Annotated in this window: 92 protein-coding genes (2 of these 92 cut by a window edge); 52 read left to right on the top strand and 40 right to left on the bottom strand. The window is 68.2% G+C overall.

The genetic code is table 11. The annotated features are described in order from the left end of the window. On the bottom strand, positions 1–286 hold the start of the coding sequence (locus tag ACIGII_RS05725; protein WP_399634473.1) for a response regulator. Its footprint begins 380 nt before the window's first position; the window shows 286 of its 666 coding nt (coding positions 1–286); it begins with the start codon at positions 284–286; the stop codon falls past the left edge of the window. Between the two features lie 212 nt (positions 287–498). Here ACIGII_RS05725 and ACIGII_RS05720 point away from each other — a divergent pair, with 212 nt between their 5' ends. From ACIGII_RS05720 to ACIGII_RS05685, 8 genes are all read left to right on the top strand, one after another. After that, positions 499–1155, top strand: a complete 657-nt coding sequence (locus ACIGII_RS05720; protein WP_399634474.1) for a hydrolase — start codon at positions 499–501, stop codon at positions 1153–1155. A 2-nt stretch (positions 1156–1157) separates the two neighbouring features. Further along, positions 1158–1565, top strand: a complete 408-nt coding sequence (locus ACIGII_RS05715) for a DoxX family protein (protein WP_399634475.1) — start codon at positions 1158–1160, stop codon at positions 1563–1565. Between the two features lie 125 nt (positions 1566–1690). Continuing rightward, positions 1691–3544, top strand: a complete 1854-nt coding sequence (locus ACIGII_RS05710) for an amidohydrolase (protein WP_399634690.1) — start codon at positions 1691–1693, stop codon at positions 3542–3544. Beyond that, positions 3523–4821 (top strand): alginate export family protein, encoded by a 1299-nt coding sequence (locus tag ACIGII_RS05705; RefSeq protein WP_399634477.1) that lies wholly within the window; start codon positions 3523–3525, stop codon positions 4819–4821. The genes ACIGII_RS05710 and ACIGII_RS05705 overlap by 22 nt, the downstream gene beginning before the upstream one ends. After that, positions 4815–6455, top strand: a complete 1641-nt coding sequence (locus ACIGII_RS05700; protein ID WP_399634478.1) for an MFS transporter — start codon at positions 4815–4817, stop codon at positions 6453–6455. Before ACIGII_RS05705 ends, ACIGII_RS05700 begins: the two co-directional genes overlap by 7 nt. Positions 6456–6516: 61 nt before the next feature. Continuing rightward, positions 6517–7293 (top strand): hypothetical protein, encoded by a 777-nt coding sequence (locus tag ACIGII_RS05695; RefSeq protein WP_399634480.1) that lies wholly within the window; start codon positions 6517–6519, stop codon positions 7291–7293. 15 nt (positions 7294–7308) lie between these two features. Next, positions 7309–8286: a zinc-binding dehydrogenase gene (locus ACIGII_RS05690; protein ID WP_399634481.1), complete on the top strand. Its 978-nt coding sequence runs from the start codon at positions 7309–7311 to the stop codon at positions 8284–8286. A gap of 91 nt (positions 8287–8377) precedes the next feature. Beyond that, on the top strand, positions 8378–9295 hold the full coding sequence (locus tag ACIGII_RS05685; protein WP_399634483.1) for a M14 family metallocarboxypeptidase: 918 nt from the start codon (positions 8378–8380) through the stop codon (positions 9293–9295). A 26-nt stretch (positions 9296–9321) separates the two neighbouring features. Here the strand turns inward: ACIGII_RS05685 and ACIGII_RS05680 are convergent, their stop codons facing one another. From ACIGII_RS05680 to ACIGII_RS05670, 3 genes are all read right to left on the bottom strand, one after another. Further along, a complete protein-coding gene (locus ACIGII_RS05680) occupies positions 9322–10467 on the bottom strand; it encodes an MFS transporter (RefSeq protein ID WP_399634484.1) in 1146 nt (381 codons plus the stop codon). A 10-nt stretch (positions 10468–10477) separates the two neighbouring features. Then, on the bottom strand, positions 10478–11257 hold the full coding sequence (locus ACIGII_RS05675; RefSeq protein ID WP_399634486.1) for a DeoR/GlpR family DNA-binding transcription regulator: 780 nt from the start codon (positions 11255–11257) through the stop codon (positions 10478–10480). A 65-nt stretch (positions 11258–11322) separates the two neighbouring features. Beyond that, on the bottom strand, positions 11323–12228 hold the full coding sequence (locus ACIGII_RS05670) for a LysR family transcriptional regulator (RefSeq protein ID WP_399634487.1): 906 nt from the start codon (positions 12226–12228) through the stop codon (positions 11323–11325). A 100-nt stretch (positions 12229–12328) separates the two neighbouring features. Between ACIGII_RS05670 and ACIGII_RS05665 the strand changes: the two genes are divergently transcribed. Continuing rightward, positions 12329–13093 carry an SDR family NAD(P)-dependent oxidoreductase gene (locus tag ACIGII_RS05665; protein ID WP_399634490.1) on the top strand — a complete coding sequence of 255 codons (765 nt, stop codon included), beginning with the start codon at positions 12329–12331 and terminating at the stop codon, positions 13091–13093. A 95-nt stretch (positions 13094–13188) separates the two neighbouring features. Continuing rightward, positions 13189–13500 (top strand): DUF3817 domain-containing protein, encoded by a 312-nt coding sequence (locus tag ACIGII_RS05660; RefSeq protein ID WP_399634692.1) that lies wholly within the window; start codon positions 13189–13191, stop codon positions 13498–13500. Here the strand turns inward: ACIGII_RS05660 and ACIGII_RS05655 are convergent. Together ACIGII_RS05655 and atpC are read right to left on the bottom strand one after the other, a co-directional pair. Further along, the gene (locus ACIGII_RS05655) at positions 13484–16222 is read right to left on the bottom strand and encodes an autotransporter outer membrane beta-barrel domain-containing protein (protein ID WP_399634492.1); all 2739 of its coding nucleotides are present in this window, start codon (positions 16220–16222) and stop codon (positions 13484–13486) included. The genes ACIGII_RS05660 and ACIGII_RS05655 overlap by 17 nt on opposite strands. Positions 16223–16417: 195 nt before the next feature. Next, positions 16418–16864: an ATP synthase F1 subunit epsilon gene (gene atpC / locus ACIGII_RS05650; RefSeq protein ID WP_399634493.1), complete on the bottom strand. Its 447-nt coding sequence runs from the start codon at positions 16862–16864 to the stop codon at positions 16418–16420. A 221-nt stretch (positions 16865–17085) separates the two neighbouring features. Here atpC and ACIGII_RS05645 point away from each other — a divergent pair, with 221 nt between their 5' ends. The 7 genes from ACIGII_RS05645 to ACIGII_RS05615 are packed head-to-tail and all read left to right on the top strand — an operon-like array spanning position 17086 to position 26696. Then, entirely contained in the window at positions 17086–18282 is a 1197-nt protein-coding gene (locus tag ACIGII_RS05645) for an MFS transporter (RefSeq protein ID WP_399634495.1), read from the top strand. Continuing rightward, a complete protein-coding gene (locus ACIGII_RS05640; protein WP_399634497.1) occupies positions 18279–19472 on the top strand; it encodes an isochorismate synthase MenF in 1194 nt (397 codons plus the stop codon). The genes ACIGII_RS05645 and ACIGII_RS05640 overlap by 4 nt, the downstream gene beginning before the upstream one ends. Continuing rightward, positions 19472–21124, top strand: a complete 1653-nt coding sequence (locus ACIGII_RS05635; protein WP_399634499.1) for a (2,3-dihydroxybenzoyl)adenylate synthase — start codon at positions 19472–19474, stop codon at positions 21122–21124. The genes ACIGII_RS05640 and ACIGII_RS05635 overlap by 1 nt, the downstream gene beginning before the upstream one ends. Further along, positions 21124–21759: an isochorismatase family protein gene (locus tag ACIGII_RS05630; RefSeq protein ID WP_399634500.1), complete on the top strand. Its 636-nt coding sequence runs from the start codon at positions 21124–21126 to the stop codon at positions 21757–21759. The genes ACIGII_RS05635 and ACIGII_RS05630 overlap by 1 nt, the downstream gene beginning before the upstream one ends. Next, complete coding sequence (locus ACIGII_RS05625) at positions 21756–22043, top strand: phosphopantetheine-binding protein (protein WP_399634502.1); 288 nt, start codon at positions 21756–21758, stop codon at positions 22041–22043. Before ACIGII_RS05630 ends, ACIGII_RS05625 begins: the two co-directional genes overlap by 4 nt. Next, positions 22030–25938 (top strand): amino acid adenylation domain-containing protein, encoded by a 3909-nt coding sequence (locus tag ACIGII_RS05620; protein ID WP_399634503.1) that lies wholly within the window; start codon positions 22030–22032, stop codon positions 25936–25938. Before ACIGII_RS05625 ends, ACIGII_RS05620 begins: the two co-directional genes overlap by 14 nt. Next, the gene (locus ACIGII_RS05615) at positions 25935–26696 is read left to right on the top strand and encodes a 2,3-dihydro-2,3-dihydroxybenzoate dehydrogenase (protein WP_399634505.1); all 762 of its coding nucleotides are present in this window, start codon (positions 25935–25937) and stop codon (positions 26694–26696) included. The genes ACIGII_RS05620 and ACIGII_RS05615 overlap by 4 nt, the downstream gene beginning before the upstream one ends. On the opposite strand, the gene ACIGII_RS05610 is transcribed toward ACIGII_RS05615, so the two are convergent. Genes ACIGII_RS05610 through ACIGII_RS05595 form a run of 4 tightly spaced genes read right to left on the bottom strand, consistent with a single transcriptional unit; the run spans position 26693 to position 30890 of the window. After that, positions 26693–27286 carry a DUF2894 domain-containing protein gene (locus ACIGII_RS05610; RefSeq protein ID WP_399634507.1) on the bottom strand — a complete coding sequence of 198 codons (594 nt, stop codon included), beginning with the start codon at positions 27284–27286 and terminating at the stop codon, positions 26693–26695. The genes ACIGII_RS05615 and ACIGII_RS05610 overlap by 4 nt on opposite strands. Continuing rightward, positions 27276–27923, bottom strand: coding sequence for an OmpA family protein (locus tag ACIGII_RS05605; RefSeq protein ID WP_399634509.1), 648 nt, complete (start codon positions 27921–27923; stop codon positions 27276–27278). The genes ACIGII_RS05610 and ACIGII_RS05605 overlap by 11 nt, the downstream gene beginning before the upstream one ends. After that, on the bottom strand, positions 27920–30202 hold the full coding sequence (locus ACIGII_RS05600) for a DUF802 domain-containing protein (RefSeq protein WP_399634510.1): 2283 nt from the start codon (positions 30200–30202) through the stop codon (positions 27920–27922). The genes ACIGII_RS05605 and ACIGII_RS05600 overlap by 4 nt, the downstream gene beginning before the upstream one ends. 10 nt (positions 30203–30212) lie before the next feature. Then, on the bottom strand, positions 30213–30890 hold the full coding sequence (locus ACIGII_RS05595) for a DUF3348 domain-containing protein (RefSeq protein WP_399634512.1): 678 nt from the start codon (positions 30888–30890) through the stop codon (positions 30213–30215). Between the two features lie 153 nt (positions 30891–31043). Here ACIGII_RS05595 and ACIGII_RS05590 point away from each other — a divergent pair, with 153 nt between their 5' ends. From ACIGII_RS05590 to ACIGII_RS05570, 5 genes are all read left to right on the top strand, one after another. Beyond that, a complete protein-coding gene (locus ACIGII_RS05590) occupies positions 31044–31463 on the top strand; it encodes a host attachment family protein (protein ID WP_068852341.1) in 420 nt (139 codons plus the stop codon). A 3-nt stretch (positions 31464–31466) separates the two neighbouring features. Continuing rightward, positions 31467–31790, top strand: coding sequence for a thioredoxin family protein (locus tag ACIGII_RS05585; protein ID WP_399634513.1), 324 nt, complete (start codon positions 31467–31469; stop codon positions 31788–31790). 71 nt (positions 31791–31861) lie between these two features. Next, complete coding sequence (locus ACIGII_RS05580) at positions 31862–32203, top strand: type II toxin-antitoxin system prevent-host-death family antitoxin (RefSeq protein ID WP_399634515.1); 342 nt, start codon at positions 31862–31864, stop codon at positions 32201–32203. Between the two features lie 3 nt (positions 32204–32206). Beyond that, entirely contained in the window at positions 32207–32833 is a 627-nt protein-coding gene (locus ACIGII_RS05575) for a hypothetical protein (RefSeq protein WP_399634517.1), read from the top strand. Positions 32834–32917: 84 nt separating this feature from the next. Continuing rightward, the gene (locus ACIGII_RS05570; RefSeq protein WP_399634519.1) at positions 32918–35260 is read left to right on the top strand and encodes a GH92 family glycosyl hydrolase; all 2343 of its coding nucleotides are present in this window, start codon (positions 32918–32920) and stop codon (positions 35258–35260) included. A gap of 6 nt (positions 35261–35266) precedes the next feature. On the opposite strand, the gene ACIGII_RS05565 is transcribed toward ACIGII_RS05570, so the two are convergent. Beyond that, a complete protein-coding gene (locus ACIGII_RS05565; protein WP_399634521.1) occupies positions 35267–35995 on the bottom strand; it encodes an SOS response-associated peptidase in 729 nt (242 codons plus the stop codon). Between the two features lie 94 nt (positions 35996–36089). Between ACIGII_RS05565 and ACIGII_RS05560 the strand changes: the two genes are divergently transcribed. Beyond that, a complete protein-coding gene (locus tag ACIGII_RS05560; RefSeq protein ID WP_399634523.1) occupies positions 36090–36887 on the top strand; it encodes an AraC family transcriptional regulator in 798 nt (265 codons plus the stop codon). 172 nt (positions 36888–37059) lie between these two features. Here ACIGII_RS05560 and ACIGII_RS05555 read toward each other — a convergent pair whose 3' ends face one another. Next, the gene (locus tag ACIGII_RS05555) at positions 37060–38301 is read right to left on the bottom strand and encodes an MFS transporter (RefSeq protein WP_399634525.1); all 1242 of its coding nucleotides are present in this window, start codon (positions 38299–38301) and stop codon (positions 37060–37062) included. A gap of 204 nt (positions 38302–38505) precedes the next feature. Between ACIGII_RS05555 and ACIGII_RS05550 the strand changes: the two genes are divergently transcribed. Then, a complete protein-coding gene (locus ACIGII_RS05550; protein WP_399634526.1) occupies positions 38506–38928 on the top strand; it encodes a DUF2231 domain-containing protein in 423 nt (140 codons plus the stop codon). Positions 38929–38975: 47 nt separating this feature from the next. Then, the gene (locus tag ACIGII_RS05545; protein WP_399634693.1) at positions 38976–40280 is read left to right on the top strand and encodes a PQQ-dependent sugar dehydrogenase; all 1305 of its coding nucleotides are present in this window, start codon (positions 38976–38978) and stop codon (positions 40278–40280) included. A gap of 84 nt (positions 40281–40364) precedes the next feature. On the opposite strand, the gene ACIGII_RS05540 is transcribed toward ACIGII_RS05545, so the two are convergent. Then, entirely contained in the window at positions 40365–41042 is a 678-nt protein-coding gene (locus tag ACIGII_RS05540) for a hypothetical protein (protein WP_399634527.1), read from the bottom strand. Between the two features lie 122 nt (positions 41043–41164). Beyond that, a complete protein-coding gene (locus tag ACIGII_RS05535; RefSeq protein WP_399634529.1) occupies positions 41165–41662 on the bottom strand; it encodes a ferritin-like domain-containing protein in 498 nt (165 codons plus the stop codon). A 163-nt stretch (positions 41663–41825) separates the two neighbouring features. On the opposite strand from ACIGII_RS05535, the gene xth reads away from it, so the two are divergent. The 12 genes from xth (at position 41826) to ACIGII_RS05475 (ending at position 59515) form a co-directional block, all read left to right on the top strand. After that, positions 41826–42617 carry an exodeoxyribonuclease III gene (gene xth, locus ACIGII_RS05530; RefSeq protein WP_399634531.1) on the top strand — a complete coding sequence of 264 codons (792 nt, stop codon included), beginning with the start codon at positions 41826–41828 and terminating at the stop codon, positions 42615–42617. A gap of 346 nt (positions 42618–42963) precedes the next feature. Beyond that, positions 42964–44529 carry a glycogen synthase GlgA gene (gene glgA / locus ACIGII_RS05525; RefSeq protein ID WP_399634533.1) on the top strand — a complete coding sequence of 522 codons (1566 nt, stop codon included), beginning with the start codon at positions 42964–42966 and terminating at the stop codon, positions 44527–44529. Next, on the top strand, positions 44526–46763 hold the full coding sequence (glgB, locus tag ACIGII_RS05520; protein WP_399634534.1) for a 1,4-alpha-glucan branching protein GlgB: 2238 nt from the start codon (positions 44526–44528) through the stop codon (positions 46761–46763). The genes glgA and glgB overlap by 4 nt, the downstream gene beginning before the upstream one ends. Beyond that, positions 46760–48499 (top strand): malto-oligosyltrehalose trehalohydrolase, encoded by a 1740-nt coding sequence (treZ, locus tag ACIGII_RS05515; RefSeq protein WP_399634536.1) that lies wholly within the window; start codon positions 46760–46762, stop codon positions 48497–48499. Before glgB ends, treZ begins: the two co-directional genes overlap by 4 nt. Then, positions 48496–50412 (top strand): 4-alpha-glucanotransferase, encoded by a 1917-nt coding sequence (locus tag ACIGII_RS05510; protein ID WP_399634538.1) that lies wholly within the window; start codon positions 48496–48498, stop codon positions 50410–50412. The genes treZ and ACIGII_RS05510 overlap by 4 nt, the downstream gene beginning before the upstream one ends. Then, positions 50409–52916: a malto-oligosyltrehalose synthase gene (gene treY / locus ACIGII_RS05505; RefSeq protein ID WP_399634540.1), complete on the top strand. Its 2508-nt coding sequence runs from the start codon at positions 50409–50411 to the stop codon at positions 52914–52916. Before ACIGII_RS05510 ends, treY begins: the two co-directional genes overlap by 4 nt. 10 nt (positions 52917–52926) lie before the next feature. Next, positions 52927–53091 carry a DUF2934 domain-containing protein gene (locus ACIGII_RS05500; protein ID WP_399634542.1) on the top strand — a complete coding sequence of 55 codons (165 nt, stop codon included), beginning with the start codon at positions 52927–52929 and terminating at the stop codon, positions 53089–53091. Continuing rightward, positions 53088–55208 (top strand): glycogen debranching protein GlgX, encoded by a 2121-nt coding sequence (gene glgX / locus ACIGII_RS05495; RefSeq protein ID WP_399634544.1) that lies wholly within the window; start codon positions 53088–53090, stop codon positions 55206–55208. The genes ACIGII_RS05500 and glgX overlap by 4 nt, the downstream gene beginning before the upstream one ends. Before the next feature lie 179 nt (positions 55209–55387). After that, entirely contained in the window at positions 55388–56755 is a 1368-nt protein-coding gene (locus ACIGII_RS05490; RefSeq protein WP_399634545.1) for an efflux transporter outer membrane subunit, read from the top strand. A gap of 26 nt (positions 56756–56781) precedes the next feature. After that, positions 56782–57900: an HlyD family secretion protein gene (locus ACIGII_RS05485; protein ID WP_399634546.1), complete on the top strand. Its 1119-nt coding sequence runs from the start codon at positions 56782–56784 to the stop codon at positions 57898–57900. Next, a complete protein-coding gene (locus ACIGII_RS05480) occupies positions 57897–58949 on the top strand; it encodes a DUF2955 domain-containing protein (RefSeq protein ID WP_399634548.1) in 1053 nt (350 codons plus the stop codon). The genes ACIGII_RS05485 and ACIGII_RS05480 overlap by 4 nt, the downstream gene beginning before the upstream one ends. 17 nt (positions 58950–58966) lie before the next feature. After that, positions 58967–59515, top strand: coding sequence for a hypothetical protein (locus tag ACIGII_RS05475; RefSeq protein WP_399634550.1), 549 nt, complete (start codon positions 58967–58969; stop codon positions 59513–59515). A gap of 15 nt (positions 59516–59530) precedes the next feature. Here the strand turns inward: ACIGII_RS05475 and ACIGII_RS05470 are convergent, their stop codons facing one another. Further along, on the bottom strand, positions 59531–60721 hold the full coding sequence (locus tag ACIGII_RS05470) for a patatin-like phospholipase family protein (RefSeq protein WP_399634551.1): 1191 nt from the start codon (positions 60719–60721) through the stop codon (positions 59531–59533). Between the two features lie 160 nt (positions 60722–60881). Then, positions 60882–61802 carry a LysR family transcriptional regulator gene (locus ACIGII_RS05465; protein WP_399634553.1) on the bottom strand — a complete coding sequence of 307 codons (921 nt, stop codon included), beginning with the start codon at positions 61800–61802 and terminating at the stop codon, positions 60882–60884. A 127-nt stretch (positions 61803–61929) separates the two neighbouring features. Between ACIGII_RS05465 and ACIGII_RS05460 the strand changes: the two genes are divergently transcribed. After that, the gene (locus ACIGII_RS05460) at positions 61930–63060 is read left to right on the top strand and encodes an alkene reductase (RefSeq protein WP_399634555.1); all 1131 of its coding nucleotides are present in this window, start codon (positions 61930–61932) and stop codon (positions 63058–63060) included. Here ACIGII_RS05460 and pip read toward each other — a convergent pair. Next, positions 63045–63998, bottom strand: a complete 954-nt coding sequence (pip, locus tag ACIGII_RS05455) for a prolyl aminopeptidase (protein ID WP_399634557.1) — start codon at positions 63996–63998, stop codon at positions 63045–63047. The two genes, ACIGII_RS05460 and pip, sit on opposite strands and share 16 nt — an antisense overlap. 85 nt (positions 63999–64083) lie before the next feature. Beyond that, positions 64084–64533: a hypothetical protein gene (locus ACIGII_RS05450; RefSeq protein WP_399634559.1), complete on the bottom strand. Its 450-nt coding sequence runs from the start codon at positions 64531–64533 to the stop codon at positions 64084–64086. Positions 64534–64604: 71 nt separating this feature from the next. Between ACIGII_RS05450 and ACIGII_RS05445 the strand changes: the two genes are divergently transcribed. After that, positions 64605–69338: an ATP-dependent helicase gene (locus ACIGII_RS05445; protein ID WP_399634561.1), complete on the top strand. Its 4734-nt coding sequence runs from the start codon at positions 64605–64607 to the stop codon at positions 69336–69338. A 6-nt stretch (positions 69339–69344) separates the two neighbouring features. Here the strand turns inward: ACIGII_RS05445 and ACIGII_RS05440 are convergent, their stop codons facing one another. The 4 genes from ACIGII_RS05440 to paoA are packed head-to-tail and all read right to left on the bottom strand — an operon-like array spanning position 69345 to position 74790. Then, positions 69345–71000 (bottom strand): NTP transferase domain-containing protein, encoded by a 1656-nt coding sequence (locus tag ACIGII_RS05440; RefSeq protein WP_399634563.1) that lies wholly within the window; start codon positions 70998–71000, stop codon positions 69345–69347. Continuing rightward, a complete protein-coding gene (gene paoC, locus ACIGII_RS05435; RefSeq protein ID WP_399634565.1) occupies positions 70997–73195 on the bottom strand; it encodes an aldehyde oxidoreductase molybdenum-binding subunit PaoC in 2199 nt (732 codons plus the stop codon). Before paoC ends, ACIGII_RS05440 begins: the two co-directional genes overlap by 4 nt. A 3-nt stretch (positions 73196–73198) precedes the next feature. Next, on the bottom strand, positions 73199–74149 hold the full coding sequence (locus ACIGII_RS05430) for an FAD binding domain-containing protein (RefSeq protein ID WP_399634566.1): 951 nt from the start codon (positions 74147–74149) through the stop codon (positions 73199–73201). Beyond that, the gene (gene paoA, locus ACIGII_RS05425) at positions 74146–74790 is read right to left on the bottom strand and encodes an aldehyde dehydrogenase iron-sulfur subunit PaoA (protein WP_399634567.1); all 645 of its coding nucleotides are present in this window, start codon (positions 74788–74790) and stop codon (positions 74146–74148) included. Before paoA ends, ACIGII_RS05430 begins: the two co-directional genes overlap by 4 nt. 199 nt (positions 74791–74989) lie before the next feature. Between paoA and ACIGII_RS05420 the strand changes: the two genes are divergently transcribed. Continuing rightward, the gene (locus tag ACIGII_RS05420; protein ID WP_399634569.1) at positions 74990–79606 is read left to right on the top strand and encodes a hypothetical protein; all 4617 of its coding nucleotides are present in this window, start codon (positions 74990–74992) and stop codon (positions 79604–79606) included. Between the two features lie 9 nt (positions 79607–79615). On the opposite strand, the gene ACIGII_RS05415 is transcribed toward ACIGII_RS05420, so the two are convergent. From ACIGII_RS05415 to ACIGII_RS05385, 7 genes are all read right to left on the bottom strand, one after another. After that, a complete protein-coding gene (locus ACIGII_RS05415) occupies positions 79616–81889 on the bottom strand; it encodes a xanthine dehydrogenase family protein molybdopterin-binding subunit (RefSeq protein ID WP_399634571.1) in 2274 nt (757 codons plus the stop codon). Then, complete coding sequence (locus ACIGII_RS05410) at positions 81886–82959, bottom strand: FAD binding domain-containing protein (protein ID WP_399634694.1); 1074 nt, start codon at positions 82957–82959, stop codon at positions 81886–81888. Before ACIGII_RS05410 ends, ACIGII_RS05415 begins: the two co-directional genes overlap by 4 nt. Beyond that, positions 82932–83486, bottom strand: coding sequence for a (2Fe-2S)-binding protein (locus tag ACIGII_RS05405; protein ID WP_399634572.1), 555 nt, complete (start codon positions 83484–83486; stop codon positions 82932–82934). The genes ACIGII_RS05410 and ACIGII_RS05405 overlap by 28 nt, the downstream gene beginning before the upstream one ends. Before the next feature lie 80 nt (positions 83487–83566). Next, the gene (locus ACIGII_RS05400; protein WP_399634574.1) at positions 83567–83818 is read right to left on the bottom strand and encodes a hypothetical protein; all 252 of its coding nucleotides are present in this window, start codon (positions 83816–83818) and stop codon (positions 83567–83569) included. Next, entirely contained in the window at positions 83815–85149 is a 1335-nt protein-coding gene (locus ACIGII_RS05395) for a TFIIB-type zinc ribbon-containing protein (protein ID WP_399634576.1), read from the bottom strand. The genes ACIGII_RS05400 and ACIGII_RS05395 overlap by 4 nt, the downstream gene beginning before the upstream one ends. 18 nt (positions 85150–85167) lie before the next feature. After that, positions 85168–86316, bottom strand: coding sequence for an SPFH domain-containing protein (locus tag ACIGII_RS05390; RefSeq protein ID WP_399634577.1), 1149 nt, complete (start codon positions 86314–86316; stop codon positions 85168–85170). A 103-nt stretch (positions 86317–86419) separates the two neighbouring features. After that, positions 86420–86695, bottom strand: coding sequence for a hypothetical protein (locus ACIGII_RS05385; protein ID WP_399634578.1), 276 nt, complete (start codon positions 86693–86695; stop codon positions 86420–86422). A gap of 155 nt (positions 86696–86850) precedes the next feature. Here ACIGII_RS05385 and ACIGII_RS05380 point away from each other — a divergent pair, with 155 nt between their 5' ends. Continuing rightward, positions 86851–87180 (top strand): hypothetical protein, encoded by a 330-nt coding sequence (locus ACIGII_RS05380; RefSeq protein WP_399634580.1) that lies wholly within the window; start codon positions 86851–86853, stop codon positions 87178–87180. Positions 87181–87195: 15 nt separating this feature from the next. On the opposite strand, the gene ACIGII_RS05375 is transcribed toward ACIGII_RS05380, so the two are convergent. Further along, positions 87196–88896, bottom strand: a complete 1701-nt coding sequence (locus ACIGII_RS05375) for a PAS domain S-box protein (protein WP_399634581.1) — start codon at positions 88894–88896, stop codon at positions 87196–87198. 145 nt (positions 88897–89041) lie between these two features. On the opposite strand from ACIGII_RS05375, the gene ACIGII_RS05370 reads away from it, so the two are divergent. Then, the gene (locus ACIGII_RS05370) at positions 89042–91087 is read left to right on the top strand and encodes a TonB-dependent receptor (RefSeq protein ID WP_399634583.1); all 2046 of its coding nucleotides are present in this window, start codon (positions 89042–89044) and stop codon (positions 91085–91087) included. Between the two features lie 38 nt (positions 91088–91125). On the opposite strand, the gene ACIGII_RS05365 is transcribed toward ACIGII_RS05370, so the two are convergent. The 5 genes from ACIGII_RS05365 to ACIGII_RS05345 all read right to left on the bottom strand — a co-directional run bounded on the left by ACIGII_RS05365 (position 91126) and on the right by ACIGII_RS05345 (position 99067). Continuing rightward, the gene (locus tag ACIGII_RS05365) at positions 91126–93174 is read right to left on the bottom strand and encodes a TonB-dependent receptor domain-containing protein (RefSeq protein ID WP_399634585.1); all 2049 of its coding nucleotides are present in this window, start codon (positions 93172–93174) and stop codon (positions 91126–91128) included. Positions 93175–93418: 244 nt separating this feature from the next. Then, positions 93419–95017: an SDR family NAD(P)-dependent oxidoreductase gene (locus ACIGII_RS05360; protein WP_399634587.1), complete on the bottom strand. Its 1599-nt coding sequence runs from the start codon at positions 95015–95017 to the stop codon at positions 93419–93421. Between the two features lie 149 nt (positions 95018–95166). After that, positions 95167–96552: a c-type cytochrome gene (locus ACIGII_RS05355; protein ID WP_399634588.1), complete on the bottom strand. Its 1386-nt coding sequence runs from the start codon at positions 96550–96552 to the stop codon at positions 95167–95169. Positions 96553–96562: 10 nt separating this feature from the next. Beyond that, entirely contained in the window at positions 96563–98338 is a 1776-nt protein-coding gene (locus tag ACIGII_RS05350; protein WP_399634590.1) for a GMC family oxidoreductase, read from the bottom strand. A 3-nt stretch (positions 98339–98341) separates the two neighbouring features. Next, positions 98342–99067, bottom strand: coding sequence for a gluconate 2-dehydrogenase subunit 3 family protein (locus tag ACIGII_RS05345; protein WP_399634592.1), 726 nt, complete (start codon positions 99065–99067; stop codon positions 98342–98344). Positions 99068–99182: 115 nt separating this feature from the next. Between ACIGII_RS05345 and ACIGII_RS05340 the strand changes: the two genes are divergently transcribed. Both ACIGII_RS05340 and ACIGII_RS05335 read left to right on the top strand, forming a co-directional pair. Then, positions 99183–100118: a LysR family transcriptional regulator gene (locus tag ACIGII_RS05340; RefSeq protein WP_399634594.1), complete on the top strand. Its 936-nt coding sequence runs from the start codon at positions 99183–99185 to the stop codon at positions 100116–100118. A gap of 112 nt (positions 100119–100230) precedes the next feature. Further along, positions 100231–100434 carry a hypothetical protein gene (locus ACIGII_RS05335; RefSeq protein WP_399634596.1) on the top strand — a complete coding sequence of 68 codons (204 nt, stop codon included), beginning with the start codon at positions 100231–100233 and terminating at the stop codon, positions 100432–100434. Between the two features lie 109 nt (positions 100435–100543). Here the strand turns inward: ACIGII_RS05335 and ACIGII_RS05330 are convergent, their stop codons facing one another. The 3 genes from ACIGII_RS05330 to ACIGII_RS05320 are packed head-to-tail and all read right to left on the bottom strand — an operon-like array spanning position 100544 to position 107041. After that, positions 100544–103819: a hypothetical protein gene (locus ACIGII_RS05330; RefSeq protein ID WP_399634598.1), complete on the bottom strand. Its 3276-nt coding sequence runs from the start codon at positions 103817–103819 to the stop codon at positions 100544–100546. Next, the gene (locus tag ACIGII_RS05325; RefSeq protein ID WP_399634599.1) at positions 103816–105888 is read right to left on the bottom strand and encodes a trypsin-like serine peptidase; all 2073 of its coding nucleotides are present in this window, start codon (positions 105886–105888) and stop codon (positions 103816–103818) included. Before ACIGII_RS05325 ends, ACIGII_RS05330 begins: the two co-directional genes overlap by 4 nt. After that, the gene (locus tag ACIGII_RS05320; protein ID WP_399634601.1) at positions 105881–107041 is read right to left on the bottom strand and encodes a trypsin-like serine peptidase; all 1161 of its coding nucleotides are present in this window, start codon (positions 107039–107041) and stop codon (positions 105881–105883) included. The genes ACIGII_RS05325 and ACIGII_RS05320 overlap by 8 nt, the downstream gene beginning before the upstream one ends. 354 nt (positions 107042–107395) lie before the next feature. Here ACIGII_RS05320 and ACIGII_RS05315 point away from each other — a divergent pair, with 354 nt between their 5' ends. The 3 genes from ACIGII_RS05315 to ACIGII_RS05305 are packed head-to-tail and all read left to right on the top strand — an operon-like array spanning position 107396 to position 108984. Continuing rightward, on the top strand, positions 107396–107737 hold the full coding sequence (locus tag ACIGII_RS05315; protein ID WP_399634603.1) for a hypothetical protein: 342 nt from the start codon (positions 107396–107398) through the stop codon (positions 107735–107737). A gap of 9 nt (positions 107738–107746) precedes the next feature. Then, the gene (locus ACIGII_RS05310; protein WP_399634605.1) at positions 107747–108568 is read left to right on the top strand and encodes a hypothetical protein; all 822 of its coding nucleotides are present in this window, start codon (positions 107747–107749) and stop codon (positions 108566–108568) included. Beyond that, the gene (locus tag ACIGII_RS05305; RefSeq protein WP_399634606.1) at positions 108565–108984 is read left to right on the top strand and encodes a DUF1622 domain-containing protein; all 420 of its coding nucleotides are present in this window, start codon (positions 108565–108567) and stop codon (positions 108982–108984) included. The genes ACIGII_RS05310 and ACIGII_RS05305 overlap by 4 nt, the downstream gene beginning before the upstream one ends. A gap of 5 nt (positions 108985–108989) precedes the next feature. Here ACIGII_RS05305 and ACIGII_RS05300 read toward each other — a convergent pair whose 3' ends face one another. Continuing rightward, on the bottom strand, positions 108990–109400 hold the full coding sequence (locus ACIGII_RS05300; RefSeq protein ID WP_399634607.1) for a YidH family protein: 411 nt from the start codon (positions 109398–109400) through the stop codon (positions 108990–108992). 190 nt (positions 109401–109590) lie between these two features. On the opposite strand from ACIGII_RS05300, the gene ACIGII_RS05295 reads away from it, so the two are divergent. Beyond that, positions 109591–109920 carry a hypothetical protein gene (locus tag ACIGII_RS05295; RefSeq protein WP_399634609.1) on the top strand — a complete coding sequence of 110 codons (330 nt, stop codon included), beginning with the start codon at positions 109591–109593 and terminating at the stop codon, positions 109918–109920. 27 nt (positions 109921–109947) lie between these two features. Here the strand turns inward: ACIGII_RS05295 and ACIGII_RS05290 are convergent, their stop codons facing one another. Beyond that, positions 109948–111351: an FAD-containing oxidoreductase gene (locus ACIGII_RS05290; protein WP_399634611.1), complete on the bottom strand. Its 1404-nt coding sequence runs from the start codon at positions 111349–111351 to the stop codon at positions 109948–109950. A 117-nt stretch (positions 111352–111468) separates the two neighbouring features. Here ACIGII_RS05290 and ACIGII_RS05285 point away from each other — a divergent pair, with 117 nt between their 5' ends. The 4 genes from ACIGII_RS05285 to ACIGII_RS05270 form a co-directional block, all read left to right on the top strand. Further along, complete coding sequence (locus ACIGII_RS05285) at positions 111469–112392, top strand: alpha/beta hydrolase (protein WP_399634696.1); 924 nt, start codon at positions 111469–111471, stop codon at positions 112390–112392. A 123-nt stretch (positions 112393–112515) separates the two neighbouring features. Continuing rightward, positions 112516–113823, top strand: a complete 1308-nt coding sequence (locus ACIGII_RS05280) for an ATP-binding protein (protein WP_399634612.1) — start codon at positions 112516–112518, stop codon at positions 113821–113823. Between the two features lie 118 nt (positions 113824–113941). Continuing rightward, a complete protein-coding gene (locus tag ACIGII_RS05275) occupies positions 113942–115012 on the top strand; it encodes a hypothetical protein (protein WP_399634613.1) in 1071 nt (356 codons plus the stop codon). Between the two features lie 224 nt (positions 115013–115236). After that, positions 115237–115343, top strand: partial view of a hypothetical protein gene (locus ACIGII_RS05270; RefSeq protein WP_399634615.1) — the 5' portion only. Its footprint extends 577 nt past the window's final position; the window shows 107 of its 684 coding nt (coding positions 1–107); its start codon is at positions 115237–115239; its stop codon lies off the right edge, out of view.

Below are 115343 nucleotides of genomic sequence, written 5' to 3'. Positions count from 1 at the left end.
CGCGGACGTCGCCGCGGTAGGTGGTCAGGACGATGATCCGGGCGCGTGGATCGTGCTGCCGGATCCGGGTGATGGCTTCCACGCCGTCCACGCCGGGCAGCTGCAGGTCCATCAGCACCACGTCCGGGTGCAGCGCCAGGTACTGGGCCACCGCCGCCTCGCCGTCGGCCGCCTCGCCGAGCAGGCGCATGTCGGGCTGCAGGCCCAGCAGCGCCGCCAGTCCATCGCGCAGCAGGGGGTGGTCGTCGACCACCAGGATGCCGATCGGTGGGGGTGCAGCCGTCATGCGGAGTCTCCAGTAATGCGCCGCCAGCCCCGGCGTGTGGGGGCGTGGTGATCCGGCATTGTCGCAGGACGCGGCAAGCGCATGACTCCCCATTCGGGGGTGGCGGCCGGCGCGCCTCCCCCAAAAGAGTAGCGCTGGCCACCACCCAAGGGGGGTAGGGCATCGGCGGGCCGACGGTCACCATGGCCGTACTCATTCCGCAAGGATTTCCGATGACCACCGCCACCGCCGTTCCCGGCACCTCGCTGCTGTCGCCCGCCAACCACGCGCTCGTCCTGATCGACTTCCAGTCGCAGATGGCGTTCGCCACCCGCACCATCGACATCGCCGCGCTGCGCAACAACGTGGCGCTGCTGTCCAAGGGCGCCGCTGGATTCGAGGTGCCGGTCGTGCTCACCACCGTGGCCGAAAAATCGTTCTCCGGCCCGCTGTTCCCCGAACTGCCGGCGATCTTCCCGGGCCAGAAGGTATTCGACCGCACCACCATGAACAGCTGGGAAGACCAGCCGGTGATCGATGAGATCAACCGCATCGGCAGGCAGCGCCTGGTCCTGGCCGGCCTGTGGACGAGCGTGTGCATCGTCGGCCCGGCGCTGTCGGCGATCGAGCAGGGCTTCGAGGTGTACGTGATCACCGATGCCTGCGGCGATGTCAGCGACGAAGCGCACGAGCGCGCGGTGACCCGCATGGTCCAGGCCGGCGCGGTGCCGATCACCGCGGTGCAGTACCTGCTGGAACTGCAGCGCGACTGGGGCCGCTCGGCCACCTACGACCTCACCACCGGCATCGCCCGCGAACACGCCGGCGGCTACGGCCTGGGCATCCAGTACGCCAAAGCGATGTTCGGCGCGCAGGAAGGCGGCCACTGAGCATGGCCGCCGGTACCACCGGCCTGGACCTGGGGCTGCTGGTGCTGCGGCTGGGCGCCGGCGGCTTCCTGCTGCCCCACGCGCTGGGCAAGCTGTTCGGCTGGTTCGACGGCCCCGGCCTGGCCGGCTTCGCCGACGAGCTGCGCGGGTTCGGCCTGCCCGCACCGGCACCGGCACCGCTGCTGCTGGCGGTGCTGCAGGTGCTGTGCGGCGTGGCGGTGCTGCTGGGGTGGCAGACCCGCATGGCGGCCTCGGTCGCCGCGCTGTTCCTGGCCACCACCGCCGTGCTGGCCCTTCCCAAGGGCTGGTTCTGGATGCGCGGCGGCGTTGAGTACCCCGTGTTCTGGACGCTGGCGCTGTGCGCCATCGCCCTGGCCGGGCCTGGCGCCCTGGCGCTGCAGTCCCCCTGAGCGGAGCGCCGGCCATGTCCCCTGATCCGCAATCGCCTGCCCGCCGCGAGCTGCTGCTGGGTGCCGGCGCCGCGATGGCGCTGGGCCTGGCCGGCCGCGCGCTGGCTACCTCACCGGAGAACCCCATGACCCCGCTGCTGATCCGCAATGCCCGCATCACTACGCTGGACCCGCGCCTGCCGCAGGCCGATGCACTGGCCGTGATCGACGGACGCATCGCCGCGATCGGCGCCGAGGCCGAGGTACGCGCCGGACTCACCGGCGCCACGGTGATCGACGCGGGCGGTCGCCGGCTGGTGCCTGGTCTCAACGACAGCCATACCCACCTCATCCGCGGCGGGCTGAATTACAACCTGGAGCTGCGCTGGGACGGGCTGCGCTCGCTGTCCGACGCCATGGCGATGCTCAAGGCGCAGGTCGACATTACCCCCGCGCCGCAATGGGTGCGCGTGGTCGGCGGCTTCACCGCCGAACAGTTCGCTGAAAAGCGCCTGCCCACCCTGGCAGAGCTCAACGCCATCGCCCCCGATACGCCGGTGTTCCTGCTGCACCTGTACGACCGCGCGCTGCTCAACCGTGCCGCGTTGCGTGCCTGCGGCTACGACCGCAACACGCCGGATCCGCCCGGCGGGCAGATCGCGCGCGACAGCCTGGGCAACCCCACCGGCCTGCTGCTGGCCAAACCCAACGCACTGATCCTGTACGCCACCCTGGCCAAAGGGCCGCGCCTGCCGATCGAGTACCAGGCCAATTCAACCCGGCATTTCATGCGCGAACTGAACCGGCTGGGCATCACCTCGGTGATCGACGCCGGCGGTGGCTTCCAGAATTACCCGGAGGACTACCAGGTCATCGAACAGCTGCATCGTGATGGCGACCTCACCGTGCGCATCGCCTACAACCTGTTCACCCAGAACAAGGGCAGCGAGGTGCGTGATTTCCAGCAGTGGAGTGAAATGCTTTCACCGCGCCAGGGCGATGACCTGCTGCGCCACAACGGCGCGGGTGAAATGCTGGTGTTCTCCGCGGCCGACTTCGAACTGTTCAACGAGCCGCGCCCCGAGCTGCCTGCGGGCATGGAGCCGGAACTGGCCGAGGTGGTGAAGCTGCTGGTGGAAAAGCGCTGGCCGTTCCGCATCCACGCCACCTACGACGAGAGCATCACCCGCATCCTGGACGTGTATGAGCAGGTCAACCGCGAGATTCCATTCGACGGCCTGCACTGGTTCATCGACCACGCCGAAACCATCACCCCGCGCAACATCGACCGCATCCGCGCGCTCGGCGGCGGCCTGGCGATCCAGCACCGCATGGCCTACCAGGGCGAGGCCTTCGTGCAGCGCTATGGCGCGGAGGCCGCGCGGCACACGCCGCCGGTGCGGCGCATGCTGCAGGCCGGATTGCCGGTCGGCGCCGGTACCGATGCCACCCGGGTGGCCAGCTACAACCCGTGGGTAGCGCTGTCCTGGCTGGTCACCGGCCGCACCGTGGGCGGGCTGGCGCTGTACGGCGAGGAAAACCTGCTGGAGCGCGAGGAAGCACTGCGCCTGTGGACCCGGGGCAGCGCCTGGTTCTCCGGCGACGACGACCGCAAAGGCAGCCTGGCGGTGGGCCAGCTGGCCGACTTCTGCGTGCTCTCGTCGGACTTCTTCGCGGTGGATGACGCCGCCATTGCCGATATCACCAGCGTGCTGACCGTGGTCGGCGGACGGGTGGTGCATGGCGACGGTGACTTCGGCCCGCTCGCGCCGACACTGCCGCCGGCGATGCCGGACTGGTCGCCGGTCAACCGCTTTGGCGGTTACCACGTCGGCGGCGCGGCGACCGGGCTGGCGGCACACGCACACGGTCACGGTCACAGTCACGGCGCAGGTGCCTGCCGCACCCATGGCCACGGCCACGCGGCAGCGCATGCGGTGCCGACCGACGCGCCTAACGCGTTCTGGGGCGCGCTGGGATGTTCGTGCTTCGCATTCTGAGCCTGGCGCTGGCGCTGTCCGTACCGACGCTGGCGCGCGCGTGCACGCCGGATGGGGCGGGGCGCTGCATCGCGGTGGCGGGCGGTGGCGAGGTTCAGCTGGATGCGTCCCTGCGCCTGCGCGGCATGTATTACGACCCGACCCGCTTCGGGATCCAGGGGCGCGAAGATGGCTATGGCCTGCTGCGGGCGCTGACGTCGGTGACCGTCACACGGGAACGTTGGGAAGGGAGGGTGCAGCTGGGCGTGCACGCCGAGCAGGGCCGCGATGGCGGGCCCGGTGGCACCGACCGCGGTGCGCTGGACCTGCAGCAGGGTTACCTGCGCTGGCACGGTGAGCGCCTGTCCTGGCAGCTCGGGCGGCAGGAGGCGGCCTATGGCAGTTCGCGCCTGTTGTCGGTGCGCGATGGCCCGAACATCCGGCTGGCCTTCGACGGCGTGCGCGGCCGCTGGCAGCAGGGTGCGCTGATGCTGGACGTGATGGCGCTGCGCCCGGTCGATAACCGCATGGGTGCCTTCGATGACCGCAGCGACCACGGTCAGTTCCTGGTCGGCAGTTACGCCACGTGGCAGGGCGCACGGCCCGGCAACGGGCTGGACCTGTACCTGCTGGGGTATGGCCGCAGTGGCGCGCGCTTTGCCAGTGCGCTGGGCGATGAGCGCCGCACCTCGCTGGGCGCGCGCTGGTTCGTGCTGCGTCCGCGCTGGGACACCAATCTCGAGCTGGTGGCGCAGCGGGGCACGCTGTCGCGCGCGCAGGGCGATCTGGCGATCCGCGCCTGGACCCTGGCCAGCGACAGCGGGTTGCGCTGGTCCGGGCATCGCTGGCAGCCGCGCCTGGGCATCAAGCTGGACATCGCCAGTGGCGACCGTGACGCGCACGATGGTCGTCTGGACACCTTCAACGCGATGTACCCCAAGTCGGCGTACTTCAGCGAAGCCAGTCTGCTGGCACCGGCCAACCTGATGGACCTGCAGCCGACGCTGACCTTGACCCCGCGCCCGGGCCTGAGCACAGAGATCGGCTGGCAGCTGGCCTGGAAGCACCGTCGCAGCGACGCGGTGTACACCACCCCGGCGCCGTTGACCGCCGTGCCCGGTACGGCCGGCACGCCGCGCCGGATCGGCCAGCAGTACAAGTGGGAAACCACCTGGCAGGCCAGCGACCACTGGACCTGGAAAGGCCAGCTGGCCTGGTTCGACGCGGGCCCGGGCCTGCGCGACGCCGGCGGCCGCGACACCCTGTTTGCATCGGTAGCAGGAGCATGGCAATGGTAGAAACACACGAAAGCAGCGCCCCCGGTGCCTGGTCGCCGCTGAAGATCAGGCTGTTCCGCGCCATGTGGCTGGCGATCCTGGGCAGCAATGTCGGCACCTGGGTCAACGACGTCGCGGCGGCATGGGTGATGGCAGAGCGCACCGGCTCGCCGTTGATGGTGGCACTGGTGCAGTCGGCGACCACGGTGCCGGTGGTGCTGCTGGCGCTGGTGGCCGGCACCCTGGCCGATATCGTCGACCGCCGACGCTACCTGCTGTTCACCCAGGGCTGGATGCTGCTGGTGGCGGCGTCGCTGGCCACCTTGACCGGCCTGCAGCTGCTGACCCCGTCCTTGCTGGTGGCGCTGACCTTCGCGATGGGCTGCGGCGCGGCGATGGCGATGCCGGCGCAGGCCGCCATCGTGTCCGAACTGGTACCGCGGCCGATGCTGGCTTCGGCGGTGGCGCTGAACTCGATCGGCATCAACATCGCGCGTTCACTGGGTCCGGCCATTGGCGGGCTGATCGTGGCGCAGCTGGGCGCGGGCTGGGCGTTCGGCCTCAATGCGGTCAGTTTTGCGGCCATGGCGTGGGTGCTGTTCAACTGGACACCTGACCCGCAGGCCTCCCACCTGCCGCCGGAAGGCTTTGGTGCCGGGCTTCGCGCCGGCCTGCGCTATGCGCTGCGCGCCGGTCGCCTGCAGGCGGTGCTGGTGAAATCGGCGGGATTCTTCTTCTTCGCCAGCGCGGTGACCGCGCTGCTGCCGTTGGTGGTGCGCGGTGAGATGCACGGCGGTGCCGGAACCTATGGGCTGCTGCTGGGCTGCATCGGCATCGGCGCGGTCAGCGGCGCGTTGCTGCTGCCGAAGCTGCGCGCGCGCCTGGACCGCGACCTGCTGGTGCTGCTGGCCACGCTGGCCTGCGCGCTGAGCCTGCTTGGACTGGCCTGGCTGCGGCACATGGCGCTGCTGCCGCTGGCGATGCTGGTCAACGGCTTCGCCTGGATCACGGTGCTGTCCTCGTTGCAGATTGCCGCGCAGACAGCGGTGCCGGCGTGGGTGCGCGCCCGCGCGCTGTCGCTGTACATCATGGTGTTCTCGCTGGGCATGGCCGCCGGTGGCCTGAGCTGGGGCAGTATTGCCCAGCGTACGTCGATTTCCTGGGCACTGACCCTGGCGGCGATCGGCGCGGTGGTGGGCGGCCTGCTGGTGTGGCGCGTACGCATTGCCGGCAGTGAGGAACTCGACCTGCGCCCGACCGGGCACTGGCCGGCGCCCGAGCTGGCGGTACCGGTGACGCATGATCGCGGCCCGGTGCTGGTGACGGTGGAATACCACGTTGACGATGCCGACCGCGTCGTGTTCCACCACCTGCTCGGCGCATTGGGCCGTACCCGTCGTCGCGACGGCGCGGTGATCTGGGGCGTGGCCGAAGACGTGGCCAGCCCGGGCGTGCACCTGGAATATTTCGTGACCGCATCCTGGCTGGAACACCTGCGCCAGCATGAGCGGGTGACCGCCGAGGACCGCGCCCTGCAGGACCAGGTGCGCGCGCTGCACCGCAACGAGCATGCGCCGATCGTGCGCCATTTCGTGGGCGGCACCGGCGCCTTGGCGACGCTGCACGCAGGCCACGCGCCGCACGCGCTGGGCTGACCGTGCCACCGTTTTAACCGCAGACCGCGTATGGTCGGCGCTCTTTGAGAGGAGCAGATGCATGCGCTGGATCGTCGTGTTGGCCGCCTTGGCCATGCCGCTGGTGGCATGGCTGTCCCAGACCGGGATGTTCGGTCCAACCAACGGTGCGATATCGGACCGCTATCCCACGCTGCTGGTGGCGGCCGGGTACGCGTTTTCGATCTGGGGCCTGATTTTCCTGTGGGACCTGGCGTTCGGACTGTGGCAGCTGCGTCTGCGGCGGCCGGATGACAACGCCGCCGTACGCGGATGGGCGGCGCTGGGTTTCGCGCTCACCGCGGCGTGGATGCCGGTGTTTTCCCAGCAGCTGTTCCTGCCGGCGCTGGCGATCATCTGGGGCGCGCTGGCGTGCCTGCTGGTGGCGGCCGTGCGCGCCGCTCCCCTCACCGCCAGTGCCGGGCAGCGCGCCTTCGCCGCCTATCCGCTGGCCCTGCACGCCGGCTGGCTGACCATGGCCGCCTTCCTCAATACCGCGCAGGTCATCGTGGCCTACCAGTGGCTGCCGACCGGCAACATGCTGTCGTGGAGCGTGGTGCTGCTGGCCATCGCCACGCTGCTGGCCTGGGTGATGAACCACCGCCTGCGCGGGCACTTCGCGTATCCGGCGGCGGTCCTGTGGGCGCTGGTCGGGGTCTACGTGAAGCAATCCAGTTGGCGCCTACCCGGTGCCGACACGGTGGCCGTGCTGGCCCTGGCCGTGGCCGCGCTGCTGGTCCTGCAGACCCTGCTGCTGCGGACGCGGGCCTGGCGCGCGCCGCGCGCGGGCGTGGTTGCCGCACACCGCCACCGTCGCTGAAGAGGAGAACACACCATGCGCGCAGCACTGCACGAACAGTTTGGCGATCCCACCGAGGTCCTGCACGGTGGCGAGGCGCCGACCCCACAGCCCGGGGCGGGCGAGGTTCGGGTGCGTACCGTGCTGGCACCCATCCACAACCATGATCTCTGGACCGTGCGCGGGCAGTACGGCTACAAGCCCACGCTGCCGGCGATCGGTGGCAGCGAAGCCACCGGCGTGATCGAGGCGCTGGGCGAGGGCGTGACCGGCCTGGAGGTGGGCCAGCGGGTCAGCGCGGCCTCGGTGCACGGTACCTGGGCCGAGTATTTCATGGCCCCGGCACGCATGGTCATCCCGATGCCGGACAGCATCGACGACAACATGGCCGCGCAGCTGATCGCGATGCCGCTGAGCGCGTTGATGCTGCTTGAGTTCCTGCAGGTGGAAAAGGGCCAGTGGATCGTGCAGAACGCGGCCAACGGCGCGGTCGGCAAGGCGTTGGCGATGCTGGCCAAGGCGCGCGGCGTGCATTGCCTGAACCTGGTGCGGCGCGATGACGGCGTGGCGGAAATGCAGGCGTTGGGCATCGACCACACGGTCTCCACCGCGCAGCCGGACTGGCTGGCGCAGGTGCGCGCCCAGCTGGGCGAGGGCGGCGCGGCGGCGGCGGTGGATTCGGTCGGCGGCAAGGCCAGCGGTGAACTGGTCAGCCTGCTGGGCGAGAACGGCACGCTGGTGTCGTTCGGCTCGATGACCGGCGAGCCGATGCAGATTGGTTCGGGCGAGGTGATCTTCAAGCAGGCCACGGTCAAGGGCTTCTGGGGCAGCAAGGTCAGCCAGGCGATGGCGGCGGAAGACAAGCGCCGCCTGGTCGGTGAACTGTTGAGGCTGGCGGCGGCGGGCGGGTTGAGCCTGCCGGTGGACGCGGTGTTCGGCCTGGACCAGGTTGCGGAGGCCGCCAAGGCCAGTCTGCAGCCCGGCCGCAACGGCAAGGTCCTGTTGAAGCCGTAACGGCAAGGTCCCGTGCTGCCACGCCGTGCGTGGCAGCCCGCAGCACCTGAAGGCGCTAGAATCCCCGCTCTCCCGCAGCCGTGAGCCCGCCATGACCGACCCCCGTTTCTATCCCATCGGCACCCCCGGCCAGCCCTGGGGCGCCGCAGAGAAGGCGGAATGGCGGACGCGGCAGGTGCCCGTGCGCCGCTATGCCGACGACGTGCTGCCGGTCATCGACGCATTGCGCGACCGCTTCGACGTGGTCCAGTACGGCACGCTCGATTACGCGCCGCACGTGTACCCGCTGTACGCCGTGCGCAGCCGCGACTGGAACCCGGCGCTGCCGTCGGTGCTGGTCACCGGCGGCGTTCATGGCTACGAAACCAGTGGCGTGGAAGGCGCGCTGCAGTTCCTGGCCACGCGCGCGGCGGGCTATGCCGGTCGCGCCAACGTGCTGGTGGCCCCGTGCGTGAGTCCGTGGGGTTATGAGCGCATCCAGCGCTGGAATGCCGATGCGATCGACCCCAACCGTTCGTTCGTGGCCGACAGCCCGGCGCAGGAATCGGCGGCGCTGATGGCGCTGGTGGCCCCCCTGCGTGACAGCATGGTGCTGCACATCGACCTGCACGAAACCACCGACAGCGACGAAAGCGAGTTCCGGCCGGCGCTGGCCGCGCGCGATGGCAAGCCGTTCGAACCGGGCCTGATCCCCGACGGCTTCTACCTGGTTGACGACACCGAAAACCCGCAGCCGGCGTTCCAGCAGGCGGTCAACGCGGCGGTGGAGCAGGTGACCCACATCGCCCCGGACGATGACAGAAACGAAATCATCGGTTCGCCGGTGGTGGCACCGGGCGTGATCGAGTATCCGCTGAAGAAGCTGGGGCTGTGCGCCAGCATCACCGGCGCGCGCTTCACCACCACCACCGAGGTGTACCCGGACAGCCCGCGTGCGACCCCGCAGCAGTGCAACGATGCCCAGGTGGCGGCGGTGTGCGCGGCAATCGATTACGCGCTGGCGCAGTGAGCGTTGCAGGCACGCTGGGCGTGGGCCTACGCCCTCACCCAGCGTGCGGTAATGCCGACCAGCAGCAGGGCAGCGGCCACCAGGCAGAAGGCCGTTACCAGGCTGCTGGCCTGGGCGACGAAGCCGATCAGGGCCGGGCCGGCCAGCACGCCGGCGTAGCCCAGCGTGGTGATGGCGGGGATGGCCAGGCTTTCGGGCATGGTCTTCTGGTTGCCGGCCATGGAGAACAGCGCCGGCACGATGTTGGCGCAGCCCAGGCCGATCAGGGCGTAGCCGAGCAGGGCCGGCAGCAGGGCGCTGGCAACGGTGGCGATGCCGAAGCCGGCCGCGGCCACGATGCTGCCCAGCAGGATCGCGCGCAGGCGGCCGAGTTCCGCCACGACGCCGTCGCCGATCAGGCGGGTGAGGGTCATGGCGACGGCGAAGGCCATGAAGCCCAGGCCGGCGCGGTCCGGCGGCACCTGCTGCACTTCATGCAGGAACACCGCGCTCCAGTCGAGCATGGCGCCTTCGGCAAGGAAGGCGACGAAACAGAGCACGCCGATCGCCAGCACCACGCCATGCGGGATTGCAAACACCGGCGCGTTGCCCGGGGCGCGGTCACGCCGCCAGTACGGCACTGAAACCGCCAGCAGCACCCCCATCGCCATCGAGGCCAGCATGCACACCCACAGCGGTGGCAGCCGCAGCGCGAGCAGCGCGGTCATCGCAGCGGCCCCCATCGCACCGCCGATGCTGTAGAAGGCGTGGAAGCCGGACATCATCGGCCGCCCGCTGTCGCGCTCCACCATCACGGCCTGGATGTTCATGGTGCAATCGCAGGCGCCCACACCGGCACCGAACACGAACAGGGCCAGGCCCAGCGTCCACGGCGAGGGCGCGATGGCCAGCAGCGGCAGGCTCGCCATCACCATCAGCAGGGTGGCGATCATCACCGCGCGGCAGCCATGGCGGGCGGCCAGGATGCCGGCCAACGGCATCGCCAGCAGCGAACCGGCGCCCAGGCACAGCAGGACCAGCCCCAGCGAGCCTTCATCCAGCCCGGTACGGGTTTTGGCGAACGGCACCAGCGGTGCCCATGCCGCAGTAGCGAAACCCGGCAGGAAAAACGCGGCGCGGGTGGCGTGCTGTTCGGCGCGCGTGCCGCGCGCGGAAAGAGCGGAATCGATCATCACGGCACCCTCAGTACGGTGCAGCGCGCTGGATATCGACGCCACGACGCGCGAATGCCGCCACCTGCGCGTCAGGCGCGTCATGCTCGATCACCAGCAGGCCGATCTGCTCGACCCCGCCCACGCGGTAGGCGGCCTGCGTTCCGAGCTTGTCGTTGGTGGCTACTGCAACGCAGCGGCTGCTCGCCGCCAGCACTGCCCGCTTGAGCGGGGCTTCTTCGCCATCGATGGCCCACAGGCCCGCCTCGGCATCGACCGCGCAGGTGCCGATGAAACAGACATCCGCGCGCAGCCCGGCCACCGTCTCCAGCGCCTGCGCACCGATGCAGGCGCCGGCGCGGGGATCCAGCCGCCCGCCGATCAGGGTCACCTCGATCGCGCCGCGCGCCAGCAGCGCCAGGGCGATGTCGGGGGCATTGGTGATCACATGCAGGCCCTGCTGTTGCGGCAGGCACGCGGCGATGGCGCTGTTGGTGGAACCGGCATCGAGCAGGATGCGCTCACCCGGGCGGACACACGCGGCGGCGGCCACGGCCAACGCGTGCTTCTGCGCCGGCTGCTGCGCGTGGCGTGCGGGAAGGGGAGGGAATTCCACTGCTGCCGGCAGTGCACCGCCGTGGACTTTCCGGCACAGCCCCTGGCTGGCCAGCTCGCGCAGGTCGCGTCGGATCGAGTCCTCCGACACCTCCATCCGCAGCGCGAGCTGGGCCGAAAACACGCGGCCCTGTTCGCGCAACAGGCGCAGGATGGTCTGTTGGCGTTCGCCGGGAAGGGTGTCGGGAGTCGTCATGGGCGGACTGTACACGATCCGCTGCGTGAATGTGCATGAGTGTGCGTGTATCTGCGGGTTCCTGTTCAGTCCAACCGCTGCAGCTCCGGCGTGAGCAGCGCCGCCATCCAGTCCATGAACGCCGCCACCCGGCGTGGCAGATGCCGTCGCTGCGCGTACAGCAGGGTCACCGGCATGGGCTCGGCCACGCACGCCGGCAGCACTTCCACCAGCGTCCCGGCGGCCAGCGCCGCGCGTGCGCCCAGCCGCGGCACCTGGATGATGCCCAGCCCCGCCAGCGCCGCCGCACTGTAGGCCTCGCCACTGTTGACCGTGATCGCGCCGCGCATCGGCACGCTGCGGTAGGCCTGGCCGTCGTGGTATTCGAAGCCCGGCGAGCGCTGGCCCAGCGTGCCCACGTAATGCACCAGCGCATGGTGGGAGAGGTCCTCCAGCGCGTACGGCACCCCCCGTGCCGCCAGATACGCCGGGCTGGCGCAATTGACGATGTGCATCACCCCCAGCGGGCGCGCCACCAGCGTGTTGTCGTCCAATGGACCGACCCGGACCACGCAGTCGAAGCCCTCGCGGACCAGGTCGACGCGGCGGTCGGTGCCGCTCAGCTCGATCTCCAGTCCCGGGTGCCGGGCCAGGAAGTCCGGCAGGTGGGGAATCACCAGCTGCCGGGCCAGCCCGCTGGACATGTCCACCCGCAGCCGGCCCTTGAGCTGGGTGTCGCGGCGGAACATGCCCTGCAGATCGTCCATGTCGTCCAGCAGGTCGCGGGCGCGCTGCTGGAACTGCGCGCCGTCGGCCGTCAGTCGCACCCGGCGCGTGGTCCGGTGCAGCAGCTGCACGCCCACTTCCGCTTCCAGCCGCTGCACGGCCAGCGACACGCTGGCCTTGGGCAGGCCCAGCTGCTCGGCAGCGGCGGTGAACGAGCCCAGTTCGGCAACACGCAGGAAGCTGCGCAGGTGGTCGAGGCGGTCCATGGATTGTTCGCTCTGGCTGGACAGTCAAATCAGGATGGCGCGGTTTATGTGATGGCGCAATGCCAATAGTCTGGCGTCACACCTCAGCCAGGAGCACCCCATGTCCCACTCCCCCTCACGCGTTGTCCTGATCACCGGCGGCAGCCGCGGCCTCGGCCGCAATGCCGCCTTGGCGCTGGCCGCCGACGGCGCCGATATCCTGCTTACCTACCGCAGCCGGGCGGATGCGGCCGACGCCGTGGTCGCCCAGATCCAGGCGCTGGGCCGGCGTGCCGCCGCGCTGCCGCTGGACATGGCCGACAGCGCCGGCTTTGCCGGCTTCGCCGAAGCCGTGCAGGCACAACTGCAGGCCTGGGGCGCGACCGGCCTGCAGGGGCTGTTCAACAACGCCGGCGAAGGCCTGTATGCCGGTTTCGCCGACACCACCCCGGCCCAGTTCGACGAACTGGTCGCCGTGCACCTGAAGGGGCCGTACTTCCTGACCCAGGCGCTGCTGCCGCTGATCGCCGATGGCGGCCGCATCCTCAACGTGTCCAGTGGCCTGGCCCGTTTCTCGCTGCCGGGCAGTTCCGCCTACGCGATGATGAAGGGCGGCATCGAAGTCTTCAGCCGCTACCTGGCGAAGGAACTGGGCGCGCGCGGCATCAGTGCCAACACGCTGGCGCCGGGCGCGATCGAAACCGACTTCGGCGGCGGGCACGTGCGTGACAACGCCGACATCAATGCGATGGTGGCCGGCAACACCGCGCTGGGTCGTGCAGGGAAGCCGGACGATATCGGGCCGGTGGTTGCCGCGCTGCTGTCGCCGCGTACGGCGTGGATCAACGCGCAGCGCGTGGAAGCGTCGGGCGGCATGTTCGTCTGAGTGCGAAAGCGTCGCATTCGCGCCAAGCCGGTATGATGGGCGGCCTTGTCGCCCCCGCAGAGACTGTCTTGCGCGCTTCCGTACCGTTGCACCCGATGGGTCGTGTGTTTGCCGTTGTCGCCTTGTTCGAGGCGTTTACCTGGGCCGGGCTGCTGGTCGGCATGTACCTGAAGTACCACGCCGCCGAGCCGACCACCGCCGGCGTGGCGCTGTTCGGGCCGGTGCATGGCGTGGCCTTCATGGTCTACGTGGTGGTCACCGTGCTGGCGGCGGTGAAGCTGCGCTGGCCGTGGTGGGCCGCCGGCCTGGCGCTGCTGGCAGCAGTGCCGCCGCTGGTGACGCTGCCGCTGGAAGCGTGGTTCAAACGGCGCGGCCTGTTGTCCCCGCCGCTCACCACCGGTAGCTGAGCCCCAGCTGCGCGCTGCGCTGGAAATAGCCCTGGCCCTGCTGCAGCGACAGCCCGGCCCACGCGCCAAACCCGTTGGCGAACACCAGTGACGCGCCGGCGCTGAACTCACCGCGGTGGCGCGGGATGCGGGCGTCCACCCGCTCATCGTCCATGCGCACGCGGGCGTCGGCGCCGGTGCGGATCCAGTGCGCGGCGATGAAGGGCTGCACGCTGGCCGCCTGGCCGCCCCAGCGGGTCACGCCGGAAAGGCGGACACCCACGCGGCCGAAGGTACCGTTGGCGTCCTCGGTGGTGACCAGGGTGCCGTTCTGTTCAAGATGGCGCACATCGTTCCAGCGCGTGTAGCCCACCTGCAGCTGTGGCTCGATGAACACGCCGCCGTGTTCGCCGCGGCCGAGGCGGAACGCATGGCCCGCCTCCAGCGCGCCCTGCCAGGCGCGGGTGTCGTAACGTTCGGTGGCCAGCGCGGCGCCTTCCACCCGGTTGGAGAAGCGCGCGTGCTGCACCGAGCCGTCCAGGTAGAAACCGGTGTAGGGGTCGCCATCGACGGCGGCCCGCCACATTGCATACACCCCCAGCGCAGCGCCACGCACCTTGCCGCGTGCGTAATACCCGGTGAGGGCGCTGGTGGAGGTGCTGGACGCATTGCCGCTGGACAGCATCACCCCGAACGCGCTGCCCTGCGGGGTGCGTAGCAGATCGGTGCCGACGCTGAGGGCCTGGCTGCTGCCGTGCACGTCGAGCTGGCGGCTGTCGGCATCGAAGCGCGAGCGCGCGCCATCCACGCGCACCCAGGCACGCCCGCTGTTCTGGCCCGCATGGCGCTCGTGGTAGCCGAGCCGGAACATGCCTTCAGCCGCCTGCAGGTTGGCCAGGTACGCGCCCGGTTCCGGCCGCAGCACCGGCACCGGCTCGGGGTCGACGCACTCGGGCAGGGTGGGATCGATCGCGCACGGGTCCGGTTCGGGATCCACGCAGCCCGGCGCGGTCGGATCGATCAGGCAGGGATCGGGTTCGGGATCGACACAGCCGGGCTGGGTCGGGTCGGCGTCGCACGGGTCGGGCAGTTCCGAGCGCAGGTACCAGTTGCCGTCGGCGGCGCCCTTGAACAGGAAGTACTCGTACTGGCCGCCCACCGCGCGCCCGGCAAGGTCGAAGGTGCCGTTGGACGCCCCGCCGATCTCGATCAGGCTGATGCCCTGGCTGGTCTGCGCCCCGGCGCCGCCCACGTTGTTGACCCGTACGTTGGTCGTGCCGCTGGTATCACCCTCGATCAGCAGCCGGTCGGACGACGCGTCGTCGCCGGCCAGCACCGTGTTGAACAGCAGTGTGCCGCCGTCGCCGACGTAATTGCCGGCGACCTCAAGCGTGTTGAAGCTGCTGCCATCGCCTAGTTGGAGCAGCGAACCACTCCCCATGGAAAGGTCCTGCACCGTGCTGTCGCCGGTCAGTCGCCATTGCGCGTCGGTCAGTGCCACCGTGGTGCCGTTGACGATCGCGCCGGTCAGCGATGCGCCTTCGCCCAGCGCGATGTTGACCTCGGCGCTGCTGGTCCCGCGGGTCTGCCCGATGATGTCGCCGACCAGCGCGGAGGCGACCACCTCCAGGTTGGCCGTAGCGCCTGACCCCACCTGCAGGATCACGCCGTTGCCGGCCTCGACGGTGGAGCCGTTGGCGATGCGGAGGTCGGCATTGCCGGACTGCGGCATGACAATCGCCGGGCCGTTGGTCGAGACAAGGCGCGACTGGTCCACCACCACGCTGCTGGTGCCGGCCGCGCTGCCGGTGATCGACAGGGCACTGTTGCTGCCCTCCAGGGTGCTGCCCTGCGAGACGACCAGCGTGGCATTGTTGAGCGCCACGCCCACGCCGTTGTTGGCGCCGCTGCCGCTGCCCGCCGTGCCACGCACCTGGCTGCCCGCCAGGGTGAGGCTGGCACCGCGCGTGACGGTGGCGCCGGTGGTGCCGGCCACCTCGGAACCCGACAGCGTTGCGGCAGGCCCGGCCGTGCCGGTGCCGACCATCGACAGCGCGGTGCCGCTGGATGTGATCGTCGAGGCGTCCATGACCAGCTCGCCGCCGGTCATGGCCACCCCGGCCAGCGAGCCCGACAGCGTGCTGTTGCTGACGCGGGCGGTGCCGCCGGCCATGTCCAGCCCGTAGCCGAGCGCGCCACTGGCGCTGCCATCCGAGCTGGCCTGTACGTTGTCCAACACCAGCAGTGCACCATCGTCCACCTGCAGCGCTTCGCCGCCGGCGGTAATGGTCGTGTTGGTCAACGTGAGTTCGCTGCCGTCGCCGGTGGCGTTGAAGCCGCGCCCGGCGGAAGTGACGGTCACCGCGTTGATGCCCATGGTGCTGCCAGACGAGACCCCGCCAGCGTCGGCGAAGGGAGAGGTGAAGGTCATCGTGCCGCCGTTGATGTCGGCGCTGCCGCCGTTGGCGACGCGGATCCCGAACAGCCCGCTGATGTCCACGTCGGTGCCGATCACGCTCGCGTTGTCGACCTGGGTAGGGCCTGCCAGGCCACCGGCGGCGATGGTGAGTTCGGCGCCGTCGGACACGGTCCAGTCCTCACGCAGGTCGCCGGGCTGGATGGTGTGCGTGCTGCCGGGGCCGGTGAGCGTGGCTGCTGCTGCAGCAAGGGGCAGGGTCGCAAGCGTCACGGCGATGGCCGTAACGAGCATGCGGCGCGGGCCGCATGGGGTAATGGCTGTCATGACTGGACTCCGAAACGGAACTGGGTGGACCGCACGACCCCCGTAGCACCACAACGTCGTACCAGGATCAGCGAGGGACCGAATCCTCCGGTCCAAAGGCCGCTGTATCCATGCAACATCTTGTATGCGTCATCTATCACTACCGCCTGTTCAGCATGAGCACGTCTATGTGGGGCTCGCGTGAAGGCGGGGTTGCTATTTCCAGGGCAGCCCGCGCAGCTGCAGGGCGCGCTGGTGCATCAGCTCGGCGTGCAGGCGCACGTAGTCCTCGTCGGTGAACGCCTGTGCCATCGGTGAGCGTGCGGCCTCTGCGGCCACCCGTGCGCGTGCTTCGTCGAGATCATCGCTGCGCAGGGCGAGGTCGGCCATCACGATCACCTTGCCGGGTTGCACTTCCACGTAGCCACCGGACACGTACACGTGCAGCGGCGGTTCGGCCGTGAGCGGATACACCGACACCATGCCTTCGCGCAGCGTGCCCAGCAGCGGTGCGTGCCGGGCCATCACCCCGAAGCGGCCGTTGCTGCCGGGCATGCTCACCTCGCGCACCTCGCCGTTCCACAGTTCACCGGACAGGCTGAGGATCTGCAGCGAGAAGCCCTGTGCGTCGGCAAGCAGCGCGGGCAGGGGAGGTGACGCCATGGGGGAATGTCCGTGGAACGTTGCCAGCAGCTTAGTCGGGCCGGCGGAAGACGGCGTTGATCCGCATCATGAACACCGGAACCATTGACCGCGCAAACCTAAATGCGAGCTGTTATCATTTGAAACGATAGCCACGCCGGTCCTTGCATCGACGAAGCCGAATCCATCGAACGCCCGCCTTCGCGCGGTGCGTGTCCATTCCTGATCGGTCGTGGTGATGCATGCGTTCAACTCCCGTGGTATCCGGCTTGCCGGCTCTGGTCTTCGCCGCGTGGGTCGGCACCATGGCGATGATGGCGTTCGTCGCGGTGATCGGCCCGGTGGTGCGCCTGCTGGGGCTGTCCGAATGGCATGCGGGGTTGTCGGTGACCGCGGCCGGCGTGCTGTGGATGCTGTCGGCCCGACGGTGGGGCGCACTGAGCGACCGCATCGGGCGCCGCCGTGTACTGCTGATCGCACTGGCCGCGTATGCGGTGATCTATATCGTGATGGCGGTGTTCGTGGACACCGCGTTGCAGGCACCGCCGGCGGTCTGGCTGTCGGTGATGGTGCTGGTGGGCACGCGCGCCCTGGTCGGCCTGTTCTATGCGGCCGTGCCGCCGACCGCCGCGGCGCTGGTGGCCGATGAAGCCGCTCCCGGGCAGCGTGCCGGCGCGATGGCCAAGCTGGGCAGCGCCAATGCATTGGGCATGGTGGTGGGGCCCGCCGCAGCGGGCTGGGTCGCGTTCCACGATCTTGCGCTCACGTTGTACGTGGCTGCCCTGTTGCCGGTGCTCGCGCTGGTGGTCATCGCCTGGCGGTTGCCGTCGGCGCCACCACCGGCGGCGCCCGCCAGCGGCCCGCGTGCGGCACTGGCGTGGCACGACCGGCGCCTGCGCCTGCCGGTGATGGCGGTGTTCGCGGCGATGATCTCGGTGACCATTGCCCAGGTCACGGTGGGGTTCTTCGCCATCGATCGCCTGCAGCTGGCGCCGGCGGCCGGCGCGCGCATGGCCGGCCTGGCGCTGACGGCGGTCGGGGCTGGGCTGATCGTGGCCCAGGTACTCGTGATGACCTTCAAGACCCTGCCGCCACGCCGTTGGATCGCGCTGGGTGCAGTGATCTCCGGTATCGGGTTTTCGTCGGTGGCGCTGGTGCAGGCGCCCTGGCAGCTGCTGGCCACCTATGCGGTGGCGGCGTTCGGCATGGGGTTTGTGTTTCCCTCGTTCCAGGCCTTGGCCGCCGATTCGGTGCAGGCGCACGAGCAGGGCGCGGCTGCGGGTGCGGTGGCCTCCGTGCAGGGACTGGGCATGGTGATCGGGCCGATGGTGGGCACGCTGCTGTATCGCGCGGCCCCCAGTGCGCCGTACCTGCTGGTGGGTCTGGTGCTGTTGGGGTTGGCGGCTGCGGCTACGCTGGGTGGGAGGCGCGCGGCATGAACGATGCAGTGCGCGCGGACAGCGACACCATCGCGCTGGTGGGCAATCCCGGTGCCGGCGACGCAGCGGAGCACTTCCTGCTGCGCCTGCCTGGGCGCACGCTGGATGCACGTGGCTGCCACGCCACGCTTCCGTCCGGCGGCACCGCGACGCTGGATGCCCGCGCGCGGGCCTTCTTCGCGCGCGAATCCCGCGCACCGGCGCTGCTGCTGGGCGTGCTGCCGTTTGATCCCGAGGGTGGCGATGCGCTGTACCAGCCCGCGTCACTGGCGCAGGGTGCGTTGGAAGCAGTGGCGCCGGCGGTCCCGTTCAGCGGCGACATCCACGCCGAGCCGAGTGCCGCGCAGTACGCGGACGCGGTGCGGCACGCACTGGCAGGGTTGCACGACCGCGAGGGCGAACTGGAGAAAGTGGTGCTGGCCCGCACGCTGCGTGTGCACAGCCGCGCGGTCATCGACCCGCGCGCGTTGGTGGCACGACTGGGCCAGGACCCGGACGCGGTCACCTACCTGTGCCCGCTGCCGGTAGCCGCCGGCGATGCGCCAGCGTGGCTGGTCGGTGCCAGCCCGGAGCTGCTGGTGTCGCGCCGTGGACCGCAGGTGTTTTCGCATCCGCTGGCCGGCTCGGCCCGGCGTCGCCCGGATCCGGATGAGGACGCCCAGGCAGCCCGCGAGCTGTTGGGCTCGGCGAAGGACCATGACGAACACCGCTACGTGGTCGACGCCATCGTGGCGGCGCTGCGTCCGTATTGCGAGCGGATCGACGCTGCGGCGCGGCCGACCCTGCACGCCACCACCACCCTGTGGCACCTGGGTACGCGCATCGAAGCGCGCCTGCGCGATCCGTCCACCTCGGTGGCCACGCTGCTGGCTGCCCTGCATCCCACGCCGGCGGTGTGCGGCACGCCTGCCGCACTGGCGTTGCATACCATTCGCCGCCTTGAGCCGGTGCAGCGCGGCTTCTATGCAGGCGCGGTGGGTTGGATGGACGCGCACGGCAATGGTGACTGGTACGTGGCGATCCGTTGCGCGCGCGTGCAGGGCCACCAGGCCCGCATCCATGCCGGCGCCGGCATCGTCGCCGGTTCGGAACCGGCCGCGGAGGTTGCCGAGACCGGGGTGAAGTTCGGGGCCCTGTTGGCCGCGCTGGGCGCGGACGTCGCCCCACGGATTGAAGGATGGACACTCTGATGAATGCAGTCGTTTCTCCGGTGCGTGTGCCACTGCGCCAGGTCTGGCCGCCGGCGCTGGTCGCGCGCTACCGCGCCGCCGGCTATTGGCGTGGCGAAACGTTTCCCGGCTTCCTGCGCGAGCGTGCCGGACAGTTCGCCGACGACGTGGCCGTGGTCGGCGGCGAGACCCGCCTGACTTACGCACAGCTGTGGCAGGAGGCAGGGCGCATCGGTGCTGGCCTGCTGGCCGCTGGCTTGGCGCCGGGTGACCGGGTCGTGGTGCAGCTGGGCAACACGGTCGAATTCGTCAGCGTGGTCTGCGGGCTGTTCCGCGCCGGGTTGATCCCGGTATATGCACTGCCGGCCCATCGCCTGACCGAGATAGCGCACGTGGTGCGCACGGCCGAAGCCAGCGCCTACATTGCTGCGTCGGCATACGAGGGTTTCGACTACCGCACGCTCGCGCGCGAACTGCAGGCGTCCATCGCCGGTGTGCGCCACGTGCTGATTGTCGGCGATGCAGCGGAATTCCTTTCCGTCGCCGAGCTCGCCGGACCCGCTGACGCGCTGCCGGCAGACCCCGACCCGCAGTCGGTGGCGTTCCTGCAGCTCTCCGGTGGCAGCACCGGCCTGTCCAAGCTGATTCCGCGCACCCACGACGACTACCTGTATTCGTTCCGCGCCAGCAACGCGATCTGCGGCATCGGCCGCGACAGCGTGTACCTGGTGGCGCTGCCGGCCGCGCACAATTTCCCGATGAGTTCGCCGGGCTTCTTCGGCGCACTGTATGCCGGGGCACGCGTGGTGCTCAGCCCCGGCGCAGGCCCGGACACCGCGTTCCCGCTGATCGCGCGCGAGCGGGTGACCTGCGTGGGCCTGGTGCCGCCGCTGGCGCTGTTGTGGGCACAGGCCGCAGCCCGTACCCTGCATGACCTGTCCAGCCTGCAGGTGCTGCAGGTCGGCGGAGCCAAGCTGGTGCCGGAAGCCGCGCGCCGGGTCGTCGACGGGCTGGGCTGCCAGCTGCAGCAGGTCTTCGGCATGGCCGAAGGCCTGGTCAACTACACCCGCCTGCACGATGCGCCGGAGTGCGTGCTGAACACCCAGGGCCGCCCGATCTCGCCCGACGATGAAGTGCTTGTGGTGGACGACCACGGCCACCCGGTCGCGCCGGGCGAGGTGGGCCACCTGCTGACGCGGGGCCCTTACACCATCCGCGGTTACCACAACGACCCCGGCGCGAACGCGCGGTCGTTCACCGAAGATGGCTTCTATCGCACCGGCGACAGAGTCCAGCAGCTGCCGGGCGGCTACCTGGTGGTGCAGGGTCGCGCCGGCGACCACATCAACCGTGCGGGCGAAAAGATCTCGGCCGAGGAGATCGAAGACCACCTGCTCGCGCACGCCAGCGTCTTCGACGCGGCGGTGGTGTCCATGCCCGATCCCTACCTGGGCGAGCGCAGCTGTGCCTTCGTCATCACGCGCGGCGAGCGCCCGACCGCGGCCAGCCTGAAGGCGTGGGTGCGCAGCCGCGGTCTTGCCGCCTTCAAGGTGCCGGACCAGGTGGTGTTCGTGGACGCCTTCGGCACCACGGCGGTGGGCAAGGTCAGCCGCCGCGAACTGCGTGCGCAGCTGCGCGCGCGCCATATCGAACAGACAGGAGAACCGCGCTGATGGCGCTGCCCACCATTCCATCCTACGCGCTGCCCACTGCGGCCGAACTGCCCACTCCGCGCGGACCGTGGCAGCCTGACCCGGCGCGCATCGCGCTGCTGGTGCATGACATGCAGCGCTACTTCCTGGCCGCGTTCGGCGCCGATGCCGCGCCGCTGGCCCCGGCAACCGCCAACATCGTCCGGCTGGTCGCGCAGTGCCGGGCGCAGGGCATACCGGTGTTCTACACCGCCCAGCGCGGCAACCAGGACCGGCGTGACCGCGGCCTGCAGGCCGACCTGTGGGGGCCGGGCATGCAGGCTATCAGCGAACACGAGTCGATCATCGCTGCGCTGGCACCCGCCGAAGGCGACCACGTGCTGGTCAAGCACCGCTACAGCGCCTTCCAGCGCAGCAACCTGGAGACGATGATGCGCGCACGCGGCCGCGACCAGCTGCTGGTGACCGGGGTGTACGCGCACATCGGCTGCACCGCCACCGTGGCCGACGCATTCCAGCGCGATATCGAAGCGTTCATCGCGGCCGACGCGGTGGCCGATTTCTCGCGTGCCGACCATCACCAGGCGCTGCACTGGATCGCCCGTACCTGCGGCGTGCCGATGACCACCGATCAACTGCTGGAGCGCCTGGCATGAATGACACCCTTACCGCACCCCTGACCCTGGAGCGGATGCGCGCCGATGTGGCCGGCATGCTTGGCGAAGCGCCCGACGCCGTCGGCGATGACGACCACCTGATGGACCTGGGCCTGGATTCGATGCGGGTGCTCGGGCTGGTACTGGCCTGGAGCAACACCGGCATCGCCCTGGAGTTCGGCCACCTGGCCGAGCACACCACGCTGGCCGGCTGGTGGCAGGTGGTGCAGCAGCTGCAGGCCCGGGCCATCGCCGGGCATGAGCGCGCAGATGGCCGGCGCTGAGGCCCAAGGGCAGAAACGGTATCCGCTGAGCGAGGCGCAGACCGGGCTGTGGTACGCGCAGCGCCTGTCGCCGACGCCCGCAACATTCAATACCGCACACGTCGTGTGGTTCGAGGGGGTGCTGGATGTCGACCGTTTCCGTGCGGCCGCCGATGCAGCCGCCGCTGAAGCCGAGGCACTGTGCCTGCGCGTGGCCGAAAACGAAGCGGGCGTGCCGCAGCAGTGGCTGGACCCGAGCCACGTTCCGCGTGTGCAGGTGGTGGATCTGTCTGCCCATGCCGATCCGCTGCACGCCGCGCGCGAGGTGATGCAGGCCGACCGCCTGCAGCCGGTCGATCCCGGCCGCGACCGGTTGGCCCAACAGGGCCTGTTCGTGCTCGGTCCGCGGCGTTTCGCGTGGTACCTGCGGGTGCATCACCTGGCCACCGATGGCTATGGCATGGCGCTGTTCAGTGCCCGGGTGTGTGCGCTGTATGCCGGCGAGAGCACCGATGCCCTGCAGCCGCTTCGGCCGGTGCTGGACGAAGACGCGCAGTACCGCATCAGCGAGCGCCGCGCGGCCGATGCGGGCTACTGGCGGGCAACCCTGCAGGGCGCGGCACCCGCAGAAGGACCGGGGGGTGGCATGGCAGCGGCAAGGGCCGATGCGTTGCGCCTGACCGAAACCATCGACGTGCCGCTGCGCGAACAGCTGTTGGCCGCCGCGCAGGCGATGGGCCAGCCCTGGCCGGACCTGCTCACCGCGTTGACCGCCGAGTACTGCCGACGGATGACGGCCAGCGACGAGGTGACCGTCGGTGTGCCTTACATGGGGCGGCTGGGCAGCGCCTCGGCACGGGTGCCGGCGATGGTGATGAACGTGCTGCCGCTGCGCGTAGCCGCAACCGCAGATGAAACCGTCGAGGCCAGGGTGCGCGATACCGCACGGGCGCTGGTCCGGGGCCGCCGGCATGGCCGCTACCGGGGCGAGCAGATCCGCCGCGACCTGGGGTGGGGCGGCCAGCAGCATCGGCTGCACGGCGCCCTGGTCAACGTGCAGCCGTTCTACCGGCCGCTGCCGTGGCAGGGGGTCACGGCGCAGCTGGAAGTGCTGTGCACCGGACCGGTGGACGACATCACCTTCGGTTTCCGCGGGGATGCACTGACGTCGCTGGCATTGGAGATCGAGGCCAACCCGCAGCAGTACACGCGGTCGGGGATCACCGCGCATGCCCGACGGCTGCTGCATTTCGTGTCGTCCGCGCTCGAGGTGCAGGCAGGCGGTGGCCTGCTGGCAGACGTTGCGCTGTGCACGCCTGACGAAGCGCAGCACTGGCTGCACACCGTCAATGCCACGCAGCATGCGGTTGCCGATGTGTCACTTGCTGCGCTGCTGAACCACCGGCTGGTCGCCGCGCCGGACGCAACCGCACTGCGGTTTGAAGGCGAGGCACTGACTTACGCCGCACTGGAACAGCGCAGCCGTGCGTTGGCGCTGCAGCTCCAGGCAATGGGCGTTACCCGCGAGTCGCGCGTGGTGGTGGCCCTGCCGCGTTCGTTGTCGCTGGTGATCGCGCTGGTGGCCGTGGTGCGCGCAGGGGGCGCGTACCTGCCCGTGGACCTGGACCATCCGGATGCGCGGCGACGGAAGATCCTGGCGTCGGCGCAGCCGCAGTGCGTGCTTGCCGAGGCAGGCGATGCACATCGCTTCGTGGGCGCGCCGGTCCTGTCGCCATCGCAATGGGCAACCCACAGCGATGTGGTTCTCCCCGATACCGTGCAGCCGGGTGACGCGGCCTACGTGATCTACACCTCCGGCTCCACCGGCGAGCCGAAGGGCGTCGTGGTGGAACACCGCGCCATCGTCAACCGCCTGGAATGGATGCGCAGCCACTACTGCATCGGGCCGGAGGCACGCATCCTGCAGAAGACGCCGGCCACCTTCGATGTCTCGGTGTGGGAGTTCTTCCTGCCGCTGGTCAGTGGTGCCACGCTGGTGATCGCATCGCCCGGCCTGCACCGCGACCCGCAGGCGCTGACCCGGTTGATCGTGGCCGAGCGCATCGCCACGCTGCATTTCGTGCCGTCCATGCTGGAGGCCTGGCTGGCCGTGCCGGATCTGCGCGGCCTGCCGCTGAAGCAGGTCTTCACCAGTGGCGAGGCGCTGGACGCGGGGTTGCGCGACCGCTTCCACGCGCGTGTCGACGCGGAGCTGCACAATCTCTACGGTCCCACCGAAGCAGCGGTGGATGTCAGTTACTGGCCGGCGTCCCGCGAGGACCGTTCGGACCCGGTGCCGATCGGCTACCCGGTCTGGAACACCCGGCTGTACGTGCTGGACGCACACCTCAGCGCGCTGCCTGCAGGCGTGGCCGGCGACCTGTATCTCGGCGGGGTGCAGCTCGCACGGGGTTACCTCGGGCGCGAGGACCTGACTGCCGAGCGCTTCCTCGACGACCCGCATGTCGCCGGGGGGCGCCTGTACCGCACCGGGGACCGGGCACGCTGGCGTGATGACGGGGCGCTGGATTACCTGGGCCGCAGTGACCACCAGGTCAAGCTGCGCGGCCTGCGCATCGAGCTGGGGGAGATCGAATCCGTGTTGCGCGGCCTGCCCGGCGTGGCGCGTGCTGAAGTGCTGCTGCGCGACCAGGACCCGGGCATGCCGGCACGCCTGGTGGCGTACGTATCCGGTGACGCACTAAACGCAGGCAGGCTGCGCGGCGTGCTCGGCACCCAACTGCCGGAGTACATGGTGCCGGCGGCCATCGTGGTGGTGCAGGCGTGGCCGGTGACGGCCAACGGCAAGCTCGACCGCGCCGCGCTGCCGCTGCCGGACACCCACGCGGCCGGCCGCAGCGCGCAGACGCCCACGGAACAGGCACTGGCCGCGCTGTTCCAGCAGGTGCTCGGGCTGGCGGCGCCGGCTGCAGCGGACGCGGACTTCTTTTCGCTGGGCGGCGATTCGCTGTCGGCCGTACACCTGCTGCTGGCGATCCAGCAGCGTTGGCAGCAGGATCCGGGATTGGGTGCGGTATTCGCCACGCCGACGGTGGCGGGGTTGGCTGCACGCCTGGAGGCGCCGCTGCAGGACACCGACCACGGCCTGGCGCCGGTGATCACCCTCGCGCGCGGTGAGCCGGGCAGGGTGCCGCTGTTCGTGATCCATCCCGCAGGCGGCATTGCCTGGAACTACCGCGAGCTGGGCCGTGCGCTGCACCCGGCGCGCGACGTGCACGGCCTGCAATCGCCGGTGCTCGACCCCGCGCTGCCGCTGCCGACGGGGATCGATGCGCTGGCCGCCGACTACGCCGCACGCATCCTCGCGTTGCATCCGCAGGGCCCGGTGCACCTGCTGGGCTGGTCGGTGGGCGGCATCATCGCCCAGGCCATCGCGGTACACCTGCAGGCGGTGCAGCGTGAGGTGGGCGCGCTGGTCGTGCTGGATGCCTACCCCAGCGAATGCTGGCGCGCGGAACCCGAGCCGGATCCGGTGGCGGCGCTGCGTGCGCTGTTGGCCATTGCCGGCTACGACCCGGAGCGTCACCCCGAGCTGGACAGCCGCGAGCGCATCGTCGCGTTCCTGCGCCGTGGCGAGAGCGCGCTGGGCAACCTGCCCGGGCACGTGCTGGACGGCGTGGTGCGCGCGGTGACCGGCACCAACCGGTTGATCCGCGAGCATCACCATGGCCACTTCGCCGGCACCCTGGTGCATGTGCGCGCCGGCAATGACCATGCACTGCGCCCGCACCTGCAGTCTGCCTTGTGGCAGGCGCACGCCTCGCGGGTGGAAGCATTGCCGCTGCCGTTCCTGCATGCCGAGCTGACCGGCCGTGACGCCGTGACGCAGCTGGCGCCGTGGCTGTCGGCCAGGCTGCAGCACTGGGACGGCCTTGAACGAGAGGACAGGACATGAAGCTGACAGGATTCGAGAACACGATCGCGCTGGTCACCGGCGCCGGCGGTGGTATTGGCGCTGCGCTGGTCCAGCAGCTGCTGGACAGCGGCTGCGCGGTGGTCGCCACCGACCTGGCCGCACCGGTGCTTCCGCCCCATCCACGACTGCACCCGCGGTCACTGGACGTGACCGATTCAACGGCGGTTGACGCACTGGTTGGAGCGGTTGAAGCCACCCTTGGCCCGATCGGCTTCGGCATCAGCGTTGCCGGCGTGCTGCAGGTCGGCGAGGTCACCGGCATCGATGACGCGCAATGGCACCATGTGTTCGCGGTCAATGCCGGCGGGGTCTTCCATCTAAGCCGTGCACTGGCGCGGGTGATGGTGCCGCGCGGGCAGGGCGCCATCGTGACGGTGAGCTCGAACGCCGCCGGCGTGCCGCGCCATGGCATGGCCGCCTATGCGGCGTCGAAGGCGGCGGCGACCATGTTCACCCGCTGCCTGGGCCTGGAACTGGCGCCGCACGGCATCCGCTGCAACATCGTGGCGCCGGGGTCGACGCTGACCCCGATGCAGACCGGCATGTGGGCAGATGACCACGGCGCGCAGCGGGTCATCGATGGCAGTCCGGCGACCTACAAGGCTGGCATTCCGCTACGCAAGCTGGCCACCCCGGATGACATCGCGCAGGCGGTGATGTTCCTGCTGTCCGACCAGGCCGGCCACATCGCCATGAGCGACCTGTACGTGGACGGCGGCGCGACCCTGCGCGGCTAGCGCGCGGTGCGGCTGCGGCGTGGCTTGGCCGGGGCGCGGCCGGGCACGCTGTCGCGGCTGGGCAGGGTGCCGCGCTGCTGCATCTGCTCCAGCCAGGCCAGGTTGTCGATGTAGCCCAGGAAGTGCTGCACGTACGCGGGCGACACCTCGCCCATCCAGCCGATGGCACGGTGCACCAGCACGCTGGAGTTCAACGGGCCGCCATCGCTCGGGGTCTGCGCCAATGTCTGCCGCACCTGGCCGGCGGTGCGCAGCGCGGCCCACGCACTGCGGAATTCGGCCAGGGCCGGCAGTGCAGGGTAGTCCGGATTGTGCGTGGCGCGCGGTTGCCCCAGCGCGGCCAGCGTATCCGCCGTTTCGGCGCGCTTCGCGGGCGCGCTTAGAACGGGCGCGGCAGTCACGCGTTCTGCGTAGGCAGCCAGCAGCGTCTCCAGGCGGGCGTCCAGCACGCCGCGCAGCGAACCGCTGGCCAGCTGCGCGCGGCGTTGCAGCGCTTCCAGGAAGGCGAACTGCACCGGATCGTGGCGATCCAGCTGCTGCCTGCGCCAGTGCGCGAGCCGGTCGCTGACGGCGGTACGGTTACCGTCCATCGCCCGCCACGGTCGGCTTCGGGCGTGGAATCGGCGCCATCTCGACACGGCGATTGCGTGCGCGGCCTGCTTCGTCGGCGTTGGAACCCACCGGCTGTTCGGCACCGAACGCGGCGGCGAACACCGAACCGGCCGGCACGCCTTCGGCGATCAGGGTGCGGGTCACGGTCAATGCGCGCTCGGCCGACAGTTCCCAGTTGTCGGCGAACTGGCGGTTGCTGTCGCGTACCGGACGGTCATCGGTGAACCCGCTGACCATCAGGATCTCTTCGCGCGATGAAAGATACCCGGCCAGCGGCGCAGCCAGGCTGCGCAGCAGCTCGCGGCCTTCCGGCTGCAGCTGGTCGGAATTGAGCGCGAACAGCACGCTGCCGCGGATGCCGATGCGGCCATCCACCAGCGTTACCCGCCCGGCGGCCAGCGGGCCGGCCAGGGCCTGTTCCAGGGTCTGGCGCCGCCTGGCTTCGGCCTGGCGCTGCGCCACTTCCTCATCGAGGCGATGCGACAGCTCCAGCTGCAGTGCCACCACGCCGACCAGGATCAGCACGAACGCGCCCAGCAGCACCGACATCAGGTCGCCGAAGGCGGCCCAGATCGGCGCGCCGGTGTCGCCTTCCAGCTCGATCTCGTCGCTCATGCGGTGGCGGCCCCGGCGCTGCGGCGGCGGCCGGCCAGCTGCTGCAGTTCCTCGATGATCTGCTGCTGGGAGAGCACGCTCAGGTCAATCACTTCACGCGCCTGGGTCACGTAATAGGCCAGCTGCTCATCGCTGCGGGTCATCGAGGCATCCAGCGCGCCGGCCACCTGCTGCAGCTGCTCACCCAGCCCGGTGCTGGCCGTGCCGAAGCTCTGCATCGCAGTGCCGAACGCCTCGGCCAGGCTGGCCACTTCCACCGCGCTGCCGCTCAGTTGCGCGGCCACGCCATCCAGCTTGCCGGTCTCGGCAGCGATATGGTCGGTGAACTGCGTGCCCACGCGTTCCAGCAGGTCGGCCGAGGTGCTGACCAGCGCGTCCACGGCGGTGCGCTGTTCGGTGGACGCGTGGTTGACCGCATCCAGCAGCGTTTCCAGCGTGGCCAGCAGGCGGGTGCGTTCGTCGAGCATGGCGGTGTCGCGGACCATGCTGTCGGACAGCTTCTGGCGCAGTTCGGCGACGACGTCGGCGGCCGCCTTAGGGGCTTCCGAGGCGAGCGTGACCAGCCGCGAGATCTCGCTGATGGTCTCGGCCGCATGCGCCTGCGCCTGCGTGCCGATCTCGTGTGCGGTACGCGACAGGGTTTCGCAGACTGCCTGCTGGCTGGCCGCAACCTGCGCGCCGTTGTCGGCCCATTGCTGGCCGAGCTGATCCGACAGCCGGGTGAAGGCATCGCTCCAGGTGGCCAGGCGCTGCGCGTCGCGGGCCTCCAGACGATCCTGCAGGCCGCTGTGCGAGGCCTGCAGGCCATCCACCAGCGACCGCGCATGGCCATCGAAGCTGGCGGTGGCCGCGACCAGTGCCTGCTGGTTGCGTTCGGCCAGTTCGGCGTTCACCGACTGCTGGCCCTGCAGCGCATCGCGCCACGCCTGCGCGTGGGTGCTGGCGCTGCTGTCCATGCGCTCGGCGAGGGTGTCGACCCAGGCAGTCAAACGCGTACCCACCGAATCGAGCAGGCGGACACCGTGCTCGCCCTGCAGCTGGCTGAAACCCTCAAGCGTGCTGCGCAGGTCGCGGGTAAGGGCGGCATGGCGCTGCGCCTGTTCGGTCTGTGCCCCGGTCCATGCATCCACGCTGGCGTCGAGACGGGCGGCCAGGGTGTCCAGCAGCTGCACGGCACGCTGGTCGTGCTGTTCGCTGAGCGTGGCCAGGGTAGAACGCAGTTCTGCGGACAGGGTGTCGTGCGCCTGCTTCTGACTGCTGATCGCAGCGTTCCAGGTCTCGCGGGTGGCGGCGCGGCTGGCCTCGAAGCCACTGGCCAGGCCGTCAAGCTGCGCGCGCACGGCATCGCCCACCGTGGCCTGCAGGGCAGTGGTCTGCTTGCTGATGCCGGCCATGGTCTCGGCCATGATCGGCTGCAGGGCCTCGCCGACCGCGCGCGCACTCTGCGCGACGCTGGCCTGCAATGCCTCCTGCACCGAACCGGCGAGGCGCTCATGGGCGGCCTCGGCGCGGGCATGGAAGGCGTCCTGGTTGGCCGACAGGCGTTCACCCGCCGCGCCGCTCTGCGCTTCGATCGCGGCACTCATCGCTTCCAGGCGGTCCACCAGCGCCGGCATCAGGCCGGCCTGCGCCTGCAGCAGGCGGAACGCTTCGGCGCGCTGCCACGCCTGCGAGTGCAGGTGCAGGGTGGTGGCGATGCGGGTATCCAGCTGCTGCACGCCCAGCAGGCGTTCGCGCCGGCACAGCGCCGACAGCAGGCCCAGCATGGCCGAGGTGGCCACGCCGGCAATCGAGGTGCCGAACGCCACGGCCAGGCCTTCCACCGGCGCGCCCAGCGAGCCGCGGATGGACTGCAGGTCGGTGGCGCTGCCCAGCGCCAGCCCGGTGCCACGCAGGGTGGCCATCATGCCCAGCAGGGTGCCGAGCATGCCCAGCAGCACCAGCAGGCCGACCAGATACGGGGTCAGCACCGGCGCCGGCAGCGCCACGCGCTCGCCCTCCACGCGCAGGCGCACCGCGTTGCGCAGGCCTGCCGGTACCTTCTCCAGCCACTCGCCCAGGGTGGCCGGCGCCGTCGCCGCCTCCGCCACCGCGACGCTCAGCCCTGCGGTAGCCGCCCGGTAGCGGTGCAGTTCCACCGCACCGGCCACATAGCAGGCGGCAATCACCAGCGCCACGGCCAGGCCGACCGGGTTGCTGCCCACGTAACCGGCACCGATCCAGCACACCGCCAGCAGGCCGGCAAGGAAAACAACGAGGTAGAGAGGAGTTCTGAACATGACGGCCCGATTAGTGGGGGCGAAGCGCTGCAAGCAGGCCTTCGATGGGGTGAAAACGGACATCCAGCTCGGCGAGCAGCACGGCCTGCATGTCGTTCCGGAACACGTGCAGCCAGCCGCTGTCGGGATCGACCTCAGCGCTGCCGGCGTCGTCGCGCAGGCGCTCGAAATGGGCGCCGAGCAGGACCGGCACACTGGCCAGCAGCTGCTGTTCGCGCGGGCTCAGCGCCTGCTCCATGGCGGCGTCCACCTCGGCCAACCGGGGCAGCTCGCCGGGCCCGGCACTCAGCCGGTCCCGCAGCAGGCCGCGCAGGCGACCGGTAGCGGTGAGCATGGCGCGCTGCACGGTGAGACAGCGCTGGCGGTAGGCGGTGGCGTCCGTTGCGACCGTTTTGCCCGCCGCCGGCGGGGCGGTGATGCTTTCGACCAGGGTGGCGCGTACCCGCGCGCATTCCTCGTCAAGCGCCTCGGCCGAACCCGGTGCGGCGTCGGCCGCGGCCGGCAGCCGCCCGTCGAGCGCGCGCGACAGGGCCACGGCCCGGGTCCAGTCGATCCACTGGCTGAGCCGGTCGGACAGGTCAGGCCCGGTACGCGGGGCATTGCGGTCGGCCAGCGCCGCCAGCAACCGGATGAAGGGCGGGCCGGGGACAGGCGTGCGGTGCTGCTTCTTCGCCATGGTTCCGGTCAAAAACCGCGAATTTTACACCGTAATGACCGACCGACTCCCTGAATGCCCTTGCATACATGGTGAACACGCGCCTATGCACCGCGCTTACATCCGTTTCCCTACGGTGGGGGCGGGCCAACACATCGCCCGTTTTTCCATCCAAGGAGTTCACCAATGTCCACCCTGCAGATCCCCAAAGGTACCCTCGTCATCGTCGCTGATGGCGGCTCGGCCCGCGTGTTCACCAATGTGGGCGACGGCCGCACGCTGCAGCTGAAGCAGGAGGAGGAACTGGAGGTCAAGGACATCAGCGCCGAGGGCGTCTCCGGCCAGGGGCCATCCGGCGCAGTGCCCAAGGACATGAGCATTTCCCAGCTCAATGAAGCGACCTTCGCCAAACAGCTGGCGCAGCAGTTGAACGATCACGCGCTGAAGCACCGCTATGAGCACCTGATCCTGATCGCCGACCCGACCACGCTGGGCCACATCCGGCCGCAGCTGCACAAGGAAGTACAGAGCCGGATGCTGAAGGAGATCGCCAAGGACTACACCAATTCCACGCTGGACGACATCCAGCGCGCGCTGGCGGCCTGAGCCATGGGCTACGCACGCAGCTTCACCGATCTGCTGGAGCCTGCCCGCGACGAGGTAGAGGCGGGCACGGGCTGGCAGCTGCTGGAATTCGGCACGGACTGGTGCGGGCATTGCGCGGCAGCGCAGCCGGTAGTCAGGGACTTTGTTGAAAAACACGGTCTTGACCACCGCAAGGTCGAAGACGGCAAGGGGCGCCCCTTGGGGCGCGCCTTCACGGTCAAGCTCTGGCCCACGCTGGTCCTGCTGCGCGACGGGCAGGAGGTGGCACGGGTGGTCCGTCCGACCGCCGGCGCAGACCTGGATACCCTCGAACGCGCCCTTGGGTAGATGAATATCCCTTTATTCCCAATTTACCCAAAAGGGGTATAGTGGCCACATCCCTCCGCTGGATGTCCGCCATGAGCCTGCCCCTGGATGTTCCCGGCCTTGAAAAGGCCACTGCGTCATCGGTGAAGACCCGGGGCTGGCCGAGCCTGATGCGCACGGTGCGCGAAAAGCAGGCCCTGGTGATCACCAACCACAACCACCCTGAAGCGGTGATCGTGGACATCAAGGCCTACCAGGCGCTGCTGGCCCGCGCGGCCGGCAATCCGGATGACACGCGCCAGGGTGAGCTGGAACGCCTGCGTGCGGAGTTCGATACCACCCTGGCCAGCCTCGATACCGACGGTGGGCTGGGCAAGGTGATGGGCCAGCCGATCCGTCGCGGGCGCAGGACCGCCCTTGGCCCGTCGCTCTGATCGGTGGCGCGGATCCTGGTCCTGGCCGGCGTCAATGGCGCCGGTAAAAGTTCGCTGCTGGGCACGTGGCTGCGTGACGCCGGGCTGACCTGGTTCAACCCGGACAGCTTCACCCGGCGACTGGTGGAGCAGGGCTGGCCGCTGGACGAGGCCAACGCCGCAGCATGGAGCGAGGGCGCCCGCCGGCTGCGCCAGGCGATGGTCGATGGCACCGACTTTGCGTTTGAAACCACGCTCGGCGGCAACACCATTCCGCGCCTGCTGCGCGATGCCTGCCAGACCCACGACGTGGCGGTCTGGTTCTGCGGCCTGCACAGCGTGGCGCTGCACATCGAACGCGTGGCTGATCGGGTCAGCCAGGGCGGACACGATATTCCACACGACAAGATCCGCGCGCGTTTCGATTCCGCGCGCGAGAACCTGATCGACCTGCTGCCGCATCTTGCCGAGCTGCATGTGTACGACAACAGCGCGCCCGCCGATGCAAAGGGCAGGGCGGCACCGCTGCCGCTGCTGCAGCTGGACCGCGAGGGATTGCATTTTCCGGTCACGGTGATCGATCTGCTGCAGACGCCCGATTGGGCCAAGCCGATCGTGATGCGCGCGATGGAACTCCAGACCGGCACGTGATGCTGCACCTGCCCCGCGCCGCAACATGCGGCGCGGGGACAACCAATGCTAGGATCGAATCACCTTGAATCGATCTAAATCCATATGAGCAGAGCAGGGAAGTCGGGATGGGCGGCGCTGGCAATCGGCGCCATGCTGGCAGCAGGCAGCGCCACGGCGGCGCCGCAGAGCGCAGGCGAACGCGCCTACGCGGCCGTGGACCCGTTCATCGGTACCGGCGGCGAAGGGCATACCTATCCCGGCGCGACGGTGCCCTTCGGCATGGTCCAGCTCAGCCCGGACACCCGCATCCAGCCGCGCGAAAAGGCCTACGACTGGGCCGCCGGGTACCGCCACGACGACAGCAGCATCGTCGGCTTCTCGCACACCCATTTCTCCGGCAGCGGCCATTCCGACCTGGGCGATGTGCTGGTGATGCCGTTCACCGGCGACCCCGGCCTGGAGCGCGGCGATCCGGAAAAGCCGCGCAGCGGCTACGCCTCCCGCTTCGACCACAAGGATGAAAAAGCGGAGCCCGGCTACTACGCGGTGACGCTGCAGGACTACAAGGTCCGCGCCGAGCTCACCGCCGGTGCCCGCACCGGCGTGCATCGCTACACCTACCCGAAGGGCGAGGACGCCAGGGTGCTGCTCGACCTGCGCACCAGCCTGTACGACTACCCCGGCAAGATCCTGTGGTCGCGCCTGCGCCTGCGCGAGGACGGCACCGTGACCGGCTTCCGCGAAACCCGCGGCTGGGCCCCGGGCCGGCAGCTGTACTTCGCCATGCGCTTCTCGCGCCCGCTCACCGGGCACGCGCTGCACAACACTGAAACCGACATCGCCTACAAGGGCTTCCCGCCGCCGGGCCAGAACCACCCGGAGCAGCGCCCGCAGATTGAAGGCCGCCAGCTGGTCGGCACGTTCGACTTCGGCAAGCTCGATGCCCCGCTGGTGGTCAGCGTCGCGATCTCCTCGGTAAGCGAAGCCGGCGCCATCGCCAACCTCGACGCGGAAGCCAAAGACCAGAACTTCGACCGCATCCGCGCCGACGCCCGCACGCAATGGCAGCAGGCGCTGTCGGTGCTGGACATCGAGGCCCCCGCGCACGACAAACGCAGCGCCTACACCGCGCTGTACCACAGCCTGCTCGGCCCGACCCTGTTCATGGACGTGGACGGCCAGTACCGTGGCTCGGACAACGCCGTGCATCGCGCCGAGGGCTACACCAATTATTCGACCTTCTCGCTGTGGGATACCTACCGCGCCCTGCACCCGCTGCTGACCCTGGTGCAGCCGGAAAAGCGCACCAGCGACATGGTCAATTCGCTGCTGGCCCACCAGCACAACAGTGCCTACGGCATGCTGCCGGTGTGGGCGTTCCACGGCCAGGAAACCTGGTGCATGATCGGCTACCACGCAGTGCCGGTGATCGCCGATGCCTACGTCAAGGGCATCCGTGGCTTCGATGCCGACAAGGCGCTGCAGGCCATGGTCGCCACCGCGAACTACGGCCCCTACGACGGCATCGCGCAGTACCGCGAGCTGGGCTGGGTGCCGATCGACGAAGAGGGCGAGGCGGCCAGCAAGACGCTGGAGTACGCCTTCGACGACTGGACCATCGCGCGCATGGCCACGGCCATGGGCAAGACGGATGTGGCGGCCGAGTTCGACCAGCGCGCCGGCAACTGGCGCCACGCCTTCGACGCCGACACCGGCTTCATGCGCGCACGCAAGCGTGACGGCAGCTTCCGCACGCCGTTCGACCCCAGTGCCAGTGGTTACGGGACCGACTACACCGAAGGCAACGCCTGGCAGTATTCCTGGTATGTGCCGCAGGACGTGGCCGGGCTGTCCGCCGCGCACGGAGGCGCCGACAAACTGCTGGCGCGCCTGGACGCGGTGTTCGATGCCAAGGTCGACCCCTCCATCTTCGAGCACATGGAAGACATCACCGGCCTGATCGGCTGGTACGCGCACGGCAACGAACCCAGCCACCACGTGGCCTACCTGTATGCGTACGCGGGCCAGCCCTGGCGCGGGCAGGCGCGCCTGAAGCAGATCATGGACTCCCAGTACGCCGACCGCCCCGATGGACTGTCCGGCAATGACGACCTGGGCCAGATGTCGGCGTGGTATGTGTTCACGGCGCTCGGCTTCTACCCGGTGGCACCGGGCAGCGCCGAGTACATCATCGGCCGCCCGTTCCTGCCCAAGGCGGTGCTCAACCTGCCCAACGGCAGGACCTTCCGCATCACCACCGACGGCATGGGCAAGGGCCACGAGTACGTGGGTTCGGTGACGCTCAACGGCAAGCCGCTGAATCGCACGTTCCTGCGCCATGCGGAAATCCTGGCCGGCGGCGAACTGCACTTCACCCTGCAGGCAACGCCGAACAAGGCATGGCCGGGGCAGGGCGCGGAACAGCCGTACTCGATGTCGCGCTGACGCTGCTCAGCTGTCCTCGTCCCAGCCATCGCCGTCCCCGTCCACCGGGGGCGGCGATGGCGTTTCCAGGTCCGGGTCGACCGGTTCCAGCAGCGTGTAGTCGTCGCGCTTGAGGTCACGGAAGGCGCGGCCGACCGGATACGCCTCCAGCGCCGGCGAGCGCACCCGCAGCGAGGCCGGCGTATTGGCGGCACCGGAAAGCCAGGCCAGTGCCAGCTCGGCGGGCAGGAACACCGGCCCATCCGGCGTCAGTGGCTCCGGAATGGCGCGGTTGGGAGCGGTGAGCACGCTGAAGGAATCCATCGCGTGGCCGTCGCCGTCCTCCCAATGCTCCCAGAGGCCGGCGGCCAGCAGGGCCAGCCCATCGCGGCGCTGCACGAACAGCGGCCACGGCGGCCGACGTTGGCGGTCCAGCTTGTAGTAACCGGTCATCGGAATCACGCACGGGCGTTCGGCCCAGGCCTTGGCGAAGATGCGGCTGCCCGGCGCCCGGTCCAGGCGGGCGGTGACCGTGGTGTAGGGCGTATCCGGCGTCTTCGACCAGCGCGGCACCAGGCCCCAGACCATGTCGGTCGCGAGCAGCTCGCCATCGGCATTGCGGGCCAGCACCGACGCCGTGGACCCCTTGCCGATGTTGTAGCGGTCCGGCGCTGCGGCGATGGCACTGGCGAGCTCGCGCGGCAGTCCGTCGGGGACCGATTCCGGCTCGGCAATGGCTTGGGCGAAACGACGCATGGGTGCAGGGTAGGGCGCGCGCCGTGAGTGTGTGGTTGAGTGGCGGCGCGGGCGGGGCTAGAGTTGCGCGGTGGTTGTTTCGCGGTATCTGCCCATGCCTTATCGGAAAAAAGACATCCCGCCGGTCGACGCCGCAGGCCAGCGCCTGCCGCTGGGCCCCGAGTCCGCCGTGCTGTGCCGGGCGCGCGATTACGCCGCCGGCACGGTGATTCCGCTGCACCACCATCCGGACCGCCACCAGCTGGTCTACGCCGCCTCCGGCGTGCTGGTGGTGCAGGCCGGCGCCGGCCGCTGGGTGGTGCCCAGCACGCGCGCGATCTGGATGCCGGCCGGGATCGGCCACAAGGTGAGCTGCATCGGCGCGGTGCGCATGCGCAGCCTGTACATCCTGCCGCAGGCCATCGCCGATGCGCCGCCCAGCGCAGCGACCGTGTCGATCACACCCTTGCTGGCCGAACTGATCGGTGCGGCCGCCATCGTGGAGCAGCCCTACGTTCCGGACTCACGCGACGGCCATCTCATGCAGCTGATCCTGGATGAACTGCAGGCGCTGCCGGTACTGCCACTGCATGTTCCGGAACCGCTCGACCCGCGCCTGCAGCAGATCGCGCAGCACTGGGACGCCACGCCCGACGACGCCTCCACGCTGCAGGACTGGGCCGTCCGCCTCGGCGTGGACGCCAAGACGATCCAGCGCCTGTGCGCTCGCGAACTGCACATGACGTTCGGTCAATGGCGCCAGCAGATCCGGCTCGTCCGCGCCCTCGAACGCCTCGCCCATGGCGAAAAGGTCATCGACGTAGCGCTGTCGCAAGGCTACGCCAGCCCCAGCGCGTTCACCGCCATGTTCAAGAAGCGCTTCGGCCAGCTGCCCAGCCAGTTCTTCCAATAGCGCGAAACATCTGACGCGAAACGATACTGCCCACGGTGGTGCCGACGGAACTGCCGACGATTCTGCTGGCGATTCTGCTGGCGATTCTGCTGAGGATTCTGCCGACGGTACTGCCAACGATTCTGCCAACGATTCTGCCGACGGTAGTGCCGACTGTTAGTCGGCAACTCTGTCACCGCCCGTTGGTCTTCGGCAGAAACGCAGTAACCAACCCCAACAACGGCAGGAACGAAGTGAGGTGATAGACCCACACGATGCCATGGATGTCAGCCAGCTTGCCCAGCCCCGCTGCGCCGATCCCACCGATACCGAACATCAGCCCGAACATGAGCCCGGACACCATCCCCACACGCCCCGGCACCGCTTCCTGCGCGTACACCACCAGCGCCGCAAACGCCGACGACATCACCAGCCCCACGGCAACGGCCAGCACCGCGGTACCCATCAGGTTGGCGTAGGGCAGTGCGAGCGCGAACGGCGCCACGCCCAGGAACGAAATCCAGATCACGGCCTTGCGCCCGATCCGGTCGCCCACCGGCCCGCCCATGAAGGTACCCAACGCGATCGAGGCCAGGAAGATGAAGAGGTACATCTGGCTCTGCTGCACGCTCAGGTGGAAACGTTCAATCAGGTAGAAGGTGAAGTAGTTGGTGATGGAGGCGATGTACACGAACTTGGCGAACATCAGTACCGCGACCACGGCGATGGCCTGCACCACCTTGCCGCGGCTCAGGCCGATGCCATGCGAGCGCGCCAGGCTGTTCATCTTGGCCTGGCCGTGGCGCACGGTCCAACCGGTCAGCCGGAACAGCACGAAGATGGCCACGGCGGCGACCAGCAGGAACCAGCCGATGGCGCGCTGGCCGTGCGGAATCACCACGGCAGCGGCCAGCAGCGGGCCGATGGCCGAGCCGGTATTGCCGCCGACCTGGAAGGTGGACTGGGCGGTTCCGAAACGCCCGCCCGAGGCCGTGCGGGCCACGCGCGAGGCTTCCGGATGGAACGTGGCCGAGCCCACGCCCACCACGGCGGCGGCCAGCAGCAGCATTTCGTAACTGCTGGCCATGGCCATCATGCCGATGCCGACGAAGGTGGCGATCATGCCGGACGGCAGCAGGTACGGCAGCGGGCGCTTGTCCGTATACATGCCCACCCACGGCTGCAGCAGCGAGGCGGTGAACTGGTAGACCAGGGCGATGGTGCCGATCTGCCCGAAGCTCAGCGCGAACTGGCTCTTGAACATCGGGTACACCGCCGGCAGAACCGCCTGGATCATGTCGTTGAGCAGGTGTGCGAAGGCCGCAGCGCCGACGATGCGGATGGCAAAGCCCTGCTGGGCGGCGTCTGCCGCAACGGGCAGTGGCGCGGCAGCAGGGGCGGCAGGCAAAACGGATGACGGGGATTCAGTGCTCATTGGACCAGGTCGACAGCAGCAGCGTTCAAGCGAGGGCGGAAGCGTACGGCGGGCGGGGGCGGCCGTCTCGCGCGATACGGGCGGCCATCGTCGCATTCCGGACAGCCGCATCCTGTGCCGGTTCTGGCGCCGTACATCAAAGCGCCCCTCACGCGCGGGCTGGCACGATGGCCTGCGTTCCCCCACGATCCAAAGGAGACCACCGTGTCCTCAACGCCCGTCGTGACCCGCCATTGGGTCATCCATCCGTTCCATGCTGCCGTGCTCGGCGGTGTGCTGCCGCTGTTCCTGGGCGCACTGCTGGCCGATTACGCTTACTGGAATACCTATGAGATCCAGTGGAGCAACTTCGCCTCCTGGCTGCTGGTCGGGGCGATGGTGATGACCACGCTGGCCCTGCTGTGTGGCCTGGTCGGGCTGGTGCGCGGCAGCCGCACCGGTTTCTACGTCGCGGTGCTCGCGGTTACCTGGATCGTCGGCTTCGTCAATTCGCTGCACCACGCGCGCGATGCCTGGGCGATCATGCCGGGCGCACTGCTGTGGTCGGTCGTTGCCACCGTGCTGGCACTGCTGGCGACCTGGCTGGGTTTCGCCAGCGTCCGTGTCCGCGTCGGAGGTGTCCTGTGAATCGTGCATTCCCCAAGGTACTGTCGCTGTCCGTGCTCGCCGTGGCCATGGCCGCCTGCAGCAGCAAGGCGCCGGACATGAACCAGCTGGGCGCCAGCCCGGAGCTGCCCAAGCCGCACCGCGGCGTCATGCCGGACATGACCATCGCCAAACCCACCGCATGGGGCGACCAGGTGCCGACCGTACCGGCCGGCTTCAAGGTGTCGGCCATCGCCACCGACCTGGCCATCCCGCGCCAGACCCTGGTGCTGCCCAACGGCGACATCCTGGTCGCCGAAGGCCGTGGCGGCAGCGCGCCGAACCTGAAGCCCAAGGATGTCATCGCCGGCAAGATCAAGGCCAAGGGCAATACCCAGGTGAAGAGCGGTAACCGCCTCACCCTGCTGCGCGACGCCGACGGTGACGGTGTGTACGAGCTCAAGACCGTCTTCGCCGACAAGCTCAACGCGCCCTATGGGCTGGCAATGATCGGCAACGCGCTGTATGTGGCCAACCAGGATGCCCTGGTCCGCTTCGATTATGTGGAAGGCCAGACCAAGGCCAGCGGCGCGCCGGTCAAGGTCACCGACCTGCCATCGGCCATCAACCACCACTGGACCAAGTCGCTGGCCGCCAGTGAAGACGGCCGGCATCTGTATGTGGGCATCGGCTCCAACAGCAACATCACCGAACGCGGGATGGCGGTGGAAATCGATCGCGCCCAGGTATGGGAGATCGATGCCGGGACGGGTGCGCACCGCCCTTACGCCACCGGCATCCGCAATCCGACCGCGCTGGCGGTGCAGCCGGGCACCGGTACGCTGTTTGCGGTGGTCAATGAGCGCGACGAGATCGGACCCAACCTGGTGCCGGATTACCTCACCTCGGTGCGCGACGGCGGCTTCTACGGCTGGCCGTACAGCTACTGGGGCAACCACGTCGACCGCCGGGTAATGCCGCAGAATCCGGAAAAGGTGGCTTCGGCCATCGCGCCCGACTACGCGCTGGGCTCGCACGTGGCCGCGCTGGGCGTGGCGTTCTCCAATCCAGCGGTGGGCGGGACCTTCACCGATGGCGTCTTCGTCGGCCAGCACGGCAGCTGGAACCGCAATCCCCCGGTGGGCTACAAAGTGGTGTTCGTGCCGTTCCGTGACGGCAAGCCGGCCGGCGCTGCGATCGACTTCGCGACCGGGTTCCGTGGGGAAGATGGCAAGACCCGCGGGCGGCCGGTCGGGGTGACGGTGGATCCGCGTGGTGCGGTGATCGTGGCCGATGACCTGGCCAACACGATCTGGCGGATTACCCCGGCTGCAGGCGCGACGGTACCCGCGGCAGCGACGCCGGCGGCGGCGCCGGCGGCGCCCGCGCAGTAACCAAGCGCCCTTTGCGCGCCTGTGGCCGGAGGTCGCAGGCGCGCCTGGCGGCGCCGCACGGCGTGGCGCCATGCAGTGCCGCGGTCATCGCACCCAATGCACGGCGTCGAGCGCGCTGGCCAGCGCCTGCCTGGCCTCGCGCTGGCTGAAAGGCGGCTCGCGCGGCGGGTCGTACACCTCCGGTCGGGTTCCGGCCACGACCAGGTCCACGGCGTAGCAGCGGCCATGCTGCACGGCCCGGTAACTCTCTGCCGACACGTAATGGCTCATTGCCGCGTCGCCGGCGCTGAAATGGGTGAACGGCACGCCATCGATCTGCACCGTGTCAGCCGCACTGCCTGCTTCAGCCGGCACGTCCAGGCATTGCCGTACGGCAACGCCATCGTCGCTGCGCCCCAGCCGAAGCTCCGCGGCCGTCACCGCGTTGGAGCCGTCCAGTACCAGCGCTGCCAGCGGGATGCCGACGCTGCCCGAAGGGGCGAACAGTTTCCAGCTGTCCAGTGCCAGATAGCTGCGGCTGAAATCCCGGCGCAGCTGCATGCCGGGAACCGCATCCAGCGCGATGCCGGGGGCGGTCTCGGCAAATGCCGCGGCCGCGGAGGCCGGTGCCTGTCCGTTCACCGCAGCCGCCTTCGCCGCCCCCGGATCGGCGCCGCTGGGCGGCGCGAGCGTGGAGGTCGCTGGCTCACGGCTGCAGCCAGCGGCCGCCCCGGTTGCAATGGCGATGGCGATCAGCAGCGATGTGCACGGCGTGCAGGGCATGGGTGACACCAGGACGTGGAGTCACGCCAGCATGCGCCAGACCGGGTTGCATGAAGTGAAAGACGGCAGCACCCAGGTGCCGCCGTCTGCGCGGAACGCGGAAGGACGTCGCCGTTCCGGCGTCAAGCCGCCTCGGCTGCCTGCGCATTGCCGCCGGATTTTGCGATCAGGGTGAGCTTTTCGTCGGTTGCCTTCTCTTCTTCCAGTGTTTCCAGCAGCAGCGGCAGGGCGTCCTTGTAGCCGAGCTGCTTGGCCAGCGCGGCGATGGTGCCGTACGACGCGATCTCGTAGTGCTCCACCTTCTGCGCACCGCCGATCAGGGCGGCATCGCGGACCGGACCCTTTTCCACTTCCTCGATCACTTCCTTGCCTTCCTCGACCAGGCCTTCCATCGCCGCACACTTGATGCGCTTCAGTTTGATCCCCAGTACATCGACGACCTGGTCGATGCGCTCTATCTGGCCCTGGGTTTCTTCAAGGTGGGTTTCAAACGCGGTGACCAGTTCGGGATTGGTCGCGGCGCGGGCAAGGCGGGGCAGGGCCTTGGTCAACTGCTTCTCGGCGCTGTAGATATCGGACAGTTCATGGATGAACAGGTCTTCCAGGGTCTTGACGGCCATCAGGCGGATCTCGTGGTGGGGATGGAGGCGCCAGCGTGGACCGTGCGCCGTAAACAGCGCGACGCGTCGGCGTGAAGGGTTCCGCGAGCGGGATGTGATGCCGCTCTTGACGCAGCAGGGAACCGACGCGCCGATACTGTGCGTCCACTGCAGGAGCACCGCCATGGCCCGGCGCAGACGGCTGAAAATCGCCACCTTCAACGTCAATGGCATCAATGCCAGGCTGCCGCACCTGCTGGCATGGCTGCAGCGCGAGCAGCCGCATATCGTCGCCCTGCAGGAGCTCAAGGCCAGCCAGGAGCAGTTTCCGGAAGCGGAGATCCGTGACGCCGGATATGGCTGCATCTGGCACGGCCAGCGCTCATGGAACGGCGTGGCCCTGCTGGCGCGGGGCCAGGACCCCATCGAGAGCCGGCGCGGCCTGCCCGGCGACCGCAGCGATGACCAGAGCCGTTATCTGGAGGCAGCCGCACACGGGGTCCTGGTAGGCGGCCTGTACCTGCCCAACGGCAATCCCCAGCCCGGACCGAAGTTCGACTACAAGCTCAAGTGGATGCAGCGGCTGCACCGGCACGCGCGCAGCCTGGTAGCCCTTCCGCACCCGGTGGCGCTGATCGGCGATTTCAACGTGGTGCCGACCGACCATGACATCTACGACCCTACCTCATGGCGCCGCGATGCGTTGCTGCAGCCCGAGGTCCGCCAGGCCTACGCAGACCTGCTTGCCCAGGGGTGGGTCGACAGCGTGCGCCAGGTGCACGGACAGGCACAGGTGTTCACCTTCTGGGACTACTTCCGCCAGCACTTCGCGCGCGATCGTGGCCTGCGCATCGACCACCTGCTGTTGAATCCGGTGCTGGCCCCTGGCCTGAAGTCGGCCGGCGTGGATCGATGGGTGCGCGGCCTGGAAAAAGCCAGCGATCACGCGCCCACCTGGATCGAAGTGCTCGCGTAGGGACACCCCACGGGTGTCCATCACAGCGTATCCAAGATAAAAAAGATCACAGTTCGACGCGAACCGTGAAGCCTTCAGCTTTGCGCGTCCCGTTCGACAACGCACCGCCACATCAGCAGTTCCGCGCATGTGCATATGCCATCGTGGCATCAGCCTGCACGCGCCGTCGCCGCAGGGAGGGCGCACAGTGGGGTCGCACGACGGCCAGGTCACGGCACTGTCGTAACGAATTCACACGTTGTTTATTCGGCACACAGGTAGATTCCATTCAGGGCTTACCCCCACCAGCTTGCGGCGCAATGCAGGCAAGCGGCCCCCACCGCGTCACACCTCTGAGATTGCCCCCATGTCGCCTCCGCGTCTGTCTGCTGTTCCTGCGATTCCGCTCGCACCTGCTGCCGAACGCAGCGACCGTGGTATCCGTGTCACCCGGCCGCCGAAGCTGCGCGCGGTGGAAGGCGGCGGGGCCTCTTCGCAGATCCGCATCGACCGTGCCCGCCGGGTACTGTTCGTGACCTCGGAGATGGCCGACTACATCAAGGCCGGTGGCCTGGGCGATGTGGCGGCGTCGCTGCCGCGCGCGTTGCGCGGGCGTTCGGACGTGCGCGTGCTGATTCCCGGCTACGACGATGTCATTGCCCGCACCCCGGACCTGCGCCTGGTTGGGCGGGTTCCGGCCCGTGCCGGCATTCCGGCCTGCGACATCGGTGAAGCGACCCTGGCCGACGGCCTGCCGGTGCTTGTGCTGGTCTGCCCGGCGCTGTTCCAGCGCGGCGGCAGCCCGTATGTGGACGGCAGCGGCCAGGACTGGAGCGATAACGCGATCCGGTTTGCCGCGCTGTCGCGCGCAGCCGCGGTGATCGCCTGCGGCAGCGCCGGCCTGGACTGGCAACCCGAGCTGCTGCACCTGAACGACTGGCCGTGCGCGTTGGCCGCGGCGTACCTGCGCTGGTACGGGTCGGAGGTGCCGGCACTGCTGACCATCCACAACCTGGCCTACCAGGGCCTGTTCCCGGTCGAACTGGCCGACGCGCTCGGCATTTCCCAGCCGCAGGCGGAGAGCATGCTCTTCCATGGTCGGCTGTCGTTCCTGCAGGCCGGCATCGTGCACGCCGACCAGGTGAACACGGTCAGCGTCAGCTACGCACGCCAGATCACCGGGCCGGAACAGGGCTGCGGACTGGACACGCTGCTCTCTGGCCATGCCGCCAGCGGTCGGCTCAGTGGCATCGTCAATGGCATCGACAACAGCTGGGACCCGCGTACCGACCTGCACCTGAGCGACCACTTCGACCTGCACCGCTGGGAGGGTCGGGTGGCGAACAAGCGTCGCGTGCAGCGTGCGCTGGGCCTGCCCCACGGCGACGGTCCGATGTTCGCGGTGGTCTCCCGGCTGGTCCACCAGAAGGGCCTGGACCTGAGCTGCGCGGTGGCCCATCAGATCGCGGCGGCCGGCGGCCAGCTGGCCATCATCGGCGGCGGTGACCCGCGCATCGAGGCCGAGGTGGCCGCGCTGTCGCGGCGGTTCCCCTCCGCGGTCGGTGTCTACCCGGGCTTCGATGAAAGCCTCGCGCGGAAGATGTTTGCCGGTGCGGATTTCCTGTTGATGCCGTCGCGCTTCGAGCCCTGCGGGCTGAGCCAGATGTACGCGCAGCGCTTCGGCTGCCTGCCGATCGCCCACGCCACCGGCGGCCTGATCGACACCATCGAGGACGGCGTGACCGGCCTGCTGTTCGATTCGGCCGACGCCGATTCGCTGCGCCGCTGCGTGCAGCGCGCGTTCCGCACCTACCGGCTTCCCGGCCTGCTCTCGGCCATGCGGCGCGCGGCGATGCTGCGTCCCAGCAGCTGGGAACAGGCGGGCTCGCATTATCTGAATCTCTATGACCGTGCGCTGGAGAAGCGCGCATGAGCGAAGACATCCTCAACGAGGTGGACGCACCCCTGCCCGACACCACCGACCTGCTGCCGGGCACGCCGGCGCCGCTGGACCCGGCGCTGTCGGCGCTGGTGGCCGGACACCCGTGCGACGCCTTCGCGCTGCTGGGGCTGCATCGTGAAGGAGCGCGCTGGCGGCATACCGTGTTCCTGCCGGGTGCGACCCGGGTGGACGCAGCGCTCGCCCAGGGCGGCTGGCGGGCCATGCAGCCAACCGCGCTGGAGGGGCTGTTCCAGCTGGACACGGACCGCCGTGGCACGGGCCTGCTGCGGATCCACTGGCCCGACGGCGTGCAGGAAATCGAAGATGCCTACGCCTTTGGTACCCAACTGGCCGACACCGAACTGCAGGCGCTGCGCCAGGGCGACCCCGACGCCGCGCGGCGTTCGCTGGGTGCGGTCACCGCGGAAAGCGACGGCATCCCCGGGGTCCGCTTTACGGTGTGGGCGCCCACGGCCAGCCGGGTAGCGGTGGTCGGCGACTTCAACGGGTGGGATACCCGCCGGCATCCGATGCGCCTGCGCCATGATGCCGGGGTGTGGGAGCTCTTCCTGCCGCGGGTCAAGGCCGGCGCGCGCTATAAATTCGCGCTCACCGCTGCCGATGGGCGCTCCCTGGTGTTGAAGGCCGACCCGATGGCGCGCGCCTGCGAACTGCCGCCGGATACCGCATCGCGCGTGTCAGCGCCGTGTGCCCACCGTTGGGAAGATGCGGCGTGGATGCGGGCACGCGCGCGTGCGGGCGACCAGGCGATCTCGGTCTATGAGGTGCATGCCGGCTCGTGGCGACACGACGCGCAGGGCCGGGCACTGGACTGGAAGGCACTGGGCGATCAGCTCATTCCGTATGTCAGCGCGCTGGGGTTCACCCATATCGAGCTGCTGCCGGTGAGCGAACATCCGTTTGGCGGTTCCTGGGGCTACCAGCCGCTGGGGCTGTACGCGCCGACCGCGCGCTATGGGCGACCGCAGGATTTCGCCGCGTTCGTGGACCGCTGCCATCGCGCCGGGCTGGGCGTGATCGTGGACTGGGTGGGGGCGCACTTCCCGACCGACGCGCACGGCATGAACCGGTTCGACGGGACCGCGCTGTACGAGCACGACGATCCGCGCCTGGGCCTGCATCCGGACTGGAACACGCTCATCTACAACTACGGCCGCGCCGAAGTGGCCGCGTTCCTGATCGGCAGCGCGCTGGAATGGATCGAGCGTTTCCACGTCGATGGCCTGCGCGTGGATGCGGTGGCGTCGATGCTGTACCGCGACTACAGCCGCGCCGAAGGCGAATGGCTGCCCAACATCAATGGCGGCCGCGAGAACCTGGAGGCCGTGGCCTTCCTGCGCCAGTTGAACGACGCCATCCGTGCGCGGTTCCCCGACGTGCTGGTGATGGCCGAAGAGTCGACCGCATGGCCGGGCGTGACCGCGCCCACCGCCGCCCACGGGCTGGGTTTCAGCCACAAATGGAACATGGGCTGGATGCACGACACCCTGGCCTATCTGGGACGCGACCCGATCCACCGCGGCCACCACCATGGCGAGATGACCTTCAGCGCCCTGTACGCCTTCAGCGAGCGCTTCATCCTGCCGCTGTCGCACGACGAAGTGGTACACGGCAAAGGCTCGCTGCTGACCAAGATGCCGGGCGACCGCGCGCAGCAGCTGGCCAACCTGCGCGCCTGCTACGGCTTCATGTGGGCGCACCCCGGCAGCAAACTGCTGTTCATGGGCGGTGAGTTCGCGCAGCCGGCCGAATGGAACCACGATGCATCGCTGGACTGGGACACCGCCGCGCAGCCCGCGCACGCGGGCGTGGCGCGCCTGGTGGGTGACCTCAACCGGTTGCTGCAGCAGGAGCCCAGCCTGCGCCTGGCCAACGACAACGAGGCCGGTTTCGAGTGGAGCGTCAGCGACGACCACCGCAACAGTGTGCTGGCGTTCGTGCGACATGCGCCGGACGGTGCCGGACGCTCGACCCTGGTGGTGTGCAACTTCACCCCGGTCGCCCGCCACGATTACCTGCTGGGCGTGCCGTCGGCCGGTGACTGGGTGGAAATCCTCAATACCGACAGCGCCCACTACGGCGGCGGCAACCTGGGCAACGCCGGCCGCGTCGCCACGCGTGCCCGCGCCATGCACGGACATGCGCAGTGCCTGCCGCTGACGTTGCCACCGCTCTCGGTGATTTACCTGCAGGCGGCGGAATGAGCGTGGAGGTAGCGCGTTGGGGTGCCCATGAGGGCGAGCGGGGACACTGGCAGTTTGCAACATGGGCGCCGGCGGCACGGTCACTGGAGCTGCTGCTGGAAGCGCACGCACTGCCGATGCAGCCGACCGGCGACGGCTGGTTCCAGCTGTCCACCGCCGCCGCGCCCGGCATGCGCTACCGTTTTCGCATCGATGGTGACGTCGCGCTGGCCGATCCCGCCGCGCGCGCCCAGCCCGAGGGCCTGTTCGGGCCGAGTGCACTGCTGCGCGACGACTTCGTCTGGCAGCATCACGCGTGGCGCGGGCGTCCGTGGCGCGAGGCGGTGATCTACGAGGTGCACGTGGGGGCGGCCGGTGGCTCCTACGACGCGCTGCGCGCGCAGCTGCCCCACCTGGCGGCGCTGGGCTTCACCGCGATCGAGCTGATGCCGCTGGCCACCTTTCCCGGCACGCGCAACTGGGGCTACGACGGGGTACTGCCGTTCGCACCGGCGGCGGCCTACGGCACGCCCGACGCGTTGAAGGCCTTGGTGGATGCCGCGCATGGCCTGGGCCTGATGGTGCTGCTGGACGTGGTGTACAACCACTTCGGTCCGGATGGCAACGTGCTGTCGACGCTGGCGCCGGCGTTCTTCCGCGAAGCGGTGCACACCCCCTGGGGCGCGGCGGTGGATTTCCGCCGGCCCGAGGTGCAGGCCTACTTCATCGACAACGCACTGATGTGGCTGCAGGAATACCGGTTCGACGGGCTGCGCCTTGATGCGGTGCATGCCATCCATCCGCCAGCCTTCCTGGACACCCTGCGCCAGCGGGTGCGCGACGCGCTTCCGGATCGCGAGGTGGCGCTCATCCTTGAAAACGAGCGCAACGAAGCCTCCCTGCTGGCCCGGGGCTTCACCGCGCAGTGGAACGACGATTTCCACAATGCGCTGCATGCACTGTTGACCGGCGAACACGAAGGCTACTACCGCGACTTCGCCGACGCGCCGCTGCAGCGCCTGGTCCGGGTGCTGGCCGAAGGGTTTGCCTGGCAGGGTGAGGTCAACCACAGCGGGCAGGCACGGGGCGAGCCCAGCGCCGGGCTTTCGCCACGCCAGTTCGTGGTGTTCGCGCAGAACCATGACCAGATCGGCAATCGGGCCCAGGGAGAACGACTGGTGCAACTGGCCGGGCCTCGGCGGGCCGCGCTGGCCACGGCGCTGACCGCGCTGACACCGATGATTCCCCTGTTCTTCCTCGGTGAGCCCTGGGGCGCGCGGACGCCCTTCCTGTTCTTCACCGATCATCGCGCGCCGCTGGACGCGCAGGTGCGCGAAGGTCGGCGTGCGGAGTTCGCGCACTTCAGCAGCTTCCGCGATGAGGATCGTCGCCAGCGCATCCCCGATCCGAACGCGCCCGCCACGTTCGCGCAATCGCGCAGCGCCTGGCCGTCGCACGAGGACGCCGACGCCGTGGCCGGGCTGCGCTGGTTCGCCCAGCTGCTGTCCGTACGTGCCGACTACCTCACGGCGGACGGTGAGGTGCGCTCGCTCGGGGCCGAGCAGGTCGCCCCCGCCGCGTTGCGTGCGGGCTGGCAGCTGCCGGGCGCGCAGTGGTGGATCGGGTTCAACAGCGGCGACGCGCCCGCGGCGGTCTCGCTGCCACCGGGAAAGGAAGTGTTCCGGCTGGGCGAACCCCTGCTGGACGGCCGGCTGGCACCGGACAGCCTGTGCGCCGTCTTCGTGGAGACGCCATGAACAGCATGCCTTCGCTTGCCGACGTGGCCGACGCGGCGGGCGTGCTGGTCCGCTGGACCGACGTGGCAGGCCAGCCGCAACGCGTCGCCGATGGCGCGCTGGCGGCCATCCTCGCGCGCCTGGGGCTGTCCGTCACCACGCCCGCCCAACGACGCGAGTCACTGCACTGGCTGGCGTCGCACCAGCACCCCGGCCCGCTGCGCACCGCCGTTGAACGCGAGCGCGTCATCGTGGGCCCGGCCGACGCGGCCTGCGTCTGGGTGCATGAGGATGGCAGCAGCGAATCGACCCGCACCGATGCGGCCGGGGGCGTGGACGCGCCGGCGCGGCCGGGATACTGGTCGGTCGCATGCGCGGGCCAGGTGCAGCAGGTCGCGGTGGCGCCGGCACGCTGCTTTGGCGTGGACGACGCGCTCGGCGCGGAGGCGCATGCCTGGGGGCTGGTGCTGCAGCCGTACGCAGCCCGCCACCCGCACGATGCAGGCATCGGCGATACCGCTGCCTGCGCGGCGTGGGCCGACCACGCCGCGGCGGCCGGCGCCGACGCTCTGGCGCTGGGCCCGGTGCATGCCGCAAACGCGATCGACCCCTTGTACAGCCCGTATTCGCCGGGCGACCGGCGCTACCTCGAGGCCCTCTACGCGGCACCGGTGGCGGTATTCGGTGAGTGCGCCCTGCAGGTCCTGGACACGCATCCAACCCTGCGCGCGGAGCTCGACCGGTTGCGCAATGCCGACCTGATCGACTGGCCGGCGGTAGCGTCGGCCAAATGGTCGTGGCTCGCCGAGGTACAGCGCGCGTCTGCCGACGATGCGGCCACCCGCGCCGCGCTGCAGCGCTTCGTCGACCAGGGCGGCAGCGATCTTGCAGCGCACGTTGCCTTCATGCACGCACGCCTGGCGCTGCCGGCGCCGCTGTATCTGTTTGGGCAGTGGCTGGTCAGCTGCGGTTGGCAGCAGGCGCAGCAGAAGGCGTTGGCCAGCGGCATGCGGCTGGGGCTGATCGCCGACCTTGCCGTGGGTTTCGACCCGTACGGCGCCGAGGCCGCCGCAGGCGCCAGCGCGTGCCTGCGCGGGCTGGTGCTGGGCGCACCGCCGGATGCGTTCTGCTCTGCGGGGCAGGTCTGGGGGGTCAGCAGCTACGCACCGCTGGGCCTGCAGGCGCAGGGCTTTGCGCCGTTCATCGCGCTGCTGCGGGCGGTGATGCGCGACCGCGGCGGCATCCGCGTCGACCATATCCTCGGCTGGCAGCGCCTCTGGGTGGTGCCGGAGGGGGCCGATGCGGGGCAGGGTGCCTATCTGCGGTATCCGCTGCGTGACCTGCTGAACCTGGTGGCGATCGAATCGTGGCGGCATCGCTGCATCGTCATCGGCGAAGACCTGGGCGTGGTGCCACCGGGCATCCGCCAGACCCTGGCCGCGCGAGGCGTGCTGGGAATGGATGTACTGGCGTTCTCGCGCGGTGAAGACGGCCGCTTCCTGGCGCCGGCGCAGTGGCGCGCCGAGGCGGTGGCGATGACCGGGACCCACGACCTGCCCACGCTGGTGGGCTGGCGCCGCGGTCTCGACCTGGGCTGGCGGCATCGCCTGGGCGAGCTCGACACGGCGGGACTCAAGCGCGAAACCACGGCAAGGCGTGCGGACGTGGTGCTGCTGGATACCGCGCTGGGCGAGGGCGTGCTGGAGGAGGACGACGCGCGTCGCGCCGCGCTGGCCTTCGTCGCCTCCGGTCCCAGCGCACTGGCGCTGCTGCCGGTGGAAGACGCGCTGGGCTTGGCAGAGCAGGTCAACCTGCCGGGAACGGTCGGCAGCCATCCGAACTGGCGCCAGCGGCTGCCACGCGAAGGCTGCGGGCAGACCCTGCACACCTCAATGGCGGCCTTCGCGGGCGCACGTGCGCGGGTGCCGGCATGAGCCGCGTGCGCGCCACCGCCCGGCTGCAGCTGCATGCCGGATTTACCCTGGACGACGCCACCGGCCAGGTGGATTACTACGCCGCGCTCGGGATCAGCCATCTGTACCTGTCGCCGATCTGGCGCGCCGTTCCCGGCTCCACCCATGGTTACGATGTGGTCGACCCCGGGGTCGTCAATCCGGAACTGGGGGGCGAGGCCGCGCTGCGGGCGCTGTCGGCGGCGGCGCGCGCGCACGGTATGGGGCTGGTGCTGGACATCGTGCCCAACCACATGGCCGCGCACGCCGACAACCGATGGTGGTGGGACGTGCTGTCGCACGGCCGGGGCAGCGATTACGCGCACTGGTTCGACATCCAGTGGCACGCGCCCCTGGCACACGGCCGGCTGCTGCTGCCGGTGCTCGACCGGCCGCTGCAGGCCGCGCTGGAGCAGGGCGCGCTGCAGATTGACCGGGGGGACGGCGCACCGACGCTCCTGCACCAAGACACCCGGCTGCCGCTGGCACCCGGCAGCGACCCATCGGGCGCGGACCTGCACGCCGTGCTGGACGGGCAGGCCTACCAGCCGATCTGGTGGCGGCTTGGCGATGACCGCATCAATTACCGGCGCTTCTTCACCATCACCTCGCTGGTCGGGCTGCAGGTGCAGCACCCGGACGTGTTCGAGGCCGTGCACCGTCTGCCACTGGCGTTGCTGGCCGAGGGTGTGATCGACGGCCTGCGCGTGGACCATGTCGATGGCCTGGCCGATCCGCAGGCCTACCTGCTGCGGCTGCGCGAGGCGATGGACGCTGCCGGAAGCGGACGGGAACGGCCGGCCCTGTTGTGGGTGGAGAAGATCCTGGCACCGGACGAAGCGCTGCCGCCGGAATGGCCCTGCGACGGCACCACCGGCTACGATTTCATGGACCAGGTCGGGGCCTGGCTGCATCACCCGGCCGGCGAGACGGTGCTGGCGCAGCAGTGGCAGGAGCGCAGCGGGCGACCGGCGCGCTTTTCCAGCGAAGAGCGGCTGGCGCGGCAGGACGTGCTGGAAGGCGGCCTGCGCAGCGAAAGCGACGCGCTGCTGCGCCTGTTGCTGGGCATCGAACGGCGCAGCGTGGCCGCGCCCGCACGCTACGGTCGCGCGGTCATGGCGCGCGCCCTGGCCGCGCTGCTGGTGCGGTTTCCGGTGTACCGCAGCTACGCCACCGACCATGCCACCCGCGCGGCCGATCGCGCGCACTGGGACACCGCACTGGACGGCCTGGCGCGCGAGGAGCGGGCCGATACGGTGCTGGCCGCGCAGTGGATTGCCACGCGTTTCTGGGCAGAGGAAACCGATGGCCGGGCACGCGTCGGACAGGCCAGGCTGCGGCGGCGCTTCCAGCAGCTCAGCGCGCCCCTCAACGCCAAGGCGGTCGAGGACCGTGCCTTCTACCGGTACGGGGTCCTGCTGTCGCGCAACGAAGTGGGCAGCCGGCCGGACCACTTCGCCTTGTCCAGCCGCGCCCTGCACACGCGTGCGCTGATGCGCGCGCGCACGCACCCGCAGGCGATGCTGGCCACCGCCACCCATGACCACAAGCGCGGTGAAGACAGCCGGGCGCGGTTGGCGGTGCTGTCCGAGCAACCGCGCTGGTGGCTGCGGCAGACCCGTGCGCTGGAGCGCAGTGCCCAGCGGATCGGCCTGGCCCTGCCGCCGCCGGCGGTGCTGGCGATGCTGTGGCAGACCCTGCTGGGTGCCTGGCCGACGCAGGGGCTGGACGACGCAGGGGCCTTCGCCGGTCGCATCGTAGCGTGGCAGCGCAAGGCACTGCGCGAGGGCGACCTGTGGTCGTCGTGGACCGACCCCGACCACGCGTTCGAAGCACGCCAGGAGGCATTCATCCGTGGCCTGCTCACCCATCCCGCCGCGGCGCCGGTGCGCCGCACGCTGGACCAGGCCGTGCAGCACGTAGCTGCCGCCGGTGCCCGCAACGCGCTGGCCCAACTGACGCTGCGCCTGACCCTGCCGGGCGTGCCGGACCTGTACCAGGGCACCGAGGGGTGGGACCTGTCGCTGGTCGACCCCGACAACCGGCGCCCGGTGGACTACGCACGTCGCCGCGCCTGGCTGCACGATCCGCGCCCCTGGCCGCAGCTGCTGGCGCAGTGGCAGGACGGCGTGGTCAAGGCGCGCTTGCTGCAGCTGCTGCTGGCGGTGCGCCGCACCGACCCGGCGCTGTTTGCCGAGGGCGACTACCACCCGCTGCATGCAGACCGCGAGGTGGCGATGCTGGCGTTCCTGCGCAGCACCCCGACCGCGCGGCTGCTGGTGGCGGTGGCCCACCACAGCGGTGCACAACCTGCGCGACAGGGTGCGGCGCTGTCCGACGCGCACTGGCGGGGCGCCACGCTCGCGGTGCCACGCGGACGCTATCGCAATCTCCTGACCGGCGCGGTACTCACAAGCGACGGTTCCCCCACGCGACTGCGGCAGCTGTTCGACGGCAGCCCGGTGGCGATCTACACGACCTGGTAAGAGCACGACAATGGACGACGAACAGAAGACGGCGCGCACGCGCGAACTGGCCCGGCAGATCTGGGAAGCCGAGGGTCGCCCGGATGGCCATTCGGCGCGCCATTGGCAGATGGCCGAACGGTTGGTAGCAGCGGAACTGGAAGCGGCGCAGTACGACCAGCAGGTGCAGCGATGAGCCGCGCCGGCGGCGGCGTGCAGTCGCGGGTGAAGGCCGGTCGCCCGTATCCATTGGGCGCCACGTGGGACGGATTGGGGGTCAACTTCTCCCTGTACAGCCGGCATGCCACCCAGGTGGAACTGTGCCTGTTCAACGAACGCGGGCGGGAGATCGAACGGATCCGCCTGCCCGAATACACCGACGAAATCTGGCATGGCTACCTGCCCGACGCGCGCCCGGGCCAGCGCTACGGCTACCGGGTGCATGGCCCGTATGCGCCCGAGGCCGGGCATCGCTTCAACCCGAACAAGCTGGTCCTGGACCCGTACGCCAAGCAGCTGGTCGGGCAGATCAAATGGGCACCGCACCTGTTCGGTTACACCATCGGACACAAGGACAAGGACCTCAGCTTCGACCGCCGCGACAGTGCCGCGCACATGCCGCGCTGCGTGGTGGTCGACCCGGCCTTCACCTGGGGCGCGGACCGCAGCCCGGCGGTGCCGTGGGACCGCACGGTGATCTACGAAGCGCACCTGCGCGGTCTGTCGATGCAGCACCCGGCGGTACCGGAAGCATCACGCGGCACCTTCTCCGCGCTGCGCTCGGACGCGATCACCGACCACCTGCGGCACCTGGGCGTCACCGCGCTGGAGCTGCTGCCGGTGCACGCGCACGTGGATGACCAGTACCTGGTGGAGCGGGGCCTGAAGAACTACTGGGGCTACAACACCCTGGGCTTCTTCGCACCCGACCCGGCGTTCCTGTCCACCAGCACCATCGCCGAGTTCAAGCAGATGGTGGCCAGCCTGCACGACGCGGGCCTGGAACTCATCCTGGACGTGGTCTACAACCACACCGCCGAAGGCAACGAGCTGGGGCCGACCCTGTCATTCAAGGGCATCGACAATGCCAGCTACTACCGGTTGGCCGATGACCGCCGCTATTACATCAACGACACCGGCACCGGCAACACCTTCGACCTGACCAACGCCGGCGCGCTGCGCATGGTGATGGACTCGCTGCGCTACTGGGTGCAGGACATGCACGTGGATGGCTTCCGCTTTGACCTGGCCACCATTCTCGGCCGCGAGCGCGCCGGCTTCGACCCCTCCGGCAGCTTCCTCGACGCGGTGCGCCAGGACCCGGTGCTGAACCAGGTGAAGCTGATCGCCGAGCCATGGGACATCGGTCCGGGAGGCTACCAGCTGGGCAATTTCGCGCCGGGCTGGGCCGAGTGGAACGACCGGTTCCGTGACAACCTGCGCGCGTTCTGGAAGGGCGACGAAGGCCAGCTGTCGGAGTTCGCCACGCGGCTGATGGGCTCGGCCGACCTGTTCGACCACAATGGCCGCCGCCCGGCCGCGTCGGTCAATTTCGTGACCGCTCACGACGGGTTCACCCTGCACGACCTGGTGAGTTACAACGACAAGCACAACATCGACAACGGCGAGGACGGCCGCGACGGCAGCGACCACAACATCTCCTGGAACCACGGCGCCGAAGGCCCCACTGACGACCCCGGCATCCTGTCGCTGCGCCGCCGCCAGATGCGCAACCTGCTGGCCAGCCTGCTGCTGGCGCAGGGCACGCCGATGCTGCTGGCCGGCGACGAATTCGGCCGCACCCAGAACGGCAACAACAACGCGTACTGCCAGGACAACCCGATCAACTGGATCGATTGGGAACGGGCAGCGAGCGAGGAAGGCCAGCAGCAGTCGCAGTTCGTGCGTCGCCTGCTGGCACTGCGTCGGCGCTATCCCCAGCTGCGCCGCAGCCGTTTCCTCGATGCCCGTGACGCGCACGGCACCGACGCCGCGCACTGGATCCGCCCGGATGGACAGCCGATGGAGGAAGGCGACTGGCACGCACCGCAGCAGCGTGCGCTGATGCTGCAGCTGCCGGCCGTTCCGGGCGACGGCGAGGGCAATGGCGTGGAGGGCATCCAGCTGATGCTGCTGGTCAATGCCGCCGCGGAGCCGCAGTCGTTCGCCCCCCCGTTGCTGGACAACACGCCGTGGCGGTTGCTGATCACCTCGGTCGACGACGCCCCGGTGCAGGCTGACGAGCAGGGGCATTGGCACCTTCCGGACCGCGCCATCGCGTTGCTGGCCAGCCGCGGCGGCAGCACGCATTGACCGGGCGGCCTTGCCGGTAGAAATACTGAGGGCGGGCCCGGCCCGCCACGCGCATGATGGGAATGAGCGGGGGCGGGCGCCTGGCGGTGCGCCCTGCGTTCAGTCAACCGACTTCCCAATGCCAGGGTGGCGCAATGCAGTGCCTGCGGTGTGCGCGACGTTGCCTCCCGGGCGCAGGTTTGCTGCCCGCGCTGCTGCTCGCCGCCTGCGTGCCTGGCCCGGACTACGTGCGACCTGCGGTCCAGGTACCGTCGCACTATCGGTTCGCTTCGGCGCAGAAGCCGGCGCTTCCGGCCTCGACCTTGGCCGTGGTACCCGGCTGGTGGCGCAGCTTTGGTGATGCGCGGCTGGACGTGCTGGTCGAGGAAGCCTTGCGCGCCAACCACGATCTGGGCATTGCCACGGCGCGGGTGGAAGAATTCGCCGCGCGCGCCGCTGCGGTCCGTGCCGAGGCGCTTCCGGTGCTCGGCTATGGCGCGGCTGCCGGACGACAGCGCATGCCGGGCGCGGGCAGCGCTGGCAACTACGCAGGCGTGCTGTCGGCCAGTTGGGAGCTCGATCTCTGGGGGCGCCTTCGCCGCGAGCGCGAGGCCGCGCGTGCCGAGCTGATGGCCACCGAGTCGGCGCGTCGCGGCGTCGCGTTGACCTTGGTGGCGGCGGTGGTGACCGGCTACATCACGTTGCTGGACCTCGACCGCCAGTTGGAGATCGCGCGCGCGACGCTGGCCGGACGCGGCCAGAACGTCGTGGTGTTCCAGCAGCGCCTGGATGGCGGGGCGTTGTCGGAACTGGAAATGCTGCAGGTGACCGCGGAATACGAAAGCGCGGCAGCGGCCATTCCAGAGCTGGAGCAGGCACTGGCGACGCAGGAACACGCGCTGTCGGTGCTGGTCGGCCGCAACCCGGGCGCCATCGAACGTGCGGGCACGCTGCAGGCGCTGCATGCACCGTCCGTTCCGCCCGGGCTTCCCTCCGAGCTGCTGGCGCGGCGTCCGGACATCCTGCAGTCCGAACAGGCGCTTGTGGCGGCCAATGCGCGCATCGGTGCAGCCCGCACGCTCTACTTTCCGCGCCTGTCGTTGAGCGGGGACGCCGGCTCGGTCAGCACTGAGCTGGACCGGCTGTTTACCGGGCCGGCGCGGACGTGGTCGTTTGCCGGGCAGCTGCTGGGGCCCCTTTTCGCGGGCGGCAGCATCGCCGCCGCCAACCAGCAGGCCGAGGCACGCAACCAGCAGGCCTTGCTGGCCTACCAGGGTGCGATCCAGGATGCGTTCCGTGACGTGGATGACGCCCTGGTGGCCATCCAGTCGAACACCACGCTGGTGGCGTCGCTGGAGCGGCGCGTGGCAGCGCTGCGGCGTGCGGTCGGCCTGGCGGTGGAACGTTACGACAACGGTTACTCTGACCACCTGGAAGTGCTGGATACCGAACGTGGCCTGTTCTCGGCCGAACTGGCGTTGAGCAGCGCACGGGGCAACCGCTATCGGGCTCTGGTCGCGTTGTACCAGGCGCTGGGGGGCGATTGGGCCACCGAGGCCGCGCAATGACCCCACCGCCGCCCCAGGAGCCGCCGATGCAGACCGCAGCCGCCGCGCTCCCCGAGGCAACGGCCCCTCCACAGCCGGCACCCGTGCGCCGGCTCGTGCGCCTCACGCTGGCGGCCCTGTTGCTGGTGTTTGCGTACCACCTCATCGCAGACCGCTTCACCCCGTACACCTCGCAGGCGACAGTGCAGACCTTCCTTGTCCAGATCGCGCCTGAAGTAAGCGGCCCAGTGGTCGCCGTGGACGTACGTGACAACCAGCCGGTGAAGGCCGGGCAGCCGCTGTTCCGGATTGACCCACGGCCCTTCGACATCGCGCTGCGCGCGGCGCAGGCCAGCCTGGCCGTGGCGCAGCAGAGCGTGGATTCGAGCGCGGCCGACGTGCGGGTGGCTGCCGCGCAGCTGCAGCGGCAGCAGGTGGAGCTTGCCACCAGCCAGCAGTTGGGGAAGATCGTGCTGGACCTGTCGGCGAAACGCGCCTTGTCGGAGACCTCGGCGATTCGTGCGCGCAGCGACATCGCCCGTACCCGTGCCGAAATCGAGCGTGCCCGCGCCGAGGCCGAACGTGCGCGGATCCGGCTGGGCGATGGCGCGGGTGGGCATCCGCAGGTGCTGCAGGCGATGACGGCGGTGGAGCAGGCCACGCTCGAACTCCGCCGCACCGCCGTGGTGGCCCCCGGTGCCGGCGCGATCACCAACCTGCGGCTGGCCCCGGGGCAATTCGTCAGCCGCGGCCAGCCGGTACTCGGTTTCATGGCCGACGGTCCACGCTGGGTGACCGCTGCGATGCGCGAGAACCAGCTGGGTCGCATCCGTCCCGGTGCCCGCGCGTACGTCACCTTTGACGACCAGCCCGGCGATGTGTTCGCCGCGCGCGTGGACAGCGTCGGCTGGGGCATCGCCAACGGCGGGGAGTCCCCGACCGGCCAGTTGCCCACGGTCGACGCGCCGACCGGCTGGCTGCGCGAACCGCAGCGCTTCCCGGTCCGCATCGCGCTGGAGGGTGCGGCCGGCAATGCAGCCGCGTTGTCGCCGGGGCGCAGTGGCGCGCAGGCCAGCGTGGTGGTGCTGACCGCGGACCGCTCGCTGCTCAATCCGTTGGCCCGGGCATGGATCTGGGTGGTCGCACAGCTGAGCTACCTGCAATGAACGCGCCGGTCCCGGGCGTGCAGCGCGCAGCCACCCATGCGGTGCTGCGCTTCGCGGTCGCGGTGACCGCGGCATTCGTGATGGGTGAGGTGCTGGGCTGGTGGCCCAGCTTCCTCGCCGCCGTGCTGGCAGCGGTACTGCTGGCGAGCCTGCCGGTACGCCCGACGCTGCGCATGGCGGTTGGGCTGGTAGCGGTGACGACGGTCGTTGCGTGGTTGCCGTACCTGCTGGCGTCGTTGCTGCGCGGGGTGCCGGTGGTGCTGTTCGGGTTCGCCGCGCTGGGCATGTTGCTGGGGTTCCATGCCCTGCTGCTGGAGCGTCCCAAGCTGCCGGCCATGCTGCTGCTGATCTGCCTGGCGGTGATACCGGTGGTGGTGCTGACCGCACCGGCGCAGGCGGCCGCGTTGCCGTGGGCCCTGGTCCGCGGCATGGCACTGGCGCTGGGGCTGATCCTGGTGACCTGGGCGGCATGGCCTGCGCTGCCACCACCGCGCGCCACGCCTGCACACGCGCCACCGGGCGCGACCCCATGGCGCCTCGCGCTGCTCGCCACGGGGGTCATGCTGCCGATCCTGCTGGTGTACCTGCTGTTCGGTCTGGTTGATGCGTTGCCGGTGATCGTGACTACGGTGATGCTGGTAATCAATTTCGACCCAGCGCAGAGCGCGCGTCACGCGCTCGCCTTGATCCTGGGAAATCTTGCCGGTGGCCTGCTCGGCTGGTGCATGTACCTGGCGCTGCTGACCACGCCGACACTGCCGTTCCTGGCGCTGCTGCTGTTCCTGATTTCGATCGGCTTCGCCCAGCGCATCGCGGCCGGCGGTGCGGTCGGTGCGGTGGCGCTGGTCGCCTGCAACGCGGCGTTGATCATCTTCGGCACCGCGCTCGCCACCGGCCCGGCGTCGGTGATGGTGTGGCTGACCCGGCTGACCCAGTTCGCGCTGGCCGGCGCATTTGCGCTCGGCATGATGCACCTGCTCTGGCAGCGCCTTGCCACCGTCGCCGCACGCCCGGCGGCGTTACCTTCGCCTTCAACCCACGCGCCCTGAGTGCCAGGAGACCTGCCATGACCACGCTTCGTTCCGCAGACGCACCCGAATTGAATCCCGCGGCCAACGATCCGCGACAGAAGAAGCGGCTTGTGCTGGGCGTCGCGGTCTGGGTCGTCGGCTGGATTCTCGGCCTGGGCCTGATGCCGGTGGTCGAGGCCTCGTCGCTGTCCGAAGGCCTGAAGACCACGCTCAACGGCGTGCTGCTGCTCGGTTTCCCCAAGCTGTTCCTGGTACTGGCGGTGGCGATCATGGGCAAGCCCGGCTTCGCCTATCTGAAGTCGCTGATCGGTTCGCGTCTGCGTCGGTTCGCGCCGCCGACCTCGGTCAGTCCGCTGCGTTACCGGATCGGACTGATCCTGTTCATCGCGGTCATCGTGCTCAGCTCGATAGGCCCGTACGTCGTGCCGGAATCTGGGTCGCTGCGCATGCAGCACCCGCACCTGATGGCGATGAGCGGCGACCTGCTGCTGATCGTCAGTCTGTTCATCCTGGGCGGCGACTTCTGGGACAAGCTGCGCGCTCTGTTCGTGCGCGACGCCAAGGCGGTGTTCCCGCCGGCGTGATCCATACGCACGGTTTCAGGGTTCGTCGGCGGGCGACATGCCGGGCGGGCGCGACAGCCACACCGGGCCTTCGCGGGCCCGGTCGTAGCCGACCTGGTAAAGCACGGTCATGCGCGCGGGATCGAAACTGGCGGCGTCGGCCAGCGCAAGTCGGGAATCGATGGTGACCCAGGCAAAGCGCGCGCGGTCGCGGCGGGCGTAGGCGTACTCGCGGAACAGGTCGCCGATCATCCCGGCGCGACCGGCGACGTCGATGGAACGGAAGGCGATGCCCCGCAGCGAACGCTCGGCGGGGTCCGAGGCCGCGGCCAGCTGTCCGTTGTGGATCAGGAAGGTGTCGTAGGTGGCGGGTGCGCGCGACAGCCGGTTGTAGAGGCGCTGCGGATCGATGATGCCGGCGTGCAGGAAGATGTTGGCGGCGACGAACCCGTCCACATGCATTTCGTCGTAGCGCTTGCCCAGCACGTCGACCTCGATCAGCACCGGCGGAAAGGCGATCGGGATCGAGGCCGACGCCAGCATCACCCGTCGGAACAGCGCCAGCGCCTCGGGCGATCCGCGCGTGGCGATCAGGCCCATGTTCCAGACCACGAACTGGCGCGAATCCAGGTCGGCCGTTCCCATGTAGAGACGACGCCCGGCGCGGTGCTCGGCGGCGATCCTGGCCAGCAGCGGCGCATCGATGGCGCGTGCGATCAGTGCCTCCAGGGGTGCGGTATTCGCCAGTGCATCGCGGCGCAGCAGCGCCATCAGCGGATTACCGGCAGCGAACACATCGGCGTTGGAGGTGGTGGTGTAGAAGCGCCGCAGCGCGTCGTCATGGTCTGCGCCCAGGAACGCGTAGGGCGCCATCAGGGCGCCGGTCGACACCCCGGTGACGATCTTGAACGTCGGCCGGCTGCCGGTAGCGGTCCAGCCGTTGAGGAAGCCCGCACCGAAGGCACCGTTGGCGCCGCCGCCGGACAGCGCCAGGTGCGGGTAGTGGATGCGGCCGTCGGCGGCGACAGGAAACTGGTCCGGGCGCTCGTCGCGGATGGACTGCTCGAAATCCTCCTCCATGTCGCGGTTCGGCCGGCCGGCCCACGCGCGCACGTCCGGCATGCCCGGCACCACGGCCCAGGCGATCTGGTCGGCAGGCACCGGGGTGCGGGGCAGGGTGGCGCAGCCGCACAGCAGCAGGCACACCGCCAGGACAGCGGCGTACACAAGAGCGCAGCGGCAGGCGGAGCTCGTATCCACGCCTCAAGCGTGGCAGCAACGGGTGCGCCGAACCACAGTATTTCCCGCAGCGTAGGGACACGCCATGCGTGTCAGCGAGGACCTGCATCGCGCGATCCGGCAGCGCGCGGACACGCATGGCGTGTCCCTACAGGTCCCAGGTGGGTGGGGTGCCGAATCCCTCCAGCAGGAACGCCGTCACCTCGCGCACCTTGCGCGACCGCAGCTTGTTCTCCGGTGACAGCAGCTGGATGTAGGAGGTCTCGGTCGCGACCGAGCCTTCCCATGCCCCGAGCAGCGGCACCAGGTGCTGCTCCGCAAAGCTTTCGCGGCGGTACAGCCAGCTGGGAAACAGCACCACACCGTGCCCGTCGAGCGCGGCAGCGAGCAGCACTTCGGCGTTGTTGCTGCACAACGGCCCGCTGACGTTGATGCCTTCGAATGCCTGCGATGCGTCCTCGCGGAAGTACCAGCGCTGGGTGCCGAACTGGCCCTTGTAGAGCAGGCAACGGTGGTCCAGCAGGTCGGCGGGCACCCACGGCGTGCCGTGCGCGGCGAGGTAGGCCGGGCTGGCGGCCACGATCTGCTGCTGGGCAGCGACGGTCCTGCCGATCAATCCCGAATCCACCTGTGGCCCGATCCTTACCGTGATATCCACGCCTTCCTGCACCGGGTCGATGTACGCATCGGTGAGCTGCAGTTCCACATCCAGCGCCGGGTGCCCGGCCTGCAGCGCGTTGATCAGTGGGGCCACGTGCAGCCGCCCGAAGGCTTCCGGCGCGTTGATCCGCAGCCGGCCACTCAACCCACCGTCATCGCGCCCCAGGTCGTCCACGGCCGCATCCAGCAGCTCGATCGCCTCCCGCACCTGCTGGTGGAAGCGCTCGCCATCCTCGGTCAGCCGCACCGCGCGGGTGCTGCGGTAGAACAGCTGGCGGCCCAGGTCTTTTTCCAGCGCGGCGATGAAGCGCGACACCGAGGAGGCCGGCACCCGGAAATGCCGGGCGGTAGCCAGGAAGCTGCTGGTGCTGGCCACCATCAGGAAGTAGCGCAGGGCCTTGAGCTGCATGAGGAGTGCTCCATAAATGCCATTTGAGCAATTGTGATTTGCCCGTTGGCCGGATTGTAGCTTTATCGGCATCTGCCTAGCATGCACACCTGCCCGCACTGGCGGGCCCCTCCCCAGGAACACCGCAATGACGTCCTTGTTCACCCCGTTCGATCTCGCCGGCACGCCGCTCCGCAACCGTGTGGTGATGGCGCCGCTGACCCGCGCCCGCGCGCCCAACGACATTGCCGACGAGCGCATCGCGCTCTATTACGCCCAGCGCGCCACGGCCGGCCTGATCGTCAGCGAGGGCACGCCGATCTCGCAGGAAGGACAGGGGTATCTGTTCAACCCCGGCATTTTCCGCCCCGAACAGAGCGAAGGCTGGCGCCTGGTGACCAACTCGGTGCATGCCGTCGGTGGCCGCATCGTCGCGCAGTTGTGGCACGTGGGCCGGGTTTCGCACCCGACCATCCAGGCCGACGGCAGGCTGCCGGTGAGCGCCAGCTCGAAGCAGGCGGTGGGCGCGCAGGCGTTCGGCCTGGACGACGCCGGCAACCCCGCGCTGGTCGCGCCGCCGGCACCACGCCAGCTGGCTACCGATGAGATCGCCCGCATCGTCGGCGAGTTTGCCCAGGCCGCCGCCAATGCCATCGACGCCGGCTTCGATGGCGTGGAGATCCACGGTGCGAACGGGTACCTGCACGAGCAGTTCCTCAATCCGCGGGTCAATGACCGAACCGACGCATACTCGGCCGACAGCATGGCCAATCGCCTGCGCTTCACCCTGGAGGTGATCGACGCGGTGGTGGCCCGGATCGGCGCCGCACGCACCGGCATCCGGCTGTCCCCGTACGGTCAGCTGTTCGACATGCCGCTGCACGACGAGATCGACAGCACCTATGCCGCGCTGAGCAGCGAGATCGGCAAGCGCGGCCTGGCGTTCGTGCACCTGATGGACCAGTCCGGCTTCAAGGTCGGCGAGGTGGTCGTCGACGGTGGCGCCGGGAGCGGGTTCCAGGGGCTGCTGCGCACCATGCGCGGCAACCTGCCGAACACGGCGCTGATCCTGGCCGGCGGCCTGGACCGCGCACGCGCCCAACAGCTGATCGACGCCGGCCTGATCGATCTGGCGGCCTTCGGCACGCCGTTCATCGCCAATCCGGACCTGGTCGCCCGTCTGCAGAACGGCTGGCCGTTGAACACGCCGGACCGCGCCACGTTCTACGGCGGCGGCGCGAAGGGGTATATCGATTACCCGAGCTACCAGGCCGCCTGATCGGCGAACGCATCGGTGGCGCGCACCAGCGCGTCCACCGTGGCCGGTTCGGTCGCGCTGTGGCCGGACAGCACCATCTCCAGCCGGGCCTCTGGCCAGGCCTGTGACAGGTCCCACGCACTGCGCGGCGGACAGATGATGTCGTAACGCCCCTGCACGATCACCCCGGGCAGGTGGCGGATGCGGTCGATGTCGCGCAGCAGCTGTGCCGGTGCCAGGAAGGCGTGGTGGCGGAAGTAATGCGCTTCGATCCGCGCCTTGGCCAAGGTCTCCAGCGGATCGGCGAGAGACACGCCGTCGACCTCATGTACCAGCGTGGCGGCGAAATCTTCCCACCCCAGCCAGGCCTGTGCGGCCGCGATGCGGGTCGCCAGGTCCGCATTGTCCAGCCTTCTCCAATAGGCCTCGATCAGGTTGCCGTGCTCGGCCTCCGGCACGTGCGCGGCATAGCGCGCCCAGCGTTCCGGGAACACCCAGCGGGCGCCGCCGTCGGCTTCATTGAACCACCGGTTCTCTTCGGCGCGGCCCAGGTAGACCCCGCGCAGGATCAATCCCGTGGCACGATCCGGGTGCGCCTGTGCATAGGCCAGGGCGAGCGTGGAGCCCCACGAGCCGCCGAATACCAGCCAGCGTTCGATTCCGAGCCGGCTACGCACGATCTCGATGTCCGACACCAGATGCGCGGTGGTGTTGTCGCGCAGCTCGCCAAACGGCGTGGAGCGCCCACTGCCACGCTGGTCGATCAGGACGATGCGGTAGCGGTGGGGGTCGAAAAAGCGTCGGTGGGTGGGGGAGGTTCCCGCGCCGGGGCCACCGTGCAGGAAAACGACCGGAATGCCGTCCGGCACCCCGCACTCTTCCACGTGCAGGGTGTGCAGGTCATCGACGTCGATCTTGTGTTCGCGCAGCGGCGCGAGGGGCGGGTAGAGCGCGCGCATTGGCGACCTTGGGTGGGAGCGGATGCAGTGTAGCGGCCACCCGCGCATCGGGCGTGCAGGGCATCCCGCGACCGGGGCGCTGCTGTCATTCCTGGGCTACGGCAACCTCTACCTCGCGCGCGGTGTCGCGCAGCAGTTCCACGGTGAAATCCGGGGATCCCTTCCGTGCCTCGATGACCACGGCATCGCCGGTGTCCACCGCCACCCGGTAGCGGTCGCCAAGGCGCGTGGCGATGGCCGTGCGCGCGGCACTGGCAATGGAGGCTTCGGAGTCGCCCTGGTTGATCGGCACGTCGATGTGCATCGGCATTTCGTCCTTGAGCCACACCCGGAAGCTGATGACGCCATTGGATTCGGCCGCGTCATGGATGGCCAGGCGCCAGCTGTTGGCAGGCGTCGGCAGCGGCGTGTCGGTAGCGCGCGGGCTGAACATCGGCGCGAACTGTGCCATGGCGGTGGGGCTGCCCGCGACCAGCAGGCACGCAGTGAGGGCGAGCGTGGTCTTGAGCAGGGAGGATCGGGTAGGGCGGTTCATGGGCGTGGCCAGTGGCTAAACAGCGGATTCGTAGCGCTGTTTCTACGCGCCTGCGGGTAATCTGCACGTCAATGAGCCCGTCGCCTTTCCATCACGCCCTTGTTCCGTTTGAACCTGCGACCCGTGCCTGGTTCGCTTCCGCCTTCCCTGCCCCTACACCGGTGCAGGCGGCGGCGTGGGCCGCCATCGGTCAGCGCCAGCACACGCTGGTGATCGCGCCCACCGGTTCGGGCAAGACCCTGGCCGCCTTCCTGCACGCCATCGACCAGCTGTTCCGGCAGCGCCTGAACGACACGTCGCCACGCCGCACACGCGTCCTTTACATTTCCCCGATCAAGGCATTGGGCGCCGATGTACAGCGCAACCTGCAGCTCCCGCTGCAGGGCGTGAATGCGGAGCGCGAGCGGCGCGGCGATCCACCGGTCACGCTGGGCGTGGCGGTGCGCACCGGCGACACGCCGACCGCCGAGCGCGCGCGCATGCTCCGGCGCCCGCCCGACATCCTGATCACCACGCCGGAATCGCTGTTCCTGATGCTGACCTCGAAGGCGCGCGACACGCTGCGCGAGGTGGATACCGTGATCGTGGATGAGATCCACGCAGTGGCGGGCAGCAAGCGCGGCACGCACCTTGCGCTGAGCCTGGAACGATTGGACGCGCTGCTGGCAGTGCCGGCGCAGCGCATCGGCCTCTCCGCGACCGTGCGCCCGGTGGAGCGGGTGGCGGCGTTCCTGGGCGGCGACCGGCCGGTGACCGTGGTCGACCCGGACAGTCCGCGCCAGCTGGAGGTGCGCATCGTGGTCCCGGTGGAGGACATGGCCGACCTGCCGGCGCACGCGGGGCCGGCGGGTGCGCGGGACGTGGGCGGGCGGGCCGGTTCGATCTGGCCGCATGTGGAAGCCAGCATCCTCGACCAGGTCCTGCAGCGCCGGTCCACCATCGTCTTCGCCAACGCGCGCGGCGTCGCCGAAAAACTCACCGCTCGGCTCAACGAGCTGTACGCCGAACGCGTGGCCCGCGAGGCGGGGCAGGTGCTGCCGACGCCGGTGCCCGAGCAGTACGGTTCGTTCACCGGCAGCACCGTATCGCGCGTGCTGGACAGCCCGGCGCTCATCGCCCGCTCGCATCATGGATCGGTGTCGAAGGAACAGCGGCGCGACATCGAACAGTCACTCAAGGACGGCAGCCTGCGCTGCGTGGTGGCCACCTCCAGCCTGGAGCTGGGCATCGACATGGGACTGGTGGACCTGGTGATCCAGGTGGCCGCGCCGCCGTCTGTGGCCAGCGCGCTGCAGCGCATCGGACGCGCCAGCCACCAGGTCGGCGGCACGTCGACCGGGCTGGTGTATCCGCGCACCCGGCGCGACCTGATCGACGCCACCGTGGCCATCCAGCGCATGCTGGCGGGGCAGATCGAAGCGGTCGATCCGCCGCGCAACCCGCTGGACGTGCTGGCCCAGCAGACCGTGGCCGCCGCCTCGATGGAAACGCTGCAGGTCGACCAGTGGTACGCGACGGTGCGCCGCGCCGCGCCGTACGCCACCCTGCCACGCAGCGCCTTCGATGCGACCCTGGACATGCTGGCCGGGCGCTACCCGTCCGACGATTTCGCCGGCTTCCGGCCCCGTCTGGTCTGGAACCGGCAGCGCGGCGAGCTGAGTGCGCGCCCCGGGGCCAGGCAGTTGGCCGTGACCAGCGCCGGCACCATTCCCGACCGCGGCATGTACAGCGTGATGCTGCCCGAGGGCGAGGAACGCGCGGGCTCGCGCCGGGTCGGCGAACTCGACGAGGAAATGGTGCACGAATCGCGGGTCAATGACGTGATCACGCTGGGGGCCACCTCCTGGCGCATCGAGCAGATCACCCACGACCAGGTGGTGGTGACCCCGGCGCCGGGACGGTCGGCGCGGCTGCCGTTCTGGCGCGGCGAAGGCGTAGGCCGCCCGGCGGAACTGGGACAGGCGGTCGGCGCATTCCTGGGCGCGATGGATGAAGATGCGGCCCGTGGCGCCATCGCGCCGGCGCATCTTCGGGAACTGCAACGCTGCGGCCTGCAACCCAATGCCATCGCCAACATCGTGGGACTGCTGGATGAGCAGCGCCAGGCGACCGGCGTGCTGCCCACCGACCGGCGGCTGGTGGTGGAGCGCTGCCGCGACGAGTCCGGCGACTGGCGGGTGATGCTGCATTCGCCGTACGGACGACGCGTGCACGATCCGTGGGCGCTGGCCCTGGCCGCGCGCATCCAGGACCGCTGGGGCGTGGATCCGGCGGTGGTGGCCAGCGACGACGGCATCATCCTGCGGCTGCCCGATTCGACCGGGCGGCTGCCCGGCGCGGAGCTGTTCCTGTTCGATCCGGAGCGGCTGCGCCGCGAGGTGAACCAGTCGGTGGGGGGCTCGGCGCTGTTCGCGGCGCGCTTCCGCGAGTGCGCCGCGCGTGCGCTGCTGCTGCCGCGGCGCAGCCCGGGGCGGCGCTCGCCGCTGTGGCAGCAGCGGTTGCGCTCGGCCGAGCTGCTGGCCATCGCACAGCGCTATCCCGACTTCCCGATCCTGATCGAGACCGCGCGCGAATGCCTGCAGGACGTCTACGACCTGGAGGCACTGGATGCGCTGATGCGGCGCCTGGCCGAGGGCAGCATCGAGATCGCCGAGGTCACCACCGAGGTGCCGTCGCCGTTCGCCGCCAACCTGTTGTTCGGCTATGTCGCCGAGTTCATGTACGGCACCGATGTGCCGCTGGCCGAGCGCCGTGCGTCGGTGTTGTCGCTGGACACCGGCCTGCTCGGTGAGCTGCTCGGCCAGGTGGACCTGGGCGAACTGCTGGACGCCAGCGTGGTGGAACAGGTCGAGCGTGAGCTTCAGCGATTGGCGCCGGAGCGGCAGGCGAGTGGCAAGGAAGGGCTGGCCGACCTGCTGCGTGAACTGGGTCCGTTGAGCGAGGCCGATGCCGCGCTGCGACTGACCGATGCCACGCAGGCGGGGACCCACCTGGCCGCACTGCAGCACGAGCAACGCGCCTTCCCGCTGCTGCTTGCTGGCCGCCCGGCCTGGGCCGCGGTGGAAGACGCCGCGCGGCTGCGCGATGCGCTGGGCGTGGTGCTGCCGGACGGGCTTCCCGCCATCTTCCTGCAGCCGGGCGACGATCCGCTGGGGGAAGTGCTGGGGCGCTACGCTCGCACCCATGCACCGTTCACCACCGCAGATGTCGCGCAGCACTGGGGCCTGGGCGTGGCGGTGGCCGATGCGGGACTGGAGGCGTTGTCGGCGCAGGGCAAGGTGTTGAGCGGCCACTTCGGCGTTGCGCAGCGCGATGCCGCAGTGGCCGGTGCGACCGGACCGGTGCCGCTGGCGCGGCGCGAATGGGTGGGCGACGGCGTGCTGCAGCGGTTGCGGGTGCGCTCGCTGCAGGCGGCGCGTGAAGCGACCCGCCCGGCACCGCGCGACGCCTATGTCGGCCTGCTGATGCAGCGCCAGGAGCTGGTGGCCGATGCCGCCGTCGCCCACCGCACCGGCGCCGTGCCTGCAGGTGGACCGCTGCAGGGCGCCGATGGCGTGCTGCGCGTGGTGGAACTGCTGGCCGGGGTTCCGTTGCCGGCCTCCGCATGGGAGAACCAGATCCTGCCAGCGCGCGTGGCCGACTACACGCCCGCGGTGCTGGACGGGTTGCTCGCCACCGGCAGCGTGGTGTGGGCGGGACACGGCAAGCTGGGCGACGACGACGGCATGGTGTCGCTGCACCTGCAGGCGCTCGCAGGTGAATCCCTGCCGCCGCCGCCGGCATTCGAGCCGTCGTCGTTGCAGGCGGCCATCCTGCAGGTGCTGGCCGACGGCGGCGCGTTCTTCGCGCGCCAGCTGTGGGCGGCGGTGCTGGCGCGCACGGAGGGCGCCGGCATCGACAGGCCGGATCCGGAGGCGCTGCACGATGCGCTGTGGGAGCTGGCCTGGGCCGGATGGGTCAGCACCGATCTGTGGACGCCGCTGCGGCATCTGTCGGGTGCGCGTCCGCCGCGTCCGCGCGTGATCCGCCCGGCGCGGCAGGACCGGTACGCGCGGGGCAGGGCGATGATGCACCCGCCCGGGCTCGACGACAGCCACGCGCTGCACGAGGTGACGTCCTCGGCCTCGCTGGCCGGTCGCTGGTCGCTGCTGCAGCGCCCGGCCACCAGCGACACCGTGCGCGCGGTGGCGCTCGCCGAAGGGCTGCTGGACCGCTACGGCATCGTCACCCGCGGTGCCGCCGTCGCCGAAGGCATCGCCGGCGGTTTCCCTGCGCTGGTGCAGGTGTACCGCGGCATGGAAGATGCCGGCCGCGTGCTGCGTGGGCGCTTCGTGGAGGGCATGGGCGGTGCGCAGTTCGCCGAGCGTGGCCTGGTCGATGCGCTGCGCGAGGTGGCGGACGCACAGCCGCAGGGCGGCATCGGCGCCACCCTGGGGCTGTCGGCGGTGGATCCTGCCAATCCGTTCGGCCCGGTGCTGCCCTGGCCGGCGCACCGTGCCGTGCTGCGGCCGGTACGTCGGCCAGGGGCGCTGGTGGTGATCGGTGGCGGCCACCTCAGGATGTACCTCGCCCAAGGAGGGCGGCAGTTGCTGACCTGGTTCGACGGCCACGGCGACGGCGCCGGAACAGAGGCGGCGCTGGCCGCTGCCGCGCAGGCGTTGGCGATCGCGCTGCGCCGTGGGCGGCGGCTGTCGTTCACGCTGGAACTGATCGATGACCAGCCGGTGCGGCGCGATGCGGTGAGCGAAGCGCTGCGGGCCGTGGGATTCACCCGTGCGCCGAAGGGGTTGGCGTGGGAAGGGTGAGAGCGGTCAGGCAGGGTCGATGAGGCCGAGGGCCCGGGCGGTGCGCAGGTTCCCGGGGGTGTCGATGTCCAGGGCCAGTCCGGGGGCGTCCAGCAGGAACAGCGACGACGGGGGCAGGGCGCGCAGGCGAGCGCGGAAGCCGCTGTCGGGGGTGCCTTGGGTGAGGTCGGTGAACCAGTGGCCTGGGATTACTGCGGGTACGCCGGGGGTGTTTGAGGCGTCTGGTAGGTCGAGTGACACGCATGGCGTGTCACTACCTGGCGTTGCGGTTGCGGCGCAGCCTGAGGAGGCGTTGGAGGCGCCTCTCAGCAGCGCGTGGAGGTGCGCGGCTTCGAGGGCCGGCTGATCGCAGGTGATGACCAGCACCTGCGCGAATTCCGCCACATACGGCGCGGCGGTGTCCAGGCTGCTGCGCATGCCGCGGCCGGGATCGGGATTGATTGCCAGGGTGCACGGCTGGCCGGCCAGCGCTTCGCGCAGGAGATCGGCGTCGGGGGGCAGCACGGCCACCACGGCGCCCGGCGTGGTGCTGCGCGCCAGCCGCACCATGCGGTGCAGCAGCGTTTCACCGTTGATGCGCAGGAGCTGCTTGGGCTGGCCCAGCCGCGAGCTGGCGCCGGCCGCCAGGACCACTACGGCGTGGCCGCGTGGCGCGCCCGCGGTTCCCGGTGCCGCGTGTCGCCACGCCTGCAGCTGGGCGGCGATGCTCAGCGCGATCGCATCCGGACCGCGTCCGCCCAGCGCCAGCCCGACCGGTGAGCGCAGGCGGGGCGAGAGCGCGGCGCAGGCGGTCGCCGGCAGCACCTTGAACAGGTCATCGCGGCGTCGGGCGGGCCCAAGCAGGCCGATGAAGGGGATGTCCGTGGCCGCCAGCTGCTCCAGTGCGTCCCGATCCAACTCGAAGTTGTGATGCATCACCAGCACCGCGTCGGGCGACGCGCCGGACCACACACCCTCACCGGGGCGCTGCGTGGGCGGCGGCGGCAGGGCATCGGGCAGCCGTGCCCGCCAGCGTTCGCGCGGCTCCACCAGCTGCACCCGCCACCCCAGCCCCTGCAGCAGTGGAAGCAGCGGCGTGGCCTCCGGGCCGGCGCCGAGCAGCAGCGCGCGGGGCGCCGGGCGCCACTGCAACCGCCACTGCATGGCACCGCTGTTCCATTCCACCGGCAGGCTGGGCAGGGTGGCCGACACTTCGGCGGCGCCGCAGCGCCAGCTCAGCCGGCCACCGGCGTGCAGCTGCAATGCCAGGGTGTTGTCGCCCTGCAACCAGGTCTCCAGCACGGCCTCGATGCCCGGCACTGCCGCCATCGGAATCAGCGCGACCCGCTGCCGACCACGACAGCCCACGGCATTGCCACCAAACATGGCCTCGTCGTCGCGGGTATCGATCTCCATCCAGTCCAGCGCGCCACGGTCGGCGGCGTCGAGCGCGCGCCGTTCGATCTCCGGCTCCAGGCAGCCGCCGCTGAGCCAGCCCACATGGACGGCGTCGTTGAACTGCACCAGCGTGCCGGCGCGCGTGTACGTGGAGCCTTCGGTCTCCAGCACTATCGCCAAGGCAGCGCGCCGGTTGGCGCGCACCGCATCGAGCGCAGCCTGCAGCACACGGCTCGGGTTGCCGTCTTCGGCATCCAGCGCAGTGGTGACGCGTCCGGCACTCATCCGATCGCGGGCAGCCCGGCCAGCAGCTTGTCCAGCGTGATCGGGTACTCCCGCACCCGGGTGCCGGTGGCGTTGTAGATGGCGTTGGCCATCGCCGCGCTGACCCCGCACAGGCCGAGCTCGCCGACGCCCTTGGCCTTCATCGGCGACGACACCGGGTCGGTTTCGTCCAGGAAGACGACTTCCTGGTGGGGAATGTCGGCGTGCACCGGTACCTCATAGCCGGCCAGGTCGTGGTTGACGAAGAAGCCCAGCCGCGTATCCACCGCCAGTTCCTCGGACAAGGCCGCGCCCACGCCCATGGTCATCGCGCCGATCACCTGGCTGCGCGCGGTTTTCGGGTTCAGGATGCGGCCGGCCGCGCATACCGCCAGCATGCGCCGGATCCGGCTTTCGCCGGTGGCCACGTCCACGCCCACTTCAACGAAATGCGCGGCGAAGGTGGACTGCTGGAACTTCTCCTCCAGCTCGGCGAACTCGATGCTGTCTTCCACCACCAGCTCGCCGTCGGCAGCGGCCTTGCCCAGGGCGAAACGCTTGCCGCCGGCGCTGACCTGCCCGTCGGCGAACGTCGCCGTGGCCGGGTCCAGTCCCAGTTTCGCCGCCACCGCCTCGCGCAGCTTGGTGCACGCCGCGAACACGCCGGCGGTGGAACTGTTGGCGCCCCATTGACCGCCGGAACCCGCCGAGGCCGGGAAACTGGAATCGCCCAGCTTCACCGTCACCTTCTCAATGGGCACGCCCAGCATCTCTGCGGCGGTCTGGCCGAGGATGGTGTAGCTGCCGGTGCCGATGTCGGTCATGTCGGTTTCCACCGTGACCTGGCCCGTTCCATCCAGGCGCACGCGCGCACCGGACTTCATCACCAGGTTGTTGCGGAAGCCGGCGGCCACGCCCATGCCCACCAGCCAGCGGCCATCGCGCTGCTGCCCGGGGCGGGCATTGCGCTTGTCCCATCCAAAGCGCTGCGCACCGTCGCGCAGGCACTGCACCAGCTGCCGCTGCGAGAAGGGGCGCTGCGGATTGGCCGGATCCACCTGGGTATCGTTGCGGATCCGGAACTCGACGGGATCCAGGCCCAGCTTCTCGGCCATTTCATCCATCGCGATTTCCAGCGCCATCAGCCCCGGGGTTTCGCCCGGCGCGCGCATCGCATTGCCTTCGGGCAGGTCCAGCTGCGCCAGGCGCAGGCCGGCCAGGCGGTTTGCGCCCGCATACATCAGCTTGGTCTGCTGGATGGCCTCTTCCGGCGAGCCGCCGGGCAGGTTGCCCGACCACGATTCGTGACCGATCGCGGTGAGCGTACCCTGCGCGGTGGCCCCCAGGCGGATGCGCTGCAGCGTGGCCGGGCGGTGGGTGGTGTTGTTGGCGATCTGCGGGCGCGACAGCGCGACCTTGACCGGGCGCTTGGCCGCGCGCGCACCCAATGCGGCCAGCAGCACGTCCGAACGCACGAACAGTTTGCCGCCGAAGCCGCCGCCGATGTACGGCGAAATCAAGCGCACGTTTTCCTTCGGCAGTCCCAGGGTCTTGGCCAGGTCGGTCTTGCCCCAGTCGATCATCTGGTTGGAGGTCCACACGGTGAGCTTGTCGCCCTCCCAGGCAGCGAGGGTGGCGTGCGGTTCCATCATCGCGTGCGACTGGTCGGGGGTGTGGTAGAGCGCGTCCAGGGTCACCGGTGCTTCACCGAAGGCTTTCTCGAAATCGCCCACGCGGGCGTCCGGGTCGGTCTTCTGGAAGTCGGTACCGGCCTTCTTGGCAGCGGCCAGGTCGTACGCGCCTTTCTGTGTGGTGTAGCGAATCTTGACCAGGCCGGCCGCGGCACGCGCCTGTTCGAACGTTTCGGCCACTACCAGCGCCAAGGCCTGGTGGTAATGCGAAATCTCCGGACCGCCCAGCAGTGCGGCGGTATTGCGTTGCGACTTCTGCAACGGTCCGGCGTTGTCGGCGGTGACGATGGCCAGCACCCCCGGGGAGCGGCGCGCGGCATCCAGGTCCATGCTGCTGACCCGGCCCTTGGCGATGCCGGCGGTGACCACGTAGCCGTAGGCCGGCGCGGACACCGCGTCGTGGCGTTCATAAGCATAGGGGGCATGGCCGGTGGTCTTGAGCGGACCGTCGATACGATTCAACGGCTGGCCGACCACCTTGAGCTGGTCGATCGGATTCCTGCCGGCAGGGGTGTCGAATTTCATGGCTTATCCCTTGGCCTCCAGCAGTACGGCGGCGAGCGTGCGTTCGGCCAGCTGCACCTTGAAGGCATTCTGTGACGAGGGCGTCGCGCCTTTCAGCAGCGAGGCCATGACGGCCGCCGCACCCTGCGGCAACAGCGCGTCGGCTTCCGGCGTGCGCCAGGGCTTGTAGGCCACGCCGCCCAGGGCGACCCGACCGCTACCGTCGCGCTGGACGACCGCGGCCACCGACACCAGCGCGAAGGCGTATGAGGCGCGGTCGCGCACCTTGCGGTAGATGTGGGTCCCGCCAAGCGGCGCAGGCAGCACCGCGGCGGCGATCAGTTCGCCCTTGTCGAGCACGGTTTCCACCTGCGGGGTGGTGCCGGGCGCGCGGTACAGGTCATTGAGCGGGATGCGCCGGCTGGAACCGTCCGGGCGGATGGTTTCCACCACCGCGTCCAGCGCCATCATCGCCACCGCCATGTCGCTGGGATGGGTGGCAATGCAGGCCGGGCTGGCACCCACCACCGCCAGCTGTCGGCTGATCCCGCCGATGGCCCCGCAGCCACTGCCCGGCAGGCGCTTGTTGCACGGTTGGGCAGTGTCGTAGAAATACGGGCAGCGGGTACGTTGCAGCAGGTTGCCCGCCGTGGTCGCCTTGTTGCGCAGCTGGCCGGAAGCGCCGGCAACCAGCGCGCGGGTCAGCAGCGCGTAATCGCGGCGCACGCGCGCGTCTGCCGCCAGGTCGGTGTTGCGCACCAGCGAGCCGATGCGCAGGCCGCCGTCCTCGGTGGCCTCGATGGTGTCCAGCGCCAACCCGTTCACGTCGATCAGGTGCGCCGGGGTTTCGATCTCCAGCTTCATCAGGTCCAGCAGGTTGGTGCCGCCGGCGATGAAGCGGGCGCCCTGGGTACGGGCGGCCGCGGCGGCCGCTTCGGCCGGGGAGGTGGCGCGTTCGTAACTGAAGGCCCTCATGCGCGCTTGCCTCCTACGTCTTCGATCGCCTCGACGATGTTGGAGTACGCACCGCAACGGCACAGGTTGCCGCTCATGCGCTCCCGGATCTCATCGGTGGACAGTGGGGTACGTGCCTGCAGATCGCCGGTGACGTGGCTGGGGATGTTGTCGCGCACCTCCTGCAGCACCGCCACCGCCGAGCAGATCTGGCCAGGCGTGCAGTAACCGCACTGGTAGCCGTCGTGCTTGACGAACGCGGCCTGCATCGGGTGCAGGTTGTCCGGGCTGCCGAGTCCCTCGATGGTGGTGATTTTCGCGCCCTGGTGCATCACGGCCAGGGTGAGGCAGGCGTTGATCCGGCGACCGTCGACCAGCACCGTGCACGCGCCGCACTGGCCATGGTCGCAGCCCTTCTTGGTGCCGGTCAGGTGCAGGTGCTCGCGCAGCGCATCGAGCAGGGTCACCCGGGTGTCCAACTGCAGGGTGCGTGGACGACCATTGACCTCGAAGGCGACCTCGGCGCTGACCGGCGCGCGGGCGCCGGCCGGGTTTCCCTGGGCCTCGGCAACGGCGGCGGGCAGGACCATGGTGGTGGCCGATCCGGCGCCGAGTTTCAGCACGTCGCGTCGCGACAGGGAAAGGTGCGGAGGGGTAGACATCGTTTGGCTCCTCGTTGGCTGCTGCCGCTTGGCTCACGGGGTGGGCACGGCAACGCCCCAGGCGTGCCGACACGGTCATCATCGGACAGGCGGGGTGGGCATATGGTGAAGCAGGACAGCACAGGCTGCGTTTTGATAAATTGCCCAGTGGCGCGCTGCGCGCCGGAGTTTTCATCTAGTACCAGGGACGGGGGGCGTCATGGCGGGGCAGGATTTCCATCAACTCAAGCGGGCCTGGCAGCAGCACTACCCGAACCAGGCATCGGGCGGGCACCTGGCGCTCCAGGGGTTCGATTTCCAGTTCACCCATGTGCTGCTCAAGACCGTACAAAACTGGATTTCGCTCGATGGCGTGCAGCGGACCATGCCCGGCGTGCTGGGTGAGTATCTGTCCGACATCGCCGAAACCACCGCTGGCGGTTCGGTGGTGGTCACTCAGGTCAAGCTCACCCAGAGCTACAGCGCGGTTTCGCATGCGCTGAAGGACCTGTATGGGGTTTACCTGGTGGCAGTGGCCAGCACGCCAGACCTGCTGGCTGGCCTGCAATTCCGCATCCTCTCGGCACGGGCCGACATTCCTGATGCAGACAAGTACATCAAACGCTGGGACCCGCAGGACGGCTCGACCCCTGCTACGATCGCCGACTTCCTGTCTCGTGTGAAGTTCGAGATAAGTGCCGATCCGTTCGATGAGCTGATTTCGCTGCTGGTAAACGCGCTGGGCGCGCCCACCCCGGTCACCCTGGTCCAGGGATGGCTTGGGCGGCTGATAGCGGCATCGGCGGAGTCAGGGGCCTACCGCCAGGTCGCGCATTCGATCTGGAACGACCTGACCAGCCTCGCAACCGACCGCGCCACGCGCGGCGGGTCGAGCCTGTACATGTGGACCGCTGCCGACCGCCAGCCTGTCGACACCGTGCCGGGCGGTGTGCTTACGGGACAACAGCCTACGGTGGCACATCTGCGTGAGGGGTACTTCGCACCCCGCACTGCGGTCAGCACCGGCATTGCGGCCGATGTCGCCGAATGGTCGGATCTGCATGAACAACCGCTGGATGGTTCGCTTCGGCTGCCTTTGTTCTGGATCAGTGGTCGTTCGGGCGCCGGCAAGAGCGTTGCGCTCATCCAGGTGCTGGCGGAACTGCATGGGACGGGTCAGTTCTCCATCGTATTTCCCCATTCGGTGTCGGAGCTTCCTTCTGCCATCCGCTGGTCCGCTCAGCTTCTGCGCGCCGGCAAACGGGTGATCATCGCGCTCGACGACCCTTATACGCCCGGCGCGCAGGGAGACGCCGACGCGCTGTGGCGCGACGCGCTGGCACAGCTTCACTCATTCCGCCAAAGTGGTGACGCAGACGCAATTCCGCTGGTGCTGTGCTGTGGGCCGACCGAGCAGGCCGAACGCCTTACGTCGGACTTGCCCGACGACGTTGACGTAAGAATGCGCCCGGTCGAGAACGATGGCGACGTCAATCTGGCGGAGCTGCGTGAGTGGTACCGGGGCAGGACCGGCTCAGCGCCGCCCGAGCTCGCGGCAGGCAACGTGCTGCTCGTGCAGCTGTTCTTTGAATGGCGGGTCAAGCAGACCTTGCCGGCGTTCGCGGCACGACTGCGCAAGCGCATTCTCGCCCAGGACGGTGGGGTGCGGATACTGGATGCGCTTTCCCGCATCCTTTCGTTGAACCGGATTTACGTAGGCGCCTGCACGCGCTCGATCCTTGAGGGTCTCTCCGCCGCGGATCGCGACTTCATCGATACGCTCAGGCGCGAAAATCACCTTGCGGAGTCGTCAGAGCTGGGGCGTCCAGGCCTGTGGTTGTCCCATCCGCATCTGGCCGAAGCCATCTACGTCAACTGGCATCCGGCCCGGGACCGCAACGTCCGTCGTGAGCATCTCATCGTTGCCATCAATGGCAGCCTTACCCACGGCGCCACTCCCATTGAGCGCACGGCGCCGCTGTGGGCCCTTTCCAGGGCAATCGGTGGGGCGCGCAAGCCCTCGATGGAGCTGGCCGAGCGAATCGACCCCGAATGCGTCGGCGCAGTACTTGAAACCGTATACGCATCCAGCGTGGGGAGCGTCCAGGGCATCGAGCTGTCTCTGCTGCCGGTGTGGGTGAAGGTAAAAAGCGTTGCGCCCCAGGTGCGGCTGCTTCCAGATCCCATCGAGGTGGCCCTTGCCGGGGCCGCGCGTGCGGGCGCGGACGAGCAGGGATTGCGCCTGGTGTGCCACAAGCTGCTGGAAGCGTTGCAGAGTGGCGCAGGCTGCCAGGCGCAGTCGATCTGCGATACGGTCATCGGCGTGCTCACCAGGCTTGCCGACTGGCACGAATGGGGCCCGGTGGCGTTGCACGCACTGGTAGCAATGGATGACCCGCGGCTGATCGACCTTGCAACGGCGTGGGCCGAGCAGCATCCGGGCAATCGACTTGCCAATTCGGTCACCATGAAGTGCCTTGAGCGGTTTCCGGGCAACGAGCGCGTACTGGCAGTGGCCCGGAATGCGGTCGAGGGCCGGGTCAGCAGCGTGTATGCGTCCAACATCGTGGGAAAACTGCTCGAGCTTCGCGGACCGGCACCGGCCTTCGCCATGGCGTGGGTCGAACAGAACCGCCTCAGCGCGGAGGTTCCGCGACTCCTTGCGCATCTTCTGCAACAGGACGAGCTGAGGTATACCGGATGGTGCCTTGAGTGGCTGGGGCGGTGGTCTCACGCGCGCGGTGCTAGCAGGGTATTGATGCCATTGCTCATCGCCAGTCCATCTCCTGATGTCGCAAGCTATTGCTGCGGCTGGGTAAGGCAACGGCACGCGCGGTCAGGATTCGTGATGCGCCGGTTGTTGGAAGTATTCCCAGCAGATGACGAAGTGCTTGCCTTGGGCGTCCAATGGATCTCTTGGGTAGCGTCCGACTCGGGCGAGTGGAACTACGTGCTCGAAAAGGTCCTTTCAGCGTTCCCCGGCGATCAAGAGCTTGCTTCGACGGCCACATCGTGGCTCACATCCACAGCGCTCGATCACGGCTCGTGGAGCTTCGTCTGGCAGGCGTTGTGGGAGTCAGGGCGTCGCAGCGATGGAATCTGCACGTTGGGCAGGGACTGGCTGCGCACGGTAACACCCTCGCAGAAGTCCTGGGGCTACGTGTGGGGGCGCCTGTGGGAGGGGGACGAAAACCGGGACGCGTTGCATAACATCGGTCGGTGGTGGCTGGAGTGTGTCCCGTTCGATCATGGTGCATGGGCGATGGTCTGGCAGGATCTCTGGCGTGATGCGCCCGGAGACGATGCACTGGTCAATCGGGCCATTCAGTGGCTGGAAGCGGTTGAAGGCAAGGGGCCAACGTGGTGTCCCATCGCCGCGCATGTGGTGATTGCGCGCACTGGCGATCAGGTGCTGCATGCAAAAGTGCTGGCATGGCTGAGTGAGTGCCCGTCATCCCAGTACGGCTGGCAGAGGCTGTGGACGGCCCTGAGCAGGCTGCCGGTGACCAACGATGAAGGCGTTCTGCACAGCCTCCATGAGGTAATGGCGCGTCTGCTTACACGGGTCGATGTCGACGAGAAGGTGTGGATAGCCAGCTGGCAAGACCTCTGGAAGGTCGTGCCCGACAATACAGCGTTGTACACCGCCGGGTTGTCGTGGCTCGACGCCACCGACAGCAGTCATGATTCCTGGGTTCGCGTGTTCTCCCGCATCTGGGACGTGGAGGCGAGTCGCGCCATGGCCGCGTCCTGCGGCTGCCGGGGATTGTCGGCGCTGCCGTTGGAGCACGCGTCCTGGCCCTTCATCTGGCTCAAGCTGTGGAGCAGCGGGGTATGCGATCGCGGGCTATTGTTTCGCGACTGCATCACATGGTTGGAACAGCATGACTTACGCACCAAGTCGTGGGCATCGGTCTGGACCGCTGCAAACATGCACGAGCAGACCAACCACCGTGTCCTGGAGGCCGGCCTGAGTGCGGTTTCCGGCGCTACGCTCAGGGATGGAAAGTGGCTGCGGATCTTCAATGTGCTCAGCGAGAGCGACGGGTTCGCGGTGCGGCTGACCGGGGTTGCCCGAGAGTGGCTCCGGCAGACGCCGGTCACGGACGAGTCATGGAGCAACGTATGGCTGGGCCAGCGGCGCGTGATGGGGCATGACGCCGAGCTGTTCGAGCTGGGCCTCGGCTGGTTCAGACACCCTGGCAGCCCGGCCTTCAATCGGTATGAGGTCTTTAACTCGCTGCTCAGAGAGTGTCCCAGTGATGCCGGATTGACGGCGGCAGGCAGGACATGGCTTGAGACCATCACGCCTCAGGATCCGGCGTGGCCGAAGATATGGAATAGTCTGTGGAATCTCGAGTCCAACGACGACTCGCTGCTCGTCATCGCGCATGCATGGCTGGGGAAACTGCCGCAGAGCTCGCGAGAATGGATGCGGCTGTGGTATTGCGTAGCCGAGTTCAGGCATCCATCGCTGGGCGGCGCGACCTTCGGCGAACACTGGCTGTCGAGGTATGATGCAAATGCCAGGCTCTGGCCCAGGATGTGGACCTACCTGTGGGAACGGGAGCCTGCCCGGCAGGCGTTGTACGAAGTCGGCATGGGGTGGCTGGCCGCAGTGGCCGCCGACAATCCAAGCTGGTCCGAAGTGTGGTACCCGCTGCTGCAGGAGCGCGGCAACAGCCCGGAACTACGCATGGCCGCTGAGCGGTGGCTGGGATACGCGCCAAAGCATCACAAGGCGAGGGTCTTCGTCGCCGCCAAGCTTTCGAAACTCAATAAGGCAAGCCGTAGCAACGATCCGCAGCGTGCAGTAGCGAGAGCGGTGACTGCGTGATCCGCCCGCTCAGCGCATGACCCGGTCCGGGGTGATCGGGGAACTGCGGATGCGCTTGCCGGTGGCGTGGTAGATCGCGTTGCTGATTGCCGCGGACACCCCCACCAGCCCGATCTCGCCCACCCCCTTCGCACCCAGGCTGCTCACTACGCGGTCGTCCTCATCGGCAAATAGCACCTCGATGTCGTGGATATCGGCGTTCACGGACACGTGGTACTGGGCCAGGTCGTGGTTCATGAACCGGCCGAAGCGGTGATCCGACTCGGTCTGCTCATGCAGCGCCTCGCCGATACCCCAGATCACGCCGCCGATGATCTGGCTGCGTGCGGTGGTGGGATTGAGGATGCGCCCGGCGGCGATCGCGCTGACCACCCGCATCACCCGCACCGTGCCCAGTTCCTCGTCCACCCGGACCTCCACGAACACCGCGCTGTGGGTAGCGCGGACGAACCTGCGCTGCTCCAGGATGTTGGGCAGCAGCAGGTATTTCGCGTCGATGCTGGACCGCCCTGCGCGGTCGAGCAGGTCGGTCAGCGGGATGGCTGTGCCAGGGTCGGCGCCCAGCGCCATGCGTCCCTCGGCGAAGACCACGTCCTCCAGCCGCGCGCGTGCGAATTCGGCGCGGCCCTGTTTGCGGGCCAGCGCAAGCAGCTGCTTCTTCAACTTCCCGCAGGCCCCCTCGACCGCCGAGCCGACGGTGGCGACGTGGGACGAGCCGCCTTCGATCGGCGCGACGGGCAGGGTGGAATCCCCCATCTGGAAGCTCACCTGCTCGAGCGGCAGACCCAGCGCCTCGGCGGCGATCATGCTCATCACCGTATAGGTGCCGGTGCCGATATCGCTGGCGGCGCTGCTCACCACCAGCCGTCCATCGGCGTGCAGTCCGGCGTGGGCGCGCGCGAACATCTGCATCGCATCCCACTGGCCGGTGGCCATGCCCCAGCCGACCCATTCGTCGCCCTCGCGACGTGCGCGCGGCAACGGGGCGCGCTGGCTCCAGCCGAAGCGTTCGGCGCCCAGCTGGTAGCACTCGCGCAGTGCCTTGGTGGAAAACGGCTTGCCGTCGGCCGGGTTGGTCTCGGCGTAGTTCTTCAGGCGCAGCGCCAACGGGTCCATGCCGATCTTCGCGGCCAGCTCGTCCATCGCCACTTCCAGCGCGTGCATGCCGTGGGCGGCACCGGGCGCGCGCATGTCCATCGGGCTGTACTGGTCCAGGTCGACCAGCTTGTAGCCCAGGTGCACGTTGTCGCAGGTATACAGCTGGCCGCTCCAGTTGACCACGACTTCGACGTAATCCTCGATACGGGAGGTCTCGGCGATGGCGTCGTGCGAAATCGAGCGGAGGGTACCGTCGGCCTCGGCCGCCAGCTTCACCCGCTGCACGGTTTCCGGCCGGTGGCCGAAGGTGAACATCTGCTGGCGGGTCAGCACCACTCTGACCGAACGTTCCAGCGCGAGCGACCCCATGACCGCCAGCGCCAGCTGGTATTGCGGCCGCAGGCCCGACCCGAACGCGCCGCCCACATAGGGGTTGCGCACGGTGACCTTCTTCTTGGGCAGGCCGAACACCTGCGACACGTACCAGCGGCTGTTCTGCGAGCCCTGGGTCTTGTCGTAGATGGTGAGGTGGCCATCGTCGCCGCGGATGACGGTACTGGCGAACAGCTCCATCGGGTTGTGGTGTTCTACCGCGTGGTGGAAATCGGCGGTCACCTGATGGGGTGCAGCCGCAAAGGCGGCCTGGGGGTCGCCCTTGTCCTTTGGCGGTGCCGAGAAGCCCGCTTTCATCTTGCGCGGCTCGTACGCGCGGCCCATCGCGGCGAGGAGGTTGGTGTCATGCTCCTCCACGGCATAGAGGACCTCCACCCGCTCGGCGGCTTCGCGTGCGGCCTCGAAGGTCTCCGCCAGCACCAGCGCCACCGGCTGGCCGCTGTACAGCACCTGTTCGTCATGCAGCGGCCGGAACGGCCTGCCAGCGGGCGCGGTCATGTCCTTGTAGAACAGCCCATTGCCGCGCATGTGCGGTCGGTTGAGGTGGGTGATGATCCCCAGCACGCCCGGTACCGCTTCAGCGGACTGCAGGTTGAAGCCGGTGATGCGGCCCTTGGCGATTGTGCTGCTCACCGCCACGCCGTAAACCAGGTCCTCCGCTGGGAACCATTCGGCCGCATAGCGCGCCTGGCCGGTGACCTTGGCGCGCCCATCGATGCGGGGCGTGCCGGTGCCGGTCGGCACGTGGCCGGTGCCGGGGACGGCGACCGGCGGCTGCAGGGGCAGGTTCATGCGGCATCTCCGGTGGGGAGCAGGGGCACGCCCTGGTTGGTGACCGTGCCGTTCGCGGCGGTGGTGAGCGCGCGGATGATGGCGCGGTGGGCAAGCGGGATCTTGAACGCGTTCTGGCCCTGCGAGACGGCGCCGTCCAGCAGCCGGTCGGCAGCGGCAGCGAACGCCTCGGTGCCTGGCCGCTGGCCGACCAGAAGGGCTTCTGCCGCCGGGTCGCGCCACGGCTTGTGCGCAACGCTGCCCAGCGCCAGGCGGGCGCCGCGGATGCTGCCGTCGTCGGCAATATCCAGTGCCGCCGCCACGGACACCAGAGCGAAGGCGTAGGACAACCGTTCTCGCACCTTCAGGTAGGCGCTGTGCGCCGCATACTCCGGCGCCGGCGGCAGTTCGATGCGCAGGATCAGTTCGTCCGGCTGCAGCGTGCTGTCGATATGCGGGGCATCCCCCGGCAGGCGGTGGAATTCGGCGAACGGAATGGTCCGTTCGCCGCGCACGCTGGCTACGTGCACCGTGGCCTCCAGCGCCGCGAGCGCCACGCACATGTCCGACGGGTGGGTGGCAATGCAGTGTTCGCTGGCGCCCAGAATGGCGTGATGGCGGGTCAGCCCACCCACGGCCGAGCAGCCGGTGCCGGGTTCGCGCTTGTTGCACGGCGTGGCCCGGTCATAGAAGTACGTGCAGCGCGTGCGTTGCAGCAGGTTGCCGCCATTGCTCGCCATGTTGCGCAGCTGCGGCGAGGCTGCCGCGAGCATCGCGGCCGACAGCAGGGGATAGTTGCCTTCCACCAGCGGATGCCAGGCGGTATCGGCATTGCGCGCGGTGGCACCCAGGCGCAGCCCGCCGTCCTCGCGTTGTTCGATGGCATCCAGCGGCAGCCGGTTGACGTCCACCAGGGTCGCGGGGGTCATCAGCTGCAGCTTCATCAGGTCGAGCAGGTTGGTGCCGCCGGCGATGCAGCGGATGGTGGTGTTGGCACCCTGGGAATCGGCAAGCGCATGCAGCGCCTGCTGCACCGATCCGGCGCGTTGGTAGGTCGGGGGAATCATGCCGGCACCGTCCCGGGTACCCAGTCTTTCGGGGTCGGGCTGGCGCCCGCATCGTCGCCGTCCAGCACCGACATCACCGCATCGGTGATCTGCGGATAGGCGCCGCAGCGGCAGATGTTGCCACTCATCAGCTCGCGCACCTGGTCGCGGCTGCAGGCCTTGCCTTCGTTGATCAGGCCCTGCGCCGAGCAGATCTGCCCGGGAGTGCAATACCCGCACTGCAGGGCATCGCAGGCCACGAACGCCGCCTGCAGCGGGTGCAGTACGTCGCCGTCGGCAAAGCCTTCGATGGTCTGCACCTCGGCCCCGTCCTGCATCACCGCCAGGGTGAGGCAGCTGTTGATGCGCCGCCCATCCACCAGCACGGTGCAGGCGCCGCATTGGCCGTGGTCGCAGCCCTTCTTGGTGCCGGTCAGCTGAAGCCGTTCACGTAGGAGGTCGAGCAGGCTGACCGTGGATTCGAGCTGCAGGGTGTGCAGCGCACCGTTGACGGTGAGCGTCACGGGATACAGCTCGCGCGGACGCGGGGCGGGGCGGTCGTACTCGCTCATGGCAGTTCCGGCTGGGGCGATCTGCCCTACGGTGTGCCAAGTGGTGTCTAGTCAGAGTGCATGGGTGATGCACGCCGCGTTCATCCTCCCCCGCGCACCACCCGTTTCCGATACTCGCGCACGTTGTCGCCGCGTATGCGCGTCTCCTGGGTGCCGTTGTTGGTGCCTACCTGCTGGTCCGAGCCGGTCACCGGCCTGGCCTCCACCGTGGTCTCGCGCTCGAACGCGTGCGATTTGTCGGTGTTGCGGTAGTACCGGTACAAGCCCCAGTACAGGGCTGTCGCGCTGGCAGGGCCAGCCAACAGCAACCAGAGTCCACTATCGTCGCTCATGAGGCAGCTACCAGGAACCAGAGGGTGATGGCTTCAACGACCGTGCCGGTGGTGAGCGCGGCCAGCAGCAGCTTCCACTGCTGCACCGGCACGCTGCCCATGGTTTCACCGGTGCGTCCGTTGACCGCGATGTAGTGCAGCATGCCGCCGTTCCTGCCAGGCTGGTGGTACGAATACAGCCACACCGGCAGGTACATCGACACCCAGCGCGAACCGCGCACGTCCACCTGCTCGGATTCCCAGCGCACGCCGCGGTCATAGCGGCGCACCGAGCCCTCGACCTCGGAACGGGCGATGGACAGCAGCTGGTCTTCCAGCCGTGGTTTCATCTTTTCCACGTCCAGGGTGCGCTTCTCGGAGGTAAAGCCCAGCAGGTACGAGGCATTCCACTTCAACGCGTTCTTGGTGTCGAACGGCAGGATCGCGTTGATGATGTTGTTGGTGTTGACCTTGGTATCCAGGTTGCCGCGCTCGGCCGAGGATTCCAGCGGCAGGTCGTCCACGGTGAAAGCCACCTGGCGGTCCACCTGGTACACGTCCGCGTCGTAATACGTTTTCTTCTTGTCGCCTTCGCCGCGGGTGTACTGCCGGGTCTTGATCTCACCCTTGCCGGTCACGCGGGCGCTGACATTGCTGTCCACGATCATGTACGGCATGTACACGCCGACCACGTTTTCCGGGGTGAACTGCTCCTTGAACGCCTTCAGCGCGAACAGGCGGCGTTTGTCCACGAACTGGCGGATGCGCGACACCGCATCGTCCTTGCTGATCCGGAACGGCAGCACCGCGTCGGGCACGGCGCCGTTGGCCACCTGCTCGTTGACCCCGAACACATGCCGGCACCAATGGCAGCGCGCGGTCATGGTGGTTTCGGTGTTGATGGTCACCTCGGCGCCGCAGCCGGTGCATTTGAAGCTCATCAGGCTGGCGGTGCCGGCCTGGATGTCGCGGGCACCGGAGGCGATGATGGTGCCACGCAGCTGGTCCAGGCCCTCGCCCAACCCGTATTCCTGTTCCACCAGGCTGCCGTGCCATTCATTGCGGCAGAACTGGCACACCAGCACGTCGGTGCCGAGCTTGAGCCGCACGTCGGTGGAGCCGCACTTCGGGCAGCGGTTGAGGCCGTTCTTCAGCTCCTCGGCCCGGGTATCGAGGGCGACCGGATCGGGCGCCTCGATCTCGGCGCGGATCGGGTCGGGCAGGGTGGCCGGGTCCAGCGGGAAACTGCCGGGCAGGGGCGGTACATCGCGTGGCGAGCCGGGGCCGGTGCCGGCCTGGTGCAACGGTGGCGGGCCCCCGGGCAGTGGGGGCGGCGTTTTCGGATCGGACATGGTGATCGTGCGCCCGCCTTACAGACCCAGTGCCTTGGCCTTGAGCGCGTCGTAGTCGTCCTGGGTGATCAGGCCGAGGTCCAGCATCTCCTTGGCCTTCTTCAGCTTGGCCACCGGGTCATCGGCCGCCGGCGCTGCCGGGGCCACCGGCTGCTGCATCGCACCGGCCCCGAACATGCCGGTCGCCATGCCGACGCCGACCAGCCCGGCCGCGCCGCCGTTCTCACCGGCCGACTGGATGCCCTGGGCCACGCTGGCCTGCAGGTTGGAATTGCCACGGCCGCCGGTCAGGGCGTCGGCGCGCTGCACGGTCTTGAGCAGTTCGCGGGTGTTGGCGTCGTATTCAATGGAGACGATGGCGGTCTTGACGATGGCCAGGCCACGGTCGGACTTCCACTGGTAACCCTGTTCCACCGCGGCCGACAGGCTCTGGGCGAAGCCCAGCGAATCCTGCTGCAGCTTGGTGATGCGGTTGCCCTTGCCCGGATCGTTGGTATACAGGTTGAAGGCCGGGGCCAGCGAGCTCACCACTTCATTGAACAGCTGGTTGGCCGCCGCGTTGTCCATATCGGTGAAGTCGAACACCTTGCCCGGCTGCAGGTAGGCGGCCGGGACGAAGTTCTTCACGAACAGGATGGGGTCGACGATCTTCAGCGTGTACGAGCCGCGCGTGACCGCGCCAACCTGCGTATTGAGGAAGCCGTCGTCCCAGTAGATCTCGGACTGGGTGCCGAAGCGGTTGTCTGGCAGTTCCTTGAGCGAGACGAAGAACGCCGCCTGCTGGCCGCCCGGCTGGCCGCCGAACTTGAAGCGCTCCCAGCTCTGCTTGATCAAGGGAGTGACGATGCCGTCGCCGGCAAAGATCGACTGCGAATTCAGGTCGTCCGAGCGCCACTCATAGCCGCCCGGTTCCGCCACGAACCCGGTGATCGCGCCGTCCTGGAACAGCAGCAGGCCGTAGCCTTCGGGCACCACGATCTTCGAGCCGTTGGTGATGATGTTGGACGAGCCGCTGGTGTTGGAGCCGCGCCCCGCATTGGTGCCCTGGGGCACCGCCGCGAACAGCGCCGCCGTCGCCGGCAAGCCTGCCGGAACCGTATGGAAGTCCTTCCACTGGTCGGCCAGCACGCCGCCAACTGCACCCTTCACCGCCTGAATGAGACCCATGGCCCGCTCCCTGAGATCCAAGGACGGGCGGGGTGCCCGTCGCGATGCAGCGACTATAGCAGCGAGGTCGCACGCCGGGATGGGCGTTTCCGGCAGCGGGGCATTACGGCAGGTCGCACTGCATTTTGCCGTCCACGTAATAGGGCTTGGGCACGTTCGGATTGTCGCTGGTCTTCTCGAACACCACTTCGAACGAGTCCACCTTCGGCGTGCCGTTGCGGCCGGTGCAGGCGTCCTGCAGCTTCTTCTTGACTGCGGCGATGCCCGCGTCACGATTGGCACCGTCGGCGCTGTTGGTCAGGTTGGCGACCTCGGCGAAGGCGAGGGAACTGATGCCCAGCAGGCATCCGGCGAGCATGGCGGCGTGCAGTTTCTTCATTGCGGTTCCTGTGTAGCGTTCAGTGGGGTCCTTGACGTCCAGCGGCATGCCGTCGACGTCAGGCCAGCATAGGCAAGCCGGGTTAAGGCACCGTCTTGACGTCGTCTTGGCATCGTCCGAGGATACTTCCAGGCGTGTCCAGCTGGAGACCGGTCATGAGCGGCGCATCCCAGAAAACCTCCTCGTCCCCGCACGTGCTGCGGATTGAAACGCTGTCGTTGGATCCCGGCGAACTGGCCGTCGTTATTGAACTGGAACAGGCGCCTTCCCGTAGCTGGGTGACGGCCCTGAAACGCGAGCTCGGCCAGAGCGACGGACTTGAAGAGGCCACGGCGAACTGCGACGGGCGTTTCGTGTACATCGTGGGGCTGGAGCCCAGCCTGCGCGGCGCGCTGCAGCGGGTAAGCCGGGTCCTGCAGGCGGTGCAGGGGGGTGGGGCGCCGCCGGCGACCCGTCCGGTCGGCGGCTACGCGTTGCACGCCTGAGCCCACCCGGTGTCGCTAGCCGCTGCCCGGGCGCTCCCGGCGGCGGCGCTCGTACAGTTTCATGTCGGCGCGGTTGATGGTGTCGGCCACGGTCTCGCCAGAGCGGTTGATCGCGCAGCCACCGGAGAACCGCACCGGTGCCAGGTGTGCCCGCTGCTGATACGCGGTTTCCAACGCCTGCAGCCTGCCCAGCGTGGCGCCCGGGACGAACACCAGGAACTCATCGCCGCCCAGGCGGACCACCACCTCGTCCTGCTCCAGCGGCGCGGACAGGAAGGCCACGAACTCGACCAGCACCGCGTCGCCATGCGCGTGGCCCTGGGTGTCGTTGATCTCCTTGAAGTGGTCCAGGTCGAAGACCAGACAGCCCCACACGTCGAGCTGCTTTCCGGCAAGTTCGGCCAGGTAACGGCGATTGAACGACCGGGTGAGCGGGTCGCGGATGGCCATTTCCAGCAGTTGCCGCTCCTGCAGGTGCTGGGTGGTGATGTCCTGGGCGTGGCCGAGGACGTAGGGCGGGTCGGCCTCCGTATCCAGCACGTTGTGATAGGCCCAGTATCGGCGTGAGCCGTCTTCGGCGACCAGCTCCATCAGGCCCGAATCGCTCTGGTTCTCGACGATGCGCTCCAGGTAGTACTGCAGGTGCTCCAGCCGCTCCAGCGGCATGATCTCGCCCAGGGTGCGGCCGACCAGCTCGGCCTCGGGACGCCCCAGCGACAGCGATGCGGCGGGGTTGACCGAGGTGATGGTGCCGTCGAGGGTGTGCGTGCAGATCAGCCCCAGGCTGTGCTGGAACAGGCGACGGTAACGGGCTTCGCTGTGGGCCAGCGCGTCGGTGGCGGTGCGCTGTTCGGTGACGTCCTGGATCGCGCCCACCAGCCGGGTGCCGTTGGCGTCCTCCACGCGCTGGCCGACGATGTGCACCCAGCTGCGCTCGCCACTGGCCCTGACCGCGCGCACGGTCAGGTCGATCGGGGTGCCGTCGGCGGCGCATGCGGCAATCGCGTGCTGGAGCTGCTCGCGGCTGTCGTCTGGATAGAAGGCGAAGGCTGCGGCAAGGCTGGGGTCGAAGTCTTCGGCCACGCCGTGGATGAGGCGCGTTTCGCGGGTCCAGTCCAGGGTGTTGCTGTCCAGTGCCAGCTCCCAGCCGCCCACCTTGGCCAAGGTGTTGGTGCGCTCCAGGAAGGCCTGGCTGCGCTGCAGTTGGCGGTGCAGGCGGTTGCTCTCGGCGATGCGGTTGAGCAGGCTGGCGCGTTGTTCCATCCCGATCGCCGCTACCCGCGCCAGCCACGCCAGCGCCTCGCGCTGGGCGGCGGTGGCCTGGCCGGGTTCGGGGTTGAGCAGGCACAGTGTGCCGATGCGGCTGCCGCCTTCCAGCCGGATCGGTGCGCCCAGGTAGTGGCGGACGTAAGGCGGGCCCTGCACGATGGGGTTGTCGGCAAAACGCGGATCTTCGCGGGCGTCCTGCACCTCCAGCACCATGTCGGACTGGATGGCCCAGGTGCAGAAGGAAATGTCGCGGGCGGTTTCCGACGCCGCCTCCAGGCCGATGTGCGCCTTGAACCATTGGCGCTCGCCATCGATGAGCGAAATCATGGCCACCGGCATGCCGGTCATGGCGTAAGCGGCGTGGGTCAGGGCATCGAAGAACGGCTCGGGATCCGAATCCAGGATCCGCAGGGAATCCAGTGCTGCCTGGCGTGCGCTCTCGGTCATCCGGTGCCTCCACAGCGTGGTGCGACACGACCCTCCGTCGTGCCTGCAGCCATCCTAGGCAGCGGGCATGCAGCAGTTGGTGAAAGCAGGTGATGCGCGACATTAACGTAATGTTATAGTGTCACATTACCAGCCACTCACTGACATGAAGAATCACGCCCTTGTTGCCGCCGTCGCTGCCGTCCTGCTTGCCCCCGAGTCCCGCGCCCAGTCGTCCGATTCCGCCCTCACCCTGGGCAAGGTCGATGTACACCAGCACACGGAGGGTCAGCTCACCGCCCACCAGGTGCTGACTTCGGTGGACGTGCTTGGCGCCGACCAGATCGAGGACAAGAACGTGTCGCACAGCTGGGAGCTGCTCGGGCAGATGCCCGGCATCCAGCTGACCGAGACCCGGCAGGGTGCGGAGTCCGGCAAGGTGAGCTTCCGGGCGTTCAACGGCGAGGGGTACCTCAACGCCATCAAGACCCTGATCGATGGCATTCCGAGCAACGTCAACAGCGGCAACCAGCGCTTCATCGACATGCTGTTTCCGTTGGAAATCAGCTACATCGAAGTGGTGCGCGGCACCAACGACCCGCGCTACGGCCTGCACAACATCGGCGGCAACGTGAACTTCGGCACCCGCCAGGGCGGCAACTACACCGATGCGCGGCTGGGCCATGGCAGCTACACCACCCGGGACGCGCAGCTGGCCATCGGCCGCGAACGCAACGGCGTTGCCCAGAACTATTTCGTCGGCACGCAGGCCTCGGACGGCTACCGCGACCATGACACCTCGCGGAAATACGCGCTGGGTGGCAAATGGTTCTACGGCAGCCTGGATGATGGCATGCGCATCGGCCTCACCGCGCGCGCCTACCACCACGAGGCCGACGAACCGGGCTTCATGACCGCTGACGAACTGCGTACCGACCGCCGTGGCTCGCAGCTGCGCAACGCCAACGACGGCGACGACCGCGACATGCGCCAGATCGGCGTGCACATGGACCTGAAGCTGGCCGACAGCCTCCATCTTGGCAGCAAGCTCTACTACAACCGCTACGAAGACGACCGCCGGGTGACCTTCAGCGACCTGCCCATAGGCAATGCCCCTCGCCAGCGCCGGGTGTGGGATGAGAAACAGACCGGCATGCTGGCCACGCTCACCTGGCAACCCACCCGCACGGTGACGATGGAGGGTGGCCTCAACGTGGAACGGCAGGACAACGGTTACCGGCGCGAGCGGTTCGCCTATGCCGAGCCGACCGATTTCTCGGCGCCGCCGGCACGCGTGCAGAACGACGACCGCCACACCTTCGACAACTGGGGTGCCTATGTGCAGGCGATCTACCAACCTGTCGAGGCACTGAAGATTGTGCCGGCGTATCGGGTGGACCGCTTCGACGGCCACACCCGCCTGCCCGGTGGCGTCACCGGTGAGCTTCAACGCTACGGCACCATTGGGCAGCCCAAGCTCAGCGTCGTGTACGCCTTCACCGAAAGCACCAATCTGTATGCCAACTGGGGCCGCACGTTCCAGGTACTGACCGGCTCGACCGCGCCGGCGTACCTTACGCCGGGGCAGGGGCCGATGCGCCCGTCCACCAACACCGGGATGGAGCTGGGCATGAAATTCAGTCCATTCGCCGGCGGGCAGGCGCGCATCGCGGTGTGGCAGCAGGACGCGGCCAACGAGATCTCCAACATGCCGGCGACGGGAACCACCGTCACCCTGGGCAGGACGCGGCGGCGCGGCGTGGATGCGCAGGTCAGCGCGCAGTTGGGCGACAAGTGGACGGTGTGGGCCTCGCACGCCTATCAGGAGGCGAAGATCGAGCGTGACTTCCGTGACCCCAGCCTGTCGCTGGAAGGACGCGAGGTGGCCGCTACGCCGCGCCATATCAGCAACATCGGGCTGGACTACCAGGCCACCGAGGCCCTGCAGCTGGGGCTGCAGGGCAGGGCCCAGGGCGACTACTACCTCGAAGAGCGCAACGAGGCTGGCAAGTTCGGGGGCTTCGCGGTGCTGGACCTCAGCGCCCGCTACCAGTTCACCCCGCGCTGGAGCGTGGACGTACAGGTGAAGAACGTTACCGACCGCCAGTACGGATACGCGTGGTACGACAGTTTCTTCTGGGAACAGCCGCAGCCGATGTTCTCACCGGCTGCGGGGCGTGGGTTCTACCTCGGTCTGAACATGAAGCTTTGATTGCGTGAAGTAGTCTGGGTCGCGCGCCCCCGCCATCATCAGAACCGCGCGGTGGCCCCCACGAAGAACGTGCGCGCACCACCGTCGTAATTGTTGCCTTCATCGATGGTCGACACGTCGCCGGCGTTCAACACGCCGGCGCGCAGGGTCAGGTTCTCGTTGACGTCGAACCCGGTCACCAGGTCCCACGTCGTGTAGGCCTTGGCGAAGGTCGCGCTGGTGCTGGACACCAGCTGCTCGCCGATGTGCTGCGCGCTCAGGTTGAGCGACCAGGCATCGGTCACCTGCCAGTCCAGCGAGGTGTTGGCGGTGAGCTTCGGCACTACCAGCAGGTTTGCCCCGGTGGTGCGGTTCTTCGATTCCAGCATGCGCGTGGCGTTGGTGGTCCAGCGCAGGCGCGCGTGCAGGGGCACGGTCACGCTGGCCTCCACGCCGCGGGTGCGCGCCTCCTGGATGTTCTGCGCCACCGTCCACCAGAACCCGTTGACGAAGCTGCTGTCGTAGCCGGGCAGGTCGCGCAGCGGCACCTGTTCGATCTTGTCGTCGAAATCGGTCAGGAAGTACGTGGCCGAGGCCGACCAGCCACCGCGATCGAAGCCGACGCCCAGCTCGTAGTTGGTGCTGGTTTCCGGCTCGAGGTTCGGGTTGCCGGCCATGTAGCAGCCGGTGGTCCCATCGGCACTCACCAGGCGGTTGGTCCAGCCTTCCACGGTGAGGCTGCGGCAACCGTTGCCGCCCGACTGCGTGGCCGCACCGGCGCTGCCCTGCTTGAGGTTCGGCGCCCGGAAGCCCTGCGACACGCCGCCACGCACGGTCCAGTCGTCCGACGGGTGCCACACGCCGTAGATGCGCGGGCTAAGGTTGTCGTCGTAGTTCTCGGTGTTGTCCCAGCGCAGCCCCAAGGTGAGGGTGAAGCGCTCATGCAGGGTGATGTGGTCTTCGGCGAACAGGGCCCACGAGTCGGCCTCGTTGGTCGGGCTGATACGACCGCTGCCGCTCCAGGTCACCGGCACGGTACCGATGGTGTCGGTGTTCTGCAGCTCCTCGCGCTTCCACTGGCCACCCACGTTCAAGCGGTGCTCGAAGCCGAGGTGGAAGCCGGTGGCGAAGGCGGTATCGAACACGGTCTCCTTGGCGTGGTTGCCGACCTGGCTGCCCTTGTCCTCGTAATCGTTCTGGGTGACGGTGGACTTGGAGGTGCTGGCATCGCCGTAGCGGCCGTCGTGGGTGACCACGTAGCCGGTGTGCACCAGCTTTGACAGGCCCCATGCGCCGACATCGCCGCCACCGCGGTTGCGCTGCGTGCCATGGGTGGCCTCGAAGCCCAACGTGTGGTCGCCGTTGATGGCCCAGTTGAGCAGCGCGTTGGCATTCTCGGCCTTGGTACCCGGGGTCTGGCCGCGGCCACGGTCGGATTCGCGATCGGTGACGTTGGCACCGACGCGCAGGCCCAGGCTGTCGGTGAGCGGGCCGCTGAACAGCCCGCCCATCTGGGTGGTGTTGCCGCGCGTGGACGAGTCCGGCTTGCTGTAGTTGTAGGTCACCGAGCCGCCCCATTCGGGCGCGATCTTGCGGGTGATGATGTTGATCACGCCGCCCATGGCGTCGGAGCCGTACAGGGACGACATCGGCCCGCGCACCACTTCAATACGTTCGATCATGTCCGGCGACAGCCAGTTCAGATCCTGCGGGCCGAGGTCGTCGCGGTAGTTCACGCCGGACGAATTGCCCTGGCGGCGGCCATCGATGAGGATCAGCGTGTACTGCTCCGGCAACCCGCGCAGGCGGATCTTCGACTGTGCGCCGGAGAGGGCATAACCCCCGGTCACGCCCGGCACGGTGCTCAGCAGCTGGCCAATGCTGGAGACCGGCTTGCGCTCGATCTCCTGGCGGGTGATCACGCTGATGCTGGCCGGCGCGTCCTTGATCCACTGCTGGGCGCCGGTGGCGGTGACTACTACGGTGTCGAAGTCCTTGGCGTCGGCCGCGGCGTCGCCGCTGGCGCGGGCCTGTGGGGACAGGGCCAAGGCGATGGCCGCAGTCAGTGCGGCCAGGGAACGGGCAAGCGTGGGGGGTGCAACGCGCATCGAGCAAACTCCTGGAAAAGAGGGTCCGCTGGCGATGGCTGGGACGTCCGTGTGGTGATTCTGAAATCGTTCACAATGCTATCACGAATCATTCGCATGTGACACATTCGGACACGTACGCGGTAGCGCCGGCCGTTGGCCGGCCTGCAGGGGATGTCTATCGGGCGATGAAGGTCCGCGAGGGCCGGCCAACGGCCGGCGCTACCGCGTTCGCGGACGTTCCGTGCTCACCGCGGAAACGGCCTCACCAGTCGGTGGGGGCGTAATCCTTGAGGAACTGGCCCCACACGTGGTTGCCGGTGTTCGCGCCGTGGATGATCGGGTCGACGATGCGCGCGGCGCCGTCGACGATGTCCAGCGGCGGGTGGAAGCGCTCTTCGACAACCTTGCGCGCGGCGATCTCTGCCGGATCCTCGTCGGTCACCCAGCCGGTATCCACGGAATTCATGTGGATGCCGTCGTTCTGGTAGTCGGCCGCCGAGGTGCGCGTCATCATGTTCAACGCGGCCTTGGCCATGTTGGTGTGCGGGTGGCGGGTGGTCTTGAAGTTGCGGTAGAACTGGCCTTCCATCGCCGACACATTGACGATGTGCTTGTCGCGCTCCGGCGTGCGCAGCATCAGCGGCTTCAGCCGCGCATTGATGATGAAGGGGGCGATGGCGTTGACCAGCTGCGTCTCCAGCAGCTCCACCGACGGCACTTCGGCCATCAGCAGGCGCCAGGAGTTGCGCCCACGCAGGTCCACCTGTTGCAGGTCCTGGTCCAGCCGGCCTTCCGGGAACAGGTGCTGCTGGCCCAGCAGCTCATCGGCCAGCAGCGGCACCTGCGACAGCTCGGCGGCACGGGTCAGGCCGTCGGCGCCGACCAGGCCGTCCTGCAGCGCCGGTACTGCCGCGTCCGAACCCAGCGCCAGCATCTCCGGGCTGCGCAGGCCTTCGTACTGGCCCACCAGCCTGCGGATCGTCTCCGGCACCTCGTGCAGCGCGGCGGTTTCGCCGGCCATCATGTGCGCGTAGAACTGCGGCGGACGGCGTACGGTCTGGCAGGCATTGTTGATGATGAAGTCCAGCCGCGTGCGCGTGGCCAGCAGCTCGTTGCAGAACGCTTCCACGCTCGGCGTGTGACGCAGGTCCAGCCCGTACACCTGCAGGCGATGGCCCCATTCGGCGAAGTCCGGCTCCTCGGCATAGCGCGCCGCCGAATCGCGCGGGAAGCGCGTGGTCACGATCAGCTCGGCGCCGGCGCGCAGCAGTTTCAGGCCAGCCTGGTAACCAATCTTGACCCGACCGCCGGTCAGCAGCGCCACCCGGCCACGAAGATCGGCGGTCTCGGTGCGCTTGAAGAAGTTCAGATCCGCACACGTCGTGCACATCTGGTCGTAGAAATGATGCAGCAGGGTGAACTTCTGCTTGCACACATAGCAGTGCCGCACTTCTTCCGAATGCACCGGTTCGGGCGTGGCGGCCTCGCCCTCGCCGTTGCGCGCATCGTGCAGGCCGGGCGCATGCGGCGGGAAGTAGTTCGGGGTGGTGAACACCGGCTTGCGGCGCAGGGTACGGATGCCGGTCTGGTCCAGCAGCGCTTCGGCCTTGCGCACCTTCTCCTGCTGCAGGCGAACCTTTGCCTGCTGCTTCAGCTTCTGCCGACGTTCCTTCGGTTCGGGGTGGTAGACCCTGGCCACGACCTGGTGGAAACGCACGCGCTCGGCTTCCGGAAGCGTATCCAGCACGGCGCGGTCGGCCTCGATCGCCTCCAGCAGGTCCAGCGCGGCGCGCAGGCGGTCGGTCAGGGGCAGCTCGTCCTGGGGCAGGGCGTCGGCGGGAGAAGAAGCGATGGCGTTCACGTTGGATCCGGAGGTAGCGGCGGGAGGGCGGCCGGCAAGGCCGTCAACCGCGAGGGAGCCGCCCCTGCCGTTGCAGGGCAGGGGCGCTCGGAGGGCCGCTATTCTCCCCGATCCGGGGGTTTCGTGCAGGCGGGGCCTGAACCGCTGGCCTATTCGGCGTCCTCGCCACCCTGGGCGGCGGTCGGGTCGTGCGCGTCCTTGGCCGCCTTGGCCTCGTCCTGCAGGTGCTGGCGGACCTTCTTCGCCTGGTCGGCGCTGACCGCCCCGGCCTGGTTGCCGAAGTCCTGCCGGATGAAGGTCGCCAGCTGCGCAATCTCCTGGTCCGACAGGCGTTCGGCAAACCCGGGCATGCCCAGGTTGGAGGGGCGCTGCGCGGTGGAGGGCAGTTCACTGCCCGCCAGCAGCAGGCGGATCACCGAAGTGGGATCGTCGGCCAGCACCGTGGGGTTGCCCGCGATGGCCGGGAAAACGTCCGTGTAGCCCTTGGCATCGGTGCGATGGCAGGCCGCGCAGTTGTCGACGAACAGTTCGGCGCCGCGGCTGTCGTTGATGCCGGTCTGCAGTTTGCGCGCGGTGGCGTCGCTGGCGGTGTACGTGGACGGATCATGCGGGCTGGCCGGCAGCTGCTTGAGGTACACCGCGATGGCCTTCAGGTCCTCGTCGGTGAGCTTCTGCGTGCTGTGGGTGACCACGTCGGCCATCGGCGTGCCCACCACCGCGCTGTGCGCGTTGCGGGCGGTGCGCAGGGTGTCCACGATGTCCTGCTCCGACCAGCGGCCCAGCCCGTCGGCCGCGTTGCCGCGCAGGTTCACCGCATTCCAGCCGTCGATCACCTGACCGCCGGACAGATACGCCGGGCTGGACTCGTCCAGCGCCTTTTCCTGCAGCGCGAAGCCGCGCGGGGTATGGCAACTGCCGCAGTGACCGAGCCCCTGGACGAGATAAGCGCCGCGTGCCAGCTGCGGGTTGCTGTACCTGCCGGGATCGAACGCCACCGCGTCGGCTTCCGGCGCGAAGGTCTTGCGCCAGATCGCCAGCGGCCAGCGCATCGACAGCGGCCAGGTGATGTCCACGGCCCGGTTGTCCTGCCGCACCGGGGCGATGTCGCCGTGCAGGAAGTACGCGTGCAGCGCGCGCACGTCGTCGTCGCTGATCCGCGCGTAGGACGGATAGGGCATGGCCGGGTACAGCGTGCGGCCGTCGGGCGCGATGCCGTGCCGGACCGCGCGGTCGAAGTCGTCCAGCGAGTACGCGCCGATCCCGGTGTCCTTGTCCGGGGTGATGTTGGTGCTGTAGATGTTGCCCAGCGGCGAGGCCACCGGCAGCCCACCGGCGAACGGCTTGCCGCCTGGCTTGGTATGGCAGGCGGTGCAGTCGCCGGCTGCCGCCAGGTAACGGCCGCGCTCGATCAGGGCCGCATCGGGTGCGGGTCCGTCGGCCAGTACGCGGGTTTTAGTGGGAATGAACGCATAGGCCAGGGCCGCAAGCAGGACCACCAGGCCGATGACCACGATCCAGAGAAGAAGCTTTTTCATGCGCGCCTCCTCAAGCCTGGACCAGCGGGCCCGGATCGGGCAGGTACTTCTCGCGGATGGCCTTGGCCGCCCAGTACGCCAGCCCGCCGACCAGCCCGGTCGGGTTGTAGCCGTTGTTCTGCGGGAAGGCGTTGGCGCCGATCACGAACACGTTCGACACGTCCCAGCTCTGCAGGTAACGGTTCAGGGCCGAGGTCTTCGGGTCCGCGCCCATGATCGCGCCGCCGCAGGTGTGCGTGCTCTGGTACTTGGTGATGTTGTAGTGCTCACCGTCCTTCTTGGCATCGCCGCTCATCGACAGCGGATTGAGCGTGCGGCTCATCTGCATGGCCTGGTCGACGAAGAACTGCGAGGCCTTGATCTCGTTCGGGTGCCAGTCGAAGGTCATGCGCAACAGCGGGCGGCCGAAGGAGTCCTTGTAGTTGGGATCCAGGCTCAGGTAGTGCTGGCGATACGACATGCACGCCCCCTGTACCTCGTAATAGAAGTTGTGGCGGAAGTTGTCGGCCGCCGCCTTCTTCCACGCCGCGCCCCAGCTCGGGGTGCCGGAGGGTACGTTGATGCCGCGCACCGGGCCGGCGCCGGGCTGACGCGCCCACACCAGGCCGCCGCCGACGAAGCCGGCCTTGGCGTTGTCCAGCTGGTTGCCGTTGAGGTCGTCCATGGTGGTGCCGGCGCCACCGATGCCGATGAAGCCGTTGGCCTGCACGTCCTTGTCGAAGAACAGCACCACCCGGTTGAGGTTCTGGTACGAGTAATTGCGGCCCACGGTGCCGGTGTTGGTCTGCGGGTCGTAGGCTTCGCCGATGCCGGAGACCAGCATCAGGTGCACGTTGTACAGCTGGAACGCGCACAGCAGCACCATGTCGGCAGGCTGCTCCACTTCACGGCCCTGCGCGTCCAGGTAGGTGACCCCGGTGGCCTTGCTGCTGCTGCTGTCCAGGTTCACCTTGAGCACCTGCGAATGGGTGCGCAATTCGAATGTGGGACGCTGGCGCAGCACCGGCAGGATGCAGGCGTTCGGGCTGGCCTTGGAGTAGTTGAGGCAGCCGTAGTCGCTGCAGAAGCCACAGGCATTGCACGGCCCCAGCTGGCAGCCGTACGGGTTCACATACGGGCCCGAGGCGTTGGACGCCGGGATCGGGTAGGGATGCCAGCCCATTTCCTTGGCGGCCTTGTAGAACAGCTCGCCGCCGAGGTAATTCGGATTGGGCCCCAACGGGTATTCGCGCGAACGCGAGCCCTCGAACGGGTTGCCCCCTTCCTGCACCACGCCATTGATCACGCCGGCCTTGCCGGACGTGCCGCACACCAGCTCGAACATGTTCAGGTGCGGCTCCAGCTCGGCATAGGTCAGCGGGAAATCCTGGATGGTCATGTCCGCGGGAATGAACGCCTTGCCATAGCGCTGTTCGACATTGGTGCGCAGCTGCAGGTCTTCCGGCAACGGCCGGAAATGCGCGCCGGACCAGTGGCTGCCTGCGCCGCCCACGCCGGTGCCGGGCTTGAACGAGCCCATCTGGCGGTAGGGCACGGCGGTGTCGGCGATTGAATGCCGGATCGTTACCGTTTCCTGGTTGAGGCTCTGCAGGTATTTGCGGTGCACCGAGCCTTCCAGCTCATCCACCACCTTCGGGTAGGCGAAGTCGGGCTGCGTATCGCGGTCGCCGCCGCGCTCCAGCGCGACAACGTGCAGGCCGGCGTCGGTGAGTTCCTTGGCCAGGATCGCCCCGGTCCAGCCCATGCCGACGATGACCGCGTCGACTTTCGGTTTCGTGATGGCCATCGCTCAGCCCCTCCGTCCGGCCAGGTCCACCGGCGGCAGCGGGTAGCCCTTGTCGCGCACGCCGATCCAATCGATGTAGTCCGCGCGCATGCCCGGGTAGCCGATCATTTTCCAGGCGCCCATGTCCTTGTTGGCGCCGTACTTGGGATCAGCGAAGTAACCGTTCTTCACCTCGCCCAGCAGGTTGGAGAAGAACAGCTTGCTGGAGATCGTCTCCAGTTCCAGCTTGCCGCCCTCGGCCGCCTTGAGCAGGGTTTCCTGCTGTTCGTGGCTGAGCTGGGCGAAGGTCTTGCCGTCGAACTGGCTGCGGCAATGCGCGTCGAACGCATCGATGCCGACCTTCAGGATGTCACGAAGGGCCAGCTTGCCCTGGTAGCCGAACTCGCTGGGCGCTTCCAGGAAGGGTCCCTGCATGTACCAGATGGCGCCGGCGGCATACGGGGTCTGCATGTGGCGGTCGAGGAACTCGGGCACGCCCGATTCCACCGCGCCCGGCCCGGTCGCATCCGACGGAATCAGGCGGTCGCAGGCGGCGGTGATGAACGCCCATTCGGCCGCGTTGAAGAATTCGGGGGTGTAGTCCTTGCCCGGTGCCGCAGCGGTGGCACTGCTGTCGGGGGGGGCGCTGGGCGCGCAGCCGGGAAGCGCGGCGGCAACCGGAATCAGGGTCAGGCCCTGGAAGAAACGGCGACGGGTCAACGTCGGCCGGCTCTGGTCCTCGTCTTTCATGGGGGTGGCTACCTGTGGGGGGTGGCTGGATGAACCGCCTCATTGTGTGAAAGCCTGACCCATTCGGGAATGGCACACTGGGAAAGGCGCTGTTGCCTGAAAGGAAAGAATCGAAGTGATCGATGACCTAGGCGAGCTGCGTACCTTCGACCGCATCGTCTTCGGCGGCAGCCTTTCGGCCGCGGCACGTGAGCTCGGCGTTTCCCTGGCCGTGGTGAGCAAGCGGCTGACCGCGCTGGAAGCACGGCTGCAGGTGAGGCTGCTCAACCGCAGCACGCGGCGCGCGTCGTTGACCGACGATGGCGTGTTGTTCCATGAACATTGCCGGCGCGTGCTCGAGGCGGTGGAAGCGGCCGAGTCGGCCCTTGAAGAGCGCCAATCGGCGGTAGCCGGCGTACTCAAGCTCACGGCGCCCCACGGATTCGGACGGCGCCACATCGTGCCAGCGGTGCGCAGCTTCCAGGTTGAGCATCCTGGTGTCCGGGTCCACCTGTCATTGCGGGATGAGCTGGTCGATCTGGTGGGCGAGGGCGTTGAGCTGGCCATCCGCTATGGCGCACTGGACGATTCGCGGCTGATGGCCCGGCAGCTGGCGCCCAATCGTCGGATCCTGTGCGCCTCGCCGGAGTATCTGCGCATGCGTGGGGTGCCAACGTGCATAGAGGATCTGCGCGGGCATGATTGCATTGCGTCGGGAAATCCGCCCGTGTCGCAGTGGGTGTTCGCCGGCCCGGACGGCCATCTGGCAATGCCCATCGACGCATCGACGGTGTGCGATGACGGCGAAGCCGCGCAATTGATGGCATTGCACGGCGCTGGGATTGCGCGCAAGTCGATCTGGGACGTGGCCGATGACCTGCAGTCAGGCCATCTTGTCGAGGTGCTCCCGCATTTAGCCTTGGCTACCTCGCCGCTCAGCGCGGTGCACGGGTCGGGCAAGCAGGTGGCGCCCCGGGTCCGCGTGTTTCTTGACCACCTGCTCGCGCACTTGCGCTCCTCGGTGGCCTGGCGGTACGCCACGCTTCCCTGCACTGGCGTGCACACCGCATAGTTGTTGCTCAGGCAGGGTCATCCGCCACCAACAGCCTCGGTGTTGAATGACGTACTCCGGCGTTTCACGTTCGGCTTGCTAGAGTCGATGCACTACAACCGGAAGCTTGGCCATGTCCATTACCGATCACCAGCTCGATGTCCTGCGCGCGATCCACGCCACAGATCCCGTTTCAGCCGAAGACGCCACGTGGGCGGTTACTGCAGGATTGGCGGTACAGGCCGAGGACGGCGATGTTGATCTCACGCCTGCTGGTCGACATGCGCTTGACCAGGGTCAACCGACCCCGCCGGCCGCGCCCGGTCGCGCCCTTTGATCCTCATGTTGGCCAGTTTGCCAGCAGCCAAACCCGCATCCAGAGCGTCAAGCCCACTAGGACTAGGCCTATCAACCGGCGGCGTGGCTGAACGGCGCGCTGCGTAGCCCTATTGGACGAGACCTTCACCCGCGTACAGTCTTCGTAGGCGGAGGCAGTAAAGAACATGATCCAAGTCTGCGGCGTCTTGCGGGGTGTCTGCGTAATCTAAAAAGAGCTGCGCCATGTCGAACAAATCTCCAGCTTCGTCCGCGAGCGTGAGCGCGTCCATGACATCTGCCTTGGAACCAGACTTGGTTCTGGTGAATGGATTGGAAAAGGCCCTGCCCTCCGGGGCGGTGTACACCGATATCCGATCCAACGCCGCAGCGGGAATCTTGCCATGTGTGGCACGAAACGCAGCGTAGGCAAGCGGCTCCAGACAGTCAGCATGGCGTGCCGCAGCATACCTTCTCAAGGCGGCTTGATCTGATGATTGATCACGATCTGATGCACCTGACAACAGCGTCCCGAGTGCAGTGTCGAAGTGTTCGATCCAATGCTTGTTGACAATCAGGAAGGGCAGTTGCGAGCCTCCTTGGTTAAGGAGCCTGAATTGGCTTTCGGATTCTTGCCTCAGGCGGCTGCCGAGTTCGGGTCCTAGGCGGCTTCCCAACAATGCCTGAGCCTCTCGCGCTGACCAGGTTCGCCTTGGTGCACCGCGTTCCATTATCGCCACTAGCCGAAGCGCGGGTATTCGGCATTGATCTGACGCTACAGCAACCGGGCGAAGAATGTGACGGAGAGCAGCATACGCACGATAGAGTTGATCCATGGCGCCGTCGACAAGTTGATCCAAGTTTTTGCTAAGGCTCTGCTCGAAAGCGGAGCTTTCGGGAGATGGGTCGCCTATGGGTGAAGCTGCAAGTAGGTACTCGCACTGCAGCAGGCACAAAGCTTCGAGCGACTTGACGCCGCCGCGTCGATCGATGGCTGCAGCGGGACCGCGCAGGTCGGAAAATCCCTGCAACGAGCGCCCTCTCAAGTACCTTTCGGCACTACCGGCGGCGTCGATCCATAGCCGTGCAGATGGGTTGAGCTCCGGCATGTCACGCCATCGCCCGGTCTTGATCCGGAGCACAGCATCTACGTTGGTCAAATGCGAAGGAACGTCCGCATGTGCCATGCCATCCAGATCCATGTGAGTCAGCACGGGAGATAGCCTGGGCTGGCCAATAGTGGATAGTGATGACCACTGCATGGCAACGTGTTCAAGCACCAGAGCAGGAGGGAACCGGGCAATGGTATCAGCAGCCAGCTTGCGGGTTGCGGTCATGGCTTGGAGGAAGCACCATGCCTCGGATCCAACGGGGAAGTCATTGTGGGCATCAGCAAGGAGGCTGCTCATGCTGTTGCGCCAATCCCCCTGCACTGACGAATAGCCTTCCCCGGACAGAAGGCGATGATATAACCACTCGGCCTGTGCCCCGAGATCTCCGTCAAGCCGGCCTGCAAAGTGGCGCACCGCTGCGGCGTTCACTGCGGCGAACAAGGTAGGGTCATTCCTTCGCATCAATGGAATAGTGCGACTGCGAAGATCGCTCAGGTGCCGCAATCCCTCTCCGTCCCGAGTAACGATCCAGGCCTCGTTGGCGAGTGCGTGGTACGCCTCTTGAAGATGCTGGGGGGCAATCCCACACAGCGGTCCAAGTACAGTCTCTAGAAGTTCCAGGTCGATGCGACGGAATACCAATCCGGGCCATGCAAGCTTTCGTGCATGCGTATTACGCACATGATTGAGTATGCGGCGGCTGTACAGAGCGCCTACGAATGCCGCCATATCTTCACAAGGATGCTCGGCCATCTGCTGCGCAAGAGCGTGGCGGGAATCTGCAGGCGTTGACTTAATCATCTCTACCGCGATTCGAATGCTGAGTGGCTCCCGTCGAGATTCGTCGTCACGCCGACGTCCTACGATCATCCGACTCCATGCCGGGTTCCATGCGCGACCTAGAAGATCGTGTCCAAGCGCGTCAGCCATGGATTCGCCTTCCAATACGCTCAGTGGTTCAAGGGTGATTGAGCGGCCTTGGTTGCGATGGACGCTCTCCTGAAGAAGTTCTGGAGCCACCGAGCGGCCAACCGCGACGATCCGAAGTCGGGGGAGTCGCAGCGTCGAAAACGAATCCAAGAAACGAATAACTTCATGGACGTGTTCTGGCACCGACTGTATGATCTCGAACGTATCGAGCACTACCAGAATTGCCACATTCTCGCCTAGAGTTTTTGCCAGTAACGATCTGAACGTTTTCCAGAGGTCTGGCAGTTCTGGTGAGTAATTGGCAAGCAGGCCATCGCTGATTGATTGCTCCAATAGCTCCAATTGCTCCATGGGACGGCGTTCAGCGCGGACTTGGATGCGCGTTTGGCGCACGCACTCGAGAAACATCCGTGCGGAGGAACAGGGTTGTAGAACCGACTTGTCGAAGTCCAGATGCAGAGTCAAAACCTTTTCATTGCTATTTAGGGCATGATCGAGAACAAATTTGGCGACAAGAGCGGACTTCCCCATTCCGCCTCGGCCACACACCATAAGTACGCCTGGTTGACGTGAGTGGAGTGCGGCATCGCGAAGACGCCTCATACTCCGATGCGCTGACTCGGATAGCGACTGTGATTCAATTGCGTCGACATGGATTCGCAAGGCGCGAAGCTCCGCGACACGACCAACGAAACGATCCCTTGTCTGGTACCCGGTTACATCCTCTCGGCCGATGAGTAAGCGCATAGGCTCGTAGAGACGAGCCTCGGCAAGCCGGTCACGGATCTGTGAAGGGGTCGCCGCTCGGCCATCCAGCTCGACCTCAGACAGGGACAGCCGTGCCTGCAGCAGTGAGTGCAGTTCATTAACACTGGCTTCCTCCCAGTGGCTAACATACCCCGCGAGTAGGCGTTGGATCCAAGTGTTTGCGGCGTCCACGGGATCGTCGGGAATGCCACTTGACACTGGGGCGACTCGGGGCATAACTGATGTGTCAATTTTATTGGCTGCGTTTTTGATGCGCTTAATTACCAGCGATCTCGCGCCGGTTCGAAGTCGAAGGCGCCTGCGTCCTCCCATGAAGGCAACATCGCTCTGCTGAAGCAGGTCTTTAGGAATGTACCCGAACCTGTCCATGAGCTCAGCCGCGGTGAAAGAATCATGGACTGCAGCAAAATGAGTGGCAGGGTCAGCATGGTCCAAGCTGACGGAAGGGCGTGCAGAAACGTGCATCGGCTCAGGATCGACAGCAAGAACGTTCCTGAATACTTGAGTGATTTTCTCTAGCTTGCCTTCGTCCAGCTTTAGACCGCGCTCATCGGCAAGCGTGAGGATCGCGGCAATCGGGTCTTGGTTACGCTTCATGTTGCCTCACTCGGCAGTGCCTGAAGTCCGACGATCACCGCCGATACCTGAGCCTGAAGATACTGTAGGTGCTGCGGTGCCGGGATCACTTGTGGCGGCGCATTGGTCACCAGCGCGACAAGCGCGTGAGAGATGAGCAAAGTGCTCTCGGCCGACCATCCGCCGGAATCGCTTAGCGCTTCCACGATACGTCTCGCATCTTCCTCCCCGACCGAAGAGGGTCGAAGTATCTCCACCATAGTCAAGGGCGACAGCGCCGGCCGGGGCGCGCGCCCTAGAAACATCCAGCGAAAGCCGGTCAGGTTCGACAGGAAACCGGACTGATCATCAGCGCCCCTCATCAATCCTGCAATCAGGTCCTCCACTTCGGCATCCATTGGGCGACGATTCAGTCCATCTACTACGATCCAGACACGCCTGAAGCGAGGCGCTTCTGCATCGGTTGCATCAGGTTGAAGCGGCGCTCCGAGGCCATCGTTCAGCCATTGTGGCAGATCATCGCACAGCCATTTGTTGACTTTGTCCAAGTCTGTATCGGAGCGCAATTGGCCCGCAGCGCCCGAGGCGGTCGGCCGGCTCGGCATCTTAAGGATGTGTCTTGCGTCGATGCGAAGGTGGTTTGCCAAAGTGCATAGGAAATCTTCCGCAGTGGTCGGCACTTCCTGGTCGACGCCTAGTAATACAACGGGCTCCTCGCTTCCAGCGCCCGATCTGGCGGCTTGCAGTATCTCAGCGCTGAAGCTAAGACCGGTTCCGCCGTGAGGCTCGGCAGAAGACTCCTTGACTACATAGCAGCGCGTATCGCGTGCTGTTTCGTTGTCGCAGCTGGCGTCCTCTATCCACTGCACCAGCTGCCGTCGTCCAAATACGGGGCGAGGCTTGGCTGGGTCGGAGGAGACGTTCCAGAGCGGGATGGATGGCATGGGCGTTGAGCCGTGCATCACGCCAGTGAGCCGATCGGTGATCAACTGCGCGCGGATGGCTTGGTTCGCTTCAACTTTATTGTCAGGCGCAAACGTGGCATTGTGCATGCCGATAAGTTTGAATTCTGCGTTGAAGCACGGGGCGCCGGATGTGCCCTGGTCGGTCTCACAGTCGTACCGAAGCCTGGTGTTTGAAGTGTCGTAGGCCGTTGATTTGACGCAGTATCTTCCAAAGCTTACCCGTCTCGGCCAACCGTGAGGATGTTGGGGAATGATGACGTGCTGGTCTGCAAGCAGCGCCTGCGGAGTAGCTGGAAGCTCGCACCACATGCGACGGGGACCGCCTGAGGGCACCCGGGGTCGAAGCCCTACTTTGTCGGCCAAGCGAACCACGGCGAAATCCAAGCGGTGCGGAAGCTGGGACAGCTGTGCGTCGGTTGGAATGCGGAAGGTTCCATCTGCGGGCATGTCTTCGCTGTGTGCAATCAACCATGCTTCAGCGAATGGCACCTCGATGGTCCCTGCGGGTCGCGGTCTGAAAACATCGAATGGTAGGGTGCCGTGGTAGTCAAACACGGCCAATAGAGTTGAACCGGGGATTCCAATAGGCTGGCCGCTGCGAATGTGATCTTTCAATAAGTGATAAGAGGTCAGGATCAGGTCCGGACCAATCAGAAATCCTGTCCCCAACTTCGACGGTGTACCCGGACCGGCCGCGACCACCAGACATAGCTTGCCAGAAATCTCCTGAAAGAAACGACCTATCTGGTCAAGCGGAAGCGTGTGGTCGCGCTTAGCTATAGCGGCCTGCTTTGCAGCGTCAACATTGGGCGAATGCGGAACCATGGCCTCAAGCAGCCGATGGAGTCGAAGCTGCTGATGTGGATCCAGGTGCACGTGGCGCGCAGCGGCGTCCAAGAGCTGACGATCTGCGTTGGCGCTTGCGTGTTTGTCGATGAGCGTTTCGATAAGCTGTACACGGGCGGCGAGCGGATCTTCCGGTAGCTCCTTGCGCAACTGGATGAGGTTCTCCAGCGAGAACAGGCCCACTTCCGCTACGCACTGCTCCAGCGTATGGCTTGGCAGTCCGAGGAAGAAAGTGACCGCTTCGGATCGGTGAGATTCAAACATGTTCAGGTTAAACAAGCGCGGCGAGCAAGGGGTGGGCGAGTAGGTGCTGCGCACGCAGAGCCCTGTTACCGGACGCAGTACTTCCGCCAAGATAATGTAGTCCGAGTATGTAGTCGTCGTCCGAGAGCGGGTTTCCCATTGCACCTCCTGAGAAGCCTCCAATCGTGGATCCATCATGCACCACGTCATGTGGCGTATTCGGATCGGCGGGCATCGCCTCGCCAAAGCTGATGCGCTTTTCACCGTCTGGGTTGCCGAATACCGATGCTACATCGTGGGGCACTCGCATCATTTTCCCTGGGTGACCTACCACATAAATGAGCTCCGCATCGTCCAGCTTTGCGGGCTGCAAGCGCAGCGCAGCAGGTCCTGCCGTTTCAAGCTGAAGGACAGCGGCGTCGATGGGGTCGTCATCCAGAGTAGCCGCGTCAACATGGATTACCTGACGAAGATATGGCGCTTTCCCTGGGCCATTGTGTGCGAAGTCGACCCATACGTTAATGTGTGACCGCATACGCGCGCCCCCTCCTGCTTGCCGACGCGCGAGCGCCGAACCGCCGGGTGGAAAGATCACATGGCGGTTAGTGATGGCCCGTGTGCCGTCGCCCACCACCCAGGCAGTGCCGACGACCTGCGGCGGAAGATTGGAGAATACAAACTGAACCATCACGGCACCCACCGAGGCTGATGTAAGCAGCAGCTTGCGCTCGCATGTGGTTAGAACGGCCCTCCACATCTCGGCCCCAGGATGGCGGTCGGATTCAATGGGCTCGATACCTTCCTCCTGCACGCGCAGTGAAGGGCGCCCGCGCACCATCAAAACCGACTCAAGTGCGATCGCGTCGCTTATGGTCAGAGGCGTGCGTGGCCCATCGAGCTTCATCCGAGTCAAAACGGACATAGCACGCTTGGTCATTGCCACGCCAATGTCCAGCGCTTCCTGTTCGCGGTCGCGCCCCATGATTGGCGTAGTTTCCGTCAGCATGGAGTTGAAAAGTGCGGTGGAAATGCGCCTTGCATCGAGCGTATCGGGTGCGCCGGCCACTAATGCGCCGGACTCAAGCGCCCCGCCAGCCTTGCGGACGTCGCCACCGTTCAGCAGCCGGAATGCGCGCGCACCCGCGGTCTCCAGGCGACCGCTTAGATCCTCGTTAAATGGGCCGCTCATCGGCTGATTCCTTCCGACAAGGCCTTCACATCAACCATGCGACGGAGCGATGGGGAAAGGCCTATCGGAGGCGCTGATTCCGACCGTGCTGCAGGCGACGCAAGGTATCTCTGAAACTCCAACGCCGTGCAGGCCAGTTCAAGGTGGTGCTGCGGGTTGGCGAGGGCAGGAGCTGTCGCTTCCAACGCTGTTGCACCGAACGTCTCTTCGAGCAAGCTGAGTAGACTGCCGTCGTCCGGCATCAGGCTGGATTCCTCATCGTCAGCCGCAACCACCGGCTGCATTAGCAGCGCTTCCGCGTTCACGATCCCGGCGCCAAACTCAGACGGATCCAAGCTGCTGGTCGCCCTGCAGATGATCCTCTCCCAGTATGCCGCGCCCGCGCCCGCACCGACCCCCGGGGCAGCCCCGCCCACCTCGCGGCTGGCCTTTCCGGTCACCCTGCCGGCCTACGGCATCGCGGCGTTGATCGTCCTGATCGCCTTGAGTGGCTCTACCGAACGCTACCTGTGGATCATGGTGCTGGCGTTGGCGGTCCTGGTGCTGGACCTGGTCACCATGCTGTTCATCGGCCCGATCATGAAAACCATCGGTGCGCTGCCACTGCAGATCGTGGGCGCCGTACTGGGCATGCTGCAGGTCGCGCTCGCGCTGCAGCTGATCACCGGTGCCATGCGCACCATCATCACGTCCTGAGGTGACCGCATGGAACTACAGGGAACCTATCCCTACCTGCCCCTGTGGCTGATTACCCTGCTGCTGTTCGGCATGCTGCTGCTGGCCAGGGAGATCGGCATCCTGCTGCGCAGGCGCGGCCGGCCGGAACCGCGGCAGGGCGGGGCGGATGCGGACCCGGACGCGCACGACAGCGTCGCGTTCGCCACCACGACGGTGCTGGGGCTGCTGGCCCTGCTGATCGGTTTCACCTTCTCGCTGGCGCTGGGTCGCTACGACGACCGTCGCGAGCTGGTGTTGAAGGAAGCCAATGCGCTGGGGACCACCTGGCTGCGTGCCGATCTGCTGGAGCCGACCGGCACGCAGCGCGTGCGGGACGTACTGCGCCGGTACGTGGATTCCCGTGTGGCGTTCGCCGGGGCCCATGACGCCGAGGCCGAAGTACAGGCCAATGCGCGCAGCGTGGCGCTGCAGGATGAGCTGTGGTCGGCGGTGGTGGCCGGCACCGCGGCGTTCCGCGACACCCCCCGCGCGTCGCTGATGATCACCACCACCAACGAATCGATCGATCTGGCGAGCGAGCGCTTTGCGGCGCGCCAGGATCATATTCCGCACCGCATCCTGCGCCTGCTGTTCATTTTCTCGCTGCTGGCGGCGGGACTGCTTGGCTTCGAGCGCGCGCACAAGCGCAGCACCACCACCTTGCTGCTGTTGCTGTTCTCCCTGGCGGTGGGCCTGGTGCTCGACCTTGACCTGCCCAGTACCGGCGCGGTCAACGTGCCGCAGGGACCGATGCTGGATTTACAGCACGCGGTCAACCTTCCCAACGCCTCTGCCGGAGTCGAGCCGTGATCCATGCCGCCGCCACCCGTCCTTTGGATCCGCTGCCGCTGGAAACCTGGCTGGTCACCCTCACCGAACCGGTGGTCACCATCATCGCGCTGCTGGCCCTGATCCTGATCACCGTGGCAACGCTGATCGCGTTCGCGAAAATGATGCTGCTGCTGGTGCGCGGGGGCACCAATGCGCAGCGGCGGGGACTGTGGCTGGAGTATGGGCGCTGGCTGGTGGCCGGCCTGACCCTGCAGCTGGCCGGGGATATCGTGGAATCGGCCATCTACACCACATGGGATTCCATCGGCCAGCTCGCCGCGATCGCCGTGGTCCGGACCTTCCTGAATTATTTCCTGGAGCGCGACATCCAGGAGATCCGCGAGCGCCAGCATGCGGCCGCGCCCCTGCCTGGCGGCGCCGATCCGCGCGAGTGATTCCGTCAGCTGATGAACAGCCAGAGCGCGGTCAAGCCGCCCAACAGCAGCAGGCCCAGGGTGAACCCGGTGGTGGCGCGGTGGCGGGCGTCGATCGCCCCGCGCTCGATGTCGCGCGTCACCAGGTTGTAACGGATCAGCGACCACACCAGCAGGGCCAATCCCAGTACGACCATCCCGATGCCGGCCTGGCTGGCGTCATCCAGCAGCAGTCGCCCCTTGGAGGGCGCGTCATCGTTCTGGATCAGGTAGGTGCTGAACCGGTTGATGGTGATGCCGAAGCCGATGAGCGAGACCGTCGTGCGCAGGTAGGCGAGATGGGTCCGCTCGTTTGCCAGATGGGTGCGGCCGCGGGCCAGGTCGTTGGCCAGGCTGGACGGCGGTGCGCTGTGGTCGGAACGGTCTGGGGGGCTCATGGATCATCCCGGCGGGGAGAGTGCCCAATGAACCATACCGGCGCCGCGGCCACCTCCGTACAGCTACTGGGTGCGCATGCGTAGTTCTGCTTAGGCGATCCTGGATCTTCGCATCACGCAGGCAATCGCCTGCACGCGGAGTCCACGTGGCACTGCCTAGAGTCGATCCGACCCCGCTCCGGTGCCCCCCGTGAACCTGCAGACCCGCGCTCCCCAGCCCTTGCCCCGCCGTCCGGCGCCCGACACCTGTCAGTTCGAACTGCTCGACGTCGACGCCCTGCAGGACCCGTGCAGCGGGCGCATCGTACATCTGTACGCCATGGTGGCGCGCTGCCTGTCGTGCGAGTCGGTGTTCAAGGCGCAGGAAGGGCAGGGCTTCGTCAGCACCTCGGTTGCCCGGGTCCTGCGCTGCCCCACGGGCTGCGGTGAACAGGCCCTCCGGGGCTCGGCGCTGCGCCGGTGGAGCCCCGCACCGGCCGAGGCGGTGTCGACGCCGCTGCCTGTTGCGTGCCCGGCGTAACCGCCGCGTAGACGATCTGCTGCGCCGTCACGACGCGGCGGGCGCCAGGTCCACCAGCAAGGTGGGAATCAACTCGGACACCGTCGGGTGGATCGGCACGGCCCAGCGCAGATCATCCAGTGGCCGGTCCGCACTCATCGTGTTAAGGATGCCGTGTATGGCCTCGTCGCCGCCGGTGCCCAGGATCGCCGCGCCCAGGATGCGGCGCGTGCCGGCATCGGCTACGACCTTCATGAAACCCTGGGTTTCGCCTTTCTCCACGGCGCGACCCACCTGGGTCATCGGTCGCTTGGATACCAGCAGCGGGCGCCCGCTCCGCGCCGCCTCGGTTTCCGACAGTCCGGCCCGGCCCAGCGGTGGGTCGATGTACAGCGCGTAGCCGGGCACACGCTGGCTGACCCGACGGTGTTCACCATCGAGCAGATTGGCGGCGATGATTTCGAAGTCGTTGTACGCGGTGTGGGTGAAGGCGCCACGGCCATTGCAGTCGCCCAGCGCCCAGACCCCGGGCACGGAGGTCTGCAACTGGTCATCCACGGTGATGTAGCCGCGTTCGTCCGTCTTGATGCCGGCCTTGTCCAGGCCCAGGTCGTCGGTATTCGGGCGCCGGCCGATGGCGATCAGCAGGTGGCTGCCGATCACCTGGGTTGCGCCCGCGGCAACGGAAATGCCGTCAGCGTGGCGTTCGAACCGCATGTCGGTGACCCCGGTTTGCACCGCGATGCCTTCGGCCTCCAGGATCGCGCGCACCGCCTCCGATACATCCGGATCCTCGCGGGATATGAGGCGATCGGAGCGCTCGAGGATGCTGACCTGTGCCCCGAAGCGTCGATACATCTGCGCGAACTCCAGCCCGATGTAACTGCCGCCGACCACCACCAGGTGGCGGGGCAGGGTCTCCAGCGCGACCATGCTGCTGTTGGTGAGGTACGGCACCTCCGCCAGCCCGGGCAGGTCCGGCACCGCGGCACGCCCGCCCACGTTGATGAAGATGCGCGGCGCGGTCAGTCGCGCGCCGTCCACCACCACGGCATCAGGTCCATCGAAGCGCGCATGGCCGCGGATCAGTGCCACGCCGGCCATGCCGCCGAGCCAGCGCTCGTTGCTGCCGCGCGAGTCCAGGATGACCTTGCGCGCGCGCGCGGCCACCACGCCCATGTCCACCGTGACCGGCCCGCTGGCGAAGCCATAGTCCCCGCCGCGCCTCGCGGTGTGCGCGGCGTACGCGCTGGCCACCAGTGTCTTGGTGGGCTTGCAGCCGGTATTCACGCAGGTGCCGCCGACCAGATGACGTTCGATGATCGCCACCCGCATGCCCGCCGCGTGCAGGCGGCCGGCCAGGGCAGGGCCGGCCTGGCCGGTGCCGATGATGATGGCATCGTAGTGACCGTCGGCAATGGGGGTGGAGGACGATGCATCAGCGCTGGACATGGAAGGATCCTTTCACGGGTCTTGTATGATCCCGATGGCCGCCACGGGAGGCGGTATCGGAATCACCAGGGAGATGAAGCGTTGAACTATCTGGCAGTGGGTGTTGTGGTTCTGTCGATGCTGGCCGGGTGCGCCCAGGCCCCGCAATCCGCCGCCGCTGCGGCAACGCTTCCGGCGCCGCTCGCACCGAACGTTGGCAAGGCCACCGCGCTGGGCGGGCAGCGTGCCGGCGGTGCGCCGTATGAAGTGGTCGGCAGCGAAGTCTGGGACGTGAAGGATCCGGTGTCGGGCCGCACCTACCAGGTGTTCGTCGCGCTTCCCGCGTCATACGCCGAGTCGCCGGGGCGCAGGTACCCGGTGCTGTACGTCACCGATGCCGACTACGCATTCCCGTTGGCGCGGCAGATTGGCCGCCGCCTCAACGTGGAGGGGCCGAAGCTGCAGGAGTTCATTCTGGTCGGCTTGTCCTATGCGGTGGGCGATGATGGCGTGACCAGCCGCCGCCGCGATTACACGCCGACCCGCAAGGGACCCAGCAGTGCGCCCGCAGACGCGGTGCACGGCGAAGCGGCGCCCTACATCACCTACCTTCGCGAGCAGGTGCTGCCGTTCGTGGCCAGCCGCTACCGCACCGACGAAACCCGCCGCCTGCTGCTCGGGCACTCGTACGGCGCGCTGCTGGGTACCCAGATCCTGTTCACCGACCCGGGCCTGTTCTCCGGCTACATCCTTGGCAGCCCCTCGTACTGGTACGACAAGCATGTGATGGAGCAGGTCGAGAAAGACCATGCCGGCGCCCATGACGACCTGCCCGCGTCGGTGTACCTGTATGTAGGCGAGCGGGAAACCCCGGCCTTCGGCAACGACGCCGACATGGTGGCCGACGCGCGGCGGATGGACGCTGCCCTGCGCGCGCACCACTATCCGTCGCTGCGCCTTCAGCTTGACGTACTCAATGATGAAGACCATCTCAGCGTCGCGCCTCGCGGCCTCACCAAGGGCTTGAAGTATCTGCTGGGCGCTGCGGAGGGGCCGCGGTAGGCAGGGAACACCTGCACACGAGTGAACAGTTCAGTTTTTAACATGGCCAGCCACGGCAGGTACCCACTCACGCAGCAATCACGCGGTGATAATGGACCCATCACTGTTCACCCCGATGGATTGATGGATCGATACCGCCAGATCGTGGAACTGTCCGAGGACTGCATCAAGGAGTTGGATCTCGACGGCGTGGTTGTCGCCATCAATGAGAATGGCCTGAAGCTGTTCCGGGCCTCGCAGCCGGACGACATGCTCGGCCGTAACTGGAAGGCGATGTGGCCGCCGCTCGCGCAACCGCTGGTCGAACAGGCGCTGGCCAGCGCGCTGCGAGGGGACCAGGTGGAATTCGAAGCCTCCGCGCTGGATGGCCGGGGCATGCTGCGCGACTGGCGCGTACGGGTGGGCGCGCTGCGCGACGGCGGCAGCATCGTGGGCGTGCTGGCGGTCAGTTCCGATGTCACCGCGCGCAATGCCGCGCTGGGCGCGGCCGACGTACTGGGCGCTGCGTTCGATGCCAAGGCCGATGAGGCCGGCGCATTGCTCGCCAGTGCAGCCAGCCGCGAGGCCAACCTGATCGAAACGCTGCGCAGGAGCCAGTCCAGCCTGTTGGCCACCAACCTGGCCTATCAGGCGCTGGAAGTCCGGCACTTCCAGGTCGCCCAGGGCCGTGACTTCGCGGTAGCCGCCCAGCGCGCTGCGGAAATGATCGCCGACCATGCCCAGAAGGGCGAGGCGGTGGGCCAGCTGCTGGCCGGCGTCGTCCACGATCTCAACAACTTCCTGCAGTCGGCCACGGCGGCCATCGACGTGGTCATGGCCAGTGGCGAGCTGAGTCCGAAGAACGTCCGGTTGCTGGACGTGGCCGAAGCCGCGCTGGAACAGGGCGCGGAGATGTCGCAGCGGCTCATCGGGTTTGCCCGGCAACACCCGTACCGCCCGGAGCCGGTCGAGCTGGCCGCGCTGGTGACGAAGATGCAGCCCCTGCTGGAGCAGGCGGTGGGCGCGGGCATCGCGTTGAACGTAGACCCGGGCGACCCGGCCTGCTGCGCCATGGTGGACCGCAACACCCTGGAGCGCGCCCTGTTGAACCTGGTGGTCAACGCGCGCGACGCCTGCGTGCCCGGTGACAGCATCCGGGTCACCACCGGTCGGCTCACCGTTGCGGAGGGCGACGGCACGGGTGCGCGCGTGGCCGGCGAGTACGTCACCCTCACCGTCTCCGATACCGGCTGCGGCATGAGCAACGACGTACTGTCGCGCGTATTCGAGGTGTACTTCACCACCAAGCCGCCGGGCGAAGGCTCGGGCCTTGGCTTGCCGCAGGTGCACAGCGCGGTGCGCCAGGCCGGTGGTTTCGTGACGGTCAGCTCCAGCCCCGGCGAGGGTGCCAGTTTCGAGCTTGCGTTGCCCCGCGTGCGCGGCGACGACTGAGCGTAGGGTCTGGTCTGCACACGGTGCAGATATTCGAGTCTCACCGCGTTCACCTCGCTTCGCGCAGCCTCGCGTTCACAGCTGCACCCGCAGCATGAGAACGGAGACGCACGACCCGATGAACACCCGAATCGACTACCCGGAACGCGGCGCGGCAGGCCCCGACGTTGCGGTCATCAATGAAACCACGGTCATTCCCTCCACGCCGGAGAGCGCCGTGTCGTGGAGCGCGATCCTGGTCGGCGCGGTGGCGGCGGCGGCGCTGTCGCTGATCCTGCTGATCCTGGGCGTCGGCCTTGGCCTGTCCTCGGTGTCGCCCTGGTCGTTCGAGGGCGTCACCAAGGAAACCTTCGGCTGGGCCAGCATTGCCTGGCTGACCTTCACCGCACTGGCCGCGTCGGGTCTGGGCGGCTATCTGGCCGGTCGCCTGCGCACCAAGTGGACCCGCGTGCATGGCGATGAAACCTATTTCCGCGACACCGCGCATGGCTTCGCTTCGTGGGCGGTGGCGACCCTGCTCACCGCCGGCCTGCTGACCTCGGCCATTGGTGGCGTGCTGGGCGCAGGTGCCAAGGTGGCCGGTGCCACCGCGGGCGCCGCCGCATCCACGGCTGGCGTAGCGGCCGCCGGCGCGGGTTCGGCCGCGGCGATGCAGTCCGAGCAGGGCGATCTGGGCTACTGGGTGGACTCGCTGTTCCGCCGCGCCCCCGGCGCCGAGCTGGCACCGGGCACGCCGCCGCCGCCGGCTGTCGCCCCGGCCGGCCCCGACGCAGCGCCGGCACCGGCGATGGCCGGTCCTGCCGGCCCGCGCATGGCGCCGCCGCCGCCGCGTCCGATGCCGGGCGGTCCGGGCATGGGGGACCGTCGTGAGGTGCGTGCGGAAGTGAACCGCATCATTGTCACCAGCCTGCAGGGCCAAGGCCTGAATCCCGCCGACCAGCAGTATCTGGCCCAGTTGATTGCCCGGGAAACCGGCATGTCCCAGGCCGAAGCGGAAGCCCGCGTCACCGACATCCAGACCCGCATGCGTGCGGCGCTGGAAGAAGCGAAGAACACCGCCAAGCAGGCGGCCGATGACGCCCGCAAGGCTACTGCCTACGCCGCGCTGTGGCTGTTCATCACGCTGCTGATCGGCGCCTTCATGGCCAGCCTCACGGCTACCTGGGGCGGCCGTCGCCGCGACCTGTAATTCCACCGAACGAGGAGAACCGACATGAAAATGCTGCTGCTGTGGGCACTGGGCGTGCCGATCCCGCTGCTGATCCTCTGGGCCATCTTTACCTGAGCCTGATCCGCAGGGAGTAACACAGAAGGCCGCCTCCGGGCGGCCTTCTGCATGCTGCACGGCAGCGGGATATCGACCGGCATGCCCGCTATCGTCGCGCACCAGACCCGCGTGAGAATGGAAGCAGCATGAAGCGAACCGCCGGACCGTTACTGGCACTCCTTGGCCTGTCGACCCTTGCAGGCACTACGGTTGCCGCAGACGCCCCGAAGCGTCCCAGCGTCGAACAGCTGCA

Source organism: Stenotrophomonas sp. NPDC077420 (assembly GCF_044543385.1).
Taxonomy (GTDB): Bacteria; Pseudomonadota; Gammaproteobacteria; order Xanthomonadales; family Xanthomonadaceae; genus Stenotrophomonas.
Note: the sequence above shows the minus strand (reverse complement) of the source record. Positions and strands in the feature narration are given on the sequence as shown.

Excerpts from the sequence above, each read along its gene's own strand:
- ACIGII_RS05635 (WP_399634499.1), top strand. The coding sequence starts at position 19,472 with ATGAATGCAGTCGTTTCTCCGGTGCGTGTGCCACTGCGCCAGGTCTGG.
- ACIGII_RS05365 (WP_399634585.1), bottom strand. The coding sequence starts at position 93,174 with ATGCGCGTTGCACCCCCCACGCTTGCCCGTTCCCTGGCCGCACTGACT.
- treY (WP_399634540.1), top strand. The coding sequence starts at position 50,409 with ATGAGCCGCGTGCGCGCCACCGCCCGGCTGCAGCTGCATGCCGGATTT.
- ACIGII_RS05385 (WP_399634578.1), bottom strand. The coding sequence starts at position 86,695 with ATGAAGAAACTGCACGCCGCCATGCTCGCCGGATGCCTGCTGGGCATC.
- ACIGII_RS05660 (WP_399634692.1), top strand. The coding sequence starts at position 13,189 with ATGGGTCGTGTGTTTGCCGTTGTCGCCTTGTTCGAGGCGTTTACCTGG.
- glgB (WP_399634534.1), top strand. The coding sequence starts at position 44,526 with ATGAGCGAAGACATCCTCAACGAGGTGGACGCACCCCTGCCCGACACC.
- glgA (WP_399634533.1), top strand. The coding sequence starts at position 42,964 with ATGTCGCCTCCGCGTCTGTCTGCTGTTCCTGCGATTCCGCTCGCACCT.
- ACIGII_RS05535 (WP_399634529.1), bottom strand. The coding sequence starts at position 41,662 with ATGGCCGTCAAGACCCTGGAAGACCTGTTCATCCATGAACTGTCCGAT.
- xth (WP_399634531.1), top strand. The coding sequence starts at position 41,826 with ATGGCCCGGCGCAGACGGCTGAAAATCGCCACCTTCAACGTCAATGGC.
- ACIGII_RS05280 (WP_399634612.1), top strand. The coding sequence starts at position 112,516 with ATGGATCGATACCGCCAGATCGTGGAACTGTCCGAGGACTGCATCAAG.
- ACIGII_RS05375 (WP_399634581.1), bottom strand. The coding sequence starts at position 88,896 with ATGACCGAGAGCGCACGCCAGGCAGCACTGGATTCCCTGCGGATCCTG.
- ACIGII_RS05420 (WP_399634569.1), top strand. The coding sequence starts at position 74,990 with ATGGCGGGGCAGGATTTCCATCAACTCAAGCGGGCCTGGCAGCAGCAC.
- ACIGII_RS05450 (WP_399634559.1), bottom strand. The coding sequence starts at position 64,533 with ATGAACCGCCCTACCCGATCCTCCCTGCTCAAGACCACGCTCGCCCTC.
- ACIGII_RS05480 (WP_399634548.1), top strand. The coding sequence starts at position 57,897 with ATGAACGCGCCGGTCCCGGGCGTGCAGCGCGCAGCCACCCATGCGGTG.
- ACIGII_RS05350 (WP_399634590.1), bottom strand. The coding sequence starts at position 98,338 with ATGGCCATCACGAAACCGAAAGTCGACGCGGTCATCGTCGGCATGGGC.
- glgX (WP_399634544.1), top strand. The coding sequence starts at position 53,088 with ATGAGCCGCGCCGGCGGCGGCGTGCAGTCGCGGGTGAAGGCCGGTCGC.
- ACIGII_RS05500 (WP_399634542.1), top strand. The coding sequence starts at position 52,927 with ATGGACGACGAACAGAAGACGGCGCGCACGCGCGAACTGGCCCGGCAG.
- ACIGII_RS05460 (WP_399634555.1), top strand. The coding sequence starts at position 61,930 with ATGACGTCCTTGTTCACCCCGTTCGATCTCGCCGGCACGCCGCTCCGC.
- ACIGII_RS05600 (WP_399634510.1), bottom strand. The coding sequence starts at position 30,202 with ATGTTCAGAACTCCTCTCTACCTCGTTGTTTTCCTTGCCGGCCTGCTG.
- ACIGII_RS05285 (WP_399634696.1), top strand. The coding sequence starts at position 111,469 with ATGCTGGCCGGGTGCGCCCAGGCCCCGCAATCCGCCGCCGCTGCGGCA.
- ACIGII_RS05685 (WP_399634483.1), top strand. The coding sequence starts at position 8,378 with ATGACCGACCCCCGTTTCTATCCCATCGGCACCCCCGGCCAGCCCTGG.
- ACIGII_RS05400 (WP_399634574.1), bottom strand. The coding sequence starts at position 83,818 with ATGAGCGACGATAGTGGACTCTGGTTGCTGTTGGCTGGCCCTGCCAGC.
- ACIGII_RS05680 (WP_399634484.1), bottom strand. The coding sequence starts at position 10,467 with ATGATCGATTCCGCTCTTTCCGCGCGCGGCACGCGCGCCGAACAGCAC.
- ACIGII_RS05315 (WP_399634603.1), top strand. The coding sequence starts at position 107,396 with ATGATCCTCTCCCAGTATGCCGCGCCCGCGCCCGCACCGACCCCCGGG.
- ACIGII_RS05710 (WP_399634690.1), top strand. The coding sequence starts at position 1,691 with ATGACCCCGCTGCTGATCCGCAATGCCCGCATCACTACGCTGGACCCG.
- ACIGII_RS05700 (WP_399634478.1), top strand. The coding sequence starts at position 4,815 with ATGGTAGAAACACACGAAAGCAGCGCCCCCGGTGCCTGGTCGCCGCTG.
- ACIGII_RS05330 (WP_399634598.1), bottom strand. The coding sequence starts at position 103,819 with ATGAAGCGTAACCAAGACCCGATTGCCGCGATCCTCACGCTTGCCGAT.
- ACIGII_RS05605 (WP_399634509.1), bottom strand. The coding sequence starts at position 27,923 with ATGAGCGACGAGATCGAGCTGGAAGGCGACACCGGCGCGCCGATCTGG.
- ACIGII_RS05475 (WP_399634550.1), top strand. The coding sequence starts at position 58,967 with ATGACCACGCTTCGTTCCGCAGACGCACCCGAATTGAATCCCGCGGCC.
- ACIGII_RS05665 (WP_399634490.1), top strand. The coding sequence starts at position 12,329 with ATGTCCCACTCCCCCTCACGCGTTGTCCTGATCACCGGCGGCAGCCGC.
- ACIGII_RS05720 (WP_399634474.1), top strand. The coding sequence starts at position 499 with ATGACCACCGCCACCGCCGTTCCCGGCACCTCGCTGCTGTCGCCCGCC.
- ACIGII_RS05390 (WP_399634577.1), bottom strand. The coding sequence starts at position 86,316 with ATGGGTCTCATTCAGGCGGTGAAGGGTGCAGTTGGCGGCGTGCTGGCC.
- ACIGII_RS05705 (WP_399634477.1), top strand. The coding sequence starts at position 3,523 with ATGTTCGTGCTTCGCATTCTGAGCCTGGCGCTGGCGCTGTCCGTACCG.
- ACIGII_RS05670 (WP_399634487.1), bottom strand. The coding sequence starts at position 12,228 with ATGGACCGCCTCGACCACCTGCGCAGCTTCCTGCGTGTTGCCGAACTG.
- ACIGII_RS05690 (WP_399634481.1), top strand. The coding sequence starts at position 7,309 with ATGCGCGCAGCACTGCACGAACAGTTTGGCGATCCCACCGAGGTCCTG.
- ACIGII_RS05290 (WP_399634611.1), bottom strand. The coding sequence starts at position 111,351 with ATGTCCAGCGCTGATGCATCGTCCTCCACCCCCATTGCCGACGGTCAC.
- ACIGII_RS05405 (WP_399634572.1), bottom strand. The coding sequence starts at position 83,486 with ATGAGCGAGTACGACCGCCCCGCCCCGCGTCCGCGCGAGCTGTATCCC.
- ACIGII_RS05615 (WP_399634505.1), top strand. The coding sequence starts at position 25,935 with ATGAAGCTGACAGGATTCGAGAACACGATCGCGCTGGTCACCGGCGCC.
- ACIGII_RS05640 (WP_399634497.1), top strand. The coding sequence starts at position 18,279 with ATGAACGATGCAGTGCGCGCGGACAGCGACACCATCGCGCTGGTGGGC.
- ACIGII_RS05540 (WP_399634527.1), bottom strand. The coding sequence starts at position 41,042 with ATGCCCTGCACGCCGTGCACATCGCTGCTGATCGCCATCGCCATTGCA.
- ACIGII_RS05565 (WP_399634521.1), bottom strand. The coding sequence starts at position 35,995 with ATGCGTCGTTTCGCCCAAGCCATTGCCGAGCCGGAATCGGTCCCCGAC.
- ACIGII_RS05570 (WP_399634519.1), top strand. The coding sequence starts at position 32,918 with ATGAGCAGAGCAGGGAAGTCGGGATGGGCGGCGCTGGCAATCGGCGCC.
- ACIGII_RS05380 (WP_399634580.1), top strand. The coding sequence starts at position 86,851 with ATGAGCGGCGCATCCCAGAAAACCTCCTCGTCCCCGCACGTGCTGCGG.
- ACIGII_RS05445 (WP_399634561.1), top strand. The coding sequence starts at position 64,605 with ATGAGCCCGTCGCCTTTCCATCACGCCCTTGTTCCGTTTGAACCTGCG.
- paoA (WP_399634567.1), bottom strand. The coding sequence starts at position 74,790 with ATGTCTACCCCTCCGCACCTTTCCCTGTCGCGACGCGACGTGCTGAAA.
- ACIGII_RS05345 (WP_399634592.1), bottom strand. The coding sequence starts at position 99,067 with ATGAAAGACGAGGACCAGAGCCGGCCGACGTTGACCCGTCGCCGTTTC.
- pip (WP_399634557.1), bottom strand. The coding sequence starts at position 63,998 with ATGCGCGCGCTCTACCCGCCCCTCGCGCCGCTGCGCGAACACAAGATC.
- ACIGII_RS05545 (WP_399634693.1), top strand. The coding sequence starts at position 38,976 with ATGGCCGCCTGCAGCAGCAAGGCGCCGGACATGAACCAGCTGGGCGCC.
- ACIGII_RS05370 (WP_399634583.1), top strand. The coding sequence starts at position 89,042 with ATGAAGAATCACGCCCTTGTTGCCGCCGTCGCTGCCGTCCTGCTTGCC.
- ACIGII_RS05675 (WP_399634486.1), bottom strand. The coding sequence starts at position 11,257 with ATGACGACTCCCGACACCCTTCCCGGCGAACGCCAACAGACCATCCTG.
- ACIGII_RS05510 (WP_399634538.1), top strand. The coding sequence starts at position 48,496 with ATGAACAGCATGCCTTCGCTTGCCGACGTGGCCGACGCGGCGGGCGTG.
- ACIGII_RS05485 (WP_399634546.1), top strand. The coding sequence starts at position 56,782 with ATGCAGACCGCAGCCGCCGCGCTCCCCGAGGCAACGGCCCCTCCACAG.
- ACIGII_RS05430 (WP_399634566.1), bottom strand. The coding sequence starts at position 74,149 with ATGAGGGCCTTCAGTTACGAACGCGCCACCTCCCCGGCCGAAGCGGCC.
- ACIGII_RS05715 (WP_399634475.1), top strand. The coding sequence starts at position 1,158 with ATGGCCGCCGGTACCACCGGCCTGGACCTGGGGCTGCTGGTGCTGCGG.
- ACIGII_RS05585 (WP_399634513.1), top strand. The coding sequence starts at position 31,467 with ATGGGCTACGCACGCAGCTTCACCGATCTGCTGGAGCCTGCCCGCGAC.
- atpC (WP_399634493.1), bottom strand. The coding sequence starts at position 16,864 with ATGGCGTCACCTCCCCTGCCCGCGCTGCTTGCCGACGCACAGGGCTTC.
- ACIGII_RS05620 (WP_399634503.1), top strand. The coding sequence starts at position 22,030 with ATGGCCGGCGCTGAGGCCCAAGGGCAGAAACGGTATCCGCTGAGCGAG.
- ACIGII_RS05415 (WP_399634571.1), bottom strand. The coding sequence starts at position 81,889 with ATGAACCTGCCCCTGCAGCCGCCGGTCGCCGTCCCCGGCACCGGCCAC.
- ACIGII_RS05320 (WP_399634601.1), bottom strand. The coding sequence starts at position 107,041 with ATGAGCGGCCCATTTAACGAGGATCTAAGCGGTCGCCTGGAGACCGCG.
- ACIGII_RS05555 (WP_399634525.1), bottom strand. The coding sequence starts at position 38,301 with ATGAGCACTGAATCCCCGTCATCCGTTTTGCCTGCCGCCCCTGCTGCC.
- ACIGII_RS05625 (WP_399634502.1), top strand. The coding sequence starts at position 21,756 with ATGAATGACACCCTTACCGCACCCCTGACCCTGGAGCGGATGCGCGCC.
- ACIGII_RS05355 (WP_399634588.1), bottom strand. The coding sequence starts at position 96,552 with ATGAAAAAGCTTCTTCTCTGGATCGTGGTCATCGGCCTGGTGGTCCTG.
- ACIGII_RS05300 (WP_399634607.1), bottom strand. The coding sequence starts at position 109,400 with ATGAGCCCCCCAGACCGTTCCGACCACAGCGCACCGCCGTCCAGCCTG.
- ACIGII_RS05335 (WP_399634596.1), top strand. The coding sequence starts at position 100,231 with ATGTCCATTACCGATCACCAGCTCGATGTCCTGCGCGCGATCCACGCC.
- ACIGII_RS05630 (WP_399634500.1), top strand. The coding sequence starts at position 21,124 with ATGGCGCTGCCCACCATTCCATCCTACGCGCTGCCCACTGCGGCCGAA.
- ACIGII_RS05695 (WP_399634480.1), top strand. The coding sequence starts at position 6,517 with ATGCGCTGGATCGTCGTGTTGGCCGCCTTGGCCATGCCGCTGGTGGCA.
- ACIGII_RS05645 (WP_399634495.1), top strand. The coding sequence starts at position 17,086 with ATGCGTTCAACTCCCGTGGTATCCGGCTTGCCGGCTCTGGTCTTCGCC.
- treZ (WP_399634536.1), top strand. The coding sequence starts at position 46,760 with ATGAGCGTGGAGGTAGCGCGTTGGGGTGCCCATGAGGGCGAGCGGGGA.
- paoC (WP_399634565.1), bottom strand. The coding sequence starts at position 73,195 with ATGAAATTCGACACCCCTGCCGGCAGGAATCCGATCGACCAGCTCAAG.
- ACIGII_RS05590 (WP_068852341.1), top strand. The coding sequence starts at position 31,044 with ATGTCCACCCTGCAGATCCCCAAAGGTACCCTCGTCATCGTCGCTGAT.
- ACIGII_RS05465 (WP_399634553.1), bottom strand. The coding sequence starts at position 61,802 with ATGCAGCTCAAGGCCCTGCGCTACTTCCTGATGGTGGCCAGCACCAGC.
- ACIGII_RS05655 (WP_399634492.1), bottom strand. The coding sequence starts at position 16,222 with ATGACAGCCATTACCCCATGCGGCCCGCGCCGCATGCTCGTTACGGCC.
- ACIGII_RS05610 (WP_399634507.1), bottom strand. The coding sequence starts at position 27,286 with ATGGACGGTAACCGTACCGCCGTCAGCGACCGGCTCGCGCACTGGCGC.
- ACIGII_RS05395 (WP_399634576.1), bottom strand. The coding sequence starts at position 85,149 with ATGTCCGATCCGAAAACGCCGCCCCCACTGCCCGGGGGCCCGCCACCG.
- ACIGII_RS05275 (WP_399634613.1), top strand. The coding sequence starts at position 113,942 with ATGAACACCCGAATCGACTACCCGGAACGCGGCGCGGCAGGCCCCGAC.
- ACIGII_RS05560 (WP_399634523.1), top strand. The coding sequence starts at position 36,090 with ATGCCTTATCGGAAAAAAGACATCCCGCCGGTCGACGCCGCAGGCCAG.
- ACIGII_RS05440 (WP_399634563.1), bottom strand. The coding sequence starts at position 71,000 with ATGAGTGCCGGACGCGTCACCACTGCGCTGGATGCCGAAGACGGCAAC.
- ACIGII_RS05310 (WP_399634605.1), top strand. The coding sequence starts at position 107,747 with ATGGAACTACAGGGAACCTATCCCTACCTGCCCCTGTGGCTGATTACC.
- ACIGII_RS05580 (WP_399634515.1), top strand. The coding sequence starts at position 31,862 with ATGAGCCTGCCCCTGGATGTTCCCGGCCTTGAAAAGGCCACTGCGTCA.